Below are 110,780 nucleotides of genomic sequence, written 5' to 3'. Positions count from 1 at the left end.
GTCCGATCCTTGCTCAGATCCGCGGATCAGCCACAGAATGGAGACCGGATGACCCGCAAGCCCACCGATCTTTTCGCCCTTCGCGCCGCCGCCCAGAACGACACGGCCGTGCGGATCGTGGAGCGCTTCGCGAGCGAGCCGGCGCGGCTGAAGTCCATGACCGTTGAGGCAACCGGGCTTCACATCGACCTGTCGCGGCAGCCCTGGTCCATGACCACGCTCAACCTGGCGCTGGACCTGGCCGAGGCTCGGGGCGTGGCCCAGGCGCGCGCGGCCCTGTTCGATGGGGAAACGGTCAACCGGTCCGAGGGGCGAGCCGTGTTGCATCCCGCCCTGCGCGCGGGCGAGGGCGCTGCATACGCCGCCGGGGGCGGGCCGGTCTCCGGCGAGGTGGAGGCCATGCGGGCGCGGATGCGGGCCTTCGCCCAGGCCGTCCGATCAGGTGAGATCACGGGCGCGACAGGGCAACGATTCGAGGCCGTGCTGCACATCGGCATCGGCGGTTCGGACCTGGGCCCCCGCCTGGTCTGGCAGGCGCTGAGGCCGCGGGGCGAGCGACCCGTCGAACTGCGCTTCGCCGCCAACGTGGACCCTGAAGAGTTCGCCGAGGCGATCCGGGGGCTGGACCCGGCGTCGACCCTGGTGGTCGTGGTCTCGAAGACCTTCACCACCCAGGAGACCCTCGCCAACGCCGAGCTGGCGCGCGGGTGGCTGCGAGACGCCCTGGGCGGAGACGGCGATGCTCATCTCTGCGCGGTTTCTGCGGCGCCGGCGCGGGCCGAGGCCTTCGGGGTCCGGCCGGACCGGGTCTTCGCCTTCTGGGACTGGGTGGGGGGTCGCTTCTCCCTCTGGTCGGCGGTGGGGCTGTCCTGCGCCGTGGCGCTGGGCTGGGAAGCGTTCGAGGCGCTGCTGGCGGGCGCCGAGGCCATGGACCGCCACTTCCTGGAGGCCCCGGCGGGCCGCAACGCCCCGATCCTGATGGCCCTGGCCCAGGTGCTGAACGTCAACGGCCTGGACCGCCATGCGCGGGCCGTCATCCCCTACGCCCAGCGCCTGGAGCTGTTGCCGGCCTTCCTTCAGCAGCTGGAGATGGAGTCCAACGGCAAGGCGGTGGGCGCCGATGGCCAGGTCCTGGCGCACGCCACCTGCCCGGTGGTCTTCGGAGAGCCGGGGACGAACGGTCAGCACGCTTTCTTCCAGCTGTTGCATCAGGGGCCTCAGGTGATTCCGGTGGACTTCATCCTGGTCAGGCGGGGATCAGGCGAGGCCGCTTCGCACCATAAGCTGCTGGCCAACGGCGTGGCCCAGGCCGAGGCCCTGCTGGTCGGGCGCGACCCGGCCGCCGTGCGCGCAGAGCTGGCGGACCATGCCGAGCGGGATGTGCTGGCGCCGCAGAAGGATTTCCCCGGCGACCGGCCCTCGACGGTCATCACCCTGCCCGAGCTGTCGCCCCGGGCCTTGGGCGCCCTCATCGCGCTTTATGAGCACAAGACCTTCGTCGAAGGCGTGATCTGGGGCCTGAACAGCTTTGACCAGTGGGGCGTCGAGCTGGGCAAGGCGCTGGCCAGGGGCGTCCTCTCAGAACTCGAGGGCGGGCAGGTCCAGCCCCACGACCCGGCCACCGCCGCCCTGATCGCGCGTCTCAGGACCTAGACGCCCGGCGTCTTCTGATCCGCCGCATCACCGGGCTTGTGGCAGACGGCCTCGATGTTGTGACCGTCAGGATCCAGCACGAAGGCCCCGTAATAGTTGGGATGGTAGATGGCCCGGACGCCCGGCGGGCCGTTGTCTGTCCCGCCGGCGGCCATGGCGGCGCGGTAGAAGGCGTCGACCTGATCCCGCGTCTCGGCGGTGAAGGCGACATGCAGCTTGTTGCCCAGTTGCGGATCGTCGCCGAACCAGAAGAAGGGCTTCCCGTCCTTGCCGTAGCCCAGATAGGTCGGGCCGCCGGTCTGATCGGGGCCGACCTCCATGATCAGGCCGACGCCCAGGGGCTTCAGCGCCGCCTCATAGAAGGCGCGCGAGGCCTTCACGTCCGAACAGTTGAAGCCGATGTGGTCGAGCATGGGCGGCCCCCGTTTCAGGAGCCCGGATTGTAGCGCGCGTGACGGCCCGCGTCTTGACTCCAGAGGGCCGCGATCCTACTTGCGCGGCGCGCTGGCACTCACCGGGGGAGACTGCCAACAACCTCCCCTGCGAGGGCCGGCCAGACCCATATATGACCGACTGATCGGAGAGAACTCAGATGGCGTTTCGTCCCCTCGGCGACCGCGTGCTGGTGAAGCGCGTGGAGGAAGAAGAGAAGACCAAGGGTGGGATCATCATCCCCGACACGGCCAAGGAGAAGCCCCAGGAAGGCGAAGTGATCGCCGTGGGCCCCGGCGCCCGCGACGAAGACGGCGACTACATCAAGATGGACGTCAAAGCCGGCGACCGCATCCTGTTCGGCAAGTGGTCGGGCACCGAGGTCAAGATCGACGGCCAGGACCTCATCATCATGAAGGAAAGCGACATCCTGGGCGTCGTCAGCTGACGACCGGCCCGCGTCCGCCTTTCCGTTTCACGACACACTGATCAAGGGAGCAGCCTCACATGGCCGCCAAACAAGTCCTCTTCTCCACTGACGCGCGCGAAAAGATGCTGCGCGGCGTCAACGTCCTCGCCAACGCGGTGAAGGTCACCCTGGGCCCCAAGGGCCGCAACGTCGTCATCGAGAAGTCCTTCGGCGCGCCGCGCTCGACCAAGGACGGCGTCTCGGTCGCCAAGGAAATCGAACTGGAAGACAAGTTCGAGAACATGGGCGCCCAGATGATCCGCGAAGTGGCGTCCAAGACCAACGACAAGGCCGGCGACGGCACCACCACCGCCACGGTCCTGGCTCAGGCCATCGTCGTCGAGGGCATGAAGTCCGTCGCCGCGGGCATGAACCCGATGGATCTGAAGCGCGGCGTCGACAAGGCCGTCCAGGTCGTGGTCGCCGGCATCAAGGACTCCTCCAAGAAGGTCAGCGCCAACAGCGAGATCGCCCAGGTGGGCACCATCTCGGCCAACGGCGACCAGGAGGTCGGCGACATGATCGCCCGCGCCATGGAGAAGGTCGGCAACGAGGGCGTCATCACGGTTGAAGAGGCCAAGACCGCCGAGACCGAACTCGACGTCGTCGAAGGCATGCAGTTCGACCGCGGCTACCTGAGCCCCTACTTCATCACCAACGCCGACAAGATGGAGGCGGTCCTCGAAGAGCCGCTGATCCTGCTGCACGAGAAGAAGCTGTCCAGCCTGCAGCCCATGCTGCCGGTGCTGGAGGCCGTGGTTCAGTCGGGCCGTCCGCTGCTGATCATCGCCGAGGACATCGAAGGCGAAGCCCTGGCCACCCTGGTGGTCAACAAGCTGCGCGGCGGCCTGCGCGTCGCCGCCGTCAAGGCGCCGGGCTTCGGCGACCGCCGCAAGGCCATGCTGGAGGACATCGCCGTCCTGACCGGCGGCCAGGTCATCTCCGAAGACCTGGGCATCAAGCTCGAGAACGTCACGCTCGACATGCTGGGCAAGGCCAAGAAGGTCACCATCACCAAGGACGACACCACCATCGTCGACGGCTCGGGCGCCAAGGAGGCGATCGAGGGCCGCGTTTCGCAGATCAAGCGTCAGATCGAGGACACCACCTCGGACTACGACCGCGAGAAGCTGCAGGAGCGTCTGGCCAAGCTGGCCGGCGGCGTCGCGGTCATCCGCGTCGGCGGCTCGACCGAGATCGAGGTGAAGGAGCGCAAGGACCGCGTCGACGACGCCCTGAACGCCACCCGCGCGGCGGTGGAAGAAGGCATCGTCCCCGGCGGCGGCATCGCCCTGCTGAAGGCGTCGAAGGCGCTTGAAGGCCTGACCGGCGACAACGCCGACCAGAACGCCGGCATCGCCATCGTCCGCCGCGCTCTGCAGGCCCCGATCCGTCAGATCGCCGAGAACGCCGGCGTCGAAGGTTCGATCGTGGTCGGCAAGGTGCTGGAGTCCAAGGACGCGGCCTTCGGCTTCAACGCCCAGACGGAAGAGTACGGCGACCTGGTGAAGATGGGCGTCATCGACCCGGCCAAGGTCGTGCGCACCGCCCTTCAGGACGCGGCCTCCGTCGCGGGCATCCTGATCACCACCGAAGCGGCCGTGGCCGACGCGCCCAAGAAGGCCTCGGCCGGCGGCGCCGGCGGCGGCATGCCCGGCGGCATGGGCGGCATGGGCGACATGGACTTCTAAGTCCGGCCCTCAGACGTCTGAAACAAAGGAACCCCCGGCTGGCGACAGCCGGGGGTTTTCTTTTAGGCCAGCGCCGGCTCCGGCTGGGGCGCGGCGGCCGCGCGGCCGCGCAGGGGCTTCAGCGCCGTCTGGGCGCGGATCTTCGGCCAGTCCAGGATCTCCAGCCGGCCGTCCATGTGCTCGACCAGGGCCGTGCAGCTCTCCACCCAGTCGCCGTCGTTGATGTATTCGATCCCGTCGATCAGGCGCATCTCGGCCTTGTGGATGTGGCCGCAGACCACGCCGTCCACCCCGTGCTCGCGTGCGGCGCGGGCCACGGCCTCCTCGAAGTTCTCGATGAACTGCAGCGCCTCCTTCACCCGCACCTTGAGGAAGGCCGAGAAGCTCCAGTAGTCCATGCCCAGCGCATGGCGGGCGCGGTTCAGCCAGGTGTTCGAGGCGAGCATGGCGCGGTAGGCCCAGTCGCCTAAGAAGGCCAGCCACTTGGCGTGCTGGACCACGCCGTCGAACTCGTCGCCGTGAATGACCAGGTAGCGCTTGCCCGTGGCGGTGACGTGGATGGCCTCGCGCATGACCTCGACGCCGCCGAAATGGGCGCCGCAGAAGTCGCGCACCCGGTCGTCGTGGTTGCCGGGCACGTAGATCACCTTGGCCCCCTTGCGGGCCAGGCGCAGCATCTTCTGGACCACGTCGTTGTGGCTCTGGGGCCACCGGAAGCCGCCCGCCTTCATGCGCCAGCCGTCGACGATATCGCCCACCAGATAGAGGGTCTCGCACTCCATGCCGCGCAGGAAGTCGAGCAGCAGCTCGGCCTGGCAGCCGCGGGTCCCCAGATGTATGTCGGACAGAAAGACCGTGCGGTAGCGGCGCGTGACCGTCTGGGCGTCCATGAGCCTGTTCCCCCCATTGTCTCAGGGGCGGCTAAGGCGCTTCGTGAACGGCCCTGCGACAGGACGGCGAAGTTTCCGCGACGGTCTTTAAGGGGTGCGCTACCAGCCGCTTTCGGCTGCGGCCGAGAGGATACAGCCGGCGGCGGCCGAGCGGTCCTCTTCCCAGGGGCGAATGCCCCGGTCGTCCCAGCGAATGGGTTCAAGCCCGATCCGCTGACGATCCGGCCGCTCCCGCGCCACATCGACGCCCACGCAGCGCCAGGACAGGGCGTACCCGCGCGAGGTGGCCAGGATGACGACCAGGGGCGGCCCGGGCTGTCGCGCCTGGGCCGACAGCACGGCGCGCGCGCAGTCCGCGGCCGAGGCTCCGGCGCAATCAGTGAAATCGGCGGCGCTCAGGGACGCGGGGGCGAGCGTCAGCCACCCGCCCCGCTCGGATGTGGCCGAGTCCACGCTCCGCAGGAGTGCGGCGCTATCGCCGGCGGCCTCCGCATCGGCGGGGACCAGCACCACGGCCACGGGAGGCGGCGGCGGAACCATCATAAGCGCGGCGACGAGGAGGGAGGCGGACATGACGCTTTACCTTGGATGGATCAGCCGCCAGCTTGGCGGGCGCCGCCGTCCCGTGCAAGCGCCGGACCCCAAGGCGGGGCCCAAGCGTTACAGCCGCGGCCTATCCCGGAGCCGCCGCCGTCTTGACCGCCGATCCCTACATCCTGTTCCTGCTGGGCCTCGGGCTCGTGATTCTGCTGGTGTCCTGGGGACCCAAGGGGCTCAAGCGCGCCCCCCTATCCCTGGCCATCGCCTGTGTGGGCATAGGCTGGACCGTCTTCGGCATGGGCGTGCTGGCCTTCAATCCCGACCCGCGCACCTACGACACCATCACCGAGCGCCTGTCCGAGCTGGTGGTCATCATCGCCCTGATGGGCGCGGGGCTGAAGCTGGACCGGCCGTTGGGCTGGCGCGCCTGGACCGTGACCTGGCGGCTCTTGGCCATCGCCATGCCCCTGACCATCGCGGCGGTGGCCTGGCTGGGCGTGGCTGGCCTGGGCTTCAGCCTGCCCATGGCGCTGCTGCTCGGCGCGGCCCTGGCCCCCACCGATCCGGTCCTGGCCTCCGACGTCCAGACCGGCCCGCCCCGCTCAGGCGAGAACGACGAGGTGCGCTTCGGCCTGACCTCGGAGGCCGGCCTCAACGACGCCCTGGCCTTCCCCTTCGTGAACCTGGCCATTCTGGCCGCGGCGGGCGGCCTGTTCAGCCTTCAGGGTCTGGGGCAATGGGCGCTGGTGGACGTGCTGTGGAAGCTGGGCGCCGGCGCCGCCGTGGGCTGGCTGGCCGGGCGGTTCTTCGGCTGGCTCGTGTTCCGGTTCGTGGGCGGCCTGCACCGGGCGGCGGACGGCCTGGTGGCCCTGGCGGCCACGCTGACGGCCTATGCGCTCACCGAACTGGCCCACGGCTACGGCTTCCTGGCGGTGTTTGTCTGCGCCCTGACCCTGCGCGGGGCCGAGCGGGATCACGATTTCCACGGCGAGATGCACGACTTCACCGACCAGATCGAACGGCTGCTGATGATGTTGCTGCTGGTGCTGTTCGGCGGGGCCCTGGCCAACGGCCTGCTGGACGCCCTGACCTGGACCGATGCGGCCATCGGCCTAGTCATCCTGCTGATCGTCAGACCCGTGGCGGGCTGGCTGTCGCTGATGGGCTCGCCGCTGGACCGGCGCGAGCGAGGCCTGCTGGCCTTCCTGGGCATCCGCGGCGTGGGCACGGTCTATTACGTGGCCTACGGGCTCAACCACGGCGGCTTCGGGGTCAGCGAGCGGTTATGGGCCATAACCGGCTTCGTCATCCTGGCCTCGATCCTGATCCACGGTGTGACGGCGACGCCGCTTCTGGAGCGGCTGACGCGATGGCGCGAGCGGGGCGCCTCTACGTCTGGTTCCTAGCAAGGCGTCTCCGGCTCACGGGCTTGGCGCCTGCAACCGTTGCGCTAATGTACGCTTGCCGACATTCGGGGGGAGCGGGCATGGCTGGAATTCGGGCGGCGCTGTTCGTCGGATGCGCTCTGGTGGTCGTCGGCTGCGGCCCGTCGGCCGAGGAACGCGAGCGCGCCATGCATACCGCGTGCGTCGGCCGGGTGTTGGCCTCCACGATGGCCGACGACCTTTACCTCAACACAGCCGCCCTGGCTGAGAGAGAGCAGTTGGTCCAGGCGGTCGACATGACCGGATGTCCGGCTGAATTCATGGCCTCATTCGCGGCGTACAGCGGTGCGATCACCACGGCGCGGCTGGCCTCTGCGCGTTACGCCGAGCATCAGGCCGGGCGCGAACAGGCGCAGTCCAGCAGTGTCGGCGTCGGTCTGCTGGAATGGGCCACGGGCGGCTCAACCGGAGCCACGCCGATGCGTGACTGGAACGCGCGAAACGTCCAGCTCCGGGCGGAGCTGGACGAGGCGGGCGCGGCGGTCACAAGGGCGGACGCCGCCCTGATGACGACGGCGGGCTATTTCGGAGTCTATCGCCAGACTCCCGCGCCCGACACGGCTTCGGCGCCCGCCGGCTGACGCCTTCCGCTTGCCGCACGGCGCGCGCTCGTCCAGAAACGCGCCGAACAACCGGAGACTTTGCCGATGGCCGCTGCATCCAGCTGGAACATGCCCAAGGGCGAACTCATGAAGGGCAAGAAGGGCCTGGTCATGGGGGTCGCCAACAGCAACTCCATCGCCTGGGGGATCGCCTCGCAGCTGGCCGCCCAAGGCGCCGAGATGGCCTTCACCTATCTGGGCGAGGGGCTGGAGCGCCGGGTTCGCCCCCTGGCCGAGAGCATCGGGGTCAAGCACCTGATCCCCGCGGACGTCACCGATGACGCCTCCATGGACGCCGCCTTCGACCAGATCGAACAGGCCTTCGGCCAGCTGGACTTCGTGGTCCACTCGGTCGCCTTCGCCAACAAGGATGAGCTGAAGGGATCCTTCGTCGACAACACCAGCCGCGACAGCTTCTTGCTGGCCATGAACATCAGCTGCTTCAGCTTCGTGGACGTGGCCCGCCGCGCCGCGCGCCTGATGCCGAACGGCGGCAGCCTGGTGACCATGACCTATCTGGGCTCCGAGCGGGCCATCCCCAACTACAACACCATGGGCGTGGCCAAGGCCGCGCTGGAAGCGGCGACCCGCTACATCGCCCGCGACCTCGGTCCCAAGGGCATTCGGGTCAACGCCATCTCGGCCGGCGCCATGCGCACCCTGTCCCTGGCCGGCATTTCGGGCGGGAGGGGCATGCTGGCGCAAGGGCGCGCCTTCTCGGCCATGAAGGAGGACACCTCCATGGAGGGCGTGGCCGGCTGTGCGCTGTGGCTGTGCTCGGACCTGGGCCTGTCCACCACGGGCGAGGTCGTCCACGTGGACGCCGGCTTCCACATGATGGGTCTGCCCGACGGCGGCGACGAGGGCTGAAGGCCCTAGCGGCCCGGCCGGGCCGTGGGCGAGCGCGGCCCCGTATCCTCAGAGCGGGCCAGCCGCCAGTCGGCGACCGTATGGCCTTCCTCGGCCAGACAGCGGGTCATGGCGTCGCGCACGATGCGCTCGTTGTGGCCGCGCTTGGCCGCGCTCATTCCGATGATGGCGATAGGCGCCACAAGGATCAGGCCGGTGGCCAGGCCCGCGCCCGCGGCCACCCCGCCCAGCATCCCCGCGCCCGAGGCCGCCGAGGCCCCGGCGACGACGCCCGCCGCGGCTCCGAGAGCGGTTCCACCCGCCACGGCGCCGCCCCTGCCCTCGCGGAAGTTCTGGGTGCGGCCCGCCGCCACCTCCTGGCTGCACTGATTGAAGGCGGCCTCGAAGGCGGCCTGGTCCGCGGGCGCGGCGGCCATGACCGGCGAATAGGCGCGCGGCGTGGTGGAGCAGGCGGAGGCGGCGAGCGCCCCGCATGCGACGAGGGCGACGGCCCCGCGAGACGATCCCATGAAACCTACTCCCCAGCCCCTCCCGGGGGCGACGACGCCAGTATGGCCGAACCATAACCCCTGGCTAGAGGTATCAGAGGGTTAGAGCTGAGCCGACGTTGCGTCGGGTGGAGGCGAGCGCTGGTAGCCCAGTTCGACAAGTGCGGCGTTGAGTTGGGACCAGTCCACCTCGACGCGTGTGAAGTCCGAGCCTGGCCGCATCTCGGGATAATACGGCGCAGCGGCCTCACCTTCGCCGGCCGAAACGCTCGCCGTCTCACAGACTTCGACCAAGGCCACGCGCCCGACTGAGGCCCCATCTTGGCTGTAGTTCAGTTCAACATAGGGGCCCGAGCAGGATAGCCGCTGGTTGGCCCCGACGTAGCTGGCGATCGAGAGCGCACCTTCAATGGCCCTGCGCTGCTGGATTGACAGTCGGCGGTTGGCGGGCGGCAGAATCATGTGGCGTGAGCCATCGCGCGAGAGCTGGTTGTCCTGAACCGTGAGGTAGACGGCTTCAGCGTCGGCGAACAGGTCAAACGGACGACGATCGGCAAGCACTGGCGGCGCATCGAGCGAGTCCATCAGGGCGTCGATCTCTGCGTCTTGGGCCTCTCGCGAGACATTCTCGGCGGTTCGCTCCGATCGAACGTCGCAGCCCGCGAGAAGCAAGACCGCTATTAGCGCCCCGCCCCTCATCAGATGTGGATCGCGTGACCCAGGGCGCGCAGGGACGCCTCGTGGAAGGCCTCGCCCAGGGTCGGGTGGACGTGGATGACCCCGGCCACGTCCTCAAGCACGGCGCCCATCTCCAGCATCTGGGCGAAGCTGTTCGACAGCTCCGACACGTGCTGGCCGACGGCCTGGATCCCCAGCAGGCGGTGGTCGGTCTTCGAGGCGATCACGCGCACGAAGCCGCCGTCCTCGCCCGCCTCGATGGCCAGGGCGCGGCCGATGGCCATGAGCGGGAACTGGGCGGTGATGACGTCGTCGCGGCCCTTCACATCGTCGAGGCCCAGGCCCGCCGAAACGATCTCGGGCTCGGTGAAGCAAACGGCGGCGATGGTCACGGGATCAAAGACCCGGTCATGACCCGCGATGATCTCGGCCACCACCTCGCCCTGGGCGCTGCCCTTGTGGGCCAGCATGGGCTCGCCCGTCAGGTCGCCGATGGCCCAGACGTTCTTCATGGAGGTGGCGCAGCGCTGGTCGATCTTGACGAAAGGCCCGGCCATGTCGACGCCCATGTTCTCGAGCCCCCAGCCCTTGGTGCGCGGGCGGCGGCCCACCGTGACCAGCACTTTGTCCGCCTTGAGCTTAAGCGCCTTGCCGTCCTTGTCGGTGACGCCCAGCGCGCCCTTCTCGAACGACCCCGCCTTGGCGCCCAGATGCAGCTGAACCCCGTGCTTCTCAAGCCACTTGGTCACCGGATCGGTCAGCTGCTTGTCGTAGAGTGGCAGCAGGCGATCGGCCATTTCGACGATGGCCACCTCCGCGCCGAGCTTGCGGAAGGCGATGCCGAGCTCCAGCCCGATATAGCCGCCGCCCACGACCACCAGCCTGCCCGGAACCTTGTCCAGCGACAGCGCCTCGGTGGAGGAGATGACGTCGCCGCCGAAGGGCAGGAAGGGCAGCTCGACCGGCTCGGACCCCGTGGCCAGGATTACGTGCTCGGCGGTGATGGTCAGGTCGCCCTCGGCCGTTTTGACCGTACAGGTCTTGGCGTCGGAGAAGGTCGCCCAGCCCTTGATGACGCGGACCTTGGCCTTTTTCAGCAGGCCGGCCACGCCCTGGTTCAGCTTTTTGACGATCCCGTTCTTCCATTCGACCGTTTGCCTCAGGTCGATGGCGGGCTTGGCGGCGGTGATGCCCAGCGTGCCGCCGCCCGCGGCCTTGGCCACGGTCTCGAACTTGGTGGCCGCGTGGATGATGGCCTTGGAGGGGATGCAGCCGACGTTGAGGCACGTTCCGCCCAACCCGTCGCCGCCGTCCACCAGCACGGTGTCCAGCCCCAGCTGGCCGCAGCGGATGCCGGCCACATAGCCGCCCGTGCCCGCGCCGATGATGAGGACTTTGGTCGAGATGGTTTGGGTCATTGGCGGCCGTTATTCAGCAGGTCAAGAAGATGGATGGCACGGGGATCATCCGCTCGGATCACGTCGATAATCGCAGTGAAATCAGCGCCACCGGTCCCCAACACTAGCACCTGGTCCCCTACGCCGACCTGCGTAAAGGGGGAAGACGTGCGTGCGGCATCGCATGTTGAGAATACGACCTCGCGGGCGGCCAAGGCTTGTTCGGCTGGTCCTCGCAACGTCCGCTCCGGGCGGACCCGTAGCGTGAGCCGGCCGCCCTCTCCTTGCACGTCAGTGAGGGCGCCCAAGGCCACAAACCCCGAAGTGCGCAGGTTCAACTCGTCGGTGTCTTGCTGCGAGTAGTCAGAACGGCGGACCTGGCACGCCTCCGCGCTCGTCGCCGTGCCCAGGGCGGCCACGGCGAAAAGAACGGCGATCAACGCCCTGGCTCTGATCTGCTCAGCCATGGGCCGCTTCTAGCGGGCTTGGGCCCGGGGGCAAAGTGGCAGGGCGCCGGCTGAAAACGGGGCGCCAACCCGTGCCAAACCGTGCCAGATCGCGCCACGCAGGCCTAATGCGGTTAAGAGAGTGGGTTGGTTCATCGCCTTCAGTCTAGGCCCAGCCCTCGCGGCGGGGACAAGCAAGGGCGGCGCAACAGCGATCCCTTTGCGACGCAGGCCTCAGCGAACCTGCCGCGCGTGGGGATCGGGCCGGAACCCGGCCCCTCAGGCGGCGGTTTTAAGGGTGCGACCAATCGGAGCAGTTCGGCCCTATTCAGTTGATCCCCCTGTTGCGTCTTTCCTAGGCTGGGCTGTCCTGAAAACCGATCTCTGGTTGCGCGGCTGATCCTGCGGCCGCCCCTCGACATCCCGTTCGTCATCACAAGGAGTTCCCTATGCGTCTTGCCCTGACCGTGTCCGCGGCCGTTATGGCCCTGTCCGTTCCCGCCCTGGCGCAGGAGGCCGCCGCGCCCGCCGCCCAGGCGCAAGTCCAGGCCCAGGCTCCGATGGCGGGGCAGTTCACGCGCGCCGAGCTGACCACCTTTCACGCGGCCATGGAGCGGGTGACGCCCATCGCCCAGGCGGCGAACGGGGCCCCGAGCGCCGATCAGCAGGCCCAGATGGCCGCGGCCATCGAGGCCGAGGGCCTGACGGTGGACCGCTTCAACGCCATCAGCGCCGCCGTCGCGGGCGACCCGGTCCTGCAGGCCCGTCTGGCCGTGATCGCCGCGCCCGCCCCGGCGGCCGGCAGCCCCGCCGCCTCGGTGACCGACCAGGAGGTTCAGGCCGCCGCCCGCGCCACGGCCCAGATCCGCGACCTGGGCATCCAGGGAACGCCGACGGCCGAGCAGGCCGAGGCCATGGGCGCCGCCGTGCAGTCAGCCGGCCTGACCATTGAGCGCTTCAACGAGATCGCCACCGCCGCCCGTTCGGCCGATCAGCTGCGCGCGCGCCTGGCCCTGGCCGAGGCGCGGATGAGCGCCTCTGAGGGCTGATGCGACAGGGGGCGCGGCGGGCCGGGCGACCGGCGCCGCGCCCCAACCTTTCCCAGATTTAATCTGCGCCCTCTTCCGGACACGATCCGGCTGGGGCCTATTGGCGGAAACGTTTAAGCTGGGGACGCTTCCGCCATGATCCGCTCGACCCGCCACGCCCTGATGGGCGCCTCCGCCGCCGCCCTTATCCTCGCCCTGGGGGCGCCGCCCGCCCTGGCTCGCACCGACGCCGCCGCAGCGGTCGCCATGGCCCAGGCGGCCGAGGCCCGGCCCGCCTCCATCGACGAGCTGCTCGCCGGGGTGGACATTCCCTATGAGCGCTTCACCCTCGACAACGGCCTGACGGTGCTGGTCCACGAGGACCGCAAGACCCCGATCGTCGGCATCGCGGCCTGGTACAATGTGGGCTCCAAGGACGAGCCCGAGGGCAAGACCGGCTTCGCCCACCTGTTCGAGCACATCATGCTGTTCAACGGCACCGAGCACGTGCCAAACCTGATCGAGCCCCTGCGCGACATGGGCGCGACCAACTGGAACGGCACCACCTGGTTCGACCGCACCAACTACTTCCAGACCGTGCCGACCCCGGCGCTTGAGCGCGGCCTCTACATCGAAAGCGAGCGCATGGGCTACATCCTGGGCGCCCTGACCCAGGAGCGTCTCGACGCCCAGCGGGGCATCGTCCAGAACGAGAAGCGCCAGGGCGACAACCAGCCCTATGGCCTGACCTTCTATCGGATGCTCGAGGCCCTGTTCCCCGAGGGCCACCCCTATCGGCACTCGACCATCGGCTCCATGGCGGACCTGGACTCGGCCAGCCTGGAGGACGTGCGCCAGTGGTTCCGCGATAACTACGGACCCAACAACGCCGTGCTGATCCTGTCCGGCGACATCAGCGTCGCCGAGGCCCGGCCGCTGGTCGAGCGCTACTTCGGCCAGATCCCGCGCGGCCCCGACAATATCCCGGCGGAGGCCGACGTGCCGACCCTGGCGGCGCCCATCTCCGAGGTCATGCAGGACCGTGTGGCCAATACGCGCCTGTATCGCGTCTGGGCCGTCCCGGGCCTCGCGCACGAGGACCAGGTGGAGCTGGACGTGGCGGCCCAGGTGCTGGGCGGCCTGGCCTCGTCGCGGCTGGACTCGGCCTTTGTGCGCGGCGACCAGTCGGCGGTGTCGGTGTCGGCCAGCGTGCTGCCCTTCCAGCGGCTGAGCCTGTTCTTCGTCACGGTGGACGTGAAGCCGGGACAGGACGCCGACGCGGTGTCGCGCAATCTGGACCAGCTGATCGCCGACTTCAGCCGCACCGGGCCGACCGCCGATGAGGTCCAGCGCGTGGCCGCCCGCGAGGTCGCCGGCGCCATGGCCAATATCGAGCAGGTCGCCGGCTACGTGGGCAAGACCCAGCTGCTGGGCAACGGCGCGATCATTGCGGGCGACCCGGGCTTCTTCCGCCGCAACATCGTGGAGTACGGCGAGGTGACCCCCGCCGCCGTTCAGGCCGCGGCCGAGCGCTGGCTGAGCCGGCCGGTCTATTCCCTGCGCGTCGATCCGGGCGCCCGCGAACCCTATCAGGAGGCGCAGGCCACCAACCGTCCGGAGCCGGACAATACGCCGTTCCAGGCCACGCCGCGCGACCCCATGCCGCCCATGGGCGAGATCGCAGACCTGGACTTCCCCGACGTGGAGCGCGCCCGCCTGTCCAACGGGGTGGAGGTGATCTACGCCCAGCGTGACGCCGTGCCCCTGACGCAGCTCGCCGTCTCGTTCGACGCGGGCGTGGCGGCGGACCCGGCCGATGCGCTGGGTACGCAACGCCTGATGGCCGCCCTGATGACGCAAGGCGCCGACGGGCGCAGCGCGCTGGAGATCGCCGAACAGCAGGAGCGGCTGGGCGCCACGATCTCGGCCAACAGCGGCCTTGACCGCACCACCGTCACCCTGGGCGTGCCCAGCGCCAACCTGGCCCCGGCCCTGGACCTGCTGTCCGATGTGGTGGCGCGCCCGGACTTCACCGCCTCGGAGGTCAACCGCCTGCGCGACCAGCAGCTGGCCCTGATCGCCCAGGAAGGCACCAACCCCGTCGGCATCGCCGGACGCGTCTTCCCCCGCATCGCCTACGGTGAGGCGCATCCCTACGGCCGGCCGGTCTCGGGACTGGGGACCGCGGACGGCGTGCGCGCCATCGACCGGGACGACCTGGTGGCCTTCCACCGCGCCTGGATCCGGCCGGAGACGGCCAAGGTGTTCGTGGTCTCGGACCGGCCGCTTGCCGAGGTCACCGCGCTGCTGGAGGCGCAGCTGGGCGCCTGGCGCGGCGAGGCTGGATCGCCCGTGGGCCGTAAGGTCTTCTCCGCGCCCATCCCCGAGGCGCGGCCCCGCATCGTGCTGGTCGACCGGCCGCAGTCGCCGCAGTCGGTGATCTACGCCGGACAGGTGCTGCCGGTTTCGGGTTCGGACGACACCCTGACCCTATTCGCGGCCAACGAGTCCATCGGCTCGGGCTTCCTGTCGCGCATCAACACCGACATCCGCGAGCGGCGGGGCTGGTCCTATGGCCTGTCGGGCAACGTGTTCCTGCGCGAGGGCCGTGCCCCCTACGTCATCAACGCGCCGGTCCAGGCCGACCGCACGGGCGATTCCATCCGCGTGCTGATGGAACAGTACGCCGCCTTCGCTGGAGACCAGGGCGTGACGCCTGCCGAGCGGGACCGGGCCGTCAACGGCAACATCCGCCAGCTGCCCGGCCAGTTCGAGACGGCAGGCGCGATCCTGGGCGCGTTGATGACCAACGAGCTGTACGACCGCCCCGATAATTACTGGGAGCAGGTGGCCAGCCGCTATCGCGCCATGACGCCCGAAGCGATGGACGCCGCCGCGCGCGCGGCCATCGACCACAACCGCTTCGTCTGGGTGGTGGTGGGCGACGCCTCGGTGGTTCGGCCCCAGCTTGAGGGGCTGGGCCTGGACGTCGAGGTCGTTCCGGCGACCTAGACCGAAATCGGTTTAGCGGGCCGCACGCCTGCGAAGCTCAGATTTCGATCCAGTATTCTAGCGAGAGCCTGATTCACGGCATCGGCGGAATCGCGAAGCGATTCCACCTCAACCGATCAGGCTCTAGGCTCTGAGGTCCACCGACGCCTTATCCTTCGGCCCCAGGCGCGCCTGGGGCCGGACCCGGCCGTCCTTGAGCGAGTAGACCCAGGCGTGCAGGGTCAGGTCCGCGCCCTCGGCCCAGGCGTGGCGCACGGTCGAGGTCTGGGCCACGCGCTCCATGCCGGCCACGGCGTTGAGCTCACAGAGACGGTCCTCGAGCGCCTCGCCGGACAGGGCGTCCAGTTCAGCCGCATGACGATCACGCACGTCTCGGATGTGCTCCAGCCAGTTGTCGATGAGACCGTGGTCGGCCGTCTCCAGCGCCGCGCGCACGCCCCCGCAGCCGTAGTGCCCGCAGACCACCACGTCCTTCACCTTCAGAACCTGGACCGCATACTGCAGCACCGACAGGCAGTTCAGGTCGGTGGGGACGACCACATTGGCGATGTTGCGGTGGACGAACACCTCGCCGGGCAGGGCGCCGATGACCTGGTTGGCGGGCACGCGGCTGTCGGAGCAGCCGATCCACATCAGGTCGGGGTTCTGCTGACCGGCCAGGCGGCTGAAGAAGGCGGGATCCTGGCGCGTCGTCTCGTCCGCCCAGCGGCGGTTGTTCTCCAGCGCCTTTGACAGATCGCTCATCCAGCGGCCCTCTTTAGATGACGGAGTGGTTTAGCCGTCCGTCGCCGGGGCCGAAACCCACCCTGGCGCGTTCAGGAGGCATGATGACGACGAGAACGCTTTCTATCCTGGCTTTGTTGCTGCCCGCCCTCGCCGCCTGCGAGCCCGCCGCGGAGGCCCCCGCGCCGGCGCCCGAGGCGCCCGCCGACCCCGCACCAGTGGAGCAATGGGAACTGGTCGCGTCCGGCGAGGGCGTGGGGCTGTTCCTGCTGGGGCCGGGAGGGCGGCCGCAGCTGGCGCTCAGCTGCCTGGAGGGCGGCGTGCTGCGCGCCGTGGCGCCCGGCTTCACCGTCATCGGCAGCGAGGAGCGCTTCACCCTGGGCGTCGGCGACGAGGCCTTCACCCTTGTGGCGCAGGTAATGGACGCGCCGCCCGGAGGCGTCACGGCGGAAGGCCCCGCCGATCCTGGCCTGCTGCGGCGATTGGAGGCGGGCGGCGAGGTGAGCGCGCTCTACGGCACGCAGCAGGTGGGCCCGACGCCTGGCCCCGACAGCGAAACGGCGCGGGCGTTCGCGGAAGGCTGCCGCGCCTAGGGCTGCGGCATCAGCATCAGGACCGCCGCCGTCGCCCCGCCCGCCGCGATCACGGTCGCGACCAGCCAAACGACCAGCGCGCCGCCCCGGCGACGCTTCCTGGCGTAGCTTCGCAGAAAGATGCGCGGACGACGGCCAAAGACTTCGCTGCCGACGATGTTGTGGCGGGACATGTACGCCTCCCCTGAAACTGACCTGGCCAATGACCCAGCGGATGTGGCGAAATCCGGGCAAGGCCTGGCTGAAGGCGGCCATGACCCTGCGACCTTTGTGCGCTGGCGTATCGACAGGGCGCTGTCGCGTGATACCGCTGGGCGATGTCTGTTGGTCCCGTGCTCGGCGCGTTGCGATCCGCGACCGGTCCGCTGCACGACGCGCTTGAGGCCCGGACGCAGGCGCTGTCACGTCTGCTCTGCCGAGAGGGGCGGGCCGGCTATGTGGCGGCGCTGCATAGCGCCTACGCTCCCCTGGAGGCCGCGCTTGAGCCCTGGCTGATCGATGAGGCGGGCCTGGATTTCGCCGGACGGCGCAAGCTTTCCTTCCTCGCCGAGGACCTTGAAGCCCTGGGCCGGGCTGCGCCGCAGGACGCCGATCTGACGGAACTCCACCTGTCAGCGCCGCGCGCCCTGGGTCTGCAGTACGTGCTGGAAGGGGCGACGCTGGGCGCCCGCGTGCTGGCGCGCGAGGTGCGTTCGGCGGGCGGCGACCTGCGCGGCCTGAGCTTTTTCAACTGTTACGGAGCCGAGGCGGGCGCGCGCTTCCGTGCATTCTGCGATGTCCTTGAGGGGCGGCCGGACGAGACCGACGAAATCATCGCCGGCGCCGTCCTGGGCTTTCAGATCATGGACGCCGCCCTAGCGCCGGAGGGCGCACTCCAATGACCACGCCCGACCTGACCGATTGCGACCGCGAGCCGATCCATGTGCCGGGGGCCATCCAGCCGCACGGGGTACTGTTAGCCTTCGAGCCCGCCACCTGGGCGATCCATGTCGCGGCGGGGCCCACGGAGGCGATGCTGGGCGGCCGGCCCGAGGACCTGCTGGGCCGCGCCGTCGACGAAATCTTCCCGGCGGCCAGGTTCCTGCTGGAAGAGGGCGAAGGCTATGTGGGCCTGATGCAGGGAGCTGGCGGCGAACCGTTCGACGCCACCGTGCACGCCTCTGGCGGCCTGACCCTGCTTGAGCTTGAGCCCTCCAACGGAGCCGGCGACAGCGGCATGGCCCTGCTGGCCGCGCTTGAGCGCGCCGATGCGGCCATGGAGGCGGCGGCCGACATGGAGGGCCTCTGTGATCGCGCCGCCCAGGCCCTGCGCCGCCTGACCGGCTTTGAACGGGTGATGATCTATCGCTTCCTCGACGACGGCGCGGGGCGAGTGGTGGCCGAGGCGCGCGATCCGGAGGCGCGCGCCTTTCTGCATCATCACTTCCCGGCCACGGACATTCCGCGTCAGGCGCGGGCCCTGTACTTGCGCAATCGCATTCGGGTCATTCCCGACGCGGGTTATACGCCCTGGCCCCTCGTCAGCGCCGAGGGGCCCGAGGCCGCGGCCGCCTTCGACCTGTCGGACAGTGTTCTGCGCAGCGTTTCGCCCATCCATCTGGCCTATTTGAAGAACATGGGCGTCGGGGCTTCGGCCTCGGTCTCCATCGTCAGGGACGGCGCCCTGTGGGGTCTGGCGGCCTTCCACCATCCGGAGCCGCGCCTCATGCCGCATGGCGTGCGAGCCGTCTGCCGATCCATCGCCGCCAGCCTGTCGCGGCGGCTGCGGGCTCTGGAGGAGACCGTCTACCACCGGGACCGCGCGCGCCTGCGCAACCGGCAGGACGCCATCCTGGCCCGCGCCGAAGCCGAACCCCATCAGGGTGCAGCGCTGCTGGAAGGCCTGGAGGAGCTGCTGGGGGCCGTCGACGCCCACGGCGTCGCGGTGCGGATCGGCGATCGCATGGCGGCCCAAGGCATGACGCCGCCGGCCGAAGCGCTGCCGCCACTATTTGACTGGCTGAAGGGCGAAGCCGGCAAGGGCGTCTTCACCTCGCACCGGCTCGGCGCCGAGTATGAGCCCGCCCAGGCCTGGACAGGCAAGGCCTCGGGCGTCGCGGCGGTCAGCATGGGCGGCGACGCTCCCGCTCAGATCGCCTGGTTCCGCGCCGAACGCCTGCAGGAAGTCATCTGGGCCGGCGATCCGCACAAGGCCATGAACGCCGAATCTGGAATGCTGACGCCGCGCGCCTCCTTCGCTGAGTGGGCCCAAACCGTGCGCGGCCAGGCCAAGCCCTTCAGCCACGCCGAGGTGGAGGCGGTGCGCTCGCTGGCCGAACAGCTGCAGGAGCTGCATCGCCGCCGCGCTGTGCAGGACATGAACCGACGTCTGGCCGCAGCGGTGGCCGACCGTGACGAGCAGCTGGCGCAGAAGGATTTTCTGCTGCGTGAGGTCAACCACCGGGTCCAGAACAACCTGCAGCTGGTCTCGAGCTTCCTGGGCGTGCAGCGCCGCCAGACCATCGACCCCGTGGCGCGCGCCCAGTTGGAGGAGGCCGCGCGACGGATGCGCGCGGTCGGCCTGCTGCACCGGCGCCTCTATCAGAGCGACGAGGTCCGGGCCGTGGACATGGACCGTTACCTGGATGAGCTGGCGCGGGATCTGCTCGGGACGGTCGATGCTCAGTGGGCGAATAATCTGCGTATCGTCGCGGCGCCGGTGCGCCTGCCCACGGATCGGGCCGTGACCATCGGGCTGGTCGTCACCGAGCTGATGCTGAACGCCATCAAGTACGCCTATGAGGGGCGCGCGGGGCCCATCGAGGTCTCGCTCGACCTGGAGAGCGAAGCGGTCCGGGTGGCGGTCTCGGATCAGGGCGTCGGACGCGGCGAGGGCGTTTCGGACCAGGGCGGTTTCGGCTCCCAGGTGCTGCACGCCCTGGTGCGTCAGCTGGGCGGACGGCTGGCCTATCTCGACAATGGTCCCGGCACGCGGGCCCTGCTGACGGTGCCGGCGCGCTAGGTATCCGTGCTGAAGCGGGTCGAGGCCCTGAGCGCGCGTAGAGGCCGGTTGCGGCCCTCAGGCGCCGCCTCCTGGAACAGCTTGCGGAACTGCTCGCGCCGCTCGTGGATGGAGGCCAGCACCAGGCCCATGGGCACGCCCAGATCCACCAGGGTGTTCTCGGCCAGCTGCAGGCTGGATTCGGTGGTCTCGGGCACGGCGTCGGTGACGCCCAGGCGGTAAAGCCGCGCGGCGTGCTTCTCGTCGCGGGCGCGGGCGATGACGATCATCTCCGGCGCCTGGGCGCGCACGGCGGCCGCCACGGCGTCGACCTTGCCCGGCTGATCCATGGTGATGACAAGCGCCCGGGCCTCGTCGATGCCGCAGGCCGCCAGCAGGGCGGGGTTGGACGCATCGCCGAACCACACGTCGGGCCGCGCCTGACGCGCCGCGGACACCACTTCGGGGTCGCTGTCGATGATGGTGTAGGCGATGCCGTGCGCGTCCAGCATCTCGCCCACCAGCCGTCCGACCCGCCCGTAGCCGACGATGAGCACCCCGCCGGGCGCGGCCTTGTCGGGATTGGCGATGACGGTTCCTCCCGCCCGCTCGCGCCGCTCCTGGCGACGGCTGAAACGCACCCCCAGCGCGCCCAGGAGCGGAATGGCGAACAGGCTGAGCGTGGCCGACAGCAGAAGGCCCTGGCCGAAGCCGCGCGGGACAAGCCCCTCGCCGATGGCCTGGCCGATGATGACGAAGGCGAACTCCCCCGCCGGACCCAGCAGCAGCGCGGTCTCGAGCGCCGGCCCCCTGGGCACGCCGTTGAAGCGCGCCAGGGCGAAGACGATGGCCACCTTGATGGCGATGAGGGTCACGGCCAGCAGCCCCACCGTGGCGGGGGCGGCGGCCACGGCGTCCAGGTCCAGCCCTACGCCCACGGAGACGAAGAACAGGCCCAGCAGAAGGCCCTGGAAGGGCTGGATCAGCACCTCCACCTCGCGCCCGTATTCGGTTTCCGCCAGCAGGATGCCCGCCACCAGCGCGCCCAGCGACATGGATAGGCCGGCGGCCTGGGACGCCAGACCCACCGCCAGCACCACGAACAGGCAGGCGGCCAGGAACATCTCGCGCCGGCCCGCCTTGGCCACCGAGCGGAACATGGGCCGCAGCAGCAGCCGCCCCAGAAGGACGATCACTCCCAGCCCCACGGCCGCGGGAATGAGGCTGAGCAGACCCTGAGCCAGGGCGCCGCCGTTCAGTTCACCTGCGGCGCCGGCGCCGGCCGCCAGCACCGTAACGGCCACCAGAATGGGCGCCACGGCCACGTCCTGGGCCAGCAGCACCGAAAAGGACGCCCGCCCCGTCGCCGTGCGCATGCGCCCCGCGTCCGAGAGCACCGGCATGACGATGGCCGTGGAGGACAGGGCGATGCCCAGGCCCAGGACGATGGCCGAGGCGAGGGTCTGGCCCATGGCGAAGAACAGGCCTGACAGGGCCAGGGCGCAAAGGGCGATCTGCGCCACACCCAGGCTGACGATGAAGCGGCGCATGGCCTTGAGCCGCTCCCACGACAGCTCCAGTCCGATCATGAACAGCAGGAAGACCACCCCGAACTCGGCCAGGACGGCGATCTGCTCCTGGTCCGTGATGGTCATCACGCTGAGCCACGGGAAGTCGCCCGCGAGGCGGCCCAGGCCGTCCGGCCCCAGGGCGACCCCAGCCACGAGGAAGCCCAGGACCGGGCTGATGCGGAACCGCCGGAAGATCGGCGCGACGATGCCCGCCGCCGCCAGGAAGACGACGATGTCCTTGTATTCCTCGCCCGTGGCCGGTCCCGCCATCCGCCCGCCCTATGTGTCGAACGCCCATCTTAGGCGACGTCCGCCCGCTCCGTCGCCGTGGGTGTGACATTTTTTTCATGTGGCGCTGCGCCGGGAACGCCTATGTTTGGAGCAAGACCGGTCAACCTGGCCGAAGCTGAAAGAAGGACGTTTCGACGGATGAAGTCCCTGCTCCTACGCGCCGCCTGCGCCGCCGCCCTGATGCTCCCCGCCGCCGCCCAGGCCGGAGAGGAACACCAGCACGCCGGCTGCCTGGATGAGATCTGCTCCATGGAAGCGCTGTTCCAAAGCGGCGCCGCCGCCGGCGCCTCGACCGGCGCGCCCGCCGAGTTCACCGGCACCGACGCCCTGCGCCTCGGAACCTGGGGCTTCGACATCGCCGGCATGGACCGGTCCGTGAGTCCGGGCGACGACTTCTTCCGCTACGCCAACGGCCTTTATCTGGACGCCACCGAGATCCCCTCGGACCGGACGCGCTGGGGCTCCTTCGACATGCTGGCCCAGCTGTCGGAGAACCGGCTGCAGACCCTGATCCATGACATCTCGGCCGGTCAGCATGCCGAGGGCAGCGACGAGGCCAAGATCGCCGCCCTCTACACCAGCTTCCTGGATGAGGCGCGCGTCAACGCCCTGGGCGCCCAGCCGCTGATGCCGCTGATCGAGCAGATCCGCGCCGCGGACACGCGTGAGGCCCTGGCCGCCTATCAGGGCCGTACCGCCGGCGGCTTCGGCCGCAGCCTGACGGGCACGGCCGTGTTCGGCGACTCCCGCAACCCCGACGTCTACGCGGCCTATCTGTTCCAGGGCGGAATCGGCCTGCCCGACCGCGACTACTACCTGTCGGACCGCTACGCCGAGCAGAAGGCCGCCTATGAGGCCTATGTGGGTCGCATCCTCAGCCTGATCGGCTGGGACAATCCGGCCGAGGCCGCCGCCGACATCGTGGCCTACGAAACGCGCCTAGCCGAGGCCCAGTGGACCCGCGTCGAAAGCCGCGACCGCGACAAGACCTACAACCCCATGACCCGCGCCGAGCTGGTCGCCCAGGCGCCCGGCTTCGACTGGGAAGCCTTCTTCGATGCGGCCAGCCTGGACCACGTGGACCGTTTCGTGGTGACCCAGAACACGGCCTTCCCGCGCCTGGCGGCCATCTACGCCGAGACGCCGGTGGAGACGCTGCAGGCCTGGCAGGCCTTCCACACGGCCGATCAGGCCGCGCCCTACCTGTCGCAGGACTTCGTCGACGCCAACTGGGAGTTCCGCTCGCGCACCCTGGCCGGCCAGCCCGAGCCGCGCAGCCGCGAGAAGCGCGCCATCGCCTTCGCCGACGGGGCCATGGGCGAGGCCCTGGGCCGTCTCTATGTGGCCCGCTGGTTCCCGCCCGAATCCAAGGCCCAGATGGAGACGCTGGTCGCCAACCTGCGCGAGGCCATGGCCAACCGGATCCGCGGCCTGGAGTGGATGAGCGACGAGACCAAGCAGCGCGCGCTCGAGAAGCTGGAGAAGTTCGGCGTCAAGATCGGCTATCCGGACCGCTGGCGTGATTACTCTCCGTTGGAGGTGCGGGCCGACGACCTGTTCGGCAACCAGACCCGCTCGATGGCCTATGAGTGGGAGCGTCAGGCCGCCCGCGTCGGCCAGCCCATCGATGAGGTTGAGTGGGGTATGACGCCCCAGACGGTGAACGCCTACTACTCGCCGGTGCAGAACGAGATCGTCTTCCCGGCGGCCATTCTGCAGCCCCCCTTCTTCGATCCGGAGGCGGACCCGGCCGTGAACTACGGCGGCATCGGCGGAGTCATCGGCCACGAGATCGGCCACGGCTTCGACGACCAGGGCCGCAAGTCCAACGGCGACGGCCTGCTGCAGGAGTGGTGGACCGAGGAGGACGAGGCCCGCTTCGAGGCCCAGGCCCAGCGCCTGGGGGCCCAGTTTGACGCCTATGAACCGCTGCCCGGCTATAATGTGCAGGGCGGCCTGACCATGGGCGAGAACATCGGCGACCTCGCCGGCGTCACCCTGGCGCTGGAGGGCTATCGCATCTCGCTGGACGGCCGGGATTCGCCCGTGCTGGACGGCTTCACGGGCGATCAGCGCGTCATGCTGGGCTGGGCCCAGGTCTGGCGCGGCAAGTACCGTGACGCAGCCATGCAGCAGATGGTGGCGACCAACCCGCACTCGCCGCCGCAGTTCCGGGTCATCGGCCCGCTGCGCAATATCGACGCCTGGTACGAAGCCTTCGGCGTGCAGCCGGGCGAGCGGTACTATGTGCCGCCGGCCGAGCGCGTGCGCATCTGGTAGATCGAGTGAAGTCTCCTCCCCGCCCTGGGCGGGGAGGGGCTTCATACGGACACGAAAAAGCCCGCCGCGGGGATGCTCGCGGCGGGCTTCTCGCTCTTTAGAGCAGGCGCTTCCTCCCCGAAACGCCGGGAGGGTCGAGCGGCGAACCGCGACCTTCCGCACGGGCAAGATGGCGGACCTTGGGCGCGGGAGTCAACACAACTCCCGTCTCAGGCGTCGACGATCCCATTCACGACCTCGACCAGGTGCACGCGGGGCACGGTCTGCTGGCCGGGGCGCTCGGACTTCCAGGTGTCGTGGTCGCTGACCCCCGCCGCGAGGGCGCGACCCAGATCCAGATCCTTGATGGTCACCTGGCCCGAGGCCCGCTCGTCCCCGCCCAGGATGACCACGGCGGGCGCCAGCCGCCGGTCGGCGTACTTCATCTGGGCCTTCATGCCCGAGCCGCCCAGATAGACCTCGGCGGCGATGCCGGCGGCGCGGAGCTCGGCGGCGGCGGCGAAGAAGTCGGCCATGCCCTCGGCGTCCAGGGCCAGCACCACCACCGGGCCGCGCGGCGCCTTGCCGGCCCCGGCCCACTCCATGGCCTGCAGGGCCACGGTCAGGCGGCTGACCCCGAAGGAGAAGCCGGTGGCCGGCGTGCGCTCGCCCGTGAAGCGGGCCACCAGATCGTCGTAGCGGCCGCCGCCGCCCACCGAGCCCAGGCGCAGCGGCTGGCCCTTGGCGTCCGTGGCGACAAGCTCGGCCTCGAAGACCGCGCCGGTATAGTACTCGAGGCCGCGCACCACGGCCGGGTCGAAGCGGGCCTGGGCGTCGGTCACGCCCATGGCCGTCAGCGCCTGATCGATGCGCTCCAGGTCGGACAGGCCCTGATCGCGCGTGGCGCTGGCCTTGCCGTCGGCCAGTGCCTTGAGCACGGCCTGGCGCGAGAGCCCTTGCGCCGCCGCGTTGAGGAACACTTCGATGTCGTTGACGGCCCCCTGGGCCAGGCCCGCGCCCCGCGTGAAGTCGCCGGATTCGTCCAGCCGCCCCTTGCCCAGCAGGTCGCGCACGCCCGCCCAGCCGAGACGGTCGAACTTGTCTATGGCGCGCAGGGTGGTCAGGCGCTGGGCCTGATCGACGATGCCGTGCGCCTCCATCAGCCCGTCCAGCAGCTTGCGGGTGCTGATCTTCATGACCGCCGCGCCCGCAGGGACTCCCGCCGCGGCCAGGCCCTCCACGGCCAAGGCCACCATCTCGGCGTCGGCTTCGGGCCGGTCCGAGCCGACCGTGTCGGCGTCGCACTGGGTGAACTGGCGGAAGCGGCCGGGGCCGGGCTTCTCGTTGCGCCAGACCGAGCCATAGGCCCAGCGGCGATAGGGCTTGGCGAGGGTCTGCCAGTTCTCGGCGGCGAAGCGGGCGAGGGGCGCGGTCAGGTCGTAGCGCAGCGCCATCCACTGCTCGTCATCGTCCCGGAGGGCGAACACGCCCTCGTTCGGGCGGTCCGCATCGGGCAGGAACTTGCCCAGGGCGTCGGCGTACTCGAAGGCCGGGGTGTCCAGCGGCTCGAAGCCATAGCGTTCATAGACGCCGGCTAGGGCCGCGATCAGGCGCCGCTCGCCCGCCAGATCGGCGCCGCGCCGGTCGGGAAAGCCGCGCGGGGCGCGGGGCTCGGGGCGAGGAGCGAAGGTGTCGTCGGCGGGGGAGGTCATGGGGCGCACCTTTAGAGCCTGATCGGTTGAGGTGGAATCGCTTTCGCCATTCCACCCATGCCGTGAATCACGCTCCCGCTAGGATTCTGGACCGAAATCTCAGCCCGGCTGGAGCAGCGACCCGCGGGATCGATTTCGGTCTGGAAGGCCCGCCCTGCTACGCCTCAAGCCGTCCGGCGGATCAGCGAAGCAGCGGCACCGGCCCCTTGTAGCTGAGGCGGCGCCAGACCCACTCCAGCGGGCCCATGTAGAAGCGCGACAGCCACAGCGGCGACCAGACCAGCTGGACGAGCCAGACGGCGCCGATCACAACCCACAGCTCGGCCAGGCTCATGGAGCCGAACCAGCCCAGGCCCCGGCCGCCGTAGAACAGCGTGGTCATGATCACGGTCTGGGTCAGATAGTTGGTGAAGGCCATGCGCCCCGCCGCCGAAAGGGGCTTGAGCAGGGCCCCCACGCCCATCTTGAGCAGCAGGAACAGCACGCTGGCGTAGCCCAGGCCGATCAGGGGTGCGAAGGCCGCGCTGATGGGCCGGCCAGAGGCCTCGGCGAAGCTGATGCCGCCCTCGAGCGCGCGGGTGGATTCGCCCGCCGTCAGCCAAAGGCCTACCCCCGCCAGGGCGATGACCAGCAGGTAGACGATCGGGTGGGAACGCCCGGCCAGGAAGCCCGTCTTGAACAGACCAAGGCCCACCATCATCAGGCCGCCCAAGGCGGGAACCATCACCCAGGCGCTGCCCCAGTACATCGCCAGGACGCGCAGATTGCCGAAGAAGGAGCCCTCAAGGGTGCGATAGGCGTCCACCGTGGCGGAGGTAGCCGCCGGATCGACGGTCCAGCCCATCTGGCTCTTTATCTGGGCGAGTGCTTCGGGGGGCATGAGCCCAAGCGCCAGGGTCGCCAGCATGGGCAGGACGAAGAAGACCAGATAGAGCGCCAGCCCCGCAGCGATCAACGGCAGGGGCCGCCAGGTCCGCGCCCACATGACCAGGAAGCCCGCGATGGCGTAGGTCAGCAGGATGTCGCCGAACCAGAAGAGGGTCGCATGCAGCAGGCCGAAGACGCCGAGCCACAGCAGGCGCCGCTGAAGCACGCCGTTCCTGGCCTCGTCGGTCTTGTCGCCGCCGACCAGGAAGATGGACACGCCGAACAGCATGGAAAAAAGGCTGATGAACTTGAATCGGAAGAAGGTCTCGCCGATCCACCAGGCCTGCTGCGAGGCGGCGTCGAACGGCTGCGGCGAGGCGACCGGGTTCATCATGGCCGTGAAGGGCAGGGCGAAGGTCGGCGCGTTGACGGCCAGGATGCCGAGGATGGCCAGGCCGCGAACGACGTCCAGCGCGGCGATGCGCGCCTTCGGTTCGACCGGACGCGGCTGGTCCGGCGCGGTTTCGGCCATGGCCCGTGCGGTCATTGGAGCGCCCCCCCGCTTGATGACGAGGGGACTATGGCGCGGAGCTATTGCGCCCCGCAAGTTAGCTATTCGTCATCCAGGAGGCCGAGCCTCGAGCGCACCCGCTCGGGCTTGGGCGTGAAGGCCAGAAGGCTGACCGCCAGCCCCGCCCAGGCGGCGTAGCTGGCCCCCACGAGCATGGCGAAGGGCAGGAAGCCCACCCCATAGAGCAGGACGGCGGTCTCGGCGCCGGAGGCCGCCCGCAACAGGTCGCCGATACCGATGAAGCGGTTGACGATCATCACCAGGGTCAGGATCAGCTCGCCGATGACGCTGCCCACCGCGCCGAACAGGACGAAGCGCCAGACGATCCCCAGCCGCGTCAGGGGCGCGACGCCCCGCCGCCGCTCGCGGTCGATCAGGGCGATGCCGAAGGGCACGCCGATCAGGCCCACCACCATGGCGGTCAGGCGCCAGTCCGACCCCAGAGCCACGCCCAGCTCCTGGGGCGGGAACAGCAGAAGGGTGATGACCAGGGGCGGCCAGGCCACGGCCAGCAGCCAGGCGGCCAGGGTCCAGGGGCCGCGCGGCTCCCGCCAGATGAGGGGCTTGAGCCCCGGTATGCCGCGACGTCCGCTCATCGGGTCGGGACCGGCGTCTCACCGCGATAGTCGTAGAAGCCGCGGCCCGTCTTGCGGCCCAGCCAGCCGGCCTCAACATACTTCACCAGCAGCGGACAGGGCCGGTACTTGCTGTCGGCCAGGCCGTCATAGAGCACGTTCATGATGGCCAGCACGGTGTCCAGGCCCATGAAGTCGGCCAGCTCCAGCGGACCCATGGGGTGGTTGGCGCCCAGCTTCAGGGCCGTATCGATGGACTGCACCGTGCCGACGCCCTCGTAGAGGGTGTAGATCGCCTCGTTGATCATCGGCACTAGGATGCGGTTGACGATGAAGGCCGGGAAATCCTCGGCGTCGGTGACCGTCTTGCCCAGCGACTCGGCGAAGGCGGCCGCCGCGTCATAGGTCGCCTGGTCGGTGGCGATGCCGCGGATGATCTCCACCAGACGCATGACCGGGGCGGGCTTCATGAAGTGCAGGCCGATGAAGCGGGCGGGCCGGTCCGTGGCCGAGGCCAGGCGCGTGATCGAGATGGACGAGGTGTTGCTGGCCAGGATGGCGCCCTCCGCCAGGTGCGGCGTCACGGCGGCGAAGACGGCCTTCTTGGTGGGTTCGTGCTCGGTGGCCGCCTCGATGACCAGCTGGGCCTCCTTCATCATCGCCAGGTCGCCTTCGAAACGGATGCGGCCAAGGGCGGCGTCGGCGTCGGCCTGGGTGGCGAGCCCCTTCTCGACCCTGCGGGCCAGGCTCTGGGCGATGGCGGCCTTGGCCTGTTCCAGCTGCCCCACGTCCACGTCGTGGAGGATGACCTGATAGCCGCCGCTGGCGCAGGTCTGGGCGATGCCCGATCCCATCTGCCCTGCACCGATCACGCCGACGGTCTTGATGTCGCTCATTCGAAGGCTGGCTGTCCGCTGATTGTCACGCCACCCTTAGCACACCGCGGCGGGCAAGCGAGCCTCACGGGCGGTGAAGCAGGGCGAGGCGTGGCCCTGGGGCCTCAGCAGGGGCATTCAACGACCGGCGGGCGCCACCCGGATCAGCCGACCGTCGTCCTCGTCGGTGACGATGTAGAGGGCGCCGTCGCGGCCCACCTGCACGTCGCGCACCCGCTGGCCGCCCGAGACGTCCAGCCGCTCCTCGCCGACAACGCGCTCGCCCTCCAGCACCAGCCGCACCAGCGCCCTGGTCCTGAGGCCCGAAATGAACAGGTCGCCGCGCCAGGCGGGCGCCAGGTCGCCCGTGTAGAAGGCCGCGCCGCCGGGCGCGATCACCGGGTCGAAATAATAGGCAGGCTGCTCCAGGCCCTCTGCCGCCGTGCGGCCCTCGCCGATGGCGCCGCCGCGGTACTCGATTCCATAGGCGATCACCGGCCAGCCGTAGTTGCGCCCGGCCCGCACCACATTGACCTCGTCGCCGCCGCGCGCGCCATGCTCGATGGCCCACAGCTCGCCGGTCTCGGGATGCAGGGCCGCGCCCTGGACGTTGCGGTGCCCCAGAGACCAGACCTCAGGGCGTGCGCCCTCCCGGTTCACGAACGGGTTGTCCGTGGGCACGGAGCCGTCGGCGTTGATGCGGACGATCTTGCCGAAATGGCTGTCCAGATCCTGGGCCTGGGACCGCGTGGCCATGTCCGAGCGCTCGCCCAGGGTGACGTAGAGCCGCCCTTCCCGGTCGAAGACCAGGCGCGAACCGTAGTGCATGGCGTTCGAGTAGGACGGCAGGGCGCGGAAGATGACCTGCACGTCCTCGACGCGGCTGAGGTCCTCTGACAGGCGCCCGCGCGCCACCGCCGTGCCGTTCCCGCCCTCGCGCGGCTCGGCATAGCTCCAGTAGAGCGTCCGATCGCTTTCGAAGTCCGGCGAGAGGGCGATGTCCAGAAGGCCGCCCTGGCCGCGCGCCATGATCTCGGGCAGGCCCCGCACCGGCGCGGAGAGAGCGCCGTCGGCCCCCACCACGCGAAGGCGGCCCGGCCGCTCGGTCACCAGCCAGCGGCCGTCGGGCAGTTGGGCCAGCGCCCAGGGGTGGGCCAATCCCGACGCGATGGTCCGGCTTTCCAGCTGCACGTCCGACGAGACCGCCGGGGCGCGGGTCTGACCGGGGAAGGCCGGCTGTTGCCCGGGGGCTTCGGGCGGGCCCTGCTCCACGGGCTGACCGGCGGCCGGCGGCGCCTGGTCCTGAGCGTTGCCGATATTGCAGGCCATCAGCAGGAAGGCCGAGGCGAGCGTTCCGATGGAGGCGATGGCGACAGCGCGCATGGCAGGGTCTCCGGCAGACTCGAAGGAGGGGACGGCGACAGAACCGCCCCCTGGCTAGACCGTTCCCAGAACCGCGCGCAACGCCTGGGCGCGATCCATCCCCAGGACATGGATGTTGAACCACACCGCATAGAACAGCAGCGGCCAGCGCGCCGAGACGGCCTCATCCCCCTCGAATACGGCGCGCACCGCATCCGGATCGCAGACCTGATTGAGGCCCTCGTGGGACGGCAGGGTGCGGGCCAGATCGGCCGCGCGCGGCGCGATCCAGGCGGCCACCGGCACGGTGAAGCCCTTCTTCTTCGCCCAGGGTTCGGCGGCGGGACAGTGGCGCTCCAACCACTTGCGCAGCAGCCACTTGCCGTAGCGGCCGCGCACCTTCATGCGGTCGGGCAGGTGGAAGGCGAAGGCCGCCACCTCGCGGTCCAGGAACGGGGTGCGCCCCTCCAGTCCGTGAGCCATCAGGGTGCGGTCCAGCTTGAGCAACAGGTCGTTGGGCAGCCAGGTGGCGATGTCGGCGGCTTGGGCTCGCTGAAGCGGGCTCATCCAGGGCTGGGCGGCCGCTTTCTCCCTGTAACTCCACTGGAGAAGGGCGCTGTTGGGTTTGAGAACACCTACGAGGGCTGGCTGTGGCGCCGCTGGCCGACCCCCCAGCCAGCGGGGGCGTAAGGCCCGGCGATAGCGGCCGTAGCCGGCGAACAGCTCGTCGCCGCCCTCGCCGGACAGCACGACGGTCAGCGTGCCCTTGGCGGCCTCGGCCAGCTTCCAGGTGGGCAGGGTGGCGTAGTCGGTGGTGGGGTCGTCCAGACACCAGGCCACCTCGGGCAGGATGTGCCAGAAGTCCTCTTCGCCGAAAGCCGTCTCGCGCCAGTCGAGGTTCAGCGCCTTGGCCACCCGCTCAGCCGCAGCCCGTTCGTCGCGGGCGCCCGGCGCGTCGAAGCCGCAGGTGAAGGCGGTGACTGGCCGTTCGTTCAGGCGGCTCATCAGGGTGGCGATGGTGGAGCTGTCGATGCCGCCGGACAGGAACAGGCCATACGGCACATCCGAGCGCTGATGGACGCGGACGCTGTCCTCGAGCACGGCATCGAGCTGAACCAAGGCGTGGGCGACCTCGCCCACATACTCTCCGGTCGGCGAGAGCCAAGGGAGGATGCGCCGCTCGCGCGGGACGCTGCTCAACTCGGCCTTCGCATGCCCGTATCCTGGGCGCAGGGTCGCTCGACCATCGAACACTTGGGCGACCTCGCCGGGTTCAATCCGCCTGACGTGTTCCTGAATGTCATGAATTGAGTAGTTCAGCTCCAGCACTTCGTTGATTGCTTCTGGCCGAACGCGCCGGCCGGAAAGAGACCTAGTCTCAGACGCGAAGCGGAGCTCGTCCCGCTCCTGGCGGACATAAAGCGGCTTGATGCCGAAGGGGTCGCGCACCAGCCAGGTGCGGCCGTCGCCGCCGATCAGGCAGAAGGCGTACATGCCGCGAAGGCGCGAAAAGGCCTTCTCGCCCTCGCGCGCATAGAGGTGCAGCAGGGGCTCGAAGTCCGAGCCGGTCTTGAGTTGGTCCTTGAGCCCGAACTCCTCGATCAGCTCGATGTAGTTGTAGATCTCGCCGTTGCCGATGATGGTGGAGCCCGCCGCGTGCAGGGGCTGCCAGCCCCCCTCCAGATCGATGATCGACAGGCGCGCGTGGGCCACCGCCCAGCCGGGGCCGCTCTCGACGCGAATGCCGTCCGGCCCCCGGTGCTGGAGGCGCTCGATCATCTCGCGCACCGCCTGTTCCGGCGGCTGGTCCGCGCCCAGAATGCCCGCGATCCCGCACATCAGACCGGCCTCAGCTCATCGAACAGGGCCGCCCACTGGGGCAGGACCGCCGCCCTGGAGAACTCGGCGGTCACGCGCGCCAGCCCCGCCTGCGCCATCGCCGTGCGCGCGTCCGATGCGGCCAACAGCGAGCGGATGGCCGCGGCCAGGGCGCCGGCGTCATCGATGGGGACCAGCACGCCGTCCTCCCCGTCGCGGATCAGCGCCTCGGGTCCCGCCGCGCGGGCGGCCACCACGGGCGCGCCGTGGGCCCAGGCCTGAATCACCACATTACCCAGCGGCTCGTAGCGTGAGGGAAAGACCACCAGGTCCGCCGCTCGATAAAGCGCCGAGGCGTCATTGCGCCAGCCCAGCCAGCGCACCCGCCCGGCCACGCCCAGTTCGTCCGCCAGCGCCTTGAGCTCGCGCTCCAGCGGCCCTGACCCCGCGATCCACAGGACGGCCTCGGGAATATCCGCCAACGCCTTCAGCGCCACGTCATGGGCCTTGGCCGGGTGCAACCGCCCCATGGACAGCAGCGCCGGAACCCCCTCTGGCGTCGCCAGAGCCGCGCGGTCGGCGGGCGCCATGTCCTGCGGTTCGGCGAAGTTGGGGATGTGGCGCGCCTTGTCCGCCGGCCAGCCCTGCTCGACCATCCAGTCGCGGATGCTGACGGTGTTGCCCACCAGCAGATCGAAGCCGCGATAGTTCTTGAGCTTGTAATAGCCGCCCAGCCGCCCGACTCGCGCCCAGGGGCCGACGGGCGTGTGGCGCGCGGCCCGGTTCATCCAGGCGATCAGCACCCGGGCGTCGATGGCGCGCGCGCAGCCCTCGATGCGAGGCCTTGTAGTGAAATCGAGCAGGCCGCCGAACCGGAAGACCGTCGCCGCCACGCCCGCCTCCCTCAGCGCCGCCTCGCGCGAAGGGTGAACCCGAACCCCCGCATGCAGGGCCAGGCCCGAGGCGTGCTGGGCCCGGACCAGGTCGGTGAAATAGGTTTCGGCGCCCCCGTCGCCGCCGGAGCCGAGAAGATGCAAGACGGGCCTTTGAGGGGTCATCGGGGCGCGAACCTAGCCGTGCGGACCGCCGTGCGATACCCCCGGCCGCGCGGGGCTGCAGGCGCCGTCTTGAACGGCGGCGTTCGCCCCTATATACGCCTCGCTTCCCGATCCCGGCTGTGGCCGGCGATGACCCATGGCTGGGTAGCTCAGCTGGTTAGAGCGGTGGATTCATAACCCACAGGTCGGCGGTTCGAGCCCGCCCCCAGCCACCATCCACCTCTGTCGAGTGGCGAGGGCCGCCAAGCGGGTCCATATAGGGTCATGACCTCCCGCCCGACCGCCCTCGAAAGAGCTTTCGCCCTGGCCTCCAGCGGCGCCTGCGCCAGCACCAACGAGATCAGGCTGGCCCTGAAGCGCGAAGGCTATTCGCCCGACCAGCTGTTCGGGCGCTCGCTGATCCGCCAGCTGGCGGCACTGTGCGCGGCCTCGCGACGCCCCGACGACGACGCAGGGTCGGCGTCCGCGAGCTAGACCTCGCCCCACATACGCAGCAGGGTGCCGATGGCCTTGTCCGCCGTCAGCCGCGCCTCGCCGTCGGGCAGGGACGCGCGCAGCCGCTCCAGGTCGAACAGCACCTCGCGCTCATCTGCGCGGCGCACCTGGCTTTCGATCCAGCCCACGCAGGCCAGCCGCTCACCCTTTGTCACCGGCGTCACCTGATGCAGGGCGCCCGTGGCGTAGATCACCGCTGATCCCGCCTCGGGGCGCGCCTGGCGCGCGCCCTCCGGCCCATGAACCTCGAGCGCGCCGCCCTGATAGGTCTCTACGGGCGACAGGAAGAGGGTGAAGGACAGATCGGTGCGCAGGCGCCCGCCGCCCTCGGCCTCCATGAAGGGCGCGTCCGTGTGCAGACCATAGGCGTCGCCGGGCGCGTATCGGGAGAAGATCAGGTTCGACCAGCGCGCGGGCCTGGCCCAGGCCATGAAGACCGGATGCCGTTCCAGCGCCTGGCGCACGAAGCGGGCGAGGGCCTGGGTTCCCGCCTCGCTCGCCTGGGTCTGCCGGTTCGACTTCACCTGCCGGGCGGACCCCAGGGCCGTGGCGCGGCCGTCGCGGAAGGTCAGGTTCGCCAACCCCTCTCGCACACGCCGGACGTCGTCCTGCGGCAACACGTCGCTTAAGGTCAGCACGGTTTCGCCCTCCTGCCGCGCAACGAATCCCAGCCTTTCGCCGTTGTGCGCCCAATGAGCAAGGCCGGGAGGAAGCCTATGTCCGTATCCGAAGCCGCCAAGGGCCGCCCGTGGCTGTCCATCGTCGCCGCCACCGCCCTGACCCTGGGTGGTCTGGCCGCCTGCAGCCAGCCGCAGCAGGACGAGGCCCAGGCCGAGATGAACGAGGCAGGTAACGACGCCGAGGCCGCCGTCGACGGCGTCAACACCGCAGAGGTGCGCGAAGAAGCCGCCCAGCTGGGCACGGCCATCGAGGCGGGCGCCCGCGAAGTGGCCCAGGAAATCGACCAGGGCACCGACCGTCTGGCCGCCGAGGCCGAGGAGCAGCGCGCCGAAACCCACGCCGAGGGCGTGGCGACCAACTAGTCTCTCAGTCCCTGAGCAGTTCGTTGACGCCGGTCTTGGCCCGGGTCTGGGCGTCCACCCGCTTGACGATGACGGCGCAGTAGAGGCTGGGCCCACCCTTTGGGTCGGGCAGGCTTCCGGGGACCACGACCGAATAGGCGGGCACTTCGCCGCGCAGCACCTCGCCCGTGGCGCGGTCGACGATCTTGGTCGAGGCCGACAGATAGACCCCCATGGCCAGGACCGCGCCCTCGCGCACGATCACGCCCTCGGCCACCTCGGCGCGGGCGCCGATGAAGCAGCCGTCCTCGATGATGGTCGGGCTGGCCTGAAGCGGCTCAAGCACGCCGCCGATGCCCGCGCCGCCGGACAGATGCACGTTCTTGCCGATCTGGGCGCAGGAGCCGACCGTCGCCCAGGCGTCGACCATGGAGCCTTCGTCAACAAAGGCGCCGATGTTCACGAAGCTGGGCATGAGGACGACGTTGCGTCCGATGTGGGCGCCGCGCCGCACGATGGCGCCGGGCACGGCGCGGAAGCCGTGCCTGTCGAAGTCGGCCGCCTTCCACCCCGAAAACTTGTTGGGGACCTTGTCCCACCAGGGGCCGACGCCCAGCGGCTCGTGCCGGCCGTTGTGCATGATCTCGTTGGGGTGCAGGCGGAAGGACAGCAGGACCGCCTTCTTCAGCCACTCCGACGTCTTCCACTCGCCGGTCTCGACCACGCGCTCGGCGACGCGGAAGCGGCCCTCGTCCAGGAGTTGGAGGGCGTGGTCCACGGCGTCGCGATAGCGGCCCTTGGTGGCGGCGCTGATCTCGGCGCGGCGCTCCCAGGCCTCTTCCACGTCGATCTTCACGGCAGCCAGGTCGATCATCGGGGCTCTCCGAAGGTCAGGGCGTTGAGGAACGGCGGCAGCCGCTCGGTGCGGTGATCGACATAGGGCGGCGCGTCGGTCAAGGCGCGCGGCCCCACGAGGATGGTAGTCATGCCCAGCTGGGCCGCCGGCTCGAGATTCCTCGCGGTGTCCTCAAAGAAGGCGGCGGCGCGCGGCTCCACGCCGTGGCGGCGGATGAGGCCGTGGAAGGCGCGGGGGTCGGGCTTTGGGATCAGGTCGGCGGCCTCGATGTGAAAGACGTCCTCGAACAGGTCGGCCAGGGCCATCTTTTCCAACACCCGCTCGGCGTGGCGGGCCGAGCCGTTGGTGAAGACCAGCCGGCGTCCCGGCAGGCGCAGCAGGCCTTCGCGCAGGACGGGATCCGGCATGAGTTTGTCCAGCGAGACCTCGTGCACCTCGTCCAGGAACGCGCGGGGATCCACCCGATGGTTCAGCATCAGACCGGCCAGGGTCGTCCCGTGATCGGTCAGATACCGCTTCTGCAGGGTCCGCGCGGCCTCCGGCTCAAGCCCACAGGCGCGGATCATGAAGTCGTTGATGCGCCCCTGCACCAGCGCCATGACCGCCGCCTCGGGCGGATAGAGGGTGTCGTCCAGGTCGAAGACCCAGTGCTGGACGTGCTGCAGGATCGGGCCGGATGCGGATGGAGGGCTCACGCCTGGATGAGCGTCCCCGCGCCGTGTTCCGTGAACAGCTCGACCAGCATGGCGTGGCTGCGCCGACCGTCCAGGATGACCACGGCCTCGACGCCCGCCTCGACCGCCTTGATGGCCGTCTCCAGCTTGGGGATCATGCCCCCGGTGGCCACGCCCGAGGCGATCAGGCCGCGCGCCTCGGCCACCGACATCTGGCGGATCAGCTCGCCCTTCTCGTCCAGCACCCCGGCCACGTCCGTCAGCAGCAGCATGCGCTTGGCCTTCAGCGAGCCGGCCACCGCGCCGGCCACCGTATCGGCGTTGACGTTGAAGGTGCGGCCGTCCTCGCTGACGCCGATGGGAGCGATGACCGGCACCCAGTCGCTCTCGGATTCGATCAGGCCCCGGATCAGCTTGGGATCGACGCGGGTGGGCTCGCCCACGAACCCAAGATCCACCTCGTGCTCGATCAGGCTGTCGGGATCACGGCGGGTGCGGGTGGTCTTCTCGACGGTCAGCAGGCCGGCGTCCTTGCCGGACAGGCCCACGCCGCGCACGTCGGCCTCGCGTCCGGCCAGGCTGATCCAGTTGGCGATCTCCTTGTTGACCGCGCCGGACAGGACCATCTCGGCGATCTCCATGGTCGCCTCGTCCGTGACGCGCAGGCCGTCGACGAAGGTGGACCTGACCCCCGCGCGGTCCAGCATGGCGCTGATCTGGGGTCCGCCGCCGTGAACGACCACGGGGTTCACGCCCATCAGCTTCAGCAGCACCACGTCGGCGGCGAACTGGCGCGCCACCGCCTCCTCGCCCATGGCGTGGCCGCCGTATTTGATGACGACCGTCTCACGGTCATAGATCTGGATGTAGGGCAGGGCCTCGGCCAGGGTCCGGGCAGTGACCCAGCCCTTGCCTTCCTGGGCCTCGAGGCCGCTCAGATCGGGGGTCTTGCTCATGGCGGGCGCGATACCGGAACCGGGCTCTGCTGTCACGGCGAAACCGGCGGCCCGCTGGGCCGTTCCTGATCCATGCGCGAGCACGAGATCGACGATCACGGCCCCGAGGCGGCCGAACCCCCAGCGGAGGCGGTGAACCCGGCCCTGTGCCCGGAATGCCAGGGCGCCGGTCAGTTGGGCTCGGGCGAGGTCTGCCCCGTCTGCGAAGGCTCGGGCAAGGCCCTGAACTACCGCCCCGGCGGCGGCTAGGTTTCGCAGGCCAGCAGCACCTCGGCGCGCAGCTCCGGAATGCCGAAGCCCTTCTCCGAGGAGGTCAGCACGAGGCGGGGAAAGGCGGCAGGGCGCTTGGACACGGCCTTGAGCGTCGCTTCGGCCACGCGCTGCCGCTCCTGGGGCCCGATCTTGTCGGCCTTGGTCAGGACGATCTGATAGCTGACGGCGGCCAGATCCAGGGCGTCCAGCGCTTCGATGTCCGGCGCCTTTACGCCGTGACGCGCGTCGATCAGCAGATAGACCCGCTTGAGGTTCACGCGTCCGCGCAGGTAGTCGCGGCCCAGGTTCTGGAACTTCCTCGTCTCAACCTTTGACGCCTTGGCCCAGCCATACCCCGGCAGGTCGACCAGGCGAATCCGCTCGTCCACCAGGAAGAAATTCACCTCGCGGGTGCGGCCGGGCTCGTTTGAGGCGCGCGCCAGGCCCTTCTGCCCGGTCAGGGCGTTGATCAGGCTGGACTTGCCCACGTTGGAGCGGCCGGCGAAGGCCACCTCGGGCAGGTCGGGCTCGGGCAGCTGCTCGATCTTGGCGGCGCCCTGCAGGAAGACGGCGGGCCGGGCGAAGGCCAGTCGCGCCGCCTCGATCTGTTCGGGCGTGAAGTCCGTCACGTGGCTGCTTTCATCGGGCCGCTTTCATGGGGCCGCTTTGCCGCCGCCACGCAGGCGGGCGATGGCGCCGTCGATGGGGTTCTCGACGCCGTTCCGGTGCATGATCACGTACTGCTGCAGGATCGACAGGATGTTGTTCCACACCCAGTAGACCAGAAGGCCCACGGCGAAGGGCGCCATGATGAAGGTGAACAGGATCGGCATCAGGCCGAAGATCTGGCGCTGGACGGGATCGGGCGCCGGCGGGTTCATCGAGGTCATCAGCCACATGGTGAAGCCGTAAAGCAGCACCACGGGGCCCAGGTGCAGCGGCCCGTTCAGAATGCCGCCGATGAAGCCGCCCATGGCCGCCGGATCCCAGGGGAACAGGCCAAAGGCGTTCCAGATCGACAGCGGATCGCGCGCCGACAGGTCCTGAATCCATCCGAAGAAGGGCGCGTGGCGCATCTCGATGGTGACGAACAGCACCTTGTAGAGGGCGTAGAAAACCGGAATCTGCACCAGCAGCGGCAGGCAGCCGGCCACCGGGTTGATCTTCTCGCGCTGGTACAGGGCCAGCGTCTCCTGCTGCATCTTGGCCGGATCGTCCTTGTGGCGCTTCTTGATCTCCTCCATCTGCGGGGCGAGCTTCTTCATCTTCGACATGGACTCGAAGCTCTTGTTGGCCAGGGGGAAGAAGACGATCTTCACCACCACGGTCAGCAGCAGGATGGCGACGCCGAAGTTGCCCACCAGGCCGTAGAACCATTCGAGCAGCAGGAAGATCGGCCGGGTCAGGAACCAGAACATGCCCCAGTCGATGGCGTTATCCAGGTCGGGCACGCCCAGGCTCTGGGAGTAGCCGCGCAGCACCTCGGCCCGCTTGGCCCCCGCGAACAGGCGCGTGGTGTTGGTCACGGTCGCGCCCGGGGCCACCGTCATCGCCTCGCCCAGGAAGTTGGCCTGATAGGTCGGGTTCTCCTCGCCGCCGGTGACGCGGAACTCGGCCTCGACCGGGCGCCGCTGGTCCGGGATGAGGGCCGCCATCCAGTACTTGTCGCTGACGCCCAGCCAACCGCCGGTGGTCTCGCGCACGATGCGGCCTTCCTTGCGCCAGTCCTTGTACTTTTCCAGCACCAGCCGGTCGTCGAGCACGCCCACGGCGCCCTCGTGGGAGATCATGTCACGGCCCGCGCCGTCGGGCAGGCCGATGCGGCGGATGGATCCGAAGGGCGCCAGCGTCAACGCCTGGCCCGTCCGGTTCACCACCGTATCGGCGATGGTGAACATGTACTGATCGTCCACCGAGATGGTGCGGGTAAAGACCAGGCCCTGGCCGTTGTCGTAGGTCAGCACCACCGGATTGCCGGGGCTGAGCGGCCCTTGCGAGGTCTGGGTCCACAGCGTGTCGGGGCCGGGCAGGCCCGGCACGTTCTGGCCCGTCCAGCCGGAGGTGGCGAAGTAGGCGCCCTCGGCGCCCACGGGGCGCAGCAGCTCGACGTTGGCGTCGCTTTCCAGGGTCTCGCGGTACTGGGTCAGATAAAGGTCATCGATGCGCGCGCCGCGCAGCGAGATCGAGCCCCTCAGCGAGGGCGTCTGGATGGCCACGCGCGGCGAGGCCGAGACGGCCTGGCGGCGATCCACATGAACCACGCCCTCGGTCGGAGCGGTCAGGCCTGCGCCGGGATTGGCGTCGGGGTTCTGCACCTGCTCGGCGCGGGCGTTCTCCTGGGCGGCGCGGCGGCGCTCGGCGGCCGGGCCGAGCACCAGGACCTGGTAGCCGATCAGCAGTGTGACGGCCAACACGAAGAAGATGATCGTGTTGCGCGCGTTGTTGTCGTCGTTCATGGGCGCTTTCGACTGATCGGAGATGGGGCCGTGGATGAGGGCTCTGGCGGGCCGGGCCTTGGCGTCTGGGGCTCGGCGGGGTCGCGCGCGAGCCTTATCAGCGCGGTTTTCACATCGTCAAGCAAACGGTCCCAGGGCCGCCCGGCCGTGCCCATGCGCGCCACGAAGACGTAGTCGCACCCGGGCCGGCCCAACTCCGGCAGCAGACGCCGCGCGGCCTCGCGCAGGCGGCGCTTGGCGCGGTTGCGCACCACGGCCCCGCCAATCTTTCGCGTGGCGGTGAAGCCCTCGCCGATATGGGCCGAGCCGTCGGCGCGCTCGAGCATCTGGACCATGACCGCGCCCTGGGCGCAGGAACGGCCTTTGGCGGCCGCCAGGAACTGGGGCCGCTTCTTCAGGCGCTTCAGCTGCTGAGACTCCGACATGCGCGATCCCTTTGCGGACGCGCGGAGGGGCTGGCCCCTCTTAGGCGGTCAGGCGCTTACGGCCCTTGGCGCGGCGGCGCGCGATGATGCGGCGGCCGTTCTTGGTGGCCATGCGCGCGCGGAAGCCGTGACGGCGCTTGCGCACGAGTCGGGACGGCTGATAGGTCCGCTTCACGATAAGGCTCCGGCTTAAACACGAGGCAAGCGCCCCAAGGCTTGGTGGCGCTCGTGCAAGAAGGGCGGGCGTATAAGCCCAAGACCCAGGTCTGTCAACGCGGGGACGCCACGTGACGTTCGATCAGCATCGGCCAGGCCTGCTGCGGTTCGTCCCGCTGATCCTGCTCGTGGGCCTGGCCGGGCTGGCCATAGCCAACGGGTGGCACCGCCATCTGTCGCTGGAGACCCTGCGTGTGCACGGGGACGCCCTGCGCGCCATGGTCGCGGAACACCCCGTGGAGAGCCTGATCGTCTATTTCATCGTCTATGCGCTGGTCACGGCCAGCGCCATGCCCGGCGCCGTGTTCGTAACCCTGACGGGCGGCTATCTTTTCGGAACCTGGATCGGCGGGATAACCACCACGGCGGCCGCGACGGCGGGCGCCATGTTCATCTATCTGGCCCTGAGGACGGCGCTGGGCGACTGGCTGCGCGCGCGGTTTCGCGATCGCGGCGGGTGGATGAACCGCATGTGCGAGGGCATGGAGCGAGACGCCTTCTGGTATCTTCTGACCGTGCGCATCACGCCCATGGCTCCGTTCATCCTGATCAACATCGTCGCCGGTCTGGTGGCGGCGCCCGTGCGGGCCTATGCGGGGGCCACCTTCCTGGGTGTCTTGCCGGCCTTCCTCATCTATTCCTCCATCGGCGCGGGTCTGGGCGACCTGTTGCACACGGAGCCGACCCTGGAGCTGACCGATCTGATCGAGCCGCGTTTCATCTGGGCCATGGCGGGCGTGGGCCTGCTGTCGCTGGCCGCTCCGGTGGCGCTGCATTGGTTCCGGCGCGGGCGAGGCGCGGCATGAGGGTGTTCGGACGCAGCGTATGGCCGCCCCAGGGCCTGTCGGCCCGCATGCTACTGCTGACGGCGGGCTTCACCGTGGCGGTGGAACTGCTGATCCTGGCTCCGTCTGCGGCCAGCTTCCATGAGCGATGGCTGCTGGACCGGGTGCGCGCCGCCGAGGTGGCCTCCATCGGCGTCGACGCCCTGCCCTATGATCTGGTCGAGGACGACGTGGGCCGCCAGCTGCTCGAGGGCGCGGGGGTGGCCGCGGTGGCCGTAGGCGAGGAGGGCGTCCGCCGCCTTCTGCTGCGGGCGCCCGAGATGGAGGAGGCGCCGGACTTCATCGACCTGCGCCGCACGGACTATCTGGCTCGCCTGACCGCCCCCTGGGAGACCCTGTTCGGGGCGCCGGACCGCATGATCCGCATCAATGCGCGGCCTCGTTTCCGGCAAGGCGATTTCGTCGAGGTGGTGGTGCCCGCCGTGCCCCTGCAGCGGGAGCTGCGTGTGTACCTGCTGCAGATCCTGGGGGTGTCGGCGCTCATTTCGCTGACCGCGGGCGCCCTGCTCTATCTGGCGCTATCGGCCCTGATCCTGCGGCCCGTGCAGCGCCTGACCGAATCCATCGAGCGCTTCCGCGCCGACCCCGAGGCGCCCGCCCCCGCCGTGGTCGAGCCGCGCCAGGACGAGATCGGCCGTGTCGAGATGGAGCTGGACCGCATGCGCGAGGAGGTGCGTCAGGCCCTGCGCTCGCGCGCGCGTCTCGCCGCCCTGGGCGCCGCCGTGGCCAAGATCAGCCACGACCTCAGAAACATGCTCAGCGCCGCCCAGATCGCCTCGGAGCGCCTGGCCGACAGCGCCGACCCCCGGGTGGCCAAGGCCCTGCCCAGGCTGGAGCGGGCGCTGGACCGGGCCCTGACCCTGTCGGAGAACGTGCTGGACTACGGCAAGACCGAGGAGCCGGCGCCCCAGCTGCACCGCCTCCGCCTGGCCGGCGTCGTGCGCGCCGCGGCCGAGGACGCCGGGCTTGACGATCAGCGCGTGCGCCTGACCTGGAAGGGGCCGGCGCGGCTGCAGGTCCAGGCCGACCCGGATCATCTGCATCGCATACTGGTCAATCTGATGCGCAACGCTCGTCAGGCGATCGAGCAGGATCGCCCGGGGGGCGAGGGCCGGGTGGCGGTGTCGGCGCGGCGCGAGCCGGGCTGGGTGCTGATCCGGCTGAGCGATGACGGGCCGGGCCTGCCCGAACGCATACGCCAGCGGTTGTTTCAGCCCTTCTCGGGCGCGCGCCCCGGCGGGGCCGGCCTGGGACTGGCCATCTCGCGCGAGTTGGCCGAGGCCCACGGGGGCCGGCTGGAGCTGCTCGACAGCGGTCCCACCGGCGCGGTGTTCGAGATCGCCCTGCCGGATCCGGAAAGCCCCATCAGCGCGTAAGCGCTACGCCTTCTCGGCGGGGGTCGGCGGCGCCAAGGGGTCGTCCGTCGCGGAAGATGACCGCGTGCAGGCCCGAGTTCTCGGTGGCGTTCTCCTGCAGGATCAGGCCCCGCTCGGCCATGTCCTCGCGGACGATGTCGGGGAATAGGGCGGTATCGGCCCCCACGCCGGCCCCGCGCGCCACCAGATTCGGCAGATTGACGGCCGCCTGGGGCTCCAGACCCCAATCCAGCATGCCGATCAGCGTCTTGAGATTGTAGGCCAGGATGGACGAGCCCCCGGGGGATCCCAGGGCCCCGACGAAGCGCCCCTGACGGTCAAGGATGATCACCGGGCTCATGGACGAGCGGGGACGCTTGCGCGGCCCCGGCGCGTTCGCCGCCGGCCCTCTGGCTTGATCCACGGGCCCCCACGAGAAATCGGTCAGCTGGTTATTGAGGAAGTAGCCGTTGGCCATCCGGCCCGAGCCGAACACGCTCTCGACCGTGGCGGTCATGCTGACGGCGTCGCCCTCGGCGTCCACGACGACGAAGTGGGACGTTCCGGCCGGCTCGGTGGTGGCGTCCGCGGCCCGGGACGAAGCGCCCGGCGGCGTTCCCGCCTCTGGCGGAGCGGCCTCAAAGACGCCGTCTATGCCGCGAGCGCGGTCGATCACATAGGCCGGGTCCAGCAGGCCGCCTACCGGGACGCCCACGAAGGCCGGATCGGCGACGTAACGGTCGCGGTCCGCGTACATCAGGCGCTGGGCCTCGGCGAAGCGCGTCCAGGCTTCGCCGGACTGAGGCGGCGCGGCCTCGAAGTCCGATGCGTCCAGAAGCGCCAGGGCCTGCAACAAGGAAACCCCGCTCGACGGCGGCGGGGCGGTGCAGATCAGGTACAGGCGGTAGGGCCGGCACAGGGGCTCGCGGCGCTCGATCCGATAGGCCGCCAGGTCGTCGACGGTCAGGGCGCCCGGCCTCGGCCCGGCCCGCACGGCCGTTACGATGCGTTCAGCGGCCTGGCCCCGATAGAAGGGCGCGGCGCCCTCGGCCGCCAGCAGGCGCAGGCTGGCGCCGTAGGCGGGGTTCGACAGCCGGTCGCCCGCGCGATAGCGGGTCCCGTCCGGCTTTGTGAAGTAGGCCTCAGCCCATTCCGTGTGCGCCTGGGGCGCGCGACTGTTGATGAAACCCGACAGGCGCGGGCTGACGATGAAGCCGTCCTCCGCCAGACGAATGGCGTCGCCGAACAGGCTGCTCCAGGGCAGGCGGCCATGGGCCCGCTGCGCCGTTTCCAGGAGGGCCGGGACGCCCGGCGCCCCGGTCGAGCGGCCTGAGAGCACGGCGTCCCTGAAGGAGAGAGGGCGGCCATCCTCCTCGAACAGGTTCGGCCCGGCCGCGGCTGGAGCGGTCTCACGCGCATCGTAGACGTTCAGGTCGCCGGTCGCCGCCTCAAAGACCAGCATGAAGGCGCCGCCTCCGAGGCCCGAGCTCTGCGGCTCCACCAGTCCCAGGACGGCCTGGATGGCCACCGCGGCGTCCACGGCCGATCCGCCCCGGCGCAGCACCGCCATGCCGGCCTCGGCGGCCAGCGGATTGGCCGCGGCGACGAAGGGCCCCCGGTTGATGGAGGCCTGGCTTGCCGCAGATGTTGGATCTGCCCGGCCGCCCGGCGTGTTGAGGGAAGGCAGGCCCAGCGGAGGCAGGGCGCAGCCGGTCGCCATCAGCAGGGCCAGCCCCAGGGCCAGGGCGCGGCCCGCGAGCGCAGAGGCGGGATTTTGGGATGGACGCAAGGCGAAGGCTCCACTCACGGCCGCCTGACATAGGGCAGGCGCGGAGCTTCTCCAAACGCCGGGCGGCCTGGGCCGACAGCGCCTGAAAAAGCACGCTGTCCCCGCTTGCATCCGGGCGGGTTCGGGGCTAGGTGTCGCGCCCTTCGCCGGGCCACCTCAAAGCGCCCGGCCAGCGCGCCCGTAGCTCAGCTGGATAGAGCATCAGACTACGAATCTGAGGGTCGGACGTTCGAATCGTTCCGGGCGCGCCATTTTCTCCCTAAAAGCAAAACCCTAAACCGCTGCGGGCGTTGGTCGGCGAGGCCTGGCCGCCAGCAAAAAGCCCCGCCGGGTTGACCGGCGGGGCTTCTCGTTCGTCAGGGCTCCGAAGGATCAGTCGCGGCGCGGACGGCGCGACCGGCCACGATCGCCGCCTTCGCGACGACCGCCCTTGGGTCCGCCGTCGTCATCGATGGGGGGCTCGCCCCGCTCGGCCCGTTCGGCATTCAGCTTCTCGGTGATGTCCTCACCGGTCTCCTGATCGACCACCTTCATGGACAGCTTGGTCTTGCCCCGGTCGTCATAGCCTAGGAACTTGACCTTCACCTCGTCGCCTTCGTTCACCACGTCGGTGGTCTGGGCCACCTTGCGGTTGGCCAGCTGGCTGATGTGGACCAGGCCGTCCTTGGCGCCGAAGAAGTTCACAAAGGCGCCGAAGTCCACGACCTTGACCACCTTGCCGGTGTAGATCGTGCCGATCTCGGGCTCCGAGGCGATGGACTTGATCCAGTCGCGGGCGGCGTCGATCTTGGACTGCTCCGAAGCGGCGATCTTGATGGTGCCGTCGTCGCCGATGTCGACCTTGGCGCCGGTCTTTTCGACGATCTCGCGGATCACCTTGCCGCCCGAGCCGATCACTTCGCGGATCTTGTCCACGGCGATCTTGATGGTCTCGATCTTCGGCGCGAACTCGCCCAGCTCGGCGCGGGGCGCCTCCATGGCCTTGTTCATCTCGTCGAGGATGTGCAGGCGGCCGGCCGACGCCTGGGCGATGGCCTTGCGCATGATCTCCTCGGTGATGCCGGGGACCTTGATGTCCATCTGCAGGCTGGTGATGCCGTCACGGGTGCCGGCCACCTTGAAGTCCATGTCGCCCAGGTGATCTTCATCGCCCAGGATGTCCGACAGGATGGCGAACTCGCCCGAGGGCTCAAGGATCAGGCCCATGGCGATGCCCGAGACCGGCGCCTTCAGCGGCACGCCCGCATCCATCAGGGCCAGCGAGGAGCCGCAGACCGTGGCCATGGAGGAGGAGCCGTTGGACTCGGTGATCTCCGAGACCAGGCGGATGGTGTAGGGGAAGTCCTCCTTGGACGGCAGCATCGGACGGATGGCCCGCCAGGCCAGCTTGCCGTGGCCGATCTCGCGGCGGCCAGGGCTGCCCATGCGGCCCGCTTCACCGACCGAATAGGGCGGGAAGTTGTAGTGCAGCAGGAAGCTTTCCTTGTAGGTGCCCTGCAGGCTGTCGATGTACTGCTCGTCCTCGCCGGTGCCCAGGGTGGCGACCACCAGGGCCTGGGTCTCGCCGCGGGTGAACAGGGCCGAGCCGTGGGTCCGGGGCAGGACGCCCACTTCCGAGACGATCGGGCGCACCTTGTCCAGCGGGCGGCCGTCCACGCGGCGGCCGTGCTCGATGATGTCGCGGCGCAGAACCTCGGCCTCGCACTCCTTGAAGGCCGCGCCGAACTTGGTGGCGTCGACGCCGTCCGGGTTGGTTTCCGAAGCCAGCAGAGCCTCGGCGGCCTTCTTCTTGGCCGCGCCCACGGCTTCGTGGCGGTCGTACTTCTTGGTCAGCGAATAGGCCTTTCGGATGTCCTCCCCGACCAGGCCCTTGATCCGGTCGACCACGCCCGACACGTCGTCCGGCTGGAAATCGAAGGGCTCCTTGGCGGCGTGCTCGGCCAACTCGATGATGGCCTCGATGACCGGCTGCATGGACTTGTGAGCGAACACCAGCGCGTTCAGCATCACGTCGTCGGGCAGTTCCTTGGCCTCGGACTCCACCATCATCAGGGCGTCCTGGGTTCCGGCGACCACCAGGTCGAGGTCGGAGGACTCCATCTGGTCAACGGCGGGGTTCAGGACGTACTCGCCGTCTATATAACCCACGCGCGCGGCGCCGATGGGGCCCATGAAGGGCACGCCCGACAGCGTCAGGGCGGCCGAGGCCGCGACCATGCCGACGATGTCGGGGTCGTTCTCCATGTCGTGCTGCAGCACGGTCACGACGACCTGCGTCTCGTGCTTGAAGCCCTTGACGAACAGGGGGCGGATCGGGCGGTCGATGAGGCGGGAGACCAGGGTCTCCTTCTCGGTCGGACGGCCTTCACGCTTGAAGTAGCCGCCCGGGATCTTGCCGGCGGCGAAGGTCTTTTCCTGGTAGTTGACCGTCAGCGGGAAGAAGTCGATCCCGGCCTTGGGGGACTTGTTGAAGACGGCGGTGGCCAGCACCACGGTCTCGCCGTAGGTGGCCAGAACCGAGCCGTCCGCCTGGCGGGCGATACGGCCCGTCTCGAGGGTCAGGCTGCGGCCGCCCCACTCGATGGTCTTGCGTTTGATATCGAACATTTCGTGTCTTTCTTCATCCCTCAGGCCGGATTGCCTGCGGGGGCGGACGGTCGGGATCGGGTTTCTCTTCTCAGTCCTTCGGTCCATCAGCCGGCGCCGCGCCATCGCGGGCCGGGTAGCGGTGAGGACCGGATTTCAGCCCTCGCGGTTGCGGGTCTCCAGATGCGCGAACCGAGGCGAAGGCGTTGCGCCCGCGCCTCGGTCACGAACCGGAAGCCCTTATAAGGCCTCCGCCCTTAGCGGCGCAGGCCCAGCTTTTCGATCAGCGCCTGGTAGCGGCCCTGGTCGGTCTTCTTCAGGTAATCCAGCAGACGCCGGCGCTGAGACACCATCTTCAGCAAGCCGCGGCGGCTGTGGTTGTCCTTCTTGTGGGTCTTGAAGTGCTCTGTCAGGTTGGAGATGCGTTCCGACAGGATCGCGACCTGCACCTCGGGAGAACCGGTGTCGCCCTCGGAGCGGGCGTTGCCGGAAATGACTTCGGCCTTGCGTTCGACCGTAATCGACATCGGAGTTCCCTTTCTGGCCCTGCCGCTCGGCTCGCTGAGCCTCGCTGCTTGAGGGCGTTGGGTGTTCTGCTCGGCGCTGTGGCCGCTCAGGACAGGTTGAAAACGCGGTCCGGTTCAAGCCGGCCGGCCCGCAAGCTGCACAGAGCGATGGGATCCCCCGCCTTCGTCAGCGCCGATACCGTGCGGGCGCCGGGGGTGAGCCGGGCCTTGAGGTCTTCGACCTGACGGGGAAGCAGAACGATCGGCCGTCCCTGCCGCAACCGGAAGGCGTCTTCGTCGGTCATGGCCAGGTCCGGGATGTCGTCCAGAGCGGTCGTGACCGGAAGCAGGGCTTCCTGGGCGGCGTCCCTATGCACCAACTCGGCCAGGGAATCCAGTTGAATCGCGGTTTCCAGGCTGAACGGCCCGACCGCCTCGCGGCGCAGCTCGCTCACATGACCCTCGGCGCCCAGCGCCTCGGCCAGGTCGCGGGCCAGCGAGCGCACATAGAAGCCCTTGCCCGTCTGGATGCGGATTTCCACCGAATCCGGGGCGCCGGCGTCGGTGATCTCCGCCGCGTGCAGCACGACAGGCCGGGCCGGAATTTCGACCTCGACCCCCTCGCGCGCCAGGTCATAGGCCCTCTGCCCGTCGATGCGGATGGCGGAGAAGCGCGGCGGCGCCTGCTGGATTTCGCCCAGGAAGGACTTCAGGGCCTCGGCCACGGCTTCGGACGAGGGCCTGACGTCAGAGGCGGCCACGGTCTCGCCCTCGGCGTCCAGCGTCGTGGTCGAACGGCCCCAGGCGATGCGGAAACGATAGGTCTTTCCCGCGTCCATGAGAAACGGGACCGTCTTGGTCGCCTCGCCCAGGGCGATGGGCAGAATGCCGCTGGCCAAGGGGTCCAGGGTCCCGGAGTGGCCCGCCTTCTGGGCGTTGAAGGCCCGACGCACGCGCGTGACGGCCTCCGTCGAGGTCATGCCGAGGGGCTTGTCCAGATTGACCCAGCCGTGGACCGCCAGCCCCTTCTTGCGGCGGGGCATCAGTCCTCCGTGTCCTCATGGTCGAGGTCCTGACGGACGCGCGGATCGTCGAACAGCCGCTCGATGCGGCTGGCTTCGTCGAAGCTTTCGTCGTGACGGAAGCGCAGGTCCGGCGTGAATTTCATGTCGATGTGCCGGCCCAGCTGGCCGCGCAGGAAGCGAGCGTGGCGGTTCAGGGCCTCGGTCACCGGCCGCCACTCCTCAACGCTGGATCCGGCGCCGAGGGGCTGAACATAGGCCGTCGCGTGCTTCAGGTCCGGACTCAGGCGCACCTCGGACACCGTGACGGAGACCCCCGCGAGGTCCTCGTCGTGGATCTCCTCCTCGCGCAGAATCTCCACCAGGGCATGTCGGATCAGCTCACCGGCGCGCAGTTGGCGCTGGGAGGGGCCCTGGGGGGCGGAACGGCGCCCCGACTGCTGTCCAGCATGACGGCTCATCACTGACCTCCCATGCGCGACAGGGCGCCGGGCTGGCGCGCGGGGTCCACCGCCTGCCGCGGTGTGCGCCACTCCCCGCGCCAGCGGTATTCCAGCGTGGCGCACAGAACCGGGTCGGCGTCGCGCACCTGCCCCACGGCGTGCAGAGTCATGTCACGCACAGCCCGGATTCGCCCGGCCACCAGCCAGACCCGATCCGCGCCCGGACACAGGGCGCGGCCCAGGGCGGCGCCGTCGCCTTCCGGGTCGATGCGGTACACGTTGGTCTCGTCAGCCCCTTCGGGCAGGGCGCGCAGGACCCGGTCCTCGGACACCGGCTCCAGGCCGGCGGAAGCTCGGCCGCGGGTAGAGAACAGCCGCTCAAGACGCCAGGGCCCGATCAGCCCCTTCCTCGCCTCCAGCGTGATCCCCTGGGTCAGGCGCCGGGCCAGGTCGTTGTCGGGGTCGTAGGCGTGCAGGCGCGTATCGGCGCGCGCCGCCGCGGGCGCGGCCAGGGCCGCCAGCAGGCTGATGAGGGTCAGGCCACGGAACATGGGTCTCCTCCTGCCGCACAAAGGCGGCGAGAATGGAGCGGGCGCGGATCCATCAAGGATGGATCAATCCAGCGTCCGCTTGACCTCCTCGACGGTGAAGCACTCCACCAGGTCGCCCTTCTTGATGTCCTGGAAGCCCTGGAAGGCCATGCCGCATTCCTGGCCCGACTGGACCTCGTTGACCTCGTCCTTGAAGCGCTTGAGCGTCTGCAGGACGCCGAGCTCCAGAACCACCACGTCGTCGCGCACGATACGGACGCGGGCGCCCTTGCGCACGACGCCTTCGGTGACGCGGCAGCCTGCGACCTTGCCGATCTTGGAGATGTCGAACACCTCCAGCACCTCGGCGTTGCCGAGGAAGGTTTCGCGCTGGATCGGGGCCAGCAGGCCCGACAGCACGCCCTTCATGTCGTCGATCAGGTCGTAGATGATCGCGTAGTAGCGGATTTCCACGCCCTCGCGCTCGGCCAGATCGCGGGCCTGCTTGGAGGCGCGGACGTTGAAGCCCAGGATCGGGGCGCCCGCCGACTTGGCCAGCATGACGTCGCTCTCGGTGACGCCGCCGACGCCGGACAGGATGACCCGGGCGCGCACCTCGTCGGTGGACATCTTGTCCAGCGAACCGACGATGGCTTCGGCCGAGCCCTGCACGTCCGCCTTGATGACGACCGGCAGCTCGGAGATCTTCTTGTCCTGAAGCTTGGACATCATGTCCGACAGGGACACGGCCTGGGTCGGCGTGGTGGCCATCTCGCGGCGCTTGCGCTCGCGGTACTCGGTGATCTCCCGGGCGCGGGCCTCATCCTCGACCACAGCGAAGGGCTCGCCCGGCTCGGGCGCGCCATCCAGGCCCAGGATTTCGACCGGCACGGCCGGACCCGCTTCCGAAAGCTGCTCGTTGCGCTCGTTGAGCAGAGCGCGAACCCGACCCCACTGCGAACCGGCCACCACGATGTCGCCGCGCGTGAGGGTGCCGCGCTTGACCAGCACGGTCGCGACAGGGCCGCGACCCTTGTCCAGCTTGGATTCGATGACCACGCCGTCAGCCGAGCGTTCGGGGTTGGCCTTCAGGTCGAGGATCTCGGCCTGCAGCAGGATGGCCTCGATCAGATCGTCCAGGCCGGTCTTCTTCAGGGCCGAAACCTCGACGGCCTGGACGTCGCCGCCCAGGCTCTCCAGCACCACCTCGTGCTGCAGCAGGTCATTGACCACGCGGGTCGGATTGGCGTCCGGCTTGTCGATCTTGTTGATGGCCACGATCATCGGAGCGCCGGCCGCCTTGGCGTGCTGGATGGCCTCGATGGTCTGGGGCATGACGCCATCGTCCGCCGCCACCACCAGGATGACGATGTCGGTGACGTTGGCGCCGCGCGCCCGCATGGCCGAGAAGGCCGCGTGGCCGGGCGTATCCAGGAAGGTCACGCGCTGGCCGCTCTCCAGCCGCACCTGATAGGCGCCGATGTGCTGGGTGATGCCGCCGGCCTCGCCCGCCGCCACGTCGGTGGCGCGCAGGGCGTCGAGCAGGCTGGTCTTGCCGTGGTCGACGTGGCCCATGACGGCCACCACCGGCGGACGGAGCGGGAAGTCGCCCTCCTCCTCGGTGGTGTCGATGAAGCCGGTCTCCACGTCCGCTTCCGATACGCGGATCACGTTGTGGCCGAACTCGGTGGCCACCAGCTCGGCGGTGTCGTTGTCGATGACGTCGTTGATCTTCAGCATCACGCCCTGACGCATCAGGAACTTGATGATCTCGACGCCGCGCGTGGCCATGCGGTTGGCCAGCTCCTGCACCGTGATGACGTCGGGGATGACCACGTCGCGCACGATCTTGGGCGTGTCGACCGCGCCGCCGCGGCGCTTTTCCTTTTCCCGTTCGCGGGCCCGGCGGACCGAGGCCAGGGAGCGCATGCGCTCGGCGGCGTCCTCGTCCCCGGCCACGGCCTGGATGGTCAGGCGGCCTTCGCGGCGCTTGGGCTCGCCGCGCGTGCGGCTGACGGCCTTGCCCGGACCGGCGTCGGAGAAGCGGCGGTCGTCGTCGCGACGGTCGGGCCGTCCAGCGGCGCTCGCCCCGGCGACACGGGCCGGACGGGTGAATTCAGGCGCGGCGGGCGCGGCGCCGGGTCCGGGACGCGGACCGCTGGAGCGGGGGCCGCCGCCGTCGCGCGGACCCGAGGGGCGCGGCGGAGCCACGGCCGAGTAGCGGACGGTGCCGCCGGGCGCCGGGCGCTGCCCGCCTTCGGAGCGACCTTCGCGGAAGTCACGACCGCCGCCGCCGCCGGGGCGGGGTCCGGACGGACGAGGACGATCGCCCTGCTCGCGGGGCGCGCGGGCCCCGTAGTTCACCGTCGGGCGCGGCGCACGCGCGGGAGCGGCGGGGCGCGGTGTTTCGGCGCGAGGCGCGGGCGCTTCGGCGCGAGGCGCAGGAGCCTCTGCGCGCGGCTCGGCGGCGGCAGGCGCAGGGGGCGCGGCGGCGGGCTGCGGAGCAGGTGACGAGGGCTGGGCCTGGACGGCGCGGGCGGCGGCCTCCTTGCGGCGGCGCTCCTCCTCGGCGCGGCGCTCGGCGTCGCGACGTTCACGCTCGGCGTTGGCCAGGGCGATGGCGCGGCGGCGCGCCTCCATTTCCTCGGCGGACAGGCCGCCGGTATCGGCCGGAGCCGGCGCCGGGCGCGGCGCCTCAGGCGCGGCCGGACGTGGGCGCGCGGCGACGTCGAACGCCTGACGCTTCTCGGCCGGCGAGGGGCCGCCCTCGGCGCGGCGGCGCTTGGTCTCGACGACCACGGTCTTGGAGCGGCCGTGGCTGAAGCTCTGCCGCACCACGCCCGAAGACACCGAGCCCGCCTGACGCGGACGCAGGCTCAGGGGCGCGCGCGGGCCCGTCTTCGGTTCGCCAGTCTTGTCGTCGTCGCTCATCCAGCTCGCTTCACTTGCGCCGGGACCGAAAGACCCGGCTGGTCATCAGAAACAACAAAACGCGACGGGGCGTGATGCCGCGCCCCGCCCGTTTAGCCTTGGTCGCGCCTCTCCGGTGGGAGGATCGGGCGAAATCCCGAGAGCCGGCGAACCTCGTCCGCCCAGCGCAAGGCTCGGGGGCCCACGGGAAGGACGTGGTGTATCGCATTTTCGAGGCCCAAGGCCAAACCCAAATCTTCCGCGGTGAAGGCCGCGCAGACCTGGGGTGGCGGGTTCTGAGCCTCGGCCTGCGCCGCCACCGCGCCGATGACGCGTCGGCGCCCGTCCTCCGAGCCGTCACGGGCCTCGATGACCCAGGCGGCGCGGCCAGATCGGATGGCGGCCAGCGTCTTCTCGAGGCCCGAGATAAGCACGCCCTCGCGCCGGGCAAGCCCCAGCTGGTCCAGGCAGCGCCGAACGAGCAGGCGCTCGACCAGGTCCGCCAGGCCGTCGGGCGCCTTGAGCGGCGCCTTGGCGGCGCGCGCGAAGAGGCCCTTCTTCGCGGCCATCTCGATGGAGGCGCGATCCGCCGCGACCCACAGGCCGCGACCCGGCAGGCGGCGCGCCAGATCGGGCGCCACATAGCCGTCAGGCCCGGCCACGAAGCGGATCAGCTCCGCCTCCGGTCGGGTCTGGCCCGAGACCAAGTCGCGGCGCTCCCGCCCGTCCTGATCGCCCATGTCAGCCTGCGCCCTGCGCAACGGCGTGCCCGCTCGGCCGTCAGGCGTCGCGGGACTCTCCTTCCGCTTCAGAGTCGGCTTCGGACTCGCCTTCGGACTCGGCTTCGGGAGCCGCTTCCGGAGCGTCGCCGAAGACGCGCTCGGCCTCGTCCATCTCGTAGGCCTCGTCGTCGTACTCGGGCTCAGGCTGGGCGATCTCGGAGGCGTCGATCCAGCCGGCCGCCACGCGGGCGCGCAGGATCAGCATCTCGGCGTCTTCCTGGGCCAGAGAGAAGCTCTCCAGGACGCCGGGGATGCGCACACGCTCGCCGCCGCGGGCTTCAAACCCGCCACGGATTTCGTCGGTCGCCAGATCGGCCAGATCCTCGACCGTCTTCACGCCGCCCTCGCCCAGGGCCACGGCCATGGCCAGGGTCACGCCCTCGATCTCAAGCACGCCGTCCTCGACGCCCAGCTCCTTGCGCTTGGCGTCCAGCTCGGCCGCCTGGCGGTCGAGGAACTCTCGGGCGCGGGTCTGCAGCTCCTGGGCGGTGTCCTCGTCGAAGCCCTCGATCTCGGCGATCTCGTACTCCTCGACAAAGGCCACGTCCTCGACGGTGGCGAAGCCTTCGGTGACCAGCAGCTGGGCGATGACCTCGTCCACGTCCAGCGCCTGCTGGAACAGCTCGGTGCGCTCGGCGAACTCCTTCTGACGGCGCTCCGAGTCCTGGGTCTCGGTGATGATGTCGATCTGCCAGCCGGTCAGCTGGCTGGCCAGACGCACGTTCTGGCCGCGGCGGCCGATGGCCAGGGACAGCTGCTCGTCGGGCACCACGACCTCGACGCGCTCGTCCTCCTCGTCCAGCACCACCTTGGACACCTCGGCCGGAGCCAGGGCGTTGACGATGAAGGTGGGCTCGTCGGGGTTCCACTGGATGATGTCGATCTTCTCGCCTTGCAGTTCGGCCACGACCGCCTGGACGCGGCTGCCGCGCATGCCGACGCAGGCGCCGACCGGATCGATGGAGCTGTCGTTGGAGACCACGGCCATCTTGGCGCGCGAGCCGGCGTCGCGGGCGGCGGCGCGGATTTCGATCACGCCGTCATAGACCTCGGGCACCTCCTGGGCGAACAGCTTGGCCATGAAGCCCGGGTGGGCGCGGCTCAGCATGATCTGCGGGCCCTTGGTCTCGCGCCGCACGTCGTAGATGTAGCTGCGGATGCGGTCGCCGATGTTGAAGATCTCCCGCGGGATGGACTGGTCGCGGCGCATGACGCCTTCGCCCCGGCCCAGATCGACGATGACGTTGCCGTACTCGACGCGCTTGACCGTGCCGTTGACGATCTCGCCGACGCGATCCTTGAATTCCTCGTACTGACGCTCGCGCTCGGCCTCGCGCACCTTATGCATGACCACCTGGCGGGCCATCTGGGTCTGGACGCGGCCGAACTCGAAGGGCGGCAGGGTCTCGACATACTCCTTGCCGACCTCGGCCTCGGCGTCGGTGCGGCGGGCGTCGGACAGGCGCAGCAGGGCGTAGTCGTTGAAGGCCTCGCCTTCCTCGGGCTCGTAGTCGTCGGCCACCACGGTCACGTGGCGGGTCAGGGCCAGCTCGCCCGTCTTCGGGTCGATCTTGGCGCGGATGTCGTGATCGGCGCCGTAACGCGAGCGGGCGCCCTTCTGGATCGCCTCCTCGATGGCCTCGATGACGATCTCCTTCTCGATCGACTTCTCGCGCGCGACGGCGTCGGCGATCTGGAGCAGCTCAAGACGGTTGGCGGAAATGCCGGTGACGGCCATCGGCGTCAGTCCTCTTCCTTGGGAGTATCGGTATTGGATTGGACGCGGCGGGCGCCGCGCTTCAGAAGTTCGTCGGTCAGCACCAGCTTGGCCTCAGCCAGCCAGGCGAAGGGAATAAGAGCGGTGTCGGCCTCGCCCTCCAGGTCGATGGCGACGTTCTCGCCCTCGGTTCCGGCCAGCACACCTCGAAAGCGCTTGCGGCCTTCAACCAGCCGATCCGTCTCCAGCCGGGCCTCAAGGCCTTCATAGAGGTCGAAATCGGCCAGACGCGTCAGCGGCCGGTCGACGCCCGGCGAGGACACCTCCAGCAGGTACTCGCCGGCGATGGGATCCGCGGCGTCCAGCACCTCGGACACGGCGCGCGACAGCTGGGCGCACTGCTCCACGTCGATCTCGTGATCCGCGGGGCGTTCGGCCATGATCTGCAGACGCCGGCGCTGGGTCCCGCCCATCAGGCGCAGGCGCACGATCTGAAGCCCTTGCGCCTCGGCGACGGGCTGCAGCAGCTCCAGCAGACGGCGGTCCTCCGCGGTCTTGGCGCGCAAGGGATAACTCCAAAAACAAAGGCGGCGGGCCTTCCGGCCGCCGCCTCTCCGAGGCGCCGTCCGACGCCCCGTCGATAACGATGTAGGCGGGCATATAGCGTCAGGCGCGACGCTTGTCAGCCCCTTACTTCTTCAGGTTGGTCCAGGTGGAGACGGCGAACAGGGTCACGCCGAAGAAGGTGAAGCCGGCGATGACGCCGATCAGATAGATGTTCGAAAAGTCCATGAAACCCTCCCTAGGTCTGAGAGGAGAATGAGCGGCGGCTTATGGCCACGCCTTGATCGGGATCAAATCGCACCCTTGCGGCGGCGTCGCGGTCATGATGCTGGTGGCGCATGAGACAAGCGATCTTCAGCGCCGCCGCGATCATCGCTTTCGTCCTGCTGACAGTGCTGTGCGCGCGGATCGCCGTACCCATGGTTCCGGTGCCGATGACGCTGCAAACCTTCGCAGTGCTGCTGGCCGGAGCGGTGCTCGGCCCGTGGCGCGGGGGCGGCGCGGTCTTGCTCTATCTGACGGCGGCCGCGACCGGTTTGCCGGTGCTCTCGGACGGCGCGTCCGGCCTCCAGCCCTTCAGCGGGCCGACCGCGGGCTACCTTGTCGCATTTCCGGTGGCGGCGGCCTTGGCTGGGCTGGCCGCCCGGCGAGGATGGCTGAGCCGGCCGCTCACGGGGCTCGCCGTCCTGTTCGGACTGCACCTGCTGATCCTCGGCGTCGGGTCGGTCTGGCTGGCTGCTCGAATGGGCCCTGGCGACGCCATGGCCGTGGGGTTCACGCCTTTCCTGATCGGGGCCGCAGTGAAGTCCGCTTTAGTGCTGCTGGCCGAACGGCCCTTGAGGCGGCTACCCCTGTAACCCGCGCTATGCCCGCTCGAACTCCAGGAAAATGGGCGCCGTGTCGCCCAGCCGCTTTTCCTCATAGCGCGTGGTGACGTGATCCGCGGGCGGCGTGCGCCAGTCCTCGGCCGCCTCGGCCAGCCAGACCAGCCCCTCCGTGCGGGCCAGCCGCTCCAGCGCCCAGGCGGCATAGTCCTTCCAGTCGGTCACGAAGCGCAAGCGCCCGCCGGGTTTGAGCAGTCGCGCGATCTCGAGGGCCGTATCGTCCTGGATCAGCCGGCGCTTGTTGTGCCGCGCCTTGGGCCACGGATCGGGGAACAGGATCATCACCCGGTCCAGGCAGGCGTCCGGCATCGCGCCCATGACGGCCCGGGCGTCCCCCGCATGCAGCCGGACGTTTGCGAGTCCCCGCTCCTCGATGTGGCGCAACGCTGAACCCACCCCGTTCAGGAAGGGCTCACAGCCGATCATCAGCGCCTCAGGGTGGCGGGCGGCCTGGGCGGCCAGGTGTTCGCCGCCGCCGAAGCCGATCTCGAGCCAGACCTCGCGGGCGCCGGGCATGAGCGAGGCCGGATCTATCGGACCGGCCTCCGGATCGGGCACGGCGATCTTCGGCAACAGGGTGTCGAACAGGGCCGCCTGGCGGGGCTTGAGGGTGCGCGACCTGATACGCCCGAACGAGCGGGTGGGGCCCCAGCTGGGGGGCGGTGCGGAGGGCGGCTGACCGGTCATGGGGCGGCCAGTAGCGCCTTTAGGCCAGCCACACCATCATGCGCGCCTCGGCCGCCTCGCCCCGGGCGCGACTGAGCAGCCGGTGGCGCTCTCCGGTGTAGAGAAATCCGGCCTTTTCGAGCACCCGACCCGAGGCGGGATTGTCGGCGAAGTGTCCCGCCATCACCGCCCGCCGGCCCCAACGGCGCCTGGCCCAGGCAAGCGCGCCCTCCAACGCCTCCGTGGCGAAGCCTCGCCCCCAGAACGGCCGGCCGATCCAGTATCCTACCTCGGGGGCCGCGTCCCCATCGGGATGGGTGAAGCCGACGCCGCCCACCAGGCCATGGTCCTCGTGCTCGATGGCGAAGCGCGCCTGACGGCGCGGATCTCCGGCGGCGGCGGCCGCGATGAAGGCGTCGGCGTCGGCGAGGGTGAAGGGATGAGGCACGCTGCAGGTCATGCGCGCCACCCCCGCATCGGCCAGGAAGGCAGCCATGACCGGCGCGTCCTGAGGGAGGAGCGGACGCAGCCTGAGGCGCCGCGTTTCGAACTGTCTTTGAGGCTCGAGAAGGCCCATGGCCCTGATCTCCAAACCTCCAGCGGAAATGAAAAACGGGAGCCCGGCGACCCGGACTCCCGCTGGAGACTTTAGTCCTTCATCCGGATCGCCCTTGCGGCGGAGGTCCGGACGGAGAGCTTGTCTGGACCTGTTATTCGGCAGCCTCTTTGGCCTGCATCGGCATGACCGATACGAAACAGCGGTTCCCGGCTTTGCGCTGGAACGCCACCTGACCTTCGGTCAGGGCGAACAGGGTGTGGTCGCGGCCCATGCCGACATTCACGCCCGGATGGTACTGGGTGCCGCGCTGACGCACGATGATGTTGCCGCCGAGCACGCGCTCGCCGCCGAACTTCTTCACGCCAAGGCGCTTGGACTCGGAGTCGCGGCCGTTGCGCGACGAGCCGCCGGATTTCTTGTGAGCCATGGGTCTGGGTCCTGAACTCTAAGCGTCTTCTAGATCAGGCCTCGTCGGCCTTCTTGGCTGCGGCCTTCTTCGGCGCGGCCTTCTTGGTTTCGGTCTTGGCCTCAGCCTTGGGCGCGGCGGCCTTCTTGGCCGGAGCCTTCTTGGCCGGAGCCGCTTCAGCCGCCGGAGCAGCCTCAGCCTTCGGCGCCTTGGCGCCCTTGGCCGGAGCGGCCTCAACGCGCGGAGCCAGGCCGCGGGCGCGGGCGTCCAGCTCGGCCTTGGTCGTCAGGTCCACCTGACCGTCCCACTTGGCCGACTTGCCAAGGCCTTCAAGGGCGGTGACGCGCACCACGCTCTCCGGCTGGCGATGGCCGCGCGTACGGCGATAGCCCTGGCGACGGATCTTCTTGAAGATCTTGACCTTCTCGCCCTTGCGGGTTTCGACCAGCACGCCCGAGACGACCGCGCCGTCCACCGTCGGCGCGCCGACGGTCGAACCCTTGTCGTCGCCCATCATCAGGACGGAGTCGAAGCGCACCTCGGCGCCGGCTTCGCCATCCAGCTTCTCGACCACGAGCAGGTCGCCCGGTTGAACCCGGTATTGTTTGCCGCCGGTCTTGATCACCGCGTACATGGGAGCCAGAGCCTCACGCAAAAAAGTTTGCGCCCGCGAGCGGACCCGCGGGCGAAGAGCGGCGACTTATACGGATCGGCGTCCGCGAGTCAACGCAAAGACGGCGGGAAATCACGCCTCGACTGTTATTCTGTAACACGCTATAGGCCCGGCTCCTATAGATGAGCTTCGCTTGAGCGACTTGTTTCCCCCTTTCCTGACCGTGCCCGCCTTTCTGGCGGCCTTTCTGCACGCCCTGTTGCCGACGCACTGGCTGCCCTTCGTGCTGGTGGGCCGGGCGCAGGGGTGGGGCATGGGCAAGGTCATGGCCGTCGTCATCACGGCGGCGGTGGCGCATATGGCGTCCACCGGCCTTATCGGCGCGCTGGTGGCGGCGGCCGGCGCCGCGGCGGAAGCCTGGGTGAAGGGGGCGCTCCCCGTGGGAGCGGGGCTGGTGCTGCTGGCCTTCGGCGCCTGGTACCTGTGGCGATCCCACGTTGGACGGCGCGAGATGGAGGCCATGGCCCGGCCCAGGGTCTCTGACGCCGCCGCCTTTTGGGGGCTGGTCGGCCTTTTGGCGCTGTCGCCGGGGGAAGCGCTGCTGCCCCTCTATCTGACGGCGGCGCCCTACGGCGCGGCGGGCGTCGCGATCCTGACCATGATGCTGTTGCTCGGCACGGTCGGCGGCATGGCGCTGTTCGCGGGTCTAGCCCAGGCCGGGGTCGAGCGGCTCAAGCTGGCGCGCCTGGCCCCCTGGGATCGTGCGGTTCTGGGGCTGGCCCTAGCCGGGCTCGGCCTTTACGTCTTGATCGACGCCCTCGCCTGACGGACACCCTCGTGGCCCACGATCACCACGGCCATCACCATCACGGCCATCATGGCCACCACCATGGTCCGGGTCATGGCCATGGAGGGCACAGCCACGCGCCGGTCGGCGCGCCGGTGCGACTCTATCTTATAGGCATCGGTCTGAATCTGACCTTCGTGGCGGCGGAGTTCGCCGCCGGCCTCTGGGCAGGCTCCACGGCGCTGCTGGCCGACGCGGGGCACAACCTGTCGGATGTGCTGTCGCTTGCCCTGGCGGGCGGCGCGGCCTGGCTGGCGAAGCAGAGCGCCTCGGGACGGCGCACCTATGGATTTGGCAAGGCGACCATCCTGGCGTCCCTGGCCAACGCCCTCCTGCTGGTCTTTGTGGCGGGGGCCGTGGCGGTCGAGGCGCTGCGCAGGCTGTCCGCGCCGGAAGCGCCCGAGCCCGGGATCGTCGCCGCCGTGGCGGCCCTGGGCGTGGTCATCAATCTGGGCACGGCCCTGATGTTCATGGGCGCCGCCAAGGACGACCTGAACGCCAAGGGCGCCTTTCTGCACATGGCCGCCGACGCCGCCGTGTCCCTTGGAGTGGTGGCGAGCGCCGGGCTGATCGCCGTCAGCGGCGCCGGCTGGATCGATCCCTTGGTGGGACTGGTCATCGTCGCCGTGATCCTTTGGGGCACCTGGGGGCTGCTGAAGGACTCCCTGAACCTGGCGCTCGACGCCGCCCCCGCGCACATCGACATGACGGCGCTTGAGGTCTGGCTGGCCGAGCAGCCGGGCGTCACGGGTGTGCACCACCTCCACGTCTGGAGCCTATCGACCACCCGTACGGCCCTGACCGTCCATCTGGTCAGACCCCAGGGGGCGGACCGCGCCTTCCTCGCGGCGCTCAGCGCCGGGCTCAAGTCCCGCTTCGGCATCGATCACGCCACCGTTCAGGTGGAGGCGGATGCCGAGGATCACTGCATCGACTGCTGAGACGGTTGATTCCCCCAAAGGGCCGGTCCATCTGGCGGGAATGACCGACAAAACTCCCGTCACCGTGCTGACCGGCTATCTCGGCGCGGGCAAGACCACGCTGCTCAACCGCATCCTCAGCGAGGATCACGGCAAGCGGTACGCCGTCATCGTCAACGAGTTCGGCGAGATCGGCATCGACAATGACCTCATCGTCGGCGCCGACGAAGAGGTCTTCGAGATGAACAACGGCTGCGTCTGCTGCACGGTGCGAGGGGACCTGATCCGGGTGGTCTCTGGCCTGATGAAACGGAAGGGCGGCTTCGACGCCATCATCGTCGAAACCACCGGCCTGGCCGATCCCGGCCCGGTGGCCCAGACCTTCTTCGTGGATGAGGACGTGCGGGAGAAGACGCGCCTGGACAGCGTGGTGGCCCTGGTCGACGCGCGCCATATCCACGAGCAGCTGGACCGCTCGAGAGAGGCCCGCGAGCAGGTGGCCTTCGCCGACCGGCTGATCCTGAACAAGACCGACCTTGTGGACGAGGCGGCCCTGGCCGAGGTGGAGGCGCGGTTGCGCGCCCTGAACCCCCTGGCGCCGATCACTCGGGCCGAGCGCTCACGCGTGCCGCTGGAGCAAATCCTGGGGGTCGGCGGCTTTGACCTGGACCGCGTCGCCGAACGCCTGCCGGCGGACAATCCGGGCCACGGGGAGCCCGGTCACGTCCACGACGAAAACTGCGGCCACGATCATCACAGCCCCGACCACGGCCATGATCACCACCATGGTCCGCGCGGCCACGCCCACCAGGACGATGTGAAGGGCGTCTCCCTGTCGCTGGAGCGCCCCCTGGACGGCCAAGCCTTCACGCGCTGGCTGGACAGGCTGCTGGCCGAACAGGGCCCCGACATCCTGCGCGCCAAGGGCGTCATCGACGTGAAGGGCGAGGACCGGCGCCTGGTCTTCCAGGCCGTGCACATGATCCTTGAGGGCGAGCTGGAGCGCCCCTGGAGGCCGGACGAACGGCGTTGGAGCCGCGCCGTTTTCATCGGCCGCAATCTGGACGAGGCGGCGCTGAGGGCGGGCTTCGAGGCCTGCGCGGCATGATCCCGTTCGAGGCGCCCGTCACCGCCGCCCTGTTCGATGGCGCGGGCCAGGCCATGTTCGCCGGGGGCGATGGGCGGGTCCGTTTCGAGGGCGGCGCGGAAACAGAGGCCCACGAGGGCGCGGTCCTTTGCGCCGCCGCCCATCCCTCAGGCGAGGGGCTGGTCACGGGCGGCGACGACGGGCGCATCGTCTGGTCACGGCCTGACGAGGAGCCGCAGGTGCTGGCCGACCTCAAGGGCAAGTGGATCGACGCTCTGGCCGCCAGCCCGGAGAGCGGCCTGATCGCCGCCGCGGCCGGTCGCCAGGCCCTGGTGCTGGACGCGGGCGACCCGCACTTCCGAAGGACCTTCGAGCATGAGCGGTCGGTGTCCGACCTGGCCTTCGACGCCAAGGGCCGCCGGCTGGCCTGCGCCACCTATGGCGGGGTCGCGCTGTGGTTCGCCCGCATTGAGACCCAGAAGCCGATACAGCTGAAATGGGCGGGGTCGCACACGCTTGTCGCGCTGTCGCCGGACGGCCGCTTCTGCGTGACGGCCATGCAGGACAACCAGCTGCACGGCTGGACCCTGCCCCAGGGCAAGGATCTGCGCATGGGCGGGTATCCGGCCAAGATCCGTTCGCTGTCTTTCTGCGCGAGGGGCGCGGTGCTGGCCACCTCTGGCGCCCATGGCGTGGTCTGCTGGCCCTTCACCGGCGGCGGGCCCGGGGGCAAGGAGGCGGCCGAGATCGGCCATGACGACAGCGCCCTTGTCGTTCGTTGCGCGGGGGCGGCGGATCAGCCCCGCATCGCCGCCGGATTGAACGACGGCCGCGTCTGGGCGGCGGACCTGCGCGCCGTCGGCCTGAAGCCCCTTCGGGCCGAGAAGGGCGCTGCGATCTCCGCCCTGGCCATGACCTCCAACGGCGCGCGCGTCGCCTGGGGCGACGAGGATGGCCTGGCCGGCGTGGGCGAGGTTCCCGCTTGAGGCTGGCGGGTGCGCCCTTGAAGCGTCACAGTGGGGGCCATGAGCGACGATCCCGCTCCTGAAGAAACGGCGGCCTCCGCGCCGGACCGGCGCCGCTGGGGCCGTTGGCTGCTGGTCGCTCTGGTCTCCGCCATTCTGGCGCCGCCGCTGAGCGTCCTGACCTATCGGCTGCTGCCGCCGCCGCCCAATCTGCTCATGGTGAACCGCCTCTTCGCGGGAGACGGCCTCGACTATCGCTGGCGCGGTCTGTCGGACATTTCGCCCAATCTGGTGCGCGCGGTCATCGCCTCGGAAGACGCCCGCTTCTGCCGCCACCATGGCTTCGACCTGGAGGCCATCCGCAAGGCCCAGGCGCACAACAAACGGCGGCCGAACCGGCTGCGCGGCGCCTCGACCATCAGCCAGCAGGCGGCGAAGAACGTCTTTCTGTGGCCGGGCCGAGGCTGGGTCCGCAAGGGTCTGGAGGCGGGCTACACCATCCTGCTGGAGGCGCTGTGGGGCAAGCGCCGCATCATGGAGGTCTATCTGAACGTGGCCGAGTTCGCGCCGGGCGTTTACGGCGCCGAGGCCGCGGCCCGGCGGTTGTTCGGCAAGGGCGCCGATGAGCTGACGCCGCGCGAGGCCGCAAGGCTTGCGGCCGTCCTGCCTTCGCCGCGCCGCTACAGCGCCGAGGCCCCCGGCCCCTATGTCCGACGGCGGGCGCGCACCATCCAGGCCCAGATGGGGACCGTGCGCGCCGACGGGCTGGACGCCTGCGTCCTGCGATAGCGCTTCCGCCGCAACGGCCAAGGTTGACGTATACGGCCGCGCTAGGGTTCATGGGGCCCAAAATCGCAAGGCCGGTCCACCGGCCGCCGTCAGGAAGGACGCCCCATGAAGAACCTCCTCCTCACCGCCTGCGCCGCCGGCGCCCTGGCGATCAGCCTGTCCGGCTGCCAGTCCATGATGGGCGGCGAAGCTGTCGCGGCCCCCGCGGCCTCCGCCAGCGCCGAGTCCAGCCAGTTCCCGGCGACGGCCGAGGGCGCTCGAGCCTTCATCGCCGACGCCGAGACGCGGCTGAAGGCCCTGTCCGAGGAGGCCAGCCGCATCGCCTGGACGCGGGCGACCAACATCACCTTCGACACCATGTGGCTGGAGAGCCGCGCCAACGCCGAGTACACCGAACTGGGCGTCCAGCTGGCCAACGAGGCCGCGCGCTTCAATGACGTTCAGGTGGACCCGGTCACACGCCGCAAGCTGAACCTGCTGCGGCAGGGGCTGGTCCTGCCGGCGCCGAACCGCCCGGGCGCGGCGGACGAGCTGTCCGAGATTTCGACACGGCTGGATTCCACCTACGCCACCGGCCGTTTCGAGCACCAGGGCCGCCAGATCACCCTGGACGAGGCCAGCCGGATGCTCGCCGCCTCGCGCGATCCCAGCGAGACCGAAGCGCTCTACGAGGGCTGGCGCACCATCGCGCCCCCGATGCGGGACGACTACGCCCGCCTGGTCGAGCTGGCCAACGAGGGCAGCCGCGAGCTGGGCTATGCTGACACGGGCGCCCTGTGGCGCTCGGGTTACGACATGACCGCCGACGAATTCGCCGCCGAGACCGAGCGGCTGTGGCAGCAGGTCAAGCCCTTCTATGAGAACCTGCACTGCTACGTGCGGGCGCGCCTGAACGAGCGCTATGGCGACGCGGTGCAACCGGCGACCGGCCCGATCCGCGCCGACCTGCTGGGCAACATGTGGTCGCAGCAGTGGGGCAACATCTACGACGTGGTGGCGCCCACCAACATCCCGGCGTCCAGCTACAGCCTCGACAACCTGCTGACCGAGGCCAACTACGACGCCGAGCGCATGGTCCGCACGGGCGAGGGCTTCTACACCTCGCTGGGCCTGGCGCCCCTGCCCCAGACCTTCTGGGAGCGGTCGATGATCACCCGGCCGCAGGACCGCGAAGTGGTTTGCCACGCCTCGGCCTGGAACCTCGACGGCGCCGACGACATCCGCATCAAGATGTGCACAAACGTCAACGCGGAGGACTTCCAGACCGTCCACCACGAGCTGGGCCACAACTATTATCAACGGGCGTACAAGAACCAGCCTTTCCTGTTCCAGAACGGAGCCAATGACGGCTTCCACGAGGCCATCGGCGACTTCGTGGCCCTGTCGGCCTCAACACCCACCTATCTGAACCAGATCGGGCTGCTGGATCAGGTGCCGCAGGGCGACGCCGAGGACATCCCCTTCCTGCTGAAGATGGCGCTGGACAAGATCGCCTTCCTGCCCTTCGGCCTGATGGTGGACCGCTGGCGCTGGGACGTCTTCTCCGGCGAGGTGTCGCCGGCCGAGTACAACGAGGCCTGGACGGCGAACATGCTGCGCTATCAGGGTCTGGTGCCGCCGGGGCCGCGCCCGGCCAACGCCTTCGACCCGGGCGCCAAGTACCACGTGCCGGGCAACACGCCGTACACCCGCTATTTCCTGGCCCACATCTACCAGTTCCAGTTCCAGCGCGCGGCCTGCCGCCAGGCCGGCTGGACCGGACCGCTGCACCGTTGCTCGATCTACGGCAACGGGGAGGTGGGCCGACGCTTCAACGCCATGATGGAGATGGGCCAGTCCCGCCCGTGGCCCGAGGCCTTGGAGGCCTTTACCGGCGAACGCCAGACCGACGCCTCGGCCGTGGCGGACTATTTCGCCCCGCTGAACGCCTGGCTGACCGAGCAGAACCGCGGCAAGAACTGCGGCTGGGAAGCCTAAAGGCGTTAACCCTTGCCGTGGGGCGGTTCGTTTACCCGAGCCGCCCCATCATCCTCGCGCCCGGCGTGCGTCCGGGCGTGGGGATATGGCGATGCGTCTGCGAAACCATCTGAAGGCGTTCGGCGCGGCCCGCCACGGCGGCGTCGCCATGATGTTCGCCCTGGCCATGCCGGTCGTCTCCGTCATGGCCGTGGCGGGGGTGGACATCCACCGCGCTTCGACCGTGCGCATGAATCTGCAGGACGCCCTGGACGCCGCGGCCCTGGCGGCGGCGCGCTCGGATGAAACGACCTCGGGCGGGATCCGCCGGGTCGGCATGCAGGCCCTGCGGGCCAATCTGGCCAACTATCCGGACACCAGCCTGATCGAGGCCGCCACGGACACCGATTTCGTGCTCAACGCCGACGGCTCGGTGGTGGCCAAGGCCAAAGCCAATGTGACGACCCTGATCGCCGACATGTTCCTGGGCGACAACATCAAGGTGGCCGCCGATACGACCGTCTTCCGCTCCAACTACCGCATCGAAGTGGCGATGGTGCTGGACAATACGGGATCCATGGCCGGCTCCAAGCTGACCAACACCAAGGCGGCCGCCCGAAACCTGGTTGAGCGCCTGGCGGCGGCGGCCGAGCGCAGCACCGAAGACGACGCCGTGAAGATCAGCCTGGTGCCCTTCTCCATGACGGTGCGCATCGGCAGCGAGTACGCCAACGCCAACTGGATGGACAACAGCGCCCAGGCCACGGGCAACGACGAGCTGTTCGCCACGGGCGCCAACCGGCTGGCCCTGTTCAACCAGATGAACCTGGACTGGGCCGGCTGCGTCGAGAGCCGTCCCTATCCGTATGATATCCGCGACACCGCTCCGCACCCGAGCGACCGCGAGACCATGTTCGTCCACTATTTCGCTCCCGACGAGCCGGACGTGGACCTCTACGATAATCATTGGCAGTGGGAGGATTATCGCGTCGACAACGACTATCTGCCCGACGGCCTGAACGCCAACAGCTCAAACCGCGACTGGTGGAAGCGCCTGAAGCGCACCCAGAAGTACGGAACGAGCGGCCTGTCCACGAGCAACGGCAAGGGCCCGAACCGCGGCTGCACCCTCCAGCCCCTGGTGCGCCTGACCACCGACTATGACGACGTTCTGGACGCCATCGACGACATGACTGCGTCGGGCAACACTAACGTGCCCATGGGCATGATGTGGGGCTGGCACACCCTGTCGCCCAACCGTCCTTTCGCGGACGGGGCCGCCTACGGGACCGACCGGCTGCAGAAGATCGTCATCCTGATGACCGACGGCGAGAACGTGAACTCGACCTTCTCCAACCCGAACAACTCGGTCTATTCGGGCGTCGGCTACATCTTCCAGAACCGGCTGGGCGTGGGCGTGAACTCGTCAGGCTCCGACCGCCGGGCGGCCATGGACAATCGTCTGGATTCGGCCACCCCTGGCCAGGAAGACCTGTGCGGCAACATGAAGGCCCAGGGCATCATCATCTATACGGTGGGCGTTCAGGTCGACACCGGCACTCAGGCTATGCTGGCCCGCTGCGCCACCTCGTCGGACCACTATTTCAACGTCACCAGCAGCGCCGCGATCGGCGAGGCTTTCGACCGCATCGCCGGCTCCATCGAGAACCTTCGCATCGCAAGGTAAGGCCGCCTCATCGGCGGCCATCCTCGATGGCGTGGATGTCGTCGTCGGAGAGGCCGAAATGGTGGCCGATCTCGTGGATCAGCACATGCTCCACGAGGCGCCCCAGACCGATGTCGCCGCGCCCGGCCCACTCGGCCAGTATGGGTCTGCGGTAGAGGAAGATCTCGGACGGCTCTGGCAGCGGATCAAGGATGGACCGGCGGGTCAGGTCGACGCCTGAATAAAGGCCGGACAGGTCCCATGGGTCGTCCATGCCCAGGTCGGCCAGCACCTCGGGCTCGGCGAAATCGGTGACGCGGATCGCGACCGCACCCACGGCCAGGCGGAAGGGCTCGGGCAGGCGCTCGAAAGCCTCGCGCGCCAGTTGGGCCAGATCGTCGTTGCTGGGCTCGCGTCCGTAGAGGTTCATGGCCGCCATATCGTGACGGTTTCCACGCCCGGCAAGCCGCCGTGCATGAGAGACGGTTTCTGTTAGTCTGGCCGTGATTCGGATCAGCCATATGCCCGTCAACGACGTCGCCTTCGCCGCCTCGGTCGGCGCCATCGGCCTGTCGCTCTCGGCAGCGGCCTGGGCGTGGCGTTTCCGCCGCCGCGCCTTGGGCGCCCTGGCGCGCGCCGAGGCGGAAGCCCAGGGCCTGCGCGAAGACATGCTGGCCTTGAAAGGCGGGGCGGACGCCTTCGACACCTGTCTCATCAGCCTGGACCCCGAGCGCATCCGCGCCGTGTCGGGCGGCTGGACCCTGTCGGCCTGCGCCCGCGCGCTGCAGGTCGACGAGGCGCGGCTGAGCCAAGACCCTGATGGGGCCGCCGAGGAGATGGTCAGCGCCATCGCCGCCTCATCGCCGGAACATGCGGAGCGCATCGCCGCCCTGATCCAGGAAGGCGAGCCCTGCCGCTTCAACGCCGCCGGGCTGGAGGTGGACGGTCGCGCCACCGGCGGCGTGGCCTGGCTGCGCCTGCGGCCCGTCGGCGCGCAGGGCGGCCTGTCGGAAAACGGCGCTTCCGGCGGCGATGTGGCCGAGCGTCTGCCCATGCCGGCCTGGCGGCTGGACGCGGCCGACGCGCTGACCTGGGCCAATCCGGCCTTCCTGGCCGCGTCCGAGCAGCCGGATCTTGAGGCGGTGCGCGCCAACGGCGGCTTCGGGCGCAACGCCGAGGCCCTGGCGGCCGAGGCGCGCCGATCGGGCGAACCGCGCCAGGGTTTCCGCTGGATCACGGTGGGCGGCAAGCGCAAGGCCTGGAGGCTGGGCGTGCAGCCCCTTGAGGCGGGCGAGGTTCTGGCCTGGGCCGAGGACGTCACCGAGGCCGAGGAAATCCGCGAGACCCTTAAACGTCAGGTCAAGGCGCACGACGAGACCCTGGACCGACTTGACGACGCGGTCCTGATCTTCGGGCCCGGCAAGCGCCTGGTGTTCCACAACCGCGCCTTCCAGCAGAGCTTCGGCCTTGAGGCCGCCTGGCTGGACGAGCGGCCGACCCACGGGGAGATTCTTGACCGCCTGCGCCAGCGCCGCCGCCTGCCCGAGGTGGCCGACTACGGCGCGTGGAAGGCTGCGGAGCTGGACCTCTATGGCGCCTCAGGACCGTTCGCCGACGAAACCTGGACCCTGCCCGACGGCCGCACGCTGCGCCTGGCGCGCCAGCCGGATCCGCGCGGCGGCCTCGTTCTGCTGTTCTCGGACATCACCGATGAGTTGAAGCTGCGCGCCCAGTACAACGCCCTGATCCAGGTTCAGCGCGCCACCCTGGACAAGCTGAACGACGCCGTCGCCGTGTTCGGCTCGGACGGTCGGCTGCGCCTGCACAACGAGGCTTTCGAGCGGTTCTGGCGCGCCGGCGGGCCCGAGCTGTCCGAGGCGGCTGATTTCGAAGGCGTCTCGGCCCTGTGCCGTCGGCTGCTGCCGGAGCCCACCCTGTGGGCCGAACTCAAGGGCCGGGTCGCCGACCCCGACCCGCACGCGCGGGTGCCCGTCTCGGGCGAGGCGCGCACCAATGACCGCCGCACGGTCGCCTGGCAGACCCGGCCGCTGCCCGACGGCGCGACCCTGGTCGCCTTCTCCGACATCACAGCCACGCGCGAGCTGGAGAAGGCCCTGGCCCAGCGCGAGGCCGCCCTGTCCGAGGCCGAGACCCTGAAGCGGGAGTTCGTGGGCAACGTCTCGTACGAGCTGCGCACGCCCCTGACGACCATCATCGGCTACGCCGAGTTGATGGAAAGCCAGGGGGAGGCCCTGCCGGAGCGGACGCGCCCCCACGTGGCGGCCATCAAGTCGGCGGCGATGCAGCTGGCGCGCTCGGTGGATGACGTGCTGGACATGGCCCAGATCGACGCCGGGGAGATGGCGCTGTCCCTGGGCGACGTGAGTGTCGAGGAGTTGATCGCGGGAGCCGCTCGGCGGCTGGCGGACCGCGCCCAGGCGAAAGCCGTGACGGTCTTTGTGACCTGTGCGCCGGATTGCGGCCTGATCCGCGCCGACGCCCTGCGGCTTGGTCAGGCGCTGGATCAGTTGGGCGACAACGCCCTTCGCGCCGCCCCCCAGGGATCGCAGATCGAACTGGCGGCCGAGCGGACCCAGGGCGAGGTCCGCATCCATGTGAAGGACCGCGGACGGGGCATCCCGTTCCACGTGCAGGCGCACATCTTCGACCGCTTCACGGCGCGCGAGCGGGGCGGGCCTGGTCTTGGCCTTGCTTTGGTCAAGGCGCTGGTGGAAATGCACGGCGGCTGGGTCGCCCTGGAGAGCGAGCCCGGCCATGGCGCGGTCTTCACCCTACACCTGCCGGAACAGGCGGCTCAGGGGGCGGCCGAGCCCGAACTGGACCTGCCTGCCGCCGGAGCCCGTGCGTGAGCCTGAAGAAAACCGCCCTGATCTACGACTTCGACGGGACGCTGGCCCGGGGCAACATGCAGGAGGTGACCTTCATCCCCTCCGTCGGCATGGGGATCGGCGACTTCTGGGGCGAGGCGGACCGGCTGACGCGCGAGTCCGACGGCGACAACATCCTGATGTACATGCAGCTGATGCTGCAGCGGGCGCGCGAAAACGGCTCGCCCATTACCCGGCGGCTGCTGCGCGAGCACGGCCAGGATGTGAAGCTGTTCGACGGCCTCAAGTCCGACCTGACCGGGCCGGGCTGGTTCGACCGCATCAATCTGTTCGCCGCCCAGTACGGGCTGGAGCTGGAGCATTACATCATCTCGGCCGGGCTGGAGGAGATGATCGACGGGTGCCCGATCCGCGACGCCTTCCGCCACGTCTTCGCATCCAAGTTCGTCTATGACCCGGACGGCGTCGCCGTGTGGCCGGCCGTGGGGGTGAACTACACCACCAAGACCCAGTACCTGTTCCGCATCAACAAGGGCGTGCTGAACCACTTCGAGCACGAGCGCATCAACCGCTTCATTCCCGATGATGAGCGGCCGGTGCCCTTCAGCCGCATGATCTTCCTGGGCGACGGCGACACCGACGTGCCGACCATGAAGATGATGCACACCAAGGGCGGCTTCTCGATCGCGGTGTACGACCCCCGCAATTCCGAGCGGGACCAGGACAAGATCTACAGCCTGATCTCGGAAGACCGGGTGAACTTCGTGGCGGCGGCCGACTACCGGGAGGGGTCGGCACTGGACCTGATCGTCAAGGGGCTGATCGGCCGCATCGCCATCAATGAAGGCGTCATGCCCGCCGCCTGAGAGTCCGATCGGTTGAGGTGGAACTGCTTCCGCGGTTCCGCCGATATCGTGGATCCGGCTCTCACTAGGCGTCTGGACCAAAATCCGAGCCTCTCAGGGCGCACAGCCCGCTGAGCCGACTTCGCTCTAGACCGCGTTCAGCGGCAGCCTGAGGTAGCGGCGGCCCTGCCTGTCCGGCGGCGGCAGATCGCCGGCGCGCAGATTGACCTGGAGCGACGGCAGGATCAGCGCCGGCATGCCCAACGTCTTGTCCCGGGCCGTGCGCATGGCGACGAAGTCCGCTTCGGATACGCCGCCGCCGACATGGATATTGGCCGCCTTTTCCTGACCCACCGTGGTCTCCCAGGCGAAGGCCTTGCGTCCGTCCTTGGGCAGATAGTCGTGGCCGACGAACAGCCGCGTCTCGGCCGGCAGCGCGAAGAGGCGCTGGATGGAGCGATAGAGGGTGGCCGCATCGCCGCCGGGAAAGTCGCAGCGGGCCGTGCCGTAGTCGGGCATGAACAGGGTGTCGCCGACGAACACCGCATCGCCGATGAGGTAGCTGACGCAGGCGGGGGTGTGACCCGGCGTATGCAGAACCTCGATGTCCAGCTCGCCCAGCGTCAGACGCTCGCCGTCTTCGAACAGGTGGTCGAACACCGCCGGATTGGGCATGTCGGGCATGTCGAACAGGGGCCCGAAGCCCTCCTGAACGCGGATAATGTTCTCGCCGATGGCGATCTTCGCGCCCGTGCGGTCGCGGAGGTGGGTCGCCGCCGTCAGATGGTCGGCGTGGGCGTGGGTCTCCAGAACCCAATCCAGCTTGAGGCCCAGCTCGGCTATGCGCGCCAGCAGGCGGTCCGCCGAAGCGGTCGAGGTGCGGCCCGCCGCGGCGTCGAAGTCCAGCACGGGATCGATGACCGCCGCCGCGCCCGTGGCCGGGTCGCTGACCAGATAGGTGATGGTGTGGGTGGCGGGGTCGAAGACGCCTTCCACGTCGGGACGGTTGGCCACTGGAGTGTCTCCCAAAGGGCTGATGAGGCTGCTCATATATTAGTTATTGCTTATTTAGCAAGGGCGAATATATAGGCGTCATGTCCAAGTCGATTTCTCCACCACCGATGGACCCCGACGCCTTTCGCGGCAAGGCCGCAGAGGCGGCGGAGCTGCTCAAGGCCTTGAGCCATGACGGCAGGCTGCTGATCCTTTGCGCCCTGGCCGGGGGAGAGACGCCGGCGGGCGCCCTGATGCCCGTAACGGGCCTGTCGCAATCGGCCCTGTCCCAGCACCTGGCGCGCCTGCGTGAGCAGGGACTGGTCCGGGCGCGACGGGAGGGCGTCGTCATCCACTACAGCATCGCCGACACCGCGGCGCTGAGGGTCGTCGGCCTGCTGGCTGAGATCTTCTGCGCGGAAAAGGAAAACCAGCAGCCATGACCGCCGTGCTCACCGCCGTCACACCTGCCGATGCGGCGCGCCGCATCGCCTCCGGCCAGGCTCGCCTGGTCGATGTCCGCGAACCGGACGAGCACGCCCGCGAACACATCGCCGGCGCCGTCCTCGCCCCCCTCTCCATCTTCGAAGAGGCGCACCTGCAGATCTCAAGCGGTGAAGACGTCATATTCATGTGCCGCTCCGGCGCCCGCACCCAGGCCAACTGCGCGCGTTTGGCCGCGCGGGTCGAGGGACAGGCCTTCGTGCTGGAGGGCGGGCTGAACGGCTGGAAGGCCGCCGGTCTGCCGGTCGAGGCCGACCGCAAGGCCCCGATGGAGCTGATGCGTCAGGTGCAGATCGCCGCCGGAGGGCTGGTCCTGCTGGGCGCGGTTCTCGGCTGGCTGGTGCATCCCGGCTTCTGGGGTCTCAGCGCCTTCGTCGGGGCGGGTCTGTTCACCGCGGGGCTGACGGGCTTCTGCGGCATGGCCCGGCTGCTGACCCTGGCGCCCTGGAACCGCGCCTTCAGGGCCGTGCGCGGATGAGCCTTCTTCAGGTCGGACTGACCCTGCTGACTGGCGGCATCGTCGCCTTTCTGCTCACCCTGTTCGGGGGCGGGGGTTCGGTCCTGGCCGTGCCGCTGCTGCTTTACATGGTGGGGGTGCGCGAGCCGCACGTGGCCATCGGGGCCTCGGCGGCGGGCGTGGCGCTCAACGCCGCCACGGCGCTGGTCGGGCATGCCGCTAAAGGGCGGGTGCGCTGGCGCATCGCCGGACTGTTCGCGGCCTTCGGCGCCCTGGGCGCCCTGGCCGGATCAACCGTGGCCAAGAGCATTGATGGGCATCAGCTGCTGCTCTTCTTCGCCCTGGCCATGGCGGCGGTGGGCCTGGCCATGCTTCGGCCGAACGCCCCTCAGGGCAGCGCCGAGGCAAGCCTGTCGCGCGCCAACGGCCCCGCGGTCGCCGGCATGGGGACGGCGGTGGGCGCAGCCTCGGGCTTCTTCGGCATCGGGGGCGGCTTCCTGATCGTGCCAGGGCTCATGCGCAGCGCGGGCCTGACCCTGCCCTTGGCCCAGGCCGCCTCCCTGGTCAGTGTGGCGACCTTCGGCGCGGTGACCTCGCTGAACTACGCCGCCTCGGGCCTTATCAATTGGCGCATCGTGGTCGCCATGACCGCCGGCGGAATCCTCGGCGCCCTCGCTGGCCAACCGGTCGCCCAGGCGCTGGGGGAAAAGGCGCGGACGGGCCGGGTCCTGTTCGCCGGCCTCATTCTTCTGGCGGCGGCCTATGTGGCTTGGAAGGCCGTCATGGCGCTCTAGGCGATGCCTAGCACGCGGCGGTCCGCGTCCATTTGAATCGTCACATCGGCCCTGACCTCGCCCGCCAGCATGCGCCGGGTGATGCGCTCGAAATACTGGATGAAGCCGCCGAGCCGCTCGCGCTCCTGCTCAGGCAGATCCTCCGGCGCCACCCCCAGCAGATCGGCCTCCTGTTGGCAGCGCCAGCGGTGCACCACATCAAAGCCGGGCGCGCGCAGGAAGATGAGCGCGTCCAGCTGTTCGGCGAAAGTGGCGTACGGCCCCGCCACAAAGCCGTTCACCGCACGCCGCCAGCGGCCATCGGGGTCCCCGGACAGCTCCAGCGCATTGATCGGCTGAGCCAGCGCCGCCTCGTCCTCGGCGACCGCGCCCAGGCACCAGGCGTCGATCAGCACGGCCGAGGGCCGGCCGGTGAAGGGCCGCCACCGCTCGAGCGGGAGGCGGTCGTCGCCGCGCTTGTCGAAATCCGGCAGGCGCGTGACCTGATCGGGACCCGCCGCGGACAGTTGATCAATGAGTGACCGCAGCAGGTTCAGATCGTGCGTTCCCGGCGGTCCGCGCGTCACGAACAGCGGATGCACCAGCGCCGCCATGACCTCGCGCTGAGCCCGCGTCAGATAGACATCGTCGATGGAGATTTGCGCCGCGCCGAAGGCCTCCGCCGCCGCGCGAGCCAGGGTGGTCTTGCCCGAGCCTTGCGCCCCGACGATGCCGATGACGGGGACGCGGCCGTCCGCCGCCTTCTCCGCGATCAGCCGCCCGACCAGATCGACGAGGGCGGGATCGGCGGCCACGACGCCTCAGTGCTGACTTTCGGGCAGGCGCACCACCAGCCCATCCAGCTGGTCGGTGACCCGGATCTGGCAGGACAGGCGCGAGTTGTCCTGGACGGCCTCGGCGAAGTCGAGCATCGACTCCTCCATCACCGAACGCTCGCCGGTCTTGTCCAGCCAGTCAGGGTCCACATAGACGTGGCAGGTGGCGCAGGCGCAGGCGCCGCCGCAGTCCGCGTCGATGCCGGGGACGTTGTTGCGGATCGCCCCCTCCATGACCGACAGGCCCGGCTTGACCTCGACCGCGTGCTCGCGGCCGTCGTGCTCGATGTAGGTGATCTTAGCCAAGCCTTAGAGCTCCCGCTCGGCCAACATCTTCTTGGTTTCGGCGATGGCCTTGGCCGGATTCAGCCCCTTGGGGCAGACCTGGGCGCAGTTCATGATGGTGTGGCAGCGGTAGAGCTTGAAGGGGTCCTCCAAGTCGTCCAGCCGCTCCTCCGTGGCCTCATCGCGCGTGTCGGCCAGCCAGCGATAGGCCTGGAGCAGGGCCGCCGGCCCCAGGTATTTCTCCTGGTTCCACCAGTAGCTGGGGCAGCTGGTCGAGCAGCACGCGCACAGGATGCACTCATAAAGGCCGTCCAGCTTGGCGCGGTCCTCGGGGCTCTGCAGCCGCTCCTTTTCCGGGTCGGGCGTCTCGACCTTCAGATAGGGCATGATCGAGGCGTATTGGGCGTAGAACAGGGTCAGGTCCGGCACCAGATCCTTGACCACCGGCATGTGCGGCAGGGGCGCGATGGTCGCCTTGTCGCCCGACAGCTCGTCGCAGCCCTTGGTGCAGGCGAGGGTGTTGCGCCCGTCGATGTTCATGGCGCAGCTGCCGCAGATGCCTTCGCGGCACGAGCGGCGGAAGGTCAGGGTGGGGTCGATCTCGTTCTTGATGTGGATCAGGGCGTCCAGAACCATCGGCCCGTGATCGCCCGCCGGCACCTCATAGACGTCCCAGCGCGGATTGCCGGGGTTCTCCGGATCGTAGCGATAGACCTTGAACTCGCGCACGTCCTTGGCGCCCTCGGGCGCCTTCCAGCGCTTGCCTTGAGTGGGGCGAGAGCCCTTGGGGAGAGTGAGCTGAACCATCTCAGTACTTCCGCGCGCGCGGTTCGATGTAGCTGACCGCGTCGGTCAGAGTGAAGTTGTGCACCGGCCGGTAGTCGATGACCGGACGGCCCGATTGTAGGTCAAGCCAGGTCAGGGTGTGCTTCATCCACTCGGCGTCGTTGCGATCGGGGAAGTCCTCGCGCGCGTGGGCGCCCCGGCTTTCCGTGCGGTTGAGGGCGCCGTTCACGGTGACGATCGCCTGGCCCAGCAGGTTGTCGTACTCCAGGGTCTCGACCAGGTCGGTGTTCCAGATCATGCCCCGGTCGGTCACGCCGATGTCGCGGCTCTCGTCCCAGATGGCGGCTAGCCGGTCGACGCCCGACTGCAGGGACGGCCCGTCGCGGAACACGGCGGCGTCCTCCTGCATGGCCTTCTGCATCTTGAGGCGCAGGGCCGCCGTGGGCGTGCCGCCCGAGGCGTTGCGGAAGCGGTCGAAGCGGTCCAGGTGCGCCTCGGTATGGGCGGGGGTCGCGTCCGGCACGGCGCCAGGCTGCACCACCTCGGCGGCGCGCAGGCCCGCCGCCCGGCCGAAGACCACCAGGTCGATCAGGCTATTGGAGCCCAGGCGGTTCGCGCCGTGAACGCTGACGCAGGCGGCCTCGCCCACGGCCATCAGGCCCGGCACCACCTGGCTGTGATCGCCGCCGGCCTTGGTCAGCACCTCGCCGCGATAGTTCGTGGGGATGCCGCCCATATTGTAGTGGACGGTCGGCAGGACGGGGATCGGCTCCTTGGTCACGTCGACGCCGGCGAAGATTTTGGCGCTCTCGCTGATGCCGGGCAGGCGCTCGTGGATGACCGCCGGGTCCAGGTGATCCAGGTGCAGGTAGATGTGGTCCTTGTTGGGGCCCACGCCGCGCCCTTCGCGGATCTCGATGGTCATGGAGCGCGAAACCATGTCGCGCGGGGCAAGGTCCTTCACGGTGGGCGCATAGCGCTCCATGAAGCGCTCGCCTTCCGAGTTGGTCAGATAGCCGCCCTCGCCGCGCACCCCCTCGGTGATCAGGCACCCGGCGCCGTAGATGCCGGTGGGGTGGAACTGGACGAACTCCATGTCCTGGAGCGGCAGGCCCGCGCGCAGCACCATGGCGTTGCCGTCGCCGGTGCAGGTGTGGGCTGATGTCGCCGAGAAGTAGGCGCGGCCGTAGCCGCCGGTGGCCAGGATCACCAGCTTGGCGCGGAAGCGGTGCAGGGTGCCGTCGTCCAGCTTCCAGGCGGTGACGCCGCGGCACTCGCCGCCGTCCATGATCAGGTCCAGCGCGAAGTACTCGATGAAGAACTCCACCTGGCGGCGCACCGACTGGCCGTAGAGGGTGTGCAGGATGGCGTGGCCGGTCCGGTCGGCGGCGGCGCAGGTGCGCTGCACCGGGCCCTCGCCGAAGTTGCGCGTCATGCCGCCAAAGGCGCGCTGATAGATCTTGCCGTCATCCGTGCGGCTGAAGGGCACGCCCCAGTGCTCCAGCTCATAGACGGCCTTAGGCGCCTCGCGGCACAGGTATTCGATGGCGTCCTGGTCGCCCAGCCAGTCCGAGCCCTTGACGGTGTCGAACATGTGCCAGCGCCAGTCGTCCTCGCCCATGTTGCCGAGCGCGGCCGAGATGCCGCCCTGAGCCGCCACGGTATGGCTGCGGGTGGGAAAGACCTTGGTGACGCAGGCGGTCTTCAGTCCGGCCTGGGCGCAGCCGAGCGCGGCGCGGAGGCCCGAGCCCCCGGCGCCGACCACCACCACGTCATAGGCGTGATCGACGAAGGCATAGGCGGCCATGGGTTCTCTAGGCTCCGAACAGGGTGTTGGCGGGGCCGCTCAGGGCGACCTTGAGGATGGCGAACAGGGCCAACGCCCCGATCAGCCCGCAGACGAACAGATTGAGCAGCAGCAGCGCCGCCTTGTTCCCCGGCCGATGGATGTAATCCTCGACCACGACGCGCAGGCCCAGGCGCATGTGATCAACGCTGATCAACACGAACAGGGCCAGAAGGACGGCGTTGAGCGGCTGGCGCAGCCACTCCACCATGGCCTGGTAGCCGGCGCCGGCCAGGTGGGCGGCGGCCCAGAAGGCCCACAGGGACAGCGGGATCAGGGCGATGGCCTCGACCCGCTCCTTGATCCAGGTCCCGGCGCCGTGGCCGGCGGCCTTGGGCACCCGCACGCGCGCGGCGTCGATACGGCTCACAGCGAAATCCTCCCCTGGGCGAACAGCAGGGCCCAGAAGGCCACGGTGGCGACGGCGGCGAAGACGATCGTGCCCCAGGCCCAGGCGTTGGCCGACGGCACATCGAGGCTGCGGCCCGTGTCCCAGACCAGGTGCCGAAGCCCCGAGGCCAGATGATAGAAACCGGCCGCAGAGAAGGCGAACCAGAGCAACAGGCCGAGCCACGAGCCGCCGAAGGCCGCGAACCGCTCATAGGCCTCCGGCCCCGCCGCCAGGCTGAGCAGCCAGGCCGTGACCAGGATCGCGCCGATGTAGAGCCCGATCCCCGACATGCGGTGCAGGATCGAGGCCGCCATGGTCACGTGCCAGCGCCAGACCTGCAGGTGCGGGGACAGAGGCCGGGGATGCGGCGCCCGGAAGCGGCCGGTTTGATCGTCGCGCGGTTCGTTGGTGGGGTCGGCGGCCGGTCTGGCGGTCTCAGGTGTGGCCATGGAGCGGATGTCGTCCTCTAAGCCTTTGGCAAGCCCCGGGCGGCTCATCGGAAAATCGCCGCCACCGGTCGGCCCTGCTTTTGGAACCCGGCGCCCGCCCTGTCAACGGAAGGGAACCGGATCGTCGCGGGCGTCTTGCGAAGGAGAGCGGCGTGGGCTTGCATGGGTTCAGCCGCTGCTACGCATCACGGCGGAGATTGGATTGATCGCGCTTATCTTCAGCCTGGCCCTTGCGGCCCAAACTCAACCTGCGGCGCCGCCCTCAGATGAGGCGGCGGGCGCGCCGGCCGATACGCCGCCGGAGCAGCTGTATCAACCGCCCCGCGTGCGCCCTTTCGAGGTGGAGTTGGATCCAGGCGGTCAACCGCCCTTCCTGCCAGGGCGGCCGCCGGCGACGCCGGTACGGCTGGAGCGCTACGACGGCGCCTATGAGGGGCCGGCCACGGCCTTCGAACAGGCCTTCCAGAATGGCGTGGCCACCGCCTTCGCTGCGGGCCAGGCGCTGATGGGTCCGTTGGACGGGCTGTGGAGCGTACGGGGCGAGAACGGCGAGGCCCTGTTCGAGGTGGTCCTGACCGATCCGGGCGGCGATCTGCCGATGAGCGGCGGTTGGCGGGACCTGGCGGCGCCGGAGGGCTCGCCCCTGGCGGTGCAGGCCCTGGGCGCGGTGGTGCGCCGGGACGGCGGCGCGGTTCTGGCCCTGGGAACACGCCGCCTCAGCTTCACGCCCGACGGGCAGGGCGGCTGGCGCGGTCTTCTGGACGGCGAGCGGACCGTGACCCTCAGCCGGCAGTGAGGCCGAGCGCGGCCCTGAAGCGCTCCACCGCATCCGCCGCGCGGTCCCTCCAGGGCTCGGCCTGACCCACGCCCCAGACAGGCCTCGGCCAGGCGGCGTCGTCAGAACGCCGGCCAATCACATGGACATGCAGCTGGGGCGTCACGGTGCCCAGCGCGGCCACGTTCAGCTTCTCGACCGGCCCCCGATCGGTCCCGACCGCCCGGACGGCTTCGGACGCCACGGCGATCTCCTGCATCAGCCGCGCCTGATCCCCGGGCAACAGGTCGACCAGGTCGCGCGCGCCGTAGCGACGCGGGATCAGGATCAGCCAGGGAAAACGCGCGTCGTCGTGCAGGCGCACGTGACACAGCTCAAGCTCGCCGATCAGATGCGACGTGCCCTCGAAATCGGGATGAAGGGCGAAACCCACGCCCTCAACCCATCAGAAAGGCGTTCAGCTTGTTGCCGTCGGGATCGCGGAAATAGGCCGCATAGAAGCCGCCGTCGCCGCGCGGGCCGGGCGGGCCTTCGCAGGTTCCGCCGTGCTTGAGGGCGATCTCATACAGGCGGTCCACCTGTTCCTTCGACTTGGCCTCGAGCGCCACCATGACGCCGTTGCCGACGCTGGCCGCCTCGCCGTTGAAGGGTTTGGTCAGGCCGATGCCCGCCCCGGCGCCCGGCGTGCCCCAGGCGATGGCGCCCGGCCACTCCATCATGCGCGTCGTGCCCAGCTCGGCGGCCAGGGCGTCGTAGAATCTGGCCCCTCGCTGAAGATCGTTGGTGCCCAGCGTCACATAGCCGATCATGTTCCTCCCCCTCCCTCGGGGCGTGTCTAGTTGAGGCGGTAAACCACGCAGGCCTGGTCGGTCAGCTCCTGCAACGGCGGCGTCAGGGCCAGCTGCGCGGCCTCGACCGAGCTTTCGCCTCCTCGACCCGGCGCGCCCGGCGGGGGCGGCGGAGGAGGCGGGGGCGGGGCGGCCATGGGACGCGCGGCCCGCGAGCCCGTCACCACGATGCTGTCCGCGTCCACGTCGGTGGCCGTCATGGAGGCGCCGTAGGAGGGCCAGCCGGCCAGCACATCCGTCTGACAGGCGCGGCCCGTGGGATCGATCACCTGCACCCGACCCAGCGTGGCGCCGGCGTTCTGGGCGGCCTCGCGGGCGCGGCGGGCGGCGTCGCTGACGGCGGCGGCTTGGAGCCGGGTCTTGGTCTCGTTGTCCGGCTGCAGGGTGAAATAGACCGGGCTGACACTGGTGGGCTGGCCCTGCAGGACGCTGGCGTAGACCCGTTCGAGCACGGCCGTGTCGCGCACCTCGATACTGACCGTGGCGTTGGCCTCGTAGCGTTCGACCTGATCCGAGCGCTGGTTCTCGCGGATGTTCCCCTGTTCGTCGCGGTACTGCTCATAGAGCGGACGGATGTTGAGCGTGGTCGAGACCCGCACCCGGTCCTCGCCATAGGCCTGGAGCGCGCGGGACAGGGCGCGCACCTTGTCCGCCGCCTCGCTCTGGGCCTGGGCCGCCGTGCGGCTGATGGTCTGGAAACTGGCCTGGAACTGGGCCCGGTTGGCGGGGATCTCGGTGCGGACATAGCCGATGGAGGCGATAACCGGATCGCGCATCCACCAGGGCGCGGGCACGTAGCGGTCGCCCACCGTGGCGGGGGGCACCTGGGCCAGGGCGACCGAGAGCGGGGCCAGGGTCATGGCCGAGGCGGCGGCCAACAGGGTCAGGCGGCGAAAAGCAGACATGACGATTCCCTCTCAAGGCCGCATCGGGCCCAACCAATCCGACGGAATTGCGGCAAGGCGAACTCGGTTCCCCGAGAGCGGATCGCCCGCCCCTTGCTCCGGCCCGGCGTGGGGGCTAGACCGCGCGCGCATCCCCATTCGAGACGGAGGCCAGACATGGCTCGCGCGAAGATCGCCCTCATCGGCGCCGGCATGATCGGCGGCACCCTCGCCCACATCTGCGCGCGCGAGGCCCTGGGCGACGTGATCCTGTTCGACATCGCCGAGGGCACGCCGCAGGGCAAGGGCCTGGATATCGCCGAGGCCACCGCCGTGTTCGGCCAGGACGTGGCCCTGAAGGGCGCCAACGACTACGCCGACATCGCAGGCGCCGACGTCTGCATCGTCACCGCCGGCGTGCCGCGCAAGCCGGGCATGAGCCGCGACGACCTGATCGGCATCAACCTGAAGGTCATGAAGGCCGTGGGCGAGGGCATCGCCAAGCACGCGCCGGAAGCCTTCGTCATCTGCATCACCAACCCGCTGGACGCCATGGTCTGGGCCCTGCAGAAGTTCTCGGGCCTGCCCAAGGAGAAGGTCGTCGGCATGGCCGGCGTGCTGGACAGCGCCCGCTTCGCCTACTTCCTGGCCGAGAAGACCGGCGTTTCGGTGCAGGACATCCACGCCTGGACCCTGGGCGGCCATGGCGACGACATGGTGCCGATGGTGCGTCACTCGACCATCGGCGGCCTGCCCCTGCCAGACGCGGTCAAGGCCGGCTTCCTGAGCCAGGCGGACCTCGACGCCATCGTCGAGCGCACCCGCAAGGGCGGCGGCGAGATCGTGGCCCTGCTCAAGACCGGCTCGGCCTTCTACGCCCCCGCGGAAAGCGCCATCGCCATGGCCAAGTCCTACCTGCTGGACCAGAAGCGCGTCCTGCCCTGCGCCGTCTGGGTGTCGGGCGAGTACGGCCTGTCGGACCTTTATGTGGGCGTGCCCGCCCTGATCGGCGCCTCCGGCGTCGAGAAGGTGGTCGAGTTCACCACCGACGAGTCGGAAAAGGCCATGCTGGCCAAGTCCGTGGACTCGGTGAAGGGCCTGATCGAGGCGTGCAAGCAGCAGGACCCGTCCCTGGCCTGAACCGGCCCCATCTGACGATGGGGGCGGACAGGATGCGGACGGCCCGGACTGCAAAAATACCGTCCGAAGCGTCCGAAGCGTCCAGATAATCGACGAAGCGAAAGACCCCGACCCGCGAGTGTACCGGACCCGGGAGGGAGCGTGGACAAGCCGCGGCCGTCCGTGCGTTCAAGCCGCTTGACGACGACGCCCTTGCGTGAGGCCATGGGCGCATGGCCCTGGTCCTGATCGAGCGATTTCACGAGGTCTATGAGGCCGAGCTGGCGCGCGCCCTGCTGGACAGCCACGGCATTGAGGCGGTGGTCGCCGACACGGGCCTCGCCACCATCGATCCCCTGATGCAGCGGGCCCTCGGCGGGACGCGGCTGATGGCGCCGGCCAGCCAGGCCGACGCCGCCCGCGAGCTGTTGGCCCGGGCCCAGCGGGGCGAACTGGCGCTGGCGGAGGGCGACGATCTGCCCCGGCGCGAGGGCGGGCCTGGGCTGGCCGTGGCCACCCTGGCCGCCGTGACCATGGCGCCTGAGCTGGCCCTGGGGGTGTCCGGCGGCAAGGGGCGCATGTCCCTGGTGCGGATCGTCGGCCTGGCCCTGGTGGCCCTGGCGAGCGTGGGGTTCCTGCTGATCTTCGCCGCGAACCTGCTGGCCTAGATCACGCCCTTGTGGCGCAGGGCGTTCAGGTCGTCCGGGGTCAAGCCCAGGCTCTCGGCCAGCACCTGATCCGTATCGGCGCCGAGGGCCGGCGGCGGGCGATCGTAGGCGGCGGGGGTCTGCGACAGGCGGATCGGATTGGCGGGAGTGCGGACGGTCCCGGCCAGGTCGGCCCGCGTCTGCTCCACCGTCAGGCCGCGATGGAGGGCTTGAGGCTCGGCGAAGACCTGATCGACGGTGTTGATGGGGCCGCAAGGCACGCCCGCCGCCTCAAGCCGCGCCAGCCAGTCGGCCGTGCTGCGGGCGGCGAAGAGGGGGGCCAGGGCCTGTACCATCTCGCCCCGGTGCTCGACGCGCAGGGCGTTGGTGGGAAAGCGCGGATCATCCGCGAGGCCGGGCGCGTCCAGAGCCCGGCACAGGGCCTGGAACTGGCCGTCATTGCCCACGGCCACGACCACCGCCCCGTCCTGGGTGGCGAAGGGCTGGTAGGGGGCGAGGTTCGGGTGGGCGTTGCCCATGCGCCGGGGCGCCTTGCCGGACGCGAACCAGTTGGTGGCCTGGTTGGCCAGCATGGCCGCCTGGACGTCGAACAGGGCCAGGTCGATGTGCTGGCCCTGGCCGGTGGCGCGGGCGTGCAGCAGGGCGGCGAGAATGCCGTTCGACGCATAGAGACCGGTGAAGAGGTCGGCCACAGCCACCCCCACCTTCATGGGCTCTGCGCCCGGCGCGCCGTCCGGCTGGCCGGTGATAGACATCAGCCCGCCCATGGCCTGGATCATGTAGTCGTAGCCCGCACGCGGGGCGTAGGGGCCGTCCTGACCGAAGCCGGTGATGGAGCAATAGACCAGCCGGGGGTTGGCGGCGCTGAGGCTGGCGTAGTCGAGCCCGTACTTCTTCAAGCCGCCGACCTTGAAGTTCTCCACCAGCACGTCGGCCCGTTCGGCCAGGCGGCGGATCAGGGCGGCGCCGTCGGGTTGGGCCATGTCGACCGTGACCGAACGCTTGTTGCGGTTGGCGCAGAGGAAGTAGGCCGCGTCGCCGCGCGCGCCGGTCGTGGTGGTTGTGAAGGGCGGGCCCCAGGCGCGGGTGTCGTCGCCCGCGCCCGGCCTCTCGATCTTGATGACCTCGGCGCCGAGGTCGGCCAGGAGCTGGGTCGCCCAGGGCCCGGCGAGGACGCGGCTGAGGTCGAGGACTTTGACGCCGGAGAGGGGGCCTTGGGTCATGGGCCTTTGACTAGCCCGTCTCCATTCAGCGGAGAAGGCGGTTCTCGAATGCGGGCCGAAGCAGCGGGAGGGAAGGAACCCCCTCATCCGGCGCTTGCGCGCCACCTTCTTCCACAAGGGGAGAAGGGAAAAGGACTTATCTCCTGGATGAGGACAGCCGGGCGGACCGGGAGCGCGTCAAGGACGCGCCTGAAAGGCGCGCCGCTCGCGCGGTGGCCGAAGGCCATCCTTGACCCGATCCGGCCGCCCGGCACAGTGGCCGGCAAGAGATAAGGCGGAATCTGGCCGCGGTCAGGCCTTGCTGTGAGGTTCGCCGCCCCGCCGCGCGCGCAGTTCGTCGGCCATGGAGAATATCTCCTCGGAGACACGGGTCTTGAAGAGGGCCGGCACGAGGGCGTGGGTGAGCGCCATCAGCCCCGCGCCGATCAGGCGAAAGCCGTAGCGCGAGGCGGCGAGCGCGTGCTCGCTATAACCTTCGCCCACCTCGGCCGGATGGGCGGCGAACAGGCGATGGATGAGGCCGCCCCGCCTTCCGTTCCCGCTGTCCTTGAATGACGCCGTCATGGCCGCCCCTACCTCTGCCGTGCGGTTTGGCGTAGAAGCCCGCCCATCGCAACCGCCTGACCCCAATCACCGAAGCCTGACCGCCATGACCGACGCCGCCGCCAAGACTTTCCGCTGGGACGACCCGCTCGACCTTCAGGGCCGCCTGACCGAGGATGAGCGCATGGTGGCCGAGACGGCGCGGGCCTATGCGCGCGACGCCCTGATGCCGCGGGTCATCTCGGCCTTCGCCGAGGAGCGGTTCGACCCCGAGATCATGACCGAGATGGGCGAGCTGGGCCTGTTGGGCGCGACCCTGCCGGAACAGTACGGCGGCGCGGGCCTGAGCCACGTGGCCTATGGCCTGATGGCGCGCGAGGTGGAGGCGGTCGACAGCGGCTATCGCTCTGCCATGAGCGTGCAGAGCTCGCTGGCCATGTATCCGATCTACGCCTTCGGCTCGGATGAACAGAAGTCGAAGTTCCTGCCCGAGATGGCGGCGGGCAAGCTGATCGGCTGTTTCGGCCTGACCGAGGCGGACGGGGGGTCGGACCCGGCGTCCATGAAGACCCGCGCTGACCGGGTGGACGGCGGCTACCGGCTGAACGGCGCCAAGTACTGGATCACCAACAGCCCCATCAGCCACCTGGCGGTGGTCTGGGCCAAGCTGGACGGCGACATCCGGGGCTTCATCGTGGAGCGCGACTTCGACGGCTTCTCCACCACCAAGATCGGCGACAAGCTGTCCTTGCGCGCCTCGATCACCGGCGACATCGGGCTGAACGACGTGTTCGTGCCCGAGGCCAACATCCTGCCGGGCGTGAAGGGTCTGCGCGGTCCCTTCAGCTGCCTGAACAAGGCCCGCTATGGGATTGCGTGGGGCGCCATGGGAGCGGCGGAGTTCTGCTTCCACGCCGCGCGGGAATATGTGGGCGAGCGCATGCTGTTCGGCCGGCCCCTGTCGTCGCGCCAGCTGGTGCAGAAGAAGCTGGCCGACATGCAGACCGAAATCTTCCTGGGCTTTGAGGGCGCGCTGGCCCTGGGACGGCGGCTGGACGCGGGCGACTGGGTTCCCGAGGCCATCTCGATGATGAAGCGAAACAACTGCGGCAAGGCCCTGGCCATTGCGCGCGAGGCCCGCGACATGCACGGCGGGGCCGGGATCACCGGCGAGCACCACGTCATGCGCCACGCCATGAACCTGGAGACGGTCAACACCTATGAGGGGGCCCACGACGTGCACGCCCTGATCCTGGGTCGGGCCATCACCGGGCAAAGCGCCTTTTGATGAGCGAGCCCCAGGGCGAACCGAGGGGCCGGCTGGTCGGCCGCGTCATCGCCATGCCGGCGGACACCAACCCCGAGGGCGACATCTTCGGCGGCTGGCTGCTGGCGCACATGGACCTGGCGGGCGCGACCCCGGCCTTCGAGGCGGCGGGCGGGCGCTGCGTGACCGTGGCGGTGGACGCCATGGTGTTCCACGAGCCCGTGGCCGTGGGCGACGAGGTGACCATCTACGCCAGCCTGCTGACCACCGGGCGCACCTCGATCCGGGTGCATGTGGAGGCCTGGAAGCGGGCCCGCAACGACCCCAGGGCTCAGGAGGTGCGGGTGACCGAGGGGGTCTTCACCTATGTGGCCATCGGCGACGACCGCCGGCCTCGGCCGCTGACGCCTGAGGCCTGACACCTGAGGCCTGACACCTGAGACCCCTGGCCTGATCAGTCCTCTTCGGGGGCGCGGCCGCCGCTGAGGCCGGGATCGTAGAGGCCCGTGACCGCCCGGGCGACGAAGCCTTCGGGCCGGACGCGGGGGCCGTAGCGGGCGCAGGGGTCAGGGTCCGGCACAGCGCCGGCCGGGCGCGCCTCTCCGGCCAGGGCGTCCGCGGCCATGTCCCCGAAGGTCTCGGCGAACTGGTGTGCGTCGCCCACGCGCGACAGGGACGGATTGTCGGTTCCCACCACATTGGCGTCGCGCGCGAACATAAGGGCCGCGGCCTGGCGCCCGTCCGGGGTCAGGAGCTCGGCCTCGGCCGCGAGGCCGCCCGTCGTGCCGGGGGCGCGCAGGCCGATGGGTCCGGGGATGAACTGGCCCGCCACCGCAGAGGCGGCCGAGGCGACGCGGCCGGTGGGGCTGATGCGAGTGGCGGCGACGCGCACCCGGCCCGCCTGATCGTCTTCGGGGCCGGCGAGGGCGAAACGTTCGCTGAGCTCGTAGCAGACCTGGCGGTCGATCTCGTTCAGCACCAGGGCGCGCTCCGCCTCGGTCAGGTCCTGAGGCGCCGCGCCCGTGGTCAGCACGGCGGGCTCGATGCGGACCCGCTCGAGGCCGCGCACCAGAGCTTCGTCGCGCCGCTGGCGCACCGAGGCGCGCACGGTGTCGCCGCGCGCCTGCAGACCCTCATAGCTGGTCAGGAAGCCGGACTGGGGCGCGGGCGCGGTGGCGCAGGCGGCTGAGACGAGGCCGAGCGCGGCGGCGGCGATGATCGGTCGTGAGCGAGGCATGCGACCTATACGCCGCGCATCGGCGCGCGGTTCAGCGGCGCTTTGCCTGTCGTCAGGGCGAAAGGCTCGCGCTAGGCTTCATCCATGATCAAGACCGTCCGCTCCCGCCTGTTGCTCACCGCCGCCCTCGGCGCCCTGATCGGCGCCTCGCCCGCCCTGGCCCAGACGCGGCCGTCCGCAGAACTTTCGGCCTATGACGCCGAGCGGGGCGTGTTCAGCTTTGCGCGGCTGCTGGAGCCGGCCCTGGCGGCGGCGCCCCAGGTCATCACCCTGGCCCGGCCGCGCGGCCCTCGCACCGCGGGCGGCCAGGCCGAGCTGCGTGAGATCACGGGCGGATCGGGCGTGGTGCTGGACGCGGCGGCGGGCATCATCGTCACCAACGAGCACGTGGTGCGCAACGGCGAGGCCTTCCGCGTGGAGCTGGCCGACGGCCGCATCGTCGAGGCCGAGCTGCTGGGCGCCGACGCCGCCACCGACCTGGCCGTGCTGAAGATCGAGGCGCCGCGCCTGACCCAGGTGGAGGTGGCCGATTCCGACACCCTGAGGACCGGCGACCTGGCCTTCGCCGTGGGCTATCCGCTGGGTCTGGACCAGACCGTGACCATGGGCGTGGTCTCGGGCCTGGGCCGCTCAGGGATCGGCGACGCCATCGAGGACTACATCCAGACCGACGCGGCCGTGAACACGGGCAACTCGGGTGGGCCTCTGCTGGACAGCCGGGGCCGGCTGATCGGCATCAACACGGCCATCCTGTCGGGCGGCGGCGGCGGCAACGACGGCATCGCCTTCGCCGTGCCGACCCGCATCGTCACGGCGGTGGTGGATCAGATCCGGGCCACCGGCCAGGTGCGGCGCGGGCGCATCGGGGTGACCACGGTGACCCTGACGGCGGCGCGGGCGCGCGAGCTGGGTCTCAGCTCGAACCGGGGCGCGGTGGTGGAGGACGTGGTCCCCGGCTCGCCCGCGGCGCGCGCCGGCCTGCAGCGGAACGACATCATCGTCGAGGTCCAGGGCCGTCCCATCGCCACCTCCGGGGCGGTCAGTTCGGCGGTCGGCATCGTTCAGCCCGGCACGGTGCTGAACGTGGCCTATCTGCGGGACGGAGATCGTCGGGCCGTGCAGCTGACGGTGGAGGAGCCCCAGCCCGCCCGGGTCGTGCGCTCGGGCGACCAGGCCGAGGCGCTGGGCGCGGGCTTCCGCTCTCACCCCGCCGAGGGCGAGACGCCGGCGGGGGCCCTAGTGACGTCGGTGGGCCCGGGCACGGCGGCGGCCCGCAGCGGACTGCAGGCCGGCGACCTGATCGTGCAGGCGGGGACGCAGACCGTGACCAACGCCGAGGATCTGGCCAAGGCCATCAGCGAAAGCGAAGGCGCGCTGACGCTGGAGGTCCTGCGCGACGGTCAGGCCCTGGCCATCACGCTGCGGGACTGAGGGTCCGAAAACGCAAAACGCCCGCGCGCCTGGAGGGGGGAGGGGGGCGCACGGGCGTCTCGCTTTGAAGCTGTCGGCGGCCTGGCCCCAAGATCACGGGGGGCTGGGGGGGCTGTTCAGGATCCGGGACCACCGGGACCAAAACCGCCGACAGGCTCAAGATGGAAAGCCAAGGGGGCGGCGCAAGGACCGAAATGAGACCTTTTCGTGGTTACAGATTAACGCAGCGGGCGGGCGGTCCGGCTCCGCTTGGCTTGCGGCCGTCAGGCTCATAGATTCTCCGGCGATGAGCCTTGATCCCCTGGGCCAGGCCCTTGGCGGCCCCGTCTTCTTCGAGCGGCGCGAGCTGGACCTGATCCTGAGGGTCTACGGCCGCATGGTGGCCCAGGGCGAATGGCGCGACTACGCCATGGCGCCGGGCCGGGACGCCTGTGAGTTCGCCGTCTTCCGGCGGACCGGCGACAGCCCCGCCTACCGCATTGAGAAGCGTCCGGCCCTGGCTCGGAAGCAGGGGGCCTGGGCCGTGTTCGGCGAGGGCGGCCAGATCCTGAAGCGCGGCCGCGAACTGGACCAGGTGCTGCGGGTGTTCGATGCGCGCCGCTTCAGCGTCGTGGACTGACCCCCCATACGAAAAAGGCCCCGGCGAACCGGGGCCTTCGTCATTCCGGCTGTTCTGCCGCCTAGTTGCGGCTGCCGCCCATGAGGCGAAGCAGGAACAGGAACAGGTTCATGAACGAGATGAACAGGCTGAGCGCGCCCCAGTTCGTCAGCACGCCCAGGGATTCCCCGCCCCTGCGCTGGGCCTCGTAGTAGCCGAGCTTGAGGTGCTGGGTGTCGGCCGCGATCAGGCCGGCGAAGATAAGCACCCCGGCGATGTTGATGAGGAAGTACATCATCGGGTTCTGCACGGCCGGCAGAAACATAAAGGCCAGGCTGGCCAGGATCAGGCCGATCACTCCCATGAACAGGAAGCTGCGCACGGGCCCCAGATTCATCTTGGTGGTGTAGCCGAACAGGGACAGGCCCGCGAAGGCGCCCGCCGTGATCAGGAAGGTGGTGGCGATCGAAGCGCCTGAATAGGCCAGGAAGATCACGCCCAGGCCCGCGCCGAAGGCGGCCACGACCATCCAGTAGAGCAGACCCGTGCCGCGCGCCGTCGGGTTGCGCATGGCGAACATGGAGATCAGCAGCATGGCCAGCGGCGACCACTGCACGATCGTGCCGAGCAGGGTAAAGCCGGTCAGGCGGCCGTCGGGCGTCGTCACGAACATGAGGTCGCGCACCGCCGGCACATAGGCCGTGGTCCAGGCCAGGGCGGCCGCCACGGCCAGGCCCAGGGCCAGCTTGTTGTAAACGCCGAGCATGAAGGCGCGCAGGCCGGCGTCGAGCGCGGCTTCGCTGCGAGCCGGGGCGCCGGCGAGGTCGCGATTGAAGTCGTTCATCGTCTTTCCTGGTCTCCAAAGGAGGTCTGCCCGAAATATTGGGAGACGGGGCCCGGAACACAAGGAAAATCGGACAGAGCGGAGCGTCGCTCGTGGCTCAGGCCAGGTCTTCGATCTCCTGGTCGGTGAGATCGCCCGGCACCACGGTCACGGGAAGGCGCCGTCCGCCGAAGCCCGCGCCCTCCTTGGCCAGGGCCGAGACTAGCGGGCCGGGGCCGCGGCCGCCGGTGGCGGCGGCCAGCACCATGATCTTGATCTCGGGATCGGCGGCGACCACCGCCTTGATGGCCGCCTTGGCGTCGCCCCGCTCGATAAGGAACTCGGGCGGCTGGCCGGACCGCTCCAGCACCTGTTCGCCCAGGCGCCGCAGAAGGGTCTCGGCCTCCTCGCGCTGCTGGCGCTCGATCTCGTCGCGGACGCCGGACCAGTGCTCGAAGGCGGCGTCAGGCGTCACGCGCAGCATGGCCACCCGTCCGCCCGTCGAACGGGCGCGGCGGCAGGCGTAGGACAGGGCCGCGGCGAACTCCTCGCTGTCGTCGACGATCACCAGGAACTTGCGCGGCACCGCCCCCTCCCCCGTCAGCCCGAGGCCGCCGCGGCCAGCTCGCGCAGGGCCGCGTTGGCGATGGTCAGCTTGGCGAAGCTCCAGCCCTGACCGGCCTGTTCGATCTCGGTCACCGTGCGGGCGGCGAGGTCGACCGCCTCGGGGCGAGCCTCGGCCCAGGCGCGGGCGGCGGCCAGGGCGCCGGCGCCGTCCAGCGCAGCCCCCTTCTTTGTCGTGGCGGCCACGGCCCGGGTCAGCTGGGCCTGCTCCTGCAGCATGTCCTCGATCAGACGGCGCACAGCCATGCGTTCGAAATGGTCCGCCGAGGCCAGGGATCCGGCCGCCGAACGCAGCCGGTCAAAGCCGAACACGGCGCCCACCTGATGATAGAGCCGCGCCATGGCGGGCGCCGGCCACTTCGCCGCCCGGGCCAAATCCGCCACGTCGCTGGTGGCGGTCAGAGGCCGCAGCAGGGCCACCGCCTTGGCCAGGTCCCTGGGGGCGCCCAGCTCGGCGAAGGCCTGGGCCCGCCTGGCGAAGCCCTGCCGGTCGAAATCGGACAGGGTTCCAGCGCCCTCGGCGCGCAGGCCGTCGGCGGCGTCCTGATAGGCCTTGATCAGCGTCTTCACGTCGGCCCCGCCCCGGGTGGCGCGACGGGCCAGCCAGAAGGTCTGGCGCCGCTGGATCAGGGCGATCTCGGCATAAAGCGCAGTTTGGGCGGCGGCCGGGGCCTTATTGTCGAGGGCCGAAACCTCGTCCCAGGCCTCGTCCAGGCGGAAGATGCGCCGGGCCGCCTCATAGGCCACCACCATGGCGGTGGTGTCGCAGCCCGCCGCCGCCTTCAGGCGCGAGGGGAAGGTGGCGCCACACCGGTTGACGATATCGTTGCACAGGACCGTGGCGATGATTTCGCGCCGCAGCCGATGCGTCTTCATGGCCTTTTCGTACCGGCCCAGCGGCTCGGGGAAGTAGCCGACGAGGGTGTCCTCGAAGGCCGGGTCCTCGGGCGCCGCGGAGGCGACGATCTCTTCGGACAGTTCGAGCTTGGCATAGGCCAGCAGCACCGCCAGTTCGGGCCGGGTCAGGCCGCGATGGTTGGCCATCAGCTCGGCGGTGGCGGCCGCGTCCGGCAGGCCCTCGACCTCGCGATTCAGGCGTCCCGCGGCTTCGAGGCGGGCCATGAAGGCCGCGTAGGCGTCCATTTCCGGCGCGGCGCGGGCCTCGGCCAGGGTCAGGGCCAAGGTCTGGTCGTAGTTGTGCGCCAGGACCTTCTCGGCCACCTCGTCGGTCATGGAGGCGAGAAGCTCGTTGCGCGCGGGCCGGGTCAGTTTGCCGGCGGTCTCGACCGAACCGGTCAGGATCTTGATGTTGACCTCGTGGTCCGAGCTGTCGACCCCGGCGGAGTTGTCGATGGCGTCGGTGTTGATGCGGCCGCCGTTGCGGGCGAACTCGATGCGGCCCGCCTGGGTCAGGCCCAGATTGGCGCCCTCGCCCACCACCTGGACCCGCAGCTCGCGCCCCGTGACGCGGACGCCGTCATTGGCCTTGTCGCCGACGCTGAGGTCGGTTTCGTCCTCGGCGCGCACATAGGTGCCGATGCCGCCCAGATAGAGCAGCTCGGCGGGCGCCAGCAGGATGGCGCGCATCAGCTCCTGGGGCGTCAGGGCGTCGGCGGTGATGTCCAGCGCGGCCTTCATCTCGGCGCTGATGGGGATGCTCTTCAGGCTGCGCGAGAAGACGCCGCCACCCTTGGAGATCTTGGTCCTGTCGTAGTCCTGCCAGGACGAGCGGGGCAGCTTGAACATGCGCGACCGCTCCTTCCAGGAGCCGGCCGGATCGGGATCGGGATCGACGAAGATGTCGCGGTGATCGAAGGCGGCCAACAGACGGGTCTGTTTGGACAGCAGCATGCCGTTGCCGAAGACGTCGCCGGACATGTCGCCCACGCCGACGGCGGTGAAGGGCTGCTTCTGGATGTCCTTGCCCATCTCGCGGAAGTGGCGCTTGACCGCTTCCCAGGCGCCGCGGGCGGTGATGCCCATGACCTTGTGGTCGTAGCCGGCCGATCCGCCGCTGGCGAAGGCGTCGCCCAGCCAGAAGCCGTAGTCGGCCGAGATGCCGTTGGCGATGTCGGAGAAGGTGGCCGTGCCCTTGTCGGCGGCCACCACCAGATAGGGGTCGTCGCCTTCCCAGCGGACCACCCGGTCCGGGTGGATGACCTCGCCCGAGGCGCCGATGTTGTCGGTCACGTCCAGGAGGCCCGAGAGGAAGGTGGTGTAGGCGCGGATGGCCTCGGCCCGAACGGCGTCGGGGGCGCCGCCGCGCGGCAGGCACTTCGGATAGAAGCCACCCTTGGAGCCCACCGGGACGATGACGGCGTTCTTGACCTGCTGCGCCTTCACCAGGCCCAGCACCTCGGTGCGGAAGTCGTCACGCCGGTCGGACCAGCGCAACCCGCCGCGCGCCACCGGCCCGAAGCGCAGGTGCACGCCCTCGACGTGCGGCGCCCAGACGAAGATCTCGCGGAAGGGTTTGGGCGCGGGCAGCTCCTCCAGCTCGCGGCTGGCGATCTTGAAGGAGATGTGCGGCTTGTTCTGGTAGAAGTTGGTGCGCTTGATGGCCAGGATGAGGTTGGCCAGGCGGCGCAGCACCCGGTCGTGATCCAGGCTGGCCACGTCCTTCAGCGCCTCGATGATGCGGCCGTAGATGTCTTCGGACGCCGCGGCGCGATCATCGGCCGAGCCCTTGCGGTCCGGATCGAAGCGGGCGGACCAAAGCTCGAGCAGCAGGCGGGCCACCTTGGGATGGTCGGCCAGGGCCTCTTCCTGGAGCTGCTGGCTGGGATCCAGCCCCGTCTGGCCGCGGTAACGGGCCAGGGCGCGGATGAGGGCCGCGGTGCGCCAGCCGACGCCCAGCTCCAGCACCAGGCGGTTGAAGCCGTCGCTCTCGGTCTCGCCCGACCAGGCGGCGGCGAAGGCGGCCTCGAAGGGGTCGCGCACCTCGTCGAAGCACAAGCGCTCGCCGCGGGGGTCCTCCAGCAGGAACTCGTGCACATAGGTGACGACGCCGTCGGGCGCGCGCACGGCGTGGCCGGATTCCTCCAGCGCCTTCAGCCCCATGTGGTCCAGGATAGGCAGCACGTCGGCCAGGGGCGCCGGGCCGCCGCGTCGGTAAAGCTTGAAGCGGAACTGCAGCACCGAGTCCGTGGCGGCGCGGAAGGCGCGCACGCCCACATCGCCTGCGCCGTCCAGATGCTCGATCTCGTCCAGATCGCGCAGGGCCTCGTCGGCGTCGTAGCGGTCGCGGAAGCCGGCGGGAAAGGCGTCGGCCCAGCGCTCGGTGAGGTCCTCGACCGCCACGTCGGCGCGGCCGCTGTCGCGCGCGGCCTGCTCGAAGCGGTCGCGCCAGGAGCGCGAAGTTTCGGCGACCGCCGCTTCCAGCTGGGCCAGGTCGGGCTCCGGGTGCGACCCTGGCTCGACCCCGACGATGTAGTGCACCCGCACCAGCGGGGCGTCGGACAGCAGCGGATAAAAGGCCGAGATGCGCCCGCCCCAGGCCTCGGACAGCAGCCTGCCGACACGCTGGCGCACGCCCACGTCGTAGCGATCGCGCGGCACGAACAGCAGCACCGAGACGAAACGGTCGAAGGGGTCCTTGCGGGTGAACAGCTTGACCCGGGGCCGGTCGTACAGATGCAGGATGCCGAGGGCCGTCTCGAGCAGCTCGTCCTCTGAGATCTGGAAGAGCTCGTCGCGCGGATAGTTCTCGAGAATGTTCTTCAGCCGCTTGTGGCTGTGGCTGCCCTCGACCTTGGCGGCGCGGGCAAGGGCGTTGGCGACCTTGCGGCGGATCAGGGGCACCTGGCCGGCCGAACGGTCATAGGCCTCGGCGGTGAAGAGGCCCACGAAGCGCACCTCCCCCGAAGGCTTGCCGTCGTCGCCGTAGCGGCGCACGCCGACGTAATCCATGTAGGCGCGGCGGTGGACGCGCGAGCGCAGGTTGGCCTTGGCCACGATCACCGGCTCGGACAGGTCGAGGCGGGCGCGCAGCTGCTGGGTCAGGAGGGCCGGCTCGTTCAGGCGGCGCAGCACCGCCCGGTTCGGGTCGCGCAGGACGCCCAGCCCCTGCTTGGCCTGGGTCAGCGGCGCCTGGGCGGCGTAGTCGCCGTCCTTGGTGCGCGGATAGCCGTACTCGCGCGCGCCCAGGAAGACGAAGTGATCGCCCTTCAGCCACTCGAGGAAGGCCACGGTTTCGTCGAGCTGATCCTGGTCCAGCCCCGCCGCGCCGGTCTTCAGATCGGCGACGCTCTTCTGCATCAGGGCGTCCATGGCGGCGTGATCGTCGACGGCGGCCCGCACGTCCGCCAGGGCCTCGCGCACTGCCGTTCGGACGATGGCGGCGCGGTCCTCGGTCAGCGTGTCGATCACCACCATGATGAAGGACAGCCGCTTGCCGTCGATCTCGACCACCGGGTGATACATGGCGCGGGCCGAGACGTTCTGGGCGGTCAGCTCGCCCATGACGCTGTCCACCAGGAAGGGGCCGTCGGCCTGGACGATCTCGATCAGGTCGTAGGGACAGCCGTCCACGCGGCGCGTCCGGATGTCGGGCCCAACGGCCGGATCGTGGGCGTGGGCGCGCTTCCAGAACAGGCCCAGCTCACGCACGGTGGCCTCAAGGCTGAGCTCGGGCGTCTCATCGGCCGCGTGATCCTCAAGGGCCTGGGTCAGGAACAGCTCGGCTGGGGCGGTCAGCTTCGCCCCCGCGCCGGATGCTTCGACGAAGGCCTTGCGAATCTTGCTCTGGATCATTTCCGCGCCGCTTTGATCGACCCGCCCGGTCGGCGGGCGGACTCGTCAGGCTCTAGGCCAAGGCGGCGGGGGATTGAAGCCCCAAAAGCGAATCCGCCCCCCAAAGCAAAACCGCCGGATGTCGCAAAGACATCCGGCGGCTGGCGCCCGCCACGAGGGGGGAGGGGCGGCGGGCGTTATTCCCGGCGCGAGGGGGGAGGGAAGCGCCGGTCTGGCTCGGCGGCGGAGGGGGACGCCGCCGGTCGATGCGGATATAGGAACGCCGTCGGGCGAAAAAAGGTTCGCCTGTGGAAAAATTCGTGGCCGCCCGTCCCTAGGCCGCGGCCGGGTCGGCGTCCTCGCCGGGATAGGGGTCGCCGTCTCCCGACAGCAGGATGGCGATCCAGCGGGTGCCCTGGAACTGGGCCAGAATGGCGATGGCCATGACCGCCAGCGGGGTCGACAGGAACATGCCCGCCACGCCCCACAATGCGCCCCAGAAGGCGAGGGCCAGAAGCACCACCACCGGATCGATGTTCTGGTTGTCGCCCTGCATGCGCGGCTGGATGAAGTTGCCGACGATGGACTGGATCACATACAGACCGATCAGCAGGATCAGGGCCTGGCTGTAGCCGGGGAACTGGGCCAGGGCGAACAGGGGCGGCGCAAGGCCCGCCACGGCGCCGCCCAGTATGGGAATGTAGCCCACCACGAAGATGACGAAGGTCCAGAACAGCACGTTGTCCAGGCCCACCACCGTCATCAGCACGGCGGCGGCGGCGGCGATCATCAGGCCCGTGACGGTCTGGACCCAGAGATAGCCCTCGACCCCGCTGCGGATACGGCCAAAGATCTCGACCGCCTCGTCGCGCTCGCCCCGGCCCGGGAACATGGCCACCAGCTTGCGCTTGAAGCCCACGCGCGAGGCCATGAGGAAGCCCAGATAGACCAGCACGAAGAAGGCGCCGGAGGCCACGCTCTGCACCTGGCCGGCGAGGCGGCCGGCCCAGGCGGCGAGGTCCAGCCGCTCCAGCAGGTCCCGGGCGGTGGGCGTCACCTCGAGCCGGGCCATGCGGGCGGCGTCGGCGATGATGGCGTCGATGCGTTCGGCCAGGGTCGAGGCCTGGCTGAGGATGCCGGCGACCCCGTCGATCAGCACCCAGACCGCCCCGGCGAAGCCCAGGGTGATCAGCACCACCGAAAAGGCCAGGGCCCAGCCCCCCGCCAGGCCGGTGCGGTCGGACACCCAGCGGGCCAGCCCGTCAATCATGATCAGAAGGAAGATGGCCAGGGCCAGGGGGGTGAGAATGTCCCGCAGCCAGTAGAGGGCCGCGCCCGCCGCCACCACGGCGATGACGACCACGGCGTTGCGCGTTACATGCGCGGCGGCGGCGTTGGCCTGATCGACCTTCGGCTTGGCGGGAGAACGGCTCATGACCGGACCATCCAGCCTTGCGAAGCCACGGTCAATCCGCCGATTGCCGGGGCGCCAGCCGCCACATGCGCAAGGGGTGCCTGACCGTTCCGGCCTCTCGCCCGGCCGCCTCGCCCCGCCCCATGTAGAAGTCGGCGCGGACCGGCCCGCGGATGGCGCCGCCCGTGTCCAGCGCCACGGTCAGCGCATGATACCCGGCCACGGCGCCGGGCAGGGAGGCCCCCGACGCCTCGATCCAGACGAGATCGCCGTAAGTCCAGTGGGCGGGGTCCACGGCGATGGCGTGGCGGGCGGTCAGGGGAACGCCCGCGGCGCCCGAGGGCTCGCCGCCGTCATCCGGCTCCAGCCGGAAGAAGACATAGCGGGGATTGAGGGCCATGACCTCATTCGCCTCCGGCCCGCGATGTGCGGCCAGCCAGGCGCGGATGGCCTCGCCGGAGGTCTGGCCGCGCGGCAGAAGGCCTCGCGCCTCCATGGGGCGGGCGATGCCCGTGAAGGGATGGCCGTTGTGGGCGGCGAAGGCGGCCCGGACGCGACGACCGTCCTCCAGGGTGAGATAGCCCGACCCCTGGATCTGCATGAAGAACAGGTCCTCGGGCCGCATCCAGGCCAGGGCGTCCCCGGCGGGCACAGCTTCGATCTCCGCGCGGCTGGGATGGGGGCCTTCGGCGAGCTGCGGCCGCGGTCGAACAGGCGCCGAGAACTCGGCGTCCGGCGTCGTGCGCGCCTCATACTCGGGGGCGAAATAGGCTGTCAGCAGCCCCTCGCCTTCCGCGCGGATCGGCGTGAACCAGGTCTCGAAGTAGGCGCGGGCCGCGACCCTGTCGGTCAAGTCGCCGCGCAAGGCGGCGGCGCAGGCCGCCTCGGCCTGGCGTACGACCCCGGCCGCGCAGGCGCGCCGCCAGGCGAAGAAGGCGGCCAGGTGGTCGGCCTGCGTCCAGCCGTCCAGGCCCGCGAAATTCGCCGGGACCGGCGCTGGCGGCGGCGGCTGTGCGGGAGCCGGGGGCGGCGGAGAAGGCGCCTGGGGAGACGGTGTCGGCCCGGGCTCGGATTCCGGCAGGCTGGCGCAGGCGCTCACCGCAGCCGCCAGAACCAGCGGGGCGAGGGCTTTGAGCCGCATCAGGCGGTGGCGGGCTCGGTGCGGGTCAGACGCCAGTTGGGATCCGCCACGCCCAGGCGGCGCTCGAAGGTCCACAGCTCGGCGGTGCGGCGCTCGGTCGTCGTCTCGCCGGAGGACTCGATACGCTTGTCGAGCAGCTCGGCCAGAAAGCGCACGCGCACCTGGGCCATGTCGCCCGTGACCTCGGCATGGTCGATGTCGGCGCGAGGCGGGTGGACGAACTCCACGCTTTCCTGAGCGCCCGAGGCCGAACGCTCCTGAATGCCCGCCTCGAACAGGGCCAGGACCCGTTCAGACAGCAGCGGCCTGAGGGTCTCGACGTCGCCCGCCGCGTAGGCCCGCACAATGGTCTCATAGGCCTGACGGGCGCCGTCCAGGAAACGGGTGACGTCGAACTGGGGATCGCGCGCCTTGAGCGCGGCGACGCCCCTGGCCGCTTCCGCATCCAGGCCGTGAGCGGCGGCGAGCGCTTCGGCGGGCGTGGGGGCGGGCGCGCCCTGGGGCGTGGCCGGGCGGTCGTCCTCGGGCTGACGGCCCACCTTCTTGCCCAGCACGTTGTAAAGCTGGAACAGCAGGAAGAGGGCGGCCACGGCAAGGAGGATGATGACGACAGTCTGGTTCAAGGCGCGCTCTGGGGTTGGCCGGCGTTGACCGACTAGTTAGGCGCGCCCGCGCCGCCGTCCAAGGCCCTGATCGCCTGGCCGCGGTCGCATTGCGCCTTTGGGGCCCCCGTGATAGCAGCCGCGCTTTCTTTCCCCAAGGGAGCCTGAACAGGTTTCCCGCAAAGGCTTGGCTCGAGCATGACCGACGAAACCGCAGCGCCCCAGGGCGCCCCCGCCCCGGGGGACGCCCCCGCCGGGCCGCAGATGCGCATCCTGGCCCAGTACGTGAAGGACCTGTCCTTCGAGAACCCGCGCGCGCCCGAAAGTCTGCGGGTGGAAGGCAAGCCGGCCATCGACCTGGGCGTCGAGATGGGCGCGCAGGGCCGCGCCGACGGCCTTTTCGAGGTCGACCTGAAGCTGTCGGTGAAGGCCACCCATGAGGAGGCGGTGCTGTTCAACATCGAACTGCAGTACGGCGGGCTGTTCCAGATCGCCGGGGTCGCCGCCAACGACATGGAGCCCATGCTGCTGGTGGAATGCCCGCGCTATCTGTTCCCGTTCGCGCGCCAGATCATCTCCAACTGCACCTCGGAGGGCGGCTTCTTCCCGCCGTTCCAGCTGGAGCCCCTGGACTTCGCCGCCATCTACCATTCGCGCAAGGCGCAGATCGCCCAGGGTCAGGCCTAGGGGCCTGATCAGGACGACGTCTCAGGCGGCCCGGGTCGCCTGAGCCTCGCCGTCGTAGGCCGCCCACAGCGATCGGTCCTTCAGCACGTCAGCCAGAAAGGCCGCGTGGCGTTCGCGCTCGGCGGTCGTGGACCTGGGCCGCCATTCGCGCGCCGGCCGGCTCGCGGCGGCGGCCGCCGCCGCCTGGACCATGGGAGCCGCAGCGACCGACAGGTCCAGGCCGCGCTCCTTGCCGCCGCGCAGTTCCAGATAGACGGACGCCAGCAGGCGCGTATCGATCAGGGCGCCGTGCAGGGTCCGCTCAGCCAGCGAGACCTTGAAGCGCCGGCACAGGGCGTCGAGCGAGTTGGCCATGCCGGGAAAGCGCTTCTGGGCCAGGGCCAGGGTGTCGATCCAGCGGTCTTCGTGCAGTTCCGGCCATCCGCACAGGCCGAGCTCGTGGTTGATGAAGCCCCGGTCGAAGGCGGCGTTGTGAGCCACGATGGGATCGCCCGCCAGAAAGTCCAGCAGCTCCTCGCAGATGTCGGAGAAGAGGGGCTCGCCCGCCACGCGCTCATTGGTGATGCCGTGCACGCGGATCGCGTCGGCCTCGATGATCCGCTGAGGATTCACATACCTGTGGAAGACGCGGCCGGTGGGCAGCAGATCCTCCACCTCGATGCAGGCGATTTCGATCAGGCGGTGACCGGCGCGAGGGTCCAGTCCCGTGGTTTCCGTGTCCAGAACGATCTCGCGCGCCATGGCCTCTTAGTCGCGCGGTTCGCCCGGATTGAAAAGAGTCCGCTAGGTCGCGCCCCCATCGGCCTTGCGCCGCCAGCCCGGCGCCGTGACCACCGCCATGATGCCCCGCACCTGCTGACGGGCGGCCTCCAGGCCCCGCGAGGTGTCGACGATGAAGTCCGCGCGCTCGCGTTTCTCCGCATCGGGGAGCTGGCGCGCCAGAAGGGCCCTGAAGCGCGCCTCGGTCATCCCGAGTCGGCCGAGAACGCGGACGCGCTGGGCGTCGGGCGGCGCGGTCGCCACCACCACGGCGTCGAGGTCGGCCTGCCGGCCGGTCTCGAACAGCAGGGGAATGTCGAGGACCGCCACCTTCACCTCATCGGCCTTGGCCTGCTCGAGGAAGGCGGCTCGGTGCTCAGCCACCAGGGGATGAATGGCGGCCTCGATGCGAGGCAGGAGGTCCGGAGCCTCGGACAGCAGGCGGCGCAGGACGACCCGATCCACGACGCCGTCGTGAACGGCTTCGGGGGCTATCGCCTCCAGGGCTCGGGCCGCCGGTCCATCCTTGGCGTAGAGCTGGTGCACGGCGGCGTCGGCGTCCCAGACACGGGCGCCGAGTTCGCGGAAGAGGCCTGCCGTCGTGGTCTTGCCCATGCCGATCGAGCCGGTCAGGCCCAGGACGATCATGTGGTCGTCTCCGCCAGGGCCTGCTCAAGCAGGGCCCGGATATCCAGGCGGACATCGGGCGGCTGCCCGAACAGGGCCTCGAAGGAGGGGCGGCCCTGGCCGATCAGCATGTCCAGTCCATCGATCGGCCTGAGGCCCGCCGCCCGAGCGGCCCGCAAGAGCGGCGTCTCGAGCGGACGATAGACCATGTCCATCACGGCTGCACCTGGCGCCATGCGTTCAAGTGGAACTTCGGGCGAGGACGAGCCGTGCAGGCCCATGGGCGTGGCGTTGATAAGCAAGGGCGCGCCGGCGACCGCATCGGGGAGATCCTCCCACGGCGCGACCGATACGCCGGCTGCGACGTTCCGTAGCCAGCCTGCCGTCGAGGGACGGCGCGCCGCCACGATAATTTCCCGCACACCCCAGCGCGACAGGGCGGGCAGCGCCGCCGCGGCGGCTCCGCCGGCGCCCATGATGACGGCCCGCTCCGGCGCCTCCAGCCCGGCCGTCGTAAGCGCCCAGATCAGCCCAACCCCGTCGGTGCTGTGCGCCTCGATCTGGCCGCCCCGGAACAGCAGCAGGTTGGCGGAACCCGTCAGGCTCACCTCCTGCGAGCGAATGTCCGCCAGCCTGGCCGCCTGACCCTTGAAGGGTGCAGTGATGTTCAGGCCGAGCAGCGAGGCTCGGCGGAGGCCCTGGATGAACGAGGAAAACCCGCCGGGCGTCGTCTCGAAAGGCGCATAGACGGCGTCCAGGCCCGCCGCCCTGATCCACGCCCCGTGCATGACGGGACTGAGAGATTGGGCGATGGGAGATCCGACGACCCCCGCCACCTTGGCTGCCCCCTTGGCCTTGCTCACTCCGGAATCAGCTCCCGATTCCGCAGTTCAGCCAGCAGGGGCAGCAGCGGCAGGCCGAGGATGGAGAAGTAGTCACCGGTCATGGCCGCGAGCAGCCGAACCCCCGGGCCTTCAAGCCGGTAGGCCCCGACGCTGGACAGCAAGGCTTCGCCCTCGCTCGCCAGCTGGCGGTCCAGCTCAGCGTCGCTGAAGTCCCGGAAGGTGAGTCGCGGCGAATCCACGTGCTCCCATAACACGGTTTGGTTGACCGCAAGTACAACTGACGAGTGTAGGCTGTGGGTCGTGTTCCGCAGGTCCCGGAGGCGTTGGGCGGCCGCCTCCAGGTCCACAGGCTTGTCGAGCAGGCGGCCGTGCAGGTCGAGCGTCTGATCGGCCGCGATGATGACCGCGTCGGGGCGTTGTTCGGACGCCGCCAGGGCCTTGGCCGTGGCCAGAGCCTTCGCCACCTCAAGGGGCGAGCGCCCCTCCGCCACCAGGCGGTCTTTCAGGGGGCCCTCGTCAACACCGGCGTCGGCGGCCTCGACGGGAACGCCGGCGCCCCGCAGCAGGCTGAGGCGGGCGGCGCTGCGGGAAGCCAGAACCAGGCGGGTCATCGGCGGCGCTCGCGGCGTTCATTGAGCAGGTTGATGACGGCGGCGGCCGTCTCCTCAACGGACCGCCGGGTCACGTCGATGGTGGGCCAGCCGTTGCGGTGGAACAGGCGCTTGGCCTGGATAATTTCGTCGCGGACCACGCCCTCATCCACATAGTTGGTGTCACGAACCTCGCCCAATACGTTCAATCGGTTGCGGCGGACCTGCAGCAGGCGGTCCGGCGAGACGGTCAGGCCGACGATGAGGGGCTGCGTCAGGCCTTCCAGACCTGGCGGCGTCCCGTGGCCGGGCACCAGGGGCACATTGGCGGCGCGCACGCCCCGGTGAGCCAGATAGATGCAGGTCGGGGTCTTGGAGGTGCGGCTGACGCCCACCAGAACCACGTCGGCCTTGTTCAGGTCCGGCGCGCCCTGTCCGTCGTCGTGGGCGATGGCGTAGTCGAGGGCGCTGATCCGGTTGAAATAGTCATGGTCCAGGGCGTGCTGGGCGCCCACCCGCGTGGTCAGGGAGGCCCCGAGATAGCGCGACAGGGTGGCGATCAGAGGATCGAGCGCCGCGATCTCCGGCGTATTGAGGGCCCGGCAGCCCTCGATCAGCATATTGCGCAGGTCCGGGTCCACTAGGGTGTGCAGCACCAGGCCCGGGGCCGCGGCGATCTGCTCGAGCACGCGCTCCATCTGCTTGGGCGAGCGGACCAGGGCGTAGATGTGCTCGATCGGGATGACGCTTTCGAAGCGGGCCGTGGCCGCCTTGCCCACCGCGTTCAGGGTCTCACCGGTGGAATCGGAGACCAGATGCACATGGAAATAGGTGGCGAGGCGGGGCGGGGCCTGCGGCATCGAGAGGGATCCGGTCCTACTGGGTGGGTGTGGAAAACAGTTGGGCGGCGGGGGACGCCGACGTCAACCGTCGCGCCATTCCCGAAGCTATGGGGACGGCGGTGGACCCCCCGGTCCGCCCGTCCCCAGGCGCCGAGGCTCTGAACGCTGGATCATCGACAACTGGGCGCCGTTCGGCCCGCCCAGACACCATTCACAGCCGATCCCTTCGAAGAGGTTAACGCTTCCTTAACGCCCGCAAGGCGCTGAGCCAGGCTATCCCCGTCCTCCACAGCCTCGGCCCACTGACGCTCGGGGCCCGGGCTCGCTGGGGATGACCCGGCGGTTCGGGCATGGAAAGCGAGATCATCCCCACGGCGCCCCTGCCCTATCTTCCTCAACAAGGCTCTTTCTCTTTTTCTTTTTGAGTTGAGAGGGGCGGGATTCCATGAGACCGGAGCGCCATGAGCCCGGCGAGACCTGACTTCCTGCGCGTCCTGGACGGCGAGACCCTGACGCGACCCCCGGTATGGTTCATGCGGCAGGCGGGGCGCTACCTGCCGGAATACCGCGAGCTGCGCACCCGGAGCCGGGACTTCATCGAGTTCTGCCTGACCCCGGAGCGGGCGGCGGAGGCGACGCTGCAGCCCATGCGGCGCTTCCCCTTCGACGCGGCGATTGTCTTCGCCGATATCCTGCTGATCCCGCGCGCCCTGGGACAGGACGTCCGCTTCGAGGTTGGCGAGGGGCCGGTCCTGGGCGAGCTGCCGCCGCTGGAGGCCATGGCCGAGCGCACTCTTCAGGCGGGCGAGGCCTTGGGCGCCGTGGGCGAAACCCTGCGCCTGGTCCGGGCCAATCTCGATGTGCGAAAGGCGCTGATCGGGTTCGCCGGGGCGCCCTGGACCGTGGCCACCTATATGCTGGACGGCCGGCCGGGGCTCGACCGGGCGGCGGCGCGGCGCTTCGCCTACGAGACGCCGGAGCGGGTGGACCGGCTGCTGGAGGTGCTGGTCGAGGCCACGGTGGACTACCTGGCCATGCAGGCGCGCTCGGGCGCCGACGCCTTGAAACTGTTCGAAAGCTGGGCCGAGGGCCTGCCCGACGACCTGTTCGAGCGGCTGGTTCTGAAACCCCATCAGCGTATCGTCGAGGGTCTGCGCGGGCGGGGCGTGAACCTGCCCCTGATCGGCTTTCCGCGCGGCGTGGCGGCCCAGGCGGAGGCCTATGCCGCGGCCGTCCCGGTCCAGGCGGTGGCGCTGGACACCAGCTGCCCGCTGGCCGTGGGACGGAAGGTGCAGCAGATCAAACCGATTCAGGGCGCGCTCGATCCTCTGCTTCTGCGGGCGGGCGGCCCGGCGCTCGACGTCCGGATCGACCAGCTGCTTGAGGCCTGGGGCGCGGGTCCGTGGATCTTCAACCTGGGCCACGGCATTCTGCCGGACACGCCGATCGCCCATGTGGAACGCACGCTTCAGCGGCTGAAGGGCTGAGCCGATGCGGCTGGCGGTGGTGCTGTTCAATCTGGGCGGACCGGATGGACCCGAGGCCGTAAGGCCTTTTCTGTTCAACCTGTTCAACGATCCGGCCATCATCCGCCTGCCGGGGCTGTTGCGGACGCCCCTGGCTCGCCTGATCTCATCACGGCGCGAGAAGGCGGCGCAGGCCAACTACGCCCTCATGGGCGGGCGCTCGCCCATCGTGCCGGAGACTGAAGCCCAGGCCGCGGCTCTGACGGCCGCGCTGAAGACCGCGCTGCCCGAGGCGGAGACACGGGTCTTCATCGCCATGCGGTATTGGACGCCCATGGTGGAGGAGGTGGCCGCCGAGGTGGCGGCCTGGCGAGCTGACGAGATCGTGCTCTTGCCGCTCTACCCCCAGTTCTCCACGACCACGACCGCTTCGTCCCTGAAGGCGTGGCGCAAGTCCTATGGCGGGACCGCGCGGACCTCGACCGTCTGCTGCTATCCGGCTGGCCGGGGCTGGATCGACAGCCAGGCGCGGCTGATCACCGAAGCGCTGGCGGGATCGGACCGGCCGCTCCGGGTCCTGTTCTCGGCCCATGGCGTGCCGAAGTCGGTCATTGACGGCGGCGATCCCTATCAGGCCCAGGTGGAGATGACCGCCGCGGCGGTCGCCGCAAGGGCCGGCCTGTCCGACTGGACGATTTGCTACCAGAGCCGCGTCGGGCCCATGAAGTGGCTGGAGCCGTCGACGATCGATGCGCTGAAGACGGCGGCGCGGGACCGGGTCGGAGTGGCGGTGGTCCCCATCGCCTTTGTCTCCGAGCATATCGAGACCCTGGTCGAGCTGGACATCGAGTACGCTGAACTGGCTCATGAGCTGGGCCTGCCGGCCTATGTTCGGGTTCCGGCGGCGGGCGTTCAGCCCGATTTCATCGGGGGGCTGGCCGAGGCTGTGATCGCGGCAAGGAGGGCGGGGGGGACAGCGCCCTGCGGGCCAGGCTGCGCGCCGGGGTTCGCGGCCTGCCCCCGTTCAGAAGCGTCGTCAGATCAAGGACTTACGTCGTGAACGCCTGGCTGGCCGAACACTATGACCTGCTCAGGGGTCTGCACATCCTGGCCGTGATCGCCTGGATGGCCGGCCTGCTCTACCTGCCCCGGCTTTTCGCCTATCACGCCAGGGCCGGACGGGGCTCGGACCTGGATGTCACCTTCCAGACCATGGAGTTCAAGCTCCTGAAGATCATCATGAACCCGGCCATGATCGCCGCCTGGCTGTTCGGCGGCCTGTTGATCTGGGTGGATGGAGCAGTGCTTCGGGGTTGGGATTTTCTGGCCCAGCCGTGGATGATCGCGAAGCTTCTGGGTGTGGTGGTGCTGACGGGCTGGCATCACTACCTGATGGTCGAGCGCAAGCGCATCGCCGCCGGCGCGTCCCGGCGCGGCGAAAAGTTCTGGCGGATGGCCAACGAGCTGCCCTTCCTTGCGGCCATCATCATGGTGATCGCCGTGACGACCGAGTTTGGCCAAAGCTGATCGGCGGCGCTTGACGGCGGTCCTGCGAATGTGGTTCCGCTGACCTACCACGTTGGGTCCGTCCCGGCGTCCCGTCTCCTTGCCCGGCTCAGCCCCCTGAGGCGCCTGCGCCGGCCCCCCATCGGCCTTAGGGCCCGACATTCCCCTAGACCCGAGCCCGCCGATCCCGGCGGCGCCTGACCCTGCGTGACCTCCATGAGCGACGACCTGATCCCCGAAGCCGCCGAAACGCCCGCCTCCGCCGAGCTGGAGGGCGCCGACGCTGTCGAAGAGTCCATCGCCGGCCAGAAGGTCTCCCTGACGGAGCTCAAGGAGAAGTCGCCCACCGAGTTGGTGGCCTTCGCCGAAGCCTTCGAGATCGAGAACGCCTCCAATCTGCGCAAGCAGGACCTGATGTTCGCCATCCTCAAGGCTCTGGCCGACGAGGAGGTGGAGATCACCGGCTCGGGCGTGCTGGAGGTGCTGCCCGACGGCTTCGGCTTCCTGCGCAGTCCCGACGCCAACTATCTGCCGGGCCCGGACGACATCTATGTCTCACCCTCCCAGATCCGCCGTTTCGGACTGAGGACCGGCGACACGGTGGAGGGCGGCGTGCGCGGCCCGCGCGAAGGCGAGCGCTATTTCGCCCTCCTCAAGGTCGACACGATCAATTTCGAAGACCCTGAGACCGTCAAGCACAAGGTCAACTTCGACAACCTGACGCCGCTCTATCCGGACGAGCGGCTGAACATGGAGATTCAGGATCCGACCTTGAAGGACCGGTCGGGCCGCGTCATCGACATCGTCGCGCCGCTCGGCAAGGGTCAGCGCTGCCTGATCGTGGCGCCGCCGCGGGTCGGTAAGACCGTGATGTTGCAGAACATCGCCAAGTCCATCGAGACCAACCACCCGGAGTGCTATCTCATCGTTCTGCTGATTGATGAACGTCCGGAGGAAGTCACCGACATGCAGCGAACGGTGAAGGGCGAGGTGGTGGCCTCCACCTTCGACGAGCCGGCGACGCGGCACGTGGCGGTCGCCGAGATGGTGATCGAGAAGGCCAAGCGCCTGGTCGAACACAAGCGCGACGTGGTGATCCTGCTGGACTCGGTGACGCGTCTGGGCCGAGCCTACAACACCACGGTTCCATCTTCGGGCAAGGTGCTGACGGGCGGCGTGGACGCCAACGCCCTGCAGCGGCCCAAGCGCTTCTTCGGCGCCGCGCGCAACATCGAGCAGGGCGGATCCCTGACCATCATCGCCACGGCCCTGATCGACACGGGCAGCCGCATGGACGAGGTGATCTTCGAAGAGTTCAAGGGCACCGGCAACTCGGAGATCGTCCTGGACCGCAAGGTGGCGGACAAGCGCATCTTCCCCGCCATCGACGTGCTCAAGTCCGGCACCCGCAAGGAGGAGCTGATCACGCCAAAGGATCAGCTGACCAAGACCTACGTGCTGCGCCGCATCCTCAACCCCATGGGGCCGCAGGACGCCATCGAGTTCCTGCTGGACAAGCTGCGCCAGACGAAGAACAACGGCGACTTCTTCCAGTCCATGAACACCTGATCCTTATCGCAGCAGGCCGGGCGGCGCGGCTTGAGGGTGCCTGTTTCACGTGAAACAGTCTGACCGGGAGGTCTGACCATGAAGATCAATGTCGAGATCGACTGCACGCCGGAAGAGGCCCGTGCATTCCTGGGCCTGCCCGACGTCGCGCCGCTGAACCAACACCTCGTGGCGGAGATGCAGCGGCGCATGGACGAGAACATGGCGCGCATGCAGCCCGAGGAGCTGATGAAGGCCTGGACCAGCTTCGGCCTTCAGGCCCAGGACGCCTTCCGCGCCATGATGACGGCGGCGAAGCCCTAGGGGCATGCGCGACACCATCTTCGCCCTGGCGACGGCGCCCGGACGCGCGGCCCTGGCCGTGATCCGGCTGTCCGGTCCGGCGGCGTGGGAGGCCGCCGCAGCGCTGGGCGCGACGAACCTGGAGCCGCGCCAGGCCCATCTGCGCAAGTTGCTCGAACCCAACGGTGAAGGGCTCGACGAAGCGCTGGTGGTGGGATTTCGCGGACCGGCCAGCTTCACCGGCGAAGACGTGGTAGAGCTGCACCTTCACGGTGGGCCGGCCGTGGTCCACGCCGTGACGAGGGCACTGCTTGGGCAAGGCCTGAGAGCCGCCGAGCCCGGTGAGTTCGCCCGGCGGGCCTTTGAAGCGGGCAGGCTGGACCTGACCCAGGCCGAAGGCATCGCCGACCTTATCGACGCTGAAAGCGACGCGCAGCGGCGCCAGGCCCTCGGCCAGTTGGACGGCGCCATGGCGGGGCGGGCGGCGGCGTGGCGCGCCGATCTCGTCCGCATCCTCGCGCGACTGGAGGCCGCGATCGACTTCCCCGACGAGGCGTTGCCGGAGGACCTGGCGTCCAGCATGGGGGGGCCGATCAGCGATCTGGCGCAGCGTTTGCGTCAGGCCCTGTCGGAAGGCGCCCGAGGCGAGGCGGTGCGCGACGGGTTTCAGGTCGCCCTGGTGGGACCGCCGAATGCCGGCAAGTCCACCCTCTTCAATGGACTGCTTGAGCGGGACGCGGCCATTGTTACGGATATCCCCGGCACCACCCGCGATGTGCTGGAGGGGGCGCTGAATCTGGGCGGCTACCGCGTCGTTCTGTTTGACACGGCAGGGCTTCGCGACACCCATGATGTGGTCGAGGCCGAGGGCGTGCGTCGGGCCCGCCTGCGCGCCGAGACGGCGCACTTGCGGCTGCACCTGCGAGACGGGAGGACCGCCGAGACCGTGGACACTGGCCCGGCCGACTGGTGGGTACGAACCCGCGCAGACATGACCGGGACGAGGGCCTCCGGGCCCCGGGTGTTCGACACCGCGCCGGGCCCCGAGGGCGTGGCCGGGCTTAGGCAGGCCCTGGCCGCTCACGTGGCGCAAAGCCTTTCCGGCTCGGAGTTTCCCGCTGTGACCCGGGCGCGCCACGCCCGGCGCCTCTCCATGGCGATCGAGGCGCTGGAACAAGCGGGGGCGGCCCTGAGTATCGGCCCCGAGCTGGCGGCGGAAGATGTCCGGGCGGCCGCGGCGGCCCTGGACGGTCTGACAGGGCGCATCGGCGTGGAGGATGTGCTGGACGAGGTCTTTTCCAGCTTCTGCATCGGCAAGTGATGTTTCACGTGAAACACAGGGGTTCGGTCGCACCGCCGCCGGATTGATGCTATAGGCGCGCTCCCCATGAGCAGCTTTGATGTCATTGTTGTCGGCGGCGGTCACGCCGGATGCGAGGCGGCCGCCGCGGCCGCCCGGGCCGGTGCGCGCACTCTACTGCTGACGCACAGACTGGACGCTCTCGGTGAGATGTCCTGCAACCCGGCCATGGGCGGGCTTGGCAAGGGGCATCTGATCCGGGAAGTGGACGCCCTGGACGGCTTGATGGGCAAGGCCTCGGACGCCGCAGGCATCCAGTTCCGCCTTCTAAACCGGTCCAAAGGCCCAGCCGTGCGGGGCCCCCGGGCCCAGATCGACCGTGGCCTGTACAAGACGGCCATGCAGGCCCTTCTGGCAGAGGTCAAAGGGTTGGAGCTGCGTGCGGCGCCCGTCGACGACCTGATCCTTCAGGCCAACCGGGTGGTCGGCGTGAGGACGGCGGGCGGGTGCGACATCAGAGCTGGGGCCGTGGTCCTGACGACCGGCACCTTCCTCAACGGCGTCATCCACCGGGGCGAATTCCGCCAGGCCGCGGGCCGTCATGGCGACCCGGCCGCCATCGGCCTGTCGAAGACGCTTTACGGTCTGGACCTGCGGATGGGGCGCTTGAAGACGGGTACGCCAGCCCGACTGCGGACCGCCTCGATCGCCTGGGACCGGCTCGAACGCCAGGAAGGCGACGCCGAGCCTGTGCCCTTCTCGTTCCTGACCGATCGCATCGAGCGCCAGCAGATCGCCTGCGGGGTCACGTGGACCAATGCGGAGACCCACCAGATCATCGCCGAGCGGCTGGACGAGTCGGCGGTGTATGGCGGCGCCCTGTCGGGACGGGGGCCGCGCTACTGTCCCTCCATCGAGGACAAGGTGGTGCGGTTTGCGGACAAGGACAGTCATCAGGTGTTCCTTGAGCCCGAAGGCCTGCCCGGCACGCCCTGCGGTGACATCGTCTATCCGAACGGCGTCTCCACCTCGGTCTCCGAGGCGACCCAGCTGGCCTTCCTGCGCACCATGGCGGGGCTTGAACAGGTGGAGGTCGAGCGTTTCGGCTACGCCATCGAATACGACTATGTGGATCCGCGCGAACTGGACGCGACCCTGGCTGTGAAGCGCCTGCCGGGCCTCTATCTGGCCGGGCAGATCAACGGCACGACGGGCTACGAGGAGGCGGCGGCGCAGGGGCTGTGGGCCGGTCTCAATGCCGCGCGCGCGGTGGGAGACCAGGACGGCGCCGTGCTGGGCCGGGACCAGGCCTATCTGGGCGTGCTCATCGACGACCTGATCACCACGGGGGTCACCGAACCCTATCGCATGCTGACCAGCCGGGCTGAGTACCGCCTGACCCTGCGGGCGGACAACGCCGATCAGCGCCTGACGCCCATGGGCCTGGCTATGGGCGTGGTGGGTCACGAGCGCGCCCAAGCGTTCACCGCCAAGGCGGACGCTCTCGTCCGCGAGCGGGCGCGGGCTTCCGAGCTGACCCTGACCCCCCAGGAGGCGGAGGCGAACGGCCTGCCGGCCAAGGCGGACGGCCGCCGCCGTGACGTTCTCCAGCTGCTGGCTCTGCCGGAGGTGTCGCTGGATCGATTGGCTCAGGTCTGGCCTGAAATCTCCGACTGGAGCCCGGCGGTTCGCGAGCAGATCGAGATCGACGCGGCCTATGCGGGCTATCTCGACCGCCAGAGGGCCGACGCCGAAGCGTTGCGGCGCGAAGAGTCCCTGATCCTCCCCGTCGATATGGATTACGGCAAAGTCGGGGGCCTGTCGGCCGAGGCGCGCGAAAAGCTGAGCCTGGTGCGGCCACGCACCCTGGGCCAGGCGGCGCGGATCGAAGGCGTGACCCCAGGGGCGTTGACGGCCCTGCTGGGCCATGTGCGGCGGCTGAACGCCGCTTCCGCGGCATGAGCTACGGGCCCGAGGCCTTTCAGGCCGATACCGGAGCCTCCGATCAGGCCATGGCGGACCTGGGGCGTTTCCGCGAGCTTCTCATCGAGGCGAACGCGGTGATGAATCTGGTCGGCCCGTCGACCCTCGCAGACTTCTGGATACGGCACGCCCTGGACAGCGCCCAGCTGCTGAAACTCGCGCCCACGGCCAGGACCTGGGCCGATCTCGGCGCCGGCGCGGGCTTTCCGGGCGTGGTCCTGGCGATCCTGCTGAAGGATCGTGCGGGCGCCCACGTCCATCTGATCGACAGCCTCGGCAAGCGCTGCCGCTTCCTGGAGCAGGCCGTGACGGAGTTGGCCCTGCCGGCGACGGTCGTCAACGGACGCGCCGAGGATCAGCGATTGAAGGTCGAGGTCGTCACCGCTCGGGCCGTCGCGCCTTTGGATCGTTTGTTGGATTACGCCCAAGGCTACCTTGACCGGGGCGCGCGGGGCCTGTTTCTGAAAGGGCGAAAGGCCGAGGCCGAACTGGCTGAGGCCCGGCGCCGCCGGCGGATCTCGGCCCAGCTGATCCCGTCGGCGACCGACCCGGAAAGCCGCATTGTGTCGATCGAGAGCGCCCGCCTTGTCCGCTGAACCCGTCATCTCCGCCCAGCCGGGCCCCGTCCGCGTCCTGGCGGTTGCGAACCAGAAGGGCGGGGTCGGCAAGACCACCACGGCTATAAATCTCGGCACAGCCCTGGCGGCCGTCGGCGAACGGGTTTTGC

At 69.6% G+C, this 110,780-nt stretch carries 111 protein-coding genes and 2 tRNA genes; 49 read left to right on the top strand and 64 right to left on the bottom strand.

Translation table 11 applies throughout. The features are described from left to right. Positions 1–48 precede the first annotated feature (48 nt). Positions 49–1,653, top strand: coding sequence for a glucose-6-phosphate isomerase (gene pgi / locus Q0812_RS07140; protein ID WP_302109623.1), 1,605 nt, complete (start codon positions 49–51; stop codon positions 1,651–1,653). On the opposite strand, the gene Q0812_RS07135 is transcribed toward pgi, so the two are convergent. Then, positions 1,650–2,066: a VOC family protein gene (locus tag Q0812_RS07135; RefSeq protein ID WP_302109622.1), complete on the bottom strand. Its 417-nt coding sequence runs from the start codon at positions 2,064–2,066 to the stop codon at positions 1,650–1,652. The two genes, pgi and Q0812_RS07135, sit on opposite strands and share 4 nt — an antisense overlap. A 179-nt stretch (positions 2,067–2,245) precedes the next feature. Here Q0812_RS07135 and groES point away from each other — a divergent pair, with 179 nt between their 5' ends. Together groES and groL are read left to right on the top strand one after the other, a co-directional pair. Beyond that, positions 2,246–2,533, top strand: coding sequence for a co-chaperone GroES (groES, locus tag Q0812_RS07130; RefSeq protein ID WP_302109621.1), 288 nt, complete (start codon positions 2,246–2,248; stop codon positions 2,531–2,533). Between the two features lie 59 nt (positions 2,534–2,592). Continuing rightward, positions 2,593–4,245, top strand: a complete 1,653-nt coding sequence (groL, locus tag Q0812_RS07125; RefSeq protein ID WP_302109620.1) for a chaperonin GroEL — start codon at positions 2,593–2,595, stop codon at positions 4,243–4,245. 62 nt (positions 4,246–4,307) lie between these two features. On the opposite strand, the gene Q0812_RS07120 is transcribed toward groL, so the two are convergent. Together Q0812_RS07120 and Q0812_RS07115 are read right to left on the bottom strand one after the other, a co-directional pair. Then, on the bottom strand, positions 4,308–5,135 hold the full coding sequence (locus Q0812_RS07120; protein WP_302109619.1) for a UDP-2,3-diacylglucosamine diphosphatase: 828 nt from the start codon (positions 5,133–5,135) through the stop codon (positions 4,308–4,310). A gap of 99 nt (positions 5,136–5,234) precedes the next feature. Continuing rightward, complete coding sequence (locus Q0812_RS07115; RefSeq protein WP_302109618.1) at positions 5,235–5,708, bottom strand: hypothetical protein; 474 nt, start codon at positions 5,706–5,708, stop codon at positions 5,235–5,237. Positions 5,709–5,830: 122 nt separating this feature from the next. Here Q0812_RS07115 and Q0812_RS07110 point away from each other — a divergent pair, with 122 nt between their 5' ends. The 3 genes from Q0812_RS07110 (at position 5,831) to Q0812_RS07100 (ending at position 8,592) form a co-directional block, all read left to right on the top strand. Next, complete coding sequence (locus Q0812_RS07110; protein ID WP_302109617.1) at positions 5,831–7,081, top strand: cation:proton antiporter; 1,251 nt, start codon at positions 5,831–5,833, stop codon at positions 7,079–7,081. A gap of 80 nt (positions 7,082–7,161) precedes the next feature. Then, positions 7,162–7,701, top strand: coding sequence for a hypothetical protein (locus Q0812_RS07105; RefSeq protein WP_302109616.1), 540 nt, complete (start codon positions 7,162–7,164; stop codon positions 7,699–7,701). Between the two features lie 90 nt (positions 7,702–7,791). Continuing rightward, positions 7,792–8,592, top strand: a complete 801-nt coding sequence (locus Q0812_RS07100; protein WP_302109664.1) for an enoyl-ACP reductase FabI — start codon at positions 7,792–7,794, stop codon at positions 8,590–8,592. A gap of 5 nt (positions 8,593–8,597) precedes the next feature. Here the strand turns inward: Q0812_RS07100 and Q0812_RS07095 are convergent, their stop codons facing one another. From Q0812_RS07095 to Q0812_RS07080, 4 genes are all read right to left on the bottom strand, one after another. Continuing rightward, positions 8,598–9,101: a hypothetical protein gene (locus Q0812_RS07095; protein WP_302109615.1), complete on the bottom strand. Its 504-nt coding sequence runs from the start codon at positions 9,099–9,101 to the stop codon at positions 8,598–8,600. Between the two features lie 81 nt (positions 9,102–9,182). Further along, on the bottom strand, positions 9,183–9,665 hold the full coding sequence (locus Q0812_RS07090; RefSeq protein ID WP_302109614.1) for a hypothetical protein: 483 nt from the start codon (positions 9,663–9,665) through the stop codon (positions 9,183–9,185). Positions 9,666–9,778: 113 nt separating this feature from the next. Further along, complete coding sequence (gene lpdA, locus Q0812_RS07085; protein ID WP_302109613.1) at positions 9,779–11,176, bottom strand: dihydrolipoyl dehydrogenase; 1,398 nt, start codon at positions 11,174–11,176, stop codon at positions 9,779–9,781. After that, on the bottom strand, positions 11,173–11,622 hold the full coding sequence (locus tag Q0812_RS07080) for a hypothetical protein (RefSeq protein WP_302109612.1): 450 nt from the start codon (positions 11,620–11,622) through the stop codon (positions 11,173–11,175). The genes lpdA and Q0812_RS07080 overlap by 4 nt, the downstream gene beginning before the upstream one ends. A gap of 428 nt (positions 11,623–12,050) precedes the next feature. Here Q0812_RS07080 and Q0812_RS07075 point away from each other — a divergent pair, with 428 nt between their 5' ends. Together Q0812_RS07075 and Q0812_RS07070 are read left to right on the top strand one after the other, a co-directional pair. Continuing rightward, positions 12,051–12,650: a DUF4168 domain-containing protein gene (locus Q0812_RS07075; protein WP_302109611.1), complete on the top strand. Its 600-nt coding sequence runs from the start codon at positions 12,051–12,053 to the stop codon at positions 12,648–12,650. Positions 12,651–12,785: 135 nt separating this feature from the next. Continuing rightward, complete coding sequence (locus Q0812_RS07070; protein WP_302109610.1) at positions 12,786–15,641, top strand: M16 family metallopeptidase; 2,856 nt, start codon at positions 12,786–12,788, stop codon at positions 15,639–15,641. 123 nt (positions 15,642–15,764) lie between these two features. Here the strand turns inward: Q0812_RS07070 and Q0812_RS07065 are convergent, their stop codons facing one another. Continuing rightward, positions 15,765–16,385 (bottom strand): carbonic anhydrase, encoded by a 621-nt coding sequence (locus Q0812_RS07065; protein ID WP_302109609.1) that lies wholly within the window; start codon positions 16,383–16,385, stop codon positions 15,765–15,767. 83 nt (positions 16,386–16,468) lie between these two features. Between Q0812_RS07065 and Q0812_RS07060 the strand changes: the two genes are divergently transcribed. Then, on the top strand, positions 16,469–16,957 hold the full coding sequence (locus Q0812_RS07060) for a hypothetical protein (RefSeq protein ID WP_302109608.1): 489 nt from the start codon (positions 16,469–16,471) through the stop codon (positions 16,955–16,957). On the opposite strand, the gene Q0812_RS07055 is transcribed toward Q0812_RS07060, so the two are convergent. After that, positions 16,954–17,130: a hypothetical protein gene (locus tag Q0812_RS07055; RefSeq protein ID WP_302109607.1), complete on the bottom strand. Its 177-nt coding sequence runs from the start codon at positions 17,128–17,130 to the stop codon at positions 16,954–16,956. The two genes, Q0812_RS07060 and Q0812_RS07055, sit on opposite strands and share 4 nt — an antisense overlap. 144 nt (positions 17,131–17,274) lie before the next feature. Between Q0812_RS07055 and Q0812_RS07050 the strand changes: the two genes are divergently transcribed. Both Q0812_RS07050 and Q0812_RS07045 read left to right on the top strand, forming a co-directional pair. Further along, positions 17,275–17,838 (top strand): biliverdin-producing heme oxygenase, encoded by a 564-nt coding sequence (locus tag Q0812_RS07050; protein WP_302109606.1) that lies wholly within the window; start codon positions 17,275–17,277, stop codon positions 17,836–17,838. After that, on the top strand, positions 17,835–19,958 hold the full coding sequence (locus tag Q0812_RS07045; protein WP_302109605.1) for a histidine kinase dimerization/phosphoacceptor domain -containing protein: 2,124 nt from the start codon (positions 17,835–17,837) through the stop codon (positions 19,956–19,958). The genes Q0812_RS07050 and Q0812_RS07045 overlap by 4 nt, the downstream gene beginning before the upstream one ends. Here the strand turns inward: Q0812_RS07045 and Q0812_RS07040 are convergent. Continuing rightward, positions 19,955–21,778 (bottom strand): cation:proton antiporter domain-containing protein, encoded by a 1,824-nt coding sequence (locus Q0812_RS07040; protein ID WP_302109604.1) that lies wholly within the window; start codon positions 21,776–21,778, stop codon positions 19,955–19,957. The two genes, Q0812_RS07045 and Q0812_RS07040, sit on opposite strands and share 4 nt — an antisense overlap. 159 nt (positions 21,779–21,937) lie before the next feature. Here Q0812_RS07040 and Q0812_RS07035 point away from each other — a divergent pair, with 159 nt between their 5' ends. Next, the gene (locus tag Q0812_RS07035; protein WP_302109603.1) at positions 21,938–24,079 is read left to right on the top strand and encodes a M13 family metallopeptidase; all 2,142 of its coding nucleotides are present in this window, start codon (positions 21,938–21,940) and stop codon (positions 24,077–24,079) included. A 209-nt stretch (positions 24,080–24,288) separates the two neighbouring features. On the opposite strand, the gene hisS is transcribed toward Q0812_RS07035, so the two are convergent. The 7 genes from hisS to Q0812_RS07000 form a co-directional block, all read right to left on the bottom strand. Beyond that, positions 24,289–25,770, bottom strand: coding sequence for a histidine--tRNA ligase (gene hisS, locus Q0812_RS07030; RefSeq protein ID WP_302109602.1), 1,482 nt, complete (start codon positions 25,768–25,770; stop codon positions 24,289–24,291). Positions 25,771–25,951: 181 nt separating this feature from the next. Continuing rightward, on the bottom strand, positions 25,952–27,184 hold the full coding sequence (locus tag Q0812_RS07025; protein ID WP_302109601.1) for a DUF418 domain-containing protein: 1,233 nt from the start codon (positions 27,182–27,184) through the stop codon (positions 25,952–25,954). A gap of 65 nt (positions 27,185–27,249) precedes the next feature. Further along, the gene (locus tag Q0812_RS07020; RefSeq protein WP_302109600.1) at positions 27,250–27,804 is read right to left on the bottom strand and encodes a phthalate transporter; all 555 of its coding nucleotides are present in this window, start codon (positions 27,802–27,804) and stop codon (positions 27,250–27,252) included. Next, positions 27,801–28,679, bottom strand: a complete 879-nt coding sequence (locus Q0812_RS07015) for a 3-hydroxybutyryl-CoA dehydrogenase (protein ID WP_302109599.1) — start codon at positions 28,677–28,679, stop codon at positions 27,801–27,803. Before Q0812_RS07015 ends, Q0812_RS07020 begins: the two co-directional genes overlap by 4 nt. A 117-nt stretch (positions 28,680–28,796) precedes the next feature. Next, positions 28,797–30,041 carry a PQQ-dependent sugar dehydrogenase gene (locus Q0812_RS07010; RefSeq protein WP_302109598.1) on the bottom strand — a complete coding sequence of 415 codons (1,245 nt, stop codon included), beginning with the start codon at positions 30,039–30,041 and terminating at the stop codon, positions 28,797–28,799. A gap of 54 nt (positions 30,042–30,095) precedes the next feature. Beyond that, entirely contained in the window at positions 30,096–31,859 is a 1,764-nt protein-coding gene (gene asnB, locus Q0812_RS07005; RefSeq protein WP_302109597.1) for an asparagine synthase (glutamine-hydrolyzing), read from the bottom strand. After that, positions 31,859–32,875 carry a glycosyltransferase gene (locus Q0812_RS07000; RefSeq protein WP_302109596.1) on the bottom strand — a complete coding sequence of 339 codons (1,017 nt, stop codon included), beginning with the start codon at positions 32,873–32,875 and terminating at the stop codon, positions 31,859–31,861. The genes asnB and Q0812_RS07000 overlap by 1 nt, the downstream gene beginning before the upstream one ends. A gap of 159 nt (positions 32,876–33,034) precedes the next feature. Between Q0812_RS07000 and Q0812_RS06995 the strand changes: the two genes are divergently transcribed. Both Q0812_RS06995 and Q0812_RS06990 read left to right on the top strand, forming a co-directional pair. Beyond that, positions 33,035–33,111 (top strand) — tRNA-Met (locus Q0812_RS06995). 49 nt (positions 33,112–33,160) lie between these two features. Further along, the gene (locus tag Q0812_RS06990) at positions 33,161–33,370 is read left to right on the top strand and encodes a hypothetical protein (protein ID WP_302109595.1); all 210 of its coding nucleotides are present in this window, start codon (positions 33,161–33,163) and stop codon (positions 33,368–33,370) included. On the opposite strand, the gene Q0812_RS06985 is transcribed toward Q0812_RS06990, so the two are convergent. Next, positions 33,367–34,029 carry a Fe2+-dependent dioxygenase gene (locus tag Q0812_RS06985; protein ID WP_302109594.1) on the bottom strand — a complete coding sequence of 221 codons (663 nt, stop codon included), beginning with the start codon at positions 34,027–34,029 and terminating at the stop codon, positions 33,367–33,369. The two genes, Q0812_RS06990 and Q0812_RS06985, sit on opposite strands and share 4 nt — an antisense overlap. A 78-nt stretch (positions 34,030–34,107) precedes the next feature. Here Q0812_RS06985 and Q0812_RS06980 point away from each other — a divergent pair, with 78 nt between their 5' ends. Further along, positions 34,108–34,434: a hypothetical protein gene (locus Q0812_RS06980; protein ID WP_302109593.1), complete on the top strand. Its 327-nt coding sequence runs from the start codon at positions 34,108–34,110 to the stop codon at positions 34,432–34,434. 4 nt (positions 34,435–34,438) lie between these two features. On the opposite strand, the gene dapD is transcribed toward Q0812_RS06980, so the two are convergent. From dapD to argB, 3 genes are read right to left on the bottom strand one after another with little or no spacing between them, the layout of a single operon-like run. Next, positions 34,439–35,287, bottom strand: coding sequence for a 2,3,4,5-tetrahydropyridine-2,6-dicarboxylate N-succinyltransferase (gene dapD, locus Q0812_RS06975; protein ID WP_302109592.1), 849 nt, complete (start codon positions 35,285–35,287; stop codon positions 34,439–34,441). Next, positions 35,284–35,964 (bottom strand): pyrimidine 5'-nucleotidase, encoded by a 681-nt coding sequence (locus tag Q0812_RS06970; RefSeq protein ID WP_302109591.1) that lies wholly within the window; start codon positions 35,962–35,964, stop codon positions 35,284–35,286. Before Q0812_RS06970 ends, dapD begins: the two co-directional genes overlap by 4 nt. Beyond that, positions 35,961–36,899, bottom strand: coding sequence for an acetylglutamate kinase (gene argB, locus Q0812_RS06965; RefSeq protein WP_302109590.1), 939 nt, complete (start codon positions 36,897–36,899; stop codon positions 35,961–35,963). The genes Q0812_RS06970 and argB overlap by 4 nt, the downstream gene beginning before the upstream one ends. 72 nt (positions 36,900–36,971) lie before the next feature. On the opposite strand from argB, the gene Q0812_RS06960 reads away from it, so the two are divergent. After that, entirely contained in the window at positions 36,972–37,148 is a 177-nt protein-coding gene (locus tag Q0812_RS06960; protein WP_302109589.1) for a hypothetical protein, read from the top strand. Here the strand turns inward: Q0812_RS06960 and yihA are convergent. From yihA to rpmH, 4 genes are read right to left on the bottom strand one after another with little or no spacing between them, the layout of a single operon-like run. Then, positions 37,145–37,780, bottom strand: a complete 636-nt coding sequence (gene yihA / locus Q0812_RS06955; protein WP_302109588.1) for a ribosome biogenesis GTP-binding protein YihA/YsxC — start codon at positions 37,778–37,780, stop codon at positions 37,145–37,147. The two genes, Q0812_RS06960 and yihA, sit on opposite strands and share 4 nt — an antisense overlap. Before the next feature lie 24 nt (positions 37,781–37,804). Next, a complete protein-coding gene (gene yidC, locus Q0812_RS06950; protein WP_302109587.1) occupies positions 37,805–39,607 on the bottom strand; it encodes a membrane protein insertase YidC in 1,803 nt (600 codons plus the stop codon). Then, positions 39,604–40,032 carry a ribonuclease P protein component gene (gene rnpA / locus Q0812_RS06945; RefSeq protein WP_302109586.1) on the bottom strand — a complete coding sequence of 143 codons (429 nt, stop codon included), beginning with the start codon at positions 40,030–40,032 and terminating at the stop codon, positions 39,604–39,606. Before rnpA ends, yidC begins: the two co-directional genes overlap by 4 nt. Positions 40,033–40,072: 40 nt before the next feature. Then, positions 40,073–40,207: a 50S ribosomal protein L34 gene (gene rpmH, locus Q0812_RS06940; RefSeq protein ID WP_302109585.1), complete on the bottom strand. Its 135-nt coding sequence runs from the start codon at positions 40,205–40,207 to the stop codon at positions 40,073–40,075. Between the two features lie 112 nt (positions 40,208–40,319). On the opposite strand from rpmH, the gene Q0812_RS06935 reads away from it, so the two are divergent. After that, positions 40,320–41,054 carry a TVP38/TMEM64 family protein gene (locus tag Q0812_RS06935; protein WP_302109584.1) on the top strand — a complete coding sequence of 245 codons (735 nt, stop codon included), beginning with the start codon at positions 40,320–40,322 and terminating at the stop codon, positions 41,052–41,054. Then, positions 41,051–42,469 carry a sensor histidine kinase gene (locus tag Q0812_RS06930; protein ID WP_302109583.1) on the top strand — a complete coding sequence of 473 codons (1,419 nt, stop codon included), beginning with the start codon at positions 41,051–41,053 and terminating at the stop codon, positions 42,467–42,469. Before Q0812_RS06935 ends, Q0812_RS06930 begins: the two co-directional genes overlap by 4 nt. On the opposite strand, the gene Q0812_RS06925 is transcribed toward Q0812_RS06930, so the two are convergent. Beyond that, complete coding sequence (locus tag Q0812_RS06925; protein WP_425281556.1) at positions 42,459–44,168, bottom strand: gamma-glutamyltransferase family protein; 1,710 nt, start codon at positions 44,166–44,168, stop codon at positions 42,459–42,461. The two genes, Q0812_RS06930 and Q0812_RS06925, sit on opposite strands and share 11 nt — an antisense overlap. A gap of 243 nt (positions 44,169–44,411) precedes the next feature. Between Q0812_RS06925 and Q0812_RS06920 the strand changes: the two genes are divergently transcribed. Then, a tRNA-Arg gene (locus Q0812_RS06920) sits at positions 44,412–44,488 on the top strand. Positions 44,489–44,609: 121 nt separating this feature from the next. On the opposite strand, the gene pnp is transcribed toward Q0812_RS06920, so the two are convergent. From pnp to rimP, 9 genes are all read right to left on the bottom strand, one after another. Further along, positions 44,610–46,844 (bottom strand): polyribonucleotide nucleotidyltransferase, encoded by a 2,235-nt coding sequence (gene pnp, locus Q0812_RS06915; protein WP_302109581.1) that lies wholly within the window; start codon positions 46,842–46,844, stop codon positions 44,610–44,612. Positions 46,845–47,080: 236 nt separating this feature from the next. Further along, positions 47,081–47,350 (bottom strand): 30S ribosomal protein S15, encoded by a 270-nt coding sequence (gene rpsO, locus Q0812_RS06910; RefSeq protein ID WP_302109580.1) that lies wholly within the window; start codon positions 47,348–47,350, stop codon positions 47,081–47,083. Positions 47,351–47,436: 86 nt separating this feature from the next. After that, positions 47,437–48,372, bottom strand: coding sequence for a tRNA pseudouridine(55) synthase TruB (gene truB, locus Q0812_RS06905; protein WP_302109579.1), 936 nt, complete (start codon positions 48,370–48,372; stop codon positions 47,437–47,439). After that, positions 48,372–48,812 carry a 30S ribosome-binding factor RbfA gene (rbfA, locus tag Q0812_RS06900; RefSeq protein ID WP_302109578.1) on the bottom strand — a complete coding sequence of 147 codons (441 nt, stop codon included), beginning with the start codon at positions 48,810–48,812 and terminating at the stop codon, positions 48,372–48,374. Before rbfA ends, truB begins: the two co-directional genes overlap by 1 nt. Next, a complete protein-coding gene (locus Q0812_RS06895; protein ID WP_302109577.1) occupies positions 48,812–49,345 on the bottom strand; it encodes a hypothetical protein in 534 nt (177 codons plus the stop codon). Before Q0812_RS06895 ends, rbfA begins: the two co-directional genes overlap by 1 nt. Before the next feature lie 63 nt (positions 49,346–49,408). Beyond that, positions 49,409–52,255: a translation initiation factor IF-2 gene (infB, locus tag Q0812_RS06890; protein WP_302109576.1), complete on the bottom strand. Its 2,847-nt coding sequence runs from the start codon at positions 52,253–52,255 to the stop codon at positions 49,409–49,411. Positions 52,256–52,347: 92 nt separating this feature from the next. Further along, positions 52,348–52,974 carry an RNA-binding protein gene (locus tag Q0812_RS06885; RefSeq protein WP_302109575.1) on the bottom strand — a complete coding sequence of 209 codons (627 nt, stop codon included), beginning with the start codon at positions 52,972–52,974 and terminating at the stop codon, positions 52,348–52,350. A 40-nt stretch (positions 52,975–53,014) separates the two neighbouring features. After that, complete coding sequence (nusA, locus tag Q0812_RS06880) at positions 53,015–54,754, bottom strand: transcription termination factor NusA (protein ID WP_302109574.1); 1,740 nt, start codon at positions 54,752–54,754, stop codon at positions 53,015–53,017. A gap of 5 nt (positions 54,755–54,759) precedes the next feature. Further along, entirely contained in the window at positions 54,760–55,299 is a 540-nt protein-coding gene (gene rimP / locus Q0812_RS06875; RefSeq protein ID WP_302109573.1) for a ribosome maturation factor RimP, read from the bottom strand. A gap of 336 nt (positions 55,300–55,635) precedes the next feature. Here rimP and Q0812_RS06870 point away from each other — a divergent pair, with 336 nt between their 5' ends. After that, on the top strand, positions 55,636–56,154 hold the full coding sequence (locus tag Q0812_RS06870; protein ID WP_302109572.1) for a biotin transporter BioY: 519 nt from the start codon (positions 55,636–55,638) through the stop codon (positions 56,152–56,154). Positions 56,155–56,160: 6 nt separating this feature from the next. Here Q0812_RS06870 and trmB read toward each other — a convergent pair whose 3' ends face one another. From trmB to rplU, 4 genes are all read right to left on the bottom strand, one after another. After that, positions 56,161–56,868, bottom strand: coding sequence for a tRNA (guanosine(46)-N7)-methyltransferase TrmB (trmB, locus tag Q0812_RS06865; RefSeq protein ID WP_302109571.1), 708 nt, complete (start codon positions 56,866–56,868; stop codon positions 56,161–56,163). Positions 56,869–56,887: 19 nt separating this feature from the next. Continuing rightward, a complete protein-coding gene (locus Q0812_RS06860) occupies positions 56,888–57,424 on the bottom strand; it encodes a GNAT family N-acetyltransferase (protein ID WP_302109570.1) in 537 nt (178 codons plus the stop codon). A 133-nt stretch (positions 57,425–57,557) separates the two neighbouring features. Continuing rightward, positions 57,558–57,833: a 50S ribosomal protein L27 gene (gene rpmA / locus Q0812_RS06855; RefSeq protein WP_302109569.1), complete on the bottom strand. Its 276-nt coding sequence runs from the start codon at positions 57,831–57,833 to the stop codon at positions 57,558–57,560. Positions 57,834–57,867: 34 nt separating this feature from the next. After that, the gene (rplU, locus tag Q0812_RS06850; protein ID WP_302109568.1) at positions 57,868–58,446 is read right to left on the bottom strand and encodes a 50S ribosomal protein L21; all 579 of its coding nucleotides are present in this window, start codon (positions 58,444–58,446) and stop codon (positions 57,868–57,870) included. A 172-nt stretch (positions 58,447–58,618) separates the two neighbouring features. On the opposite strand from rplU, the gene Q0812_RS06845 reads away from it, so the two are divergent. From Q0812_RS06845 to Q0812_RS06815, 7 genes are all read left to right on the top strand, one after another. Next, on the top strand, positions 58,619–59,251 hold the full coding sequence (locus Q0812_RS06845; protein WP_302109567.1) for a hypothetical protein: 633 nt from the start codon (positions 58,619–58,621) through the stop codon (positions 59,249–59,251). A 116-nt stretch (positions 59,252–59,367) separates the two neighbouring features. Beyond that, positions 59,368–60,213 (top strand): cation diffusion facilitator family transporter, encoded by an 846-nt coding sequence (locus Q0812_RS06840; RefSeq protein ID WP_302109566.1) that lies wholly within the window; start codon positions 59,368–59,370, stop codon positions 60,211–60,213. Between the two features lie 40 nt (positions 60,214–60,253). Further along, positions 60,254–61,300, top strand: coding sequence for a CobW family GTP-binding protein (locus tag Q0812_RS06835; RefSeq protein ID WP_302109565.1), 1,047 nt, complete (start codon positions 60,254–60,256; stop codon positions 61,298–61,300). Further along, a complete protein-coding gene (locus Q0812_RS06830; protein ID WP_302109564.1) occupies positions 61,297–62,265 on the top strand; it encodes a WD40 repeat domain-containing protein in 969 nt (322 codons plus the stop codon). Before Q0812_RS06835 ends, Q0812_RS06830 begins: the two co-directional genes overlap by 4 nt. 39 nt (positions 62,266–62,304) lie before the next feature. Then, positions 62,305–63,033, top strand: a complete 729-nt coding sequence (gene mtgA / locus Q0812_RS06825) for a monofunctional biosynthetic peptidoglycan transglycosylase (protein ID WP_302109563.1) — start codon at positions 62,305–62,307, stop codon at positions 63,031–63,033. Positions 63,034–63,138: 105 nt separating this feature from the next. After that, positions 63,139–65,010, top strand: a complete 1,872-nt coding sequence (locus Q0812_RS06820; protein WP_302109562.1) for a M2 family metallopeptidase — start codon at positions 63,139–63,141, stop codon at positions 65,008–65,010. Between the two features lie 91 nt (positions 65,011–65,101). After that, positions 65,102–66,676, top strand: a complete 1,575-nt coding sequence (locus Q0812_RS06815; protein ID WP_302109561.1) for a TadE/TadG family type IV pilus assembly protein — start codon at positions 65,102–65,104, stop codon at positions 66,674–66,676. Between the two features lie 7 nt (positions 66,677–66,683). Here the strand turns inward: Q0812_RS06815 and Q0812_RS06810 are convergent, their stop codons facing one another. Continuing rightward, positions 66,684–67,085: a metallopeptidase family protein gene (locus Q0812_RS06810; RefSeq protein WP_302109560.1), complete on the bottom strand. Its 402-nt coding sequence runs from the start codon at positions 67,083–67,085 to the stop codon at positions 66,684–66,686. Between the two features lie 91 nt (positions 67,086–67,176). Between Q0812_RS06810 and Q0812_RS06805 the strand changes: the two genes are divergently transcribed. Continuing rightward, entirely contained in the window at positions 67,177–69,525 is a 2,349-nt protein-coding gene (locus tag Q0812_RS06805; protein WP_302109559.1) for a sensor histidine kinase, read from the top strand. Further along, on the top strand, positions 69,522–70,370 hold the full coding sequence (locus Q0812_RS06800; RefSeq protein ID WP_302109558.1) for a haloacid dehalogenase-like hydrolase: 849 nt from the start codon (positions 69,522–69,524) through the stop codon (positions 70,368–70,370). The genes Q0812_RS06805 and Q0812_RS06800 overlap by 4 nt, the downstream gene beginning before the upstream one ends. 126 nt (positions 70,371–70,496) lie before the next feature. Here the strand turns inward: Q0812_RS06800 and Q0812_RS06795 are convergent, their stop codons facing one another. Continuing rightward, positions 70,497–71,399 carry an MBL fold metallo-hydrolase gene (locus Q0812_RS06795; RefSeq protein ID WP_302109557.1) on the bottom strand — a complete coding sequence of 301 codons (903 nt, stop codon included), beginning with the start codon at positions 71,397–71,399 and terminating at the stop codon, positions 70,497–70,499. 44 nt (positions 71,400–71,443) lie between these two features. Between Q0812_RS06795 and Q0812_RS06790 the strand changes: the two genes are divergently transcribed. From Q0812_RS06790 to Q0812_RS06780, 3 genes are read left to right on the top strand one after another with little or no spacing between them, the layout of a single operon-like run. Continuing rightward, positions 71,444–71,785 carry an ArsR/SmtB family transcription factor gene (locus Q0812_RS06790; RefSeq protein ID WP_302109556.1) on the top strand — a complete coding sequence of 114 codons (342 nt, stop codon included), beginning with the start codon at positions 71,444–71,446 and terminating at the stop codon, positions 71,783–71,785. After that, positions 71,782–72,324 carry a rhodanese family protein gene (locus Q0812_RS06785; protein ID WP_302109555.1) on the top strand — a complete coding sequence of 181 codons (543 nt, stop codon included), beginning with the start codon at positions 71,782–71,784 and terminating at the stop codon, positions 72,322–72,324. Before Q0812_RS06790 ends, Q0812_RS06785 begins: the two co-directional genes overlap by 4 nt. After that, complete coding sequence (locus tag Q0812_RS06780) at positions 72,321–73,097, top strand: sulfite exporter TauE/SafE family protein (RefSeq protein ID WP_302109554.1); 777 nt, start codon at positions 72,321–72,323, stop codon at positions 73,095–73,097. The genes Q0812_RS06785 and Q0812_RS06780 overlap by 4 nt, the downstream gene beginning before the upstream one ends. Here the strand turns inward: Q0812_RS06780 and Q0812_RS06775 are convergent. Genes Q0812_RS06775 through sdhC form a run of 6 tightly spaced genes read right to left on the bottom strand, consistent with a single transcriptional unit; the run spans position 73,094 to position 77,669 of the window. Next, positions 73,094–73,891, bottom strand: coding sequence for a kinase (locus Q0812_RS06775; protein ID WP_302109553.1), 798 nt, complete (start codon positions 73,889–73,891; stop codon positions 73,094–73,096). The two genes, Q0812_RS06780 and Q0812_RS06775, sit on opposite strands and share 4 nt — an antisense overlap. Before the next feature lie 6 nt (positions 73,892–73,897). After that, positions 73,898–74,218, bottom strand: coding sequence for a 2Fe-2S iron-sulfur cluster-binding protein (locus Q0812_RS06770; protein WP_302109552.1), 321 nt, complete (start codon positions 74,216–74,218; stop codon positions 73,898–73,900). Between the two features lie 3 nt (positions 74,219–74,221). Beyond that, on the bottom strand, positions 74,222–75,004 hold the full coding sequence (locus Q0812_RS06765; protein WP_302109551.1) for a succinate dehydrogenase iron-sulfur subunit: 783 nt from the start codon (positions 75,002–75,004) through the stop codon (positions 74,222–74,224). Position 75,005: 1 nt separating this feature from the next. After that, positions 75,006–76,790, bottom strand: a complete 1,785-nt coding sequence (gene sdhA / locus Q0812_RS06760) for a succinate dehydrogenase flavoprotein subunit (protein WP_302109550.1) — start codon at positions 76,788–76,790, stop codon at positions 75,006–75,008. A 7-nt stretch (positions 76,791–76,797) separates the two neighbouring features. Then, positions 76,798–77,199, bottom strand: coding sequence for a succinate dehydrogenase, hydrophobic membrane anchor protein (sdhD, locus tag Q0812_RS06755; protein ID WP_302109549.1), 402 nt, complete (start codon positions 77,197–77,199; stop codon positions 76,798–76,800). Beyond that, entirely contained in the window at positions 77,196–77,669 is a 474-nt protein-coding gene (sdhC, locus tag Q0812_RS06750) for a succinate dehydrogenase, cytochrome b556 subunit (protein WP_302109548.1), read from the bottom strand. Before sdhC ends, sdhD begins: the two co-directional genes overlap by 4 nt. 202 nt (positions 77,670–77,871) lie before the next feature. On the opposite strand from sdhC, the gene Q0812_RS06745 reads away from it, so the two are divergent. After that, positions 77,872–78,465, top strand: a complete 594-nt coding sequence (locus tag Q0812_RS06745; protein ID WP_302109547.1) for a hypothetical protein — start codon at positions 77,872–77,874, stop codon at positions 78,463–78,465. Here the strand turns inward: Q0812_RS06745 and Q0812_RS06740 are convergent. From Q0812_RS06740 to Q0812_RS06730, 3 genes are read right to left on the bottom strand one after another with little or no spacing between them, the layout of a single operon-like run. Next, positions 78,452–78,877 carry an HIT domain-containing protein gene (locus Q0812_RS06740; protein WP_302109546.1) on the bottom strand — a complete coding sequence of 142 codons (426 nt, stop codon included), beginning with the start codon at positions 78,875–78,877 and terminating at the stop codon, positions 78,452–78,454. The genes Q0812_RS06745 and Q0812_RS06740 overlap by 14 nt on opposite strands. A 4-nt stretch (positions 78,878–78,881) precedes the next feature. After that, the gene (locus Q0812_RS06735; RefSeq protein WP_302109545.1) at positions 78,882–79,253 is read right to left on the bottom strand and encodes a VOC family protein; all 372 of its coding nucleotides are present in this window, start codon (positions 79,251–79,253) and stop codon (positions 78,882–78,884) included. Between the two features lie 26 nt (positions 79,254–79,279). Further along, entirely contained in the window at positions 79,280–80,197 is a 918-nt protein-coding gene (locus Q0812_RS06730) for an SIMPL domain-containing protein (RefSeq protein WP_302109544.1), read from the bottom strand. Between the two features lie 156 nt (positions 80,198–80,353). Here Q0812_RS06730 and mdh point away from each other — a divergent pair, with 156 nt between their 5' ends. Both mdh and Q0812_RS06720 read left to right on the top strand, forming a co-directional pair. Further along, positions 80,354–81,316, top strand: a complete 963-nt coding sequence (mdh, locus tag Q0812_RS06725; RefSeq protein ID WP_302109543.1) for a malate dehydrogenase — start codon at positions 80,354–80,356, stop codon at positions 81,314–81,316. A gap of 212 nt (positions 81,317–81,528) precedes the next feature. Beyond that, positions 81,529–81,963: a putative signal transducing protein gene (locus Q0812_RS06720; RefSeq protein ID WP_302109542.1), complete on the top strand. Its 435-nt coding sequence runs from the start codon at positions 81,529–81,531 to the stop codon at positions 81,961–81,963. Here the strand turns inward: Q0812_RS06720 and Q0812_RS06715 are convergent. Both Q0812_RS06715 and Q0812_RS06710 read right to left on the bottom strand, forming a co-directional pair. Then, complete coding sequence (locus tag Q0812_RS06715) at positions 81,960–83,186, bottom strand: CaiB/BaiF CoA transferase family protein (RefSeq protein ID WP_302109541.1); 1,227 nt, start codon at positions 83,184–83,186, stop codon at positions 81,960–81,962. The genes Q0812_RS06720 and Q0812_RS06715 overlap by 4 nt on opposite strands. Positions 83,187–83,477: 291 nt before the next feature. Then, positions 83,478–83,750, bottom strand: a complete 273-nt coding sequence (locus tag Q0812_RS06710) for a DUF6356 family protein (protein ID WP_302109540.1) — start codon at positions 83,748–83,750, stop codon at positions 83,478–83,480. An 85-nt stretch (positions 83,751–83,835) separates the two neighbouring features. Here Q0812_RS06710 and Q0812_RS06705 point away from each other — a divergent pair, with 85 nt between their 5' ends. Together Q0812_RS06705 and Q0812_RS06700 are read left to right on the top strand one after the other, a co-directional pair. Continuing rightward, complete coding sequence (locus tag Q0812_RS06705) at positions 83,836–85,017, top strand: acyl-CoA dehydrogenase (protein WP_302109539.1); 1,182 nt, start codon at positions 83,836–83,838, stop codon at positions 85,015–85,017. Continuing rightward, entirely contained in the window at positions 85,017–85,415 is a 399-nt protein-coding gene (locus Q0812_RS06700) for an acyl-CoA thioesterase (protein ID WP_302109538.1), read from the top strand. Before Q0812_RS06705 ends, Q0812_RS06700 begins: the two co-directional genes overlap by 1 nt. A gap of 35 nt (positions 85,416–85,450) precedes the next feature. On the opposite strand, the gene Q0812_RS06695 is transcribed toward Q0812_RS06700, so the two are convergent. Further along, positions 85,451–86,233 (bottom strand): DUF3313 family protein, encoded by a 783-nt coding sequence (locus tag Q0812_RS06695; protein ID WP_302109537.1) that lies wholly within the window; start codon positions 86,231–86,233, stop codon positions 85,451–85,453. An 84-nt stretch (positions 86,234–86,317) separates the two neighbouring features. On the opposite strand from Q0812_RS06695, the gene Q0812_RS06690 reads away from it, so the two are divergent. Both Q0812_RS06690 and Q0812_RS06685 read left to right on the top strand, forming a co-directional pair. Then, positions 86,318–87,664 carry a trypsin-like peptidase domain-containing protein gene (locus tag Q0812_RS06690; RefSeq protein WP_302109536.1) on the top strand — a complete coding sequence of 449 codons (1,347 nt, stop codon included), beginning with the start codon at positions 86,318–86,320 and terminating at the stop codon, positions 87,662–87,664. A 286-nt stretch (positions 87,665–87,950) separates the two neighbouring features. Beyond that, a complete protein-coding gene (locus tag Q0812_RS06685; RefSeq protein ID WP_302109535.1) occupies positions 87,951–88,283 on the top strand; it encodes a DUF2794 domain-containing protein in 333 nt (110 codons plus the stop codon). 61 nt (positions 88,284–88,344) lie between these two features. Here Q0812_RS06685 and Q0812_RS06680 read toward each other — a convergent pair whose 3' ends face one another. The 6 genes from Q0812_RS06680 to timA form a co-directional block, all read right to left on the bottom strand. Continuing rightward, positions 88,345–89,106, bottom strand: coding sequence for a Bax inhibitor-1/YccA family protein (locus Q0812_RS06680; protein WP_302109534.1), 762 nt, complete (start codon positions 89,104–89,106; stop codon positions 88,345–88,347). A gap of 97 nt (positions 89,107–89,203) precedes the next feature. Further along, positions 89,204–89,671 carry a universal stress protein gene (locus Q0812_RS06675; protein WP_302109533.1) on the bottom strand — a complete coding sequence of 156 codons (468 nt, stop codon included), beginning with the start codon at positions 89,669–89,671 and terminating at the stop codon, positions 89,204–89,206. Positions 89,672–89,685: 14 nt separating this feature from the next. After that, complete coding sequence (locus tag Q0812_RS06670; protein ID WP_302109532.1) at positions 89,686–94,461, bottom strand: NAD-glutamate dehydrogenase; 4,776 nt, start codon at positions 94,459–94,461, stop codon at positions 89,686–89,688. A gap of 313 nt (positions 94,462–94,774) precedes the next feature. Further along, on the bottom strand, positions 94,775–95,875 hold the full coding sequence (locus Q0812_RS06665; RefSeq protein WP_302109531.1) for an AI-2E family transporter: 1,101 nt from the start codon (positions 95,873–95,875) through the stop codon (positions 94,775–94,777). Positions 95,876–95,906: 31 nt separating this feature from the next. Further along, the gene (locus tag Q0812_RS06660; RefSeq protein ID WP_302109530.1) at positions 95,907–96,995 is read right to left on the bottom strand and encodes an MltA domain-containing protein; all 1,089 of its coding nucleotides are present in this window, start codon (positions 96,993–96,995) and stop codon (positions 95,907–95,909) included. Beyond that, positions 96,995–97,618, bottom strand: a complete 624-nt coding sequence (gene timA, locus Q0812_RS06655) for a TIM44-related membrane protein TimA (protein ID WP_302109529.1) — start codon at positions 97,616–97,618, stop codon at positions 96,995–96,997. Before timA ends, Q0812_RS06660 begins: the two co-directional genes overlap by 1 nt. 177 nt (positions 97,619–97,795) lie before the next feature. Between timA and secB the strand changes: the two genes are divergently transcribed. Continuing rightward, positions 97,796–98,284, top strand: coding sequence for a protein-export chaperone SecB (gene secB, locus Q0812_RS06650; RefSeq protein ID WP_302109528.1), 489 nt, complete (start codon positions 97,796–97,798; stop codon positions 98,282–98,284). 21 nt (positions 98,285–98,305) lie between these two features. Here secB and dnaQ read toward each other — a convergent pair whose 3' ends face one another. From dnaQ to Q0812_RS06625, 5 genes are read right to left on the bottom strand one after another with little or no spacing between them, the layout of a single operon-like run. Continuing rightward, positions 98,306–99,025 carry a DNA polymerase III subunit epsilon gene (dnaQ, locus tag Q0812_RS06645; RefSeq protein WP_302109527.1) on the bottom strand — a complete coding sequence of 240 codons (720 nt, stop codon included), beginning with the start codon at positions 99,023–99,025 and terminating at the stop codon, positions 98,306–98,308. A 42-nt stretch (positions 99,026–99,067) separates the two neighbouring features. Then, a complete protein-coding gene (gene coaE / locus Q0812_RS06640) occupies positions 99,068–99,691 on the bottom strand; it encodes a dephospho-CoA kinase (protein ID WP_302109526.1) in 624 nt (207 codons plus the stop codon). Further along, complete coding sequence (locus Q0812_RS06635) at positions 99,688–100,533, bottom strand: shikimate dehydrogenase family protein (protein ID WP_302109525.1); 846 nt, start codon at positions 100,531–100,533, stop codon at positions 99,688–99,690. Before Q0812_RS06635 ends, coaE begins: the two co-directional genes overlap by 4 nt. Continuing rightward, positions 100,530–101,126, bottom strand: coding sequence for a Maf family protein (locus Q0812_RS06630; RefSeq protein ID WP_302109524.1), 597 nt, complete (start codon positions 101,124–101,126; stop codon positions 100,530–100,532). The genes Q0812_RS06635 and Q0812_RS06630 overlap by 4 nt, the downstream gene beginning before the upstream one ends. Beyond that, on the bottom strand, positions 101,123–101,965 hold the full coding sequence (locus tag Q0812_RS06625) for a pyruvate, water dikinase regulatory protein (RefSeq protein WP_302109523.1): 843 nt from the start codon (positions 101,963–101,965) through the stop codon (positions 101,123–101,125). Before Q0812_RS06625 ends, Q0812_RS06630 begins: the two co-directional genes overlap by 4 nt. A gap of 443 nt (positions 101,966–102,408) precedes the next feature. Here Q0812_RS06625 and hemE point away from each other — a divergent pair, with 443 nt between their 5' ends. The 9 genes from hemE to Q0812_RS06580 all read left to right on the top strand — a co-directional run. Continuing rightward, positions 102,409–103,434, top strand: a complete 1,026-nt coding sequence (gene hemE, locus Q0812_RS06620; protein WP_302109522.1) for a uroporphyrinogen decarboxylase — start codon at positions 102,409–102,411, stop codon at positions 103,432–103,434. Positions 103,435–103,438: 4 nt separating this feature from the next. Next, positions 103,439–104,473 carry a ferrochelatase gene (hemH, locus tag Q0812_RS06615; RefSeq protein WP_302109521.1) on the top strand — a complete coding sequence of 345 codons (1,035 nt, stop codon included), beginning with the start codon at positions 103,439–103,441 and terminating at the stop codon, positions 104,471–104,473. After that, a complete protein-coding gene (locus Q0812_RS06610) occupies positions 104,470–104,940 on the top strand; it encodes a CopD family protein (protein ID WP_302109520.1) in 471 nt (156 codons plus the stop codon). Before hemH ends, Q0812_RS06610 begins: the two co-directional genes overlap by 4 nt. 195 nt (positions 104,941–105,135) lie before the next feature. Next, positions 105,136–106,488 carry a transcription termination factor Rho gene (gene rho, locus Q0812_RS06605; RefSeq protein WP_341923519.1) on the top strand — a complete coding sequence of 451 codons (1,353 nt, stop codon included), beginning with the start codon at positions 105,136–105,138 and terminating at the stop codon, positions 106,486–106,488. Positions 106,489–106,566: 78 nt separating this feature from the next. After that, positions 106,567–106,791, top strand: coding sequence for a DUF6489 family protein (locus tag Q0812_RS06600; protein ID WP_302109519.1), 225 nt, complete (start codon positions 106,567–106,569; stop codon positions 106,789–106,791). A gap of 4 nt (positions 106,792–106,795) precedes the next feature. After that, the gene (gene mnmE, locus Q0812_RS06595) at positions 106,796–108,091 is read left to right on the top strand and encodes a tRNA uridine-5-carboxymethylaminomethyl(34) synthesis GTPase MnmE (RefSeq protein ID WP_302109518.1); all 1,296 of its coding nucleotides are present in this window, start codon (positions 106,796–106,798) and stop codon (positions 108,089–108,091) included. Positions 108,092–108,157: 66 nt separating this feature from the next. Next, entirely contained in the window at positions 108,158–110,032 is a 1,875-nt protein-coding gene (gene mnmG / locus Q0812_RS06590; RefSeq protein WP_302109517.1) for a tRNA uridine-5-carboxymethylaminomethyl(34) synthesis enzyme MnmG, read from the top strand. Beyond that, a complete protein-coding gene (rsmG, locus tag Q0812_RS06585; protein ID WP_302109516.1) occupies positions 110,029–110,649 on the top strand; it encodes a 16S rRNA (guanine(527)-N(7))-methyltransferase RsmG in 621 nt (206 codons plus the stop codon). Before mnmG ends, rsmG begins: the two co-directional genes overlap by 4 nt. Before the next feature lie 7 nt (positions 110,650–110,656). After that, positions 110,657–110,780 (top strand): ParA family protein (locus Q0812_RS06580; RefSeq protein ID WP_302109663.1); only part of this gene is annotated, 124 nt, incomplete at its 3' end.

This window comes from Peiella sedimenti (assembly GCF_030504955.1).
Classification (GTDB): Bacteria; Pseudomonadota; Alphaproteobacteria; order Caulobacterales; family Caulobacteraceae; genus Brevundimonas; species Brevundimonas sedimenti.
This window is presented reverse-complemented; position numbering and strand designations above follow the sequence as displayed.

Coding starts and splice junctions, on each gene's coding strand:
- mnmG (WP_302109517.1), top strand. CDS start 108,158: ATGAGCAGCTTTGATGTCATTGTTGTCGGCGGCGGTCACGCCGGATGC.
- pnp (WP_302109581.1), bottom strand. CDS start 46,844: ATGTTCGATATCAAACGCAAGACCATCGAGTGGGGCGGCCGCAGCCTG.
- Q0812_RS07060 (WP_302109608.1), top strand. CDS start 16,469: ATGACGACGAGAACGCTTTCTATCCTGGCTTTGTTGCTGCCCGCCCTC.
- Q0812_RS07120 (WP_302109619.1), bottom strand. CDS start 5,135: ATGGACGCCCAGACGGTCACGCGCCGCTACCGCACGGTCTTTCTGTCC.
- Q0812_RS06830 (WP_302109564.1), top strand. CDS start 61,297: ATGATCCCGTTCGAGGCGCCCGTCACCGCCGCCCTGTTCGATGGCGCG.
- Q0812_RS06815 (WP_302109561.1), top strand. CDS start 65,102: ATGCGTCTGCGAAACCATCTGAAGGCGTTCGGCGCGGCCCGCCACGGC.
- Q0812_RS07055 (WP_302109607.1), bottom strand. CDS start 17,130: ATGTCCCGCCACAACATCGTCGGCAGCGAAGTCTTTGGCCGTCGTCCG.
- Q0812_RS06625 (WP_302109523.1), bottom strand. CDS start 101,965: ATGCCGCAGGCCCCGCCCCGCCTCGCCACCTATTTCCATGTGCATCTG.
- Q0812_RS06710 (WP_302109540.1), bottom strand. CDS start 83,750: ATGACGGCGTCATTCAAGGACAGCGGGAACGGAAGGCGGGGCGGCCTC.
- rpmA (WP_302109569.1), bottom strand. CDS start 57,833: ATGGCTCACAAGAAATCCGGCGGCTCGTCGCGCAACGGCCGCGACTCC.
- trmB (WP_302109571.1), bottom strand. CDS start 56,868: ATGACCGGTCAGCCGCCCTCCGCACCGCCCCCCAGCTGGGGCCCCACC.
- Q0812_RS06805 (WP_302109559.1), top strand. CDS start 67,177: ATGCCCGTCAACGACGTCGCCTTCGCCGCCTCGGTCGGCGCCATCGGC.
- Q0812_RS06600 (WP_302109519.1), top strand. CDS start 106,567: ATGAAGATCAATGTCGAGATCGACTGCACGCCGGAAGAGGCCCGTGCA.
- Q0812_RS07035 (WP_302109603.1), top strand. CDS start 21,938: ATGAAGTCCCTGCTCCTACGCGCCGCCTGCGCCGCCGCCCTGATGCTC.
- Q0812_RS06785 (WP_302109555.1), top strand. CDS start 71,782: ATGACCGCCGTGCTCACCGCCGTCACACCTGCCGATGCGGCGCGCCGC.
- pgi (WP_302109623.1), top strand. CDS start 49: ATGACCCGCAAGCCCACCGATCTTTTCGCCCTTCGCGCCGCCGCCCAG.
- Q0812_RS06665 (WP_302109531.1), bottom strand. CDS start 95,875: ATGAGCCGTTCTCCCGCCAAGCCGAAGGTCGATCAGGCCAACGCCGCC.
- Q0812_RS06895 (WP_302109577.1), bottom strand. CDS start 49,345: ATGTTCCGTGGCCTGACCCTCATCAGCCTGCTGGCGGCCCTGGCCGCG.
- rbfA (WP_302109578.1), bottom strand. CDS start 48,812: ATGAGCCGTCATGCTGGACAGCAGTCGGGGCGCCGTTCCGCCCCCCAG.
- Q0812_RS06930 (WP_302109583.1), top strand. CDS start 41,051: ATGAGGGTGTTCGGACGCAGCGTATGGCCGCCCCAGGGCCTGTCGGCC.
- Q0812_RS06790 (WP_302109556.1), top strand. CDS start 71,444: ATGTCCAAGTCGATTTCTCCACCACCGATGGACCCCGACGCCTTTCGC.
- Q0812_RS06860 (WP_302109570.1), bottom strand. CDS start 57,424: ATGGGCCTTCTCGAGCCTCAAAGACAGTTCGAAACGCGGCGCCTCAGG.
- coaE (WP_302109526.1), bottom strand. CDS start 99,691: ATGATCGTCCTGGGCCTGACCGGCTCGATCGGCATGGGCAAGACCACG.
- Q0812_RS06680 (WP_302109534.1), bottom strand. CDS start 89,106: ATGAACGACTTCAATCGCGACCTCGCCGGCGCCCCGGCTCGCAGCGAA.
- Q0812_RS07105 (WP_302109616.1), top strand. CDS start 7,162: ATGGCTGGAATTCGGGCGGCGCTGTTCGTCGGATGCGCTCTGGTGGTC.
- Q0812_RS07010 (WP_302109598.1), bottom strand. CDS start 30,041: ATGCGCGCTGTCGCCATCGCCTCCATCGGAACGCTCGCCTCGGCCTTC.
- Q0812_RS06765 (WP_302109551.1), bottom strand. CDS start 75,004: ATGGTTCAGCTCACTCTCCCCAAGGGCTCTCGCCCCACTCAAGGCAAG.
- rho (WP_341923519.1), top strand. CDS start 105,136: ATGAGCGACGACCTGATCCCCGAAGCCGCCGAAACGCCCGCCTCCGCC.
- rpsO (WP_302109580.1), bottom strand. CDS start 47,350: ATGTCGATTACGGTCGAACGCAAGGCCGAAGTCATTTCCGGCAACGCC.
- Q0812_RS07070 (WP_302109610.1), top strand. CDS start 12,786: ATGATCCGCTCGACCCGCCACGCCCTGATGGGCGCCTCCGCCGCCGCC.
- Q0812_RS06730 (WP_302109544.1), bottom strand. CDS start 80,197: ATGTCTGCTTTTCGCCGCCTGACCCTGTTGGCCGCCGCCTCGGCCATG.
- Q0812_RS07040 (WP_302109604.1), bottom strand. CDS start 21,778: ATGGCGGGACCGGCCACGGGCGAGGAATACAAGGACATCGTCGTCTTC.
- rsmG (WP_302109516.1), top strand. CDS start 110,029: ATGAGCTACGGGCCCGAGGCCTTTCAGGCCGATACCGGAGCCTCCGAT.
- dapD (WP_302109592.1), bottom strand. CDS start 35,287: ATGATCGACCTGGCTGCCGTGAAGATCGACGTGGAAGAGGCCTGGGAG.
- Q0812_RS06990 (WP_302109595.1), top strand. CDS start 33,161: ATGACCTCCCGCCCGACCGCCCTCGAAAGAGCTTTCGCCCTGGCCTCC.
- hisS (WP_302109602.1), bottom strand. CDS start 25,770: ATGACCTCCCCCGCCGACGACACCTTCGCTCCTCGCCCCGAGCCCCGC.
- rplU (WP_302109568.1), bottom strand. CDS start 58,446: ATGTACGCGGTGATCAAGACCGGCGGCAAACAATACCGGGTTCAACCG.
- Q0812_RS06630 (WP_302109524.1), bottom strand. CDS start 101,126: ATGACCCGCCTGGTTCTGGCTTCCCGCAGCGCCGCCCGCCTCAGCCTG.
- Q0812_RS07135 (WP_302109622.1), bottom strand. CDS start 2,066: ATGCTCGACCACATCGGCTTCAACTGTTCGGACGTGAAGGCCTCGCGC.
- Q0812_RS06980 (WP_302109593.1), top strand. CDS start 34,108: ATGTCCGTATCCGAAGCCGCCAAGGGCCGCCCGTGGCTGTCCATCGTC.
- sdhA (WP_302109550.1), bottom strand. CDS start 76,790: ATGGCCGCCTATGCCTTCGTCGATCACGCCTATGACGTGGTGGTGGTC.
- mnmE (WP_302109518.1), top strand. CDS start 106,796: ATGCGCGACACCATCTTCGCCCTGGCGACGGCGCCCGGACGCGCGGCC.
- Q0812_RS06925 (WP_425281556.1), bottom strand. CDS start 44,168: ATGGCGACCGGCTGCGCCCTGCCTCCGCTGGGCCTGCCTTCCCTCAAC.
- Q0812_RS06670 (WP_302109532.1), bottom strand. CDS start 94,461: ATGATCCAGAGCAAGATTCGCAAGGCCTTCGTCGAAGCATCCGGCGCG.
- dnaQ (WP_302109527.1), bottom strand. CDS start 99,025: ATGGCGCGCGAGATCGTTCTGGACACGGAAACCACGGGACTGGACCCT.
- Q0812_RS06870 (WP_302109572.1), top strand. CDS start 55,636: ATGAGACAAGCGATCTTCAGCGCCGCCGCGATCATCGCTTTCGTCCTG.
- Q0812_RS06720 (WP_302109542.1), top strand. CDS start 81,529: ATGGCCCTGGTCCTGATCGAGCGATTTCACGAGGTCTATGAGGCCGAG.
- groES (WP_302109621.1), top strand. CDS start 2,246: ATGGCGTTTCGTCCCCTCGGCGACCGCGTGCTGGTGAAGCGCGTGGAG.
- asnB (WP_302109597.1), bottom strand. CDS start 31,859: ATGTGCGGGATCGCGGGCATTCTGGGCGCGGACCAGCCGCCGGAACAG.
- Q0812_RS06705 (WP_302109539.1), top strand. CDS start 83,836: ATGACCGACGCCGCCGCCAAGACTTTCCGCTGGGACGACCCGCTCGAC.
- groL (WP_302109620.1), top strand. CDS start 2,593: ATGGCCGCCAAACAAGTCCTCTTCTCCACTGACGCGCGCGAAAAGATG.
- Q0812_RS06700 (WP_302109538.1), top strand. CDS start 85,017: ATGAGCGAGCCCCAGGGCGAACCGAGGGGCCGGCTGGTCGGCCGCGTC.
- Q0812_RS07020 (WP_302109600.1), bottom strand. CDS start 27,804: ATGAGCGGACGTCGCGGCATACCGGGGCTCAAGCCCCTCATCTGGCGG.
- Q0812_RS07065 (WP_302109609.1), bottom strand. CDS start 16,385: ATGAGCGATCTGTCAAAGGCGCTGGAGAACAACCGCCGCTGGGCGGAC.
- argB (WP_302109590.1), bottom strand. CDS start 36,899: ATGAGCAAGACCCCCGATCTGAGCGGCCTCGAGGCCCAGGAAGGCAAG.
- Q0812_RS06960 (WP_302109589.1), top strand. CDS start 36,972: ATGCGCGAGCACGAGATCGACGATCACGGCCCCGAGGCGGCCGAACCC.
- Q0812_RS06695 (WP_302109537.1), bottom strand. CDS start 86,233: ATGCCTCGCTCACGACCGATCATCGCCGCCGCCGCGCTCGGCCTCGTC.
- Q0812_RS07045 (WP_302109605.1), top strand. CDS start 17,835: ATGACCACGCCCGACCTGACCGATTGCGACCGCGAGCCGATCCATGTG.
- Q0812_RS06885 (WP_302109575.1), bottom strand. CDS start 52,974: ATGGGCGATCAGGACGGGCGGGAGCGCCGCGACTTGGTCTCGGGCCAG.
- Q0812_RS07115 (WP_302109618.1), bottom strand. CDS start 5,708: ATGTCCGCCTCCCTCCTCGTCGCCGCGCTTATGATGGTTCCGCCGCCG.
- Q0812_RS06810 (WP_302109560.1), bottom strand. CDS start 67,085: ATGAACCTCTACGGACGCGAGCCCAGCAACGACGATCTGGCCCAACTG.
- secB (WP_302109528.1), top strand. CDS start 97,796: ATGACCGACGAAACCGCAGCGCCCCAGGGCGCCCCCGCCCCGGGGGAC.
- rnpA (WP_302109586.1), bottom strand. CDS start 40,032: ATGTCGGAGTCTCAGCAGCTGAAGCGCCTGAAGAAGCGGCCCCAGTTC.
- Q0812_RS07100 (WP_302109664.1), top strand. CDS start 7,792: ATGCCCAAGGGCGAACTCATGAAGGGCAAGAAGGGCCTGGTCATGGGG.
- lpdA (WP_302109613.1), bottom strand. CDS start 11,176: ATGACCCAAACCATCTCGACCAAAGTCCTCATCATCGGCGCGGGCACG.
- Q0812_RS06715 (WP_302109541.1), bottom strand. CDS start 83,186: ATGACCCAAGGCCCCCTCTCCGGCGTCAAAGTCCTCGACCTCAGCCGC.
- Q0812_RS06835 (WP_302109565.1), top strand. CDS start 60,254: ATGACCGACAAAACTCCCGTCACCGTGCTGACCGGCTATCTCGGCGCG.
- Q0812_RS07090 (WP_302109614.1), bottom strand. CDS start 9,665: ATGGACTCGCTCGATGCGCCGCCAGTGCTTGCCGATCGTCGTCCGTTT.
- sdhC (WP_302109548.1), bottom strand. CDS start 77,669: ATGGCCACACCTGAGACCGCCAGACCGGCCGCCGACCCCACCAACGAA.
- Q0812_RS06660 (WP_302109530.1), bottom strand. CDS start 96,995: ATGCGGCTCAAAGCCCTCGCCCCGCTGGTTCTGGCGGCTGCGGTGAGC.
- mdh (WP_302109543.1), top strand. CDS start 80,354: ATGGCTCGCGCGAAGATCGCCCTCATCGGCGCCGGCATGATCGGCGGC.
- Q0812_RS07080 (WP_302109612.1), bottom strand. CDS start 11,622: ATGGCTGAGCAGATCAGAGCCAGGGCGTTGATCGCCGTTCTTTTCGCC.
- Q0812_RS06780 (WP_302109554.1), top strand. CDS start 72,321: ATGAGCCTTCTTCAGGTCGGACTGACCCTGCTGACTGGCGGCATCGTC.
- Q0812_RS07050 (WP_302109606.1), top strand. CDS start 17,275: ATGTCTGTTGGTCCCGTGCTCGGCGCGTTGCGATCCGCGACCGGTCCG.
- nusA (WP_302109574.1), bottom strand. CDS start 54,754: ATGGCCGTCACCGGCATTTCCGCCAACCGTCTTGAGCTGCTCCAGATC.
- hemE (WP_302109522.1), top strand. CDS start 102,409: ATGAGCCCGGCGAGACCTGACTTCCTGCGCGTCCTGGACGGCGAGACC.
- yidC (WP_302109587.1), bottom strand. CDS start 39,607: ATGAACGACGACAACAACGCGCGCAACACGATCATCTTCTTCGTGTTG.
- mtgA (WP_302109563.1), top strand. CDS start 62,305: ATGAGCGACGATCCCGCTCCTGAAGAAACGGCGGCCTCCGCGCCGGAC.
- Q0812_RS07025 (WP_302109601.1), bottom strand. CDS start 27,184: ATGACCGCACGGGCCATGGCCGAAACCGCGCCGGACCAGCCGCGTCCG.
- Q0812_RS06795 (WP_302109557.1), bottom strand. CDS start 71,399: ATGAGCAGCCTCATCAGCCCTTTGGGAGACACTCCAGTGGCCAACCGT.
- Q0812_RS07015 (WP_302109599.1), bottom strand. CDS start 28,679: ATGAGCGACATCAAGACCGTCGGCGTGATCGGTGCAGGGCAGATGGGA.
- Q0812_RS06820 (WP_302109562.1), top strand. CDS start 63,139: ATGAAGAACCTCCTCCTCACCGCCTGCGCCGCCGGCGCCCTGGCGATC.
- Q0812_RS06685 (WP_302109535.1), top strand. CDS start 87,951: ATGAGCCTTGATCCCCTGGGCCAGGCCCTTGGCGGCCCCGTCTTCTTC.
- Q0812_RS06735 (WP_302109545.1), bottom strand. CDS start 79,253: ATGATCGGCTATGTGACGCTGGGCACCAACGATCTTCAGCGAGGGGCC.
- infB (WP_302109576.1), bottom strand. CDS start 52,255: ATGAGCGACGACGACAAGACTGGCGAACCGAAGACGGGCCCGCGCGCG.
- Q0812_RS06690 (WP_302109536.1), top strand. CDS start 86,318: ATGATCAAGACCGTCCGCTCCCGCCTGTTGCTCACCGCCGCCCTCGGC.
- truB (WP_302109579.1), bottom strand. CDS start 48,372: ATGCCCCGCCGCAAGAAGGGGCTGGCGGTCCACGGCTGGGTCAATCTG.
- Q0812_RS07075 (WP_302109611.1), top strand. CDS start 12,051: ATGCGTCTTGCCCTGACCGTGTCCGCGGCCGTTATGGCCCTGTCCGTT.
- Q0812_RS07095 (WP_302109615.1), bottom strand. CDS start 9,101: ATGGGATCGTCTCGCGGGGCCGTCGCCCTCGTCGCATGCGGGGCGCTC.
- hemH (WP_302109521.1), top strand. CDS start 103,439: ATGCGGCTGGCGGTGGTGCTGTTCAATCTGGGCGGACCGGATGGACCC.